The organism is Haliea sp. (assembly GCF_040221975.1).
Classification (GTDB): Bacteria; Pseudomonadota; Gammaproteobacteria; order Pseudomonadales; family Halieaceae; genus Haliea.
Window position 1 is genome coordinate 57,672 of record NZ_JAVJWR010000015.1, and the last position, 115,343, is coordinate 173,014.

Genomic DNA, 115,343 nt, shown 5'->3' on the forward strand with positions numbered 1-115,343 from the left:
GGCAGCGCTTGGTCCTGTCGGTTTCGTGTATTCACCGCGCATCCTGGCCGCGCAAGAGCGCGCATTCCTGGCGCGGGAGCTGGTCGCGACCCACGGCGTGCCCGTTGCCATTACCCGCGACGGGCAGGGTGATTTGTGGGCTCGCACCACCGAGGGTGAATTCGGCCTGCCGGCCGATACCGCCGCGCTGGTTGGCGCGGAGCACCCGCATCTGGAGGAATTGCGCGACGACCTGCTGGCGTTGTGCCTGCACCCGGATGCAGGGGAGTTGGTCGTGCTCGGCTGGCGCCAGGGCGCAGAGCCGGTCACGTTCGCCATGGAGAACGGGTCCCACGGCGGTACCACGCCCGGCGAAACCGGTGCCTTCTGCCTGCTGCCGGCCGATACTGCTCTGCCGCGGGTACGGCGCGATTATCTGCGCCCCGCCGACCTGCGCGAGGCCGCACTGAGGTACCTCGGCCGCAGGCCGCCGACTATGCCGCGAAGGTTCCGGCGCGGACGTCCCGCCGGGACCAGGCAATTGCGGGTGATGACCTGGAACGTTCACAGCTGTGTCGGTCTGGACGGGAAGCTCTCGGCCAGGCGAATCGCCCGGGTAATTGCCCGTGCCAATCCCGATGTGGTGGCACTGCAGGAACTTGATGTCGGTCGCGCCCGTACGGGTGGCGAAGACCAGGCGCAGGCGATTGCCCGCTACCTGGAAATGGAGCACCATTTTCATCCGGCCATACATCTCGAGGAGGAACAGTACGGCGACGCCATACTCAGTCATCTGCCGATGCGCCTGATCCGGACCGGCTCGCTACCGGGTTTCCGGCCCGGATCCCGGCGCGAACCACGAGGTGCACTGTGGGTTACGGTGGAGTTCGGCGGTACCGAGGTCCAGGTGCTCAATACCCATCTGGGTCTGTCGCCGCGCGAACGCATGCGCCAGATTGAGGCATTGCTTGGCGAAGACTGGCTTGGGGATCCCCGCTGCCAGGCACCGGTGATTCTGTGTGGCGACCTGAATGCGACTCCATCTTCACGCGTGTGCCAGCGGCTGTGTCAGCGTCTCGAGGATGCACAGGTACAACTGGATGCCCATCGCCCGAAGAATACCTTTTCCAGTCGCTTTCCCGCCGCCCGCATCGACCATGTGTTTGTCGATTCCGGGATCCGCGTCAGGGGCATCGAGATCCCTGATTCGCACCTGGCGCGCGTGGCTTCGGACCATCTGCCCCTGCTGGTGACCCTCGAGATCGAACCGCCTTCGCGACCGCACCATGCAAAGGTGTCCGGGACCGTTTGGGCAGATCGGCGTTGAATATGCTAGGGTTCGGATGACGTTTTCACAGACGGAGGATTACCCATGAGTCATGTGTACAAGGTCATCGACATTGTCGGATCATCGCCCAGTTCGATAGAGGACGCCATCCAGCAGGCCATAGCGCGAGCCTCGGACACGGTCAACAATGTAGAGTGGTTTCAGGTAGACCAGGTACGCGGCCATGTAGAGAGCGGCAAGGTTGGCCATTACCAGGTGGCGATCAAGCTCGGCTTCCGCCTGGACGACAAGTAACGGTAGCTCGGGGCGCGGCTTCACGGGAGGCCGGTCTTTGCGGCTGCTTTACTCGAACGAAAACAGGCTCATCGTTGCCAACGTCAGGAATGTCGTCGAGGCGGCGGGGATTGAGGTTGTGTTGAACAACGAGTTCGCCGCAGGGGGAGCAGGAGAGCTTTCGCCGTTTGAGGTGTGGCCGGAATTGTGGGTGGTCAACGACGCCGACTACGAGCGTGCGACGCGGTTGATCGAGAACTCGTTGAGCGCAAGGAACGCGGTGCCGTGGCGATGCATCAATTGCGGTGAGGACAATGATCCTGCCTTCGAAACCTGCTGGAAGTGCGGGCATGATCAGCCAGGTAGTAGAAAGGAAGGCATATGAACGTGATCACGCAGGACTTTATCGTCAACCGCAGCGATCTGGCCCAGACCCGATGGGTCAGTGGCTCCGCGCCGGCGGAGGTCTCTCTCGAGCGTGGCCAGATACTGGTCGAGGTCGAGAAGTTTGCCTTTACCGCCAACAACATCACCTATGCCGTAGCCGGCGACCTGTTGAACTACTGGTCTTTTTTCCCTGCCGAAGCCGGCTGGGGCAGAATTCCGGTCTGGGGCTATGGGTCCGTGGTGCGATCACACTCGGAAGAGATTGCCATCGGCGAGAGGCTCTACGGCTATTTCCCGATGTCATCGCACCTGGTCATGCAGCCTGAGTCGGTGACCCCGGGATCCTTTCTTGACCTGTACAGGCAGCGGCGTGATCTGCACCCGGTTTACAATACCTATAGCCGGCTGCAACCGGGCAGGGGCACGGCAGCGGTCCTTGACGATCTGCGGCCGATTCTGAGCCCTCTTTACACGACATCATTCCTGATCGACGACTGGCTGGCGGACAATGATTTCTTCGGTGCAAGCCAGGCCCTGCTGCTGAGCGCTTCGTCGAAAACCGGTTTCGGGCTTGCCTTTGCCCTCTTGCAGCGCCGGCCACAGGGCCCCAGGGTGGTCGGTCTTACCTCACCGGCCAACAGCGCATTCGTTGAGAGTCTCGGTTGCTACGACGCGGTCCTTCCCTACGACGGGATTGCCACGCTGGATCCGTCGCAACCGACCCTGGTCGTCGACTTTGCTGGTGATGGTGACGTGCTCGCGGTGGTGCATCGGCATTTTGGCGACAGGCTGGTGGAGAGTACCCAGGTGGGTTTGTCGCACTGGGATGCACCACGGCCGCCCGCGGAGCTGCCCGGCGCCAGGCCGCGGCTGTTCTTCGCACCGGATCAGGCCCAAAAACGCATGCAGGAGTGGGGCAGGGAAGGCTTTGACACCAGGCTGGGCGAGAGCTGGCGAGCGTTTGCCACCGAGGCATCGGCCTGGTTGTCTATCGAACACGGCAAGGGTCCGGAGGCGATCTCCAGGGTCTATGCGGCCATGCTGTCCGGCCGTATCAATCCGGCGGTCGGCAATATCCTTTCTCTCTGAGCCGGGGGTTACCGATGGTGCAATTCCCTCCCCACCCCGGTAAAATCGCCGCTTTTTTGAGCAATGTTGTTGAGCGATTATTCGATCTCGGCCCCCTCCATGATGGAGGGCATTTCGGTACTGCACGAAATCCGCCTCGACCATGTACTCCGCCGCATTTGCGCCACTGGCGCGCGTCGGGTTCTGGATCTTGGTTGCGGTTCGGGACTGTTGTTGCACCGTCTGGCGGTGGAGAAGCAGTTTGAGAAAATCGTAGGCCTGGAAAGCTGTTCGCGCGCGCTGACAAAGGCGCGGCACCTGCTGGCGGAGCATCCGCAGGCACCATTCCCGCAGCTGACGCTGATCAACGGCTCCTACAGCGAAGTCCAGCCTGCTCTCTGCGATTATGATGTCGCCGCGATGGTCGAGACTATCGAACACGTCAAACCGGGCCTGTTGTCGGCGGTGGAGCAGAGTGTATTTGGACAAATGCGGCCACGGGTGATCTACCTGACAACGCCCAACCGGGAGTACAATCCGCTGTTCGGCTTGCGTCCCGGCGAATTTCGCGAGGCCGATCACAAATTCGAGTGGGACCGGGCGAAATTTGCACAGTGGGTGTTCGGGGTGGCCCGGCGCAACGGTTACCGTGCGGTTCTGGGTGGCATAGGCGATGAAGACCCCGAGCTCGGTCCACCCACCCAAACCGCGTATTTCACGCTCATCGACTGACTAAAGCAGGAGCCCAGATGCGATTTTTTCCGGCATTCCGTCATTTTGGTCTGGTGGCTGCGGTGTTGGTGGCCGTATTGGGCCTGTGGGCGACCAGCTTGCACCCGGCCTGGTCCCTGCTGGCGGCTCTGGGCGTGCTGCTCTGCGGGCTGGGTATATACGACCTCCTGCAGACCCGGCGTGCAGTGCTGCGCAACTACCCGGTGATCGGGCATTTCCGCTATTTGCTGGAGGGAATCCGGCCGGAGATCAGGCAGTACTTCATTGAATCCGACAGCGACGAGCTGCCTTTCTCCCGGCGCCAACGCTCCATCGTCTACCAGCGCGCCAAATCGGATCTGGACAAGCGCCCGTTCGGCACGCTGGAGAATGTCTACCGCAGCGACTATGAGTGGATCAACCACTCCCTGCAGCCGGTGCACATTGCCGATCACGATTTCCGGGTAACCGTGGGCGAGGGACCTGCCCAGCCCTACAGCGCCAGCGTGTTCAATATCTCCGCGATGAGTTTTGGTGCCCTGTCCGCCAATGCAATTCGTGCGCTCAACGCCGGTGCCCACAGGGGCGGGTTCTACCACGACACGGGGGAGGGCGGAATTTCACCCTATCATCGCGAACACGGTGGTGATCTGGTCTGGGAGATCGGTACCGGTTACTTCGGTTGCCGTGGTGCGGACGGGTCCTTCAGTGAGGAGCGTTTTGTCGCCAACGCCTCCGAACCCCAGGTGAAAATGATCGAGCTGAAGCTGTCCCAGGGCGCCAAGCCGGGGCAGGGAGGGCTGCTGCCGGGGCCCAAGGTGAATGCCGAGATCGCCAGCACTCGGGGCGTACCCGAGGGCGAGGATTGCCATTCACCAGCGGCGCACTCGGCGTTCTCCACGCCCATCGAACTATTGCAGTTCGTGGCGCGACTGCGCGAGTTGTCCGGCGGCAAGCCGACAGGGTTCAAGCTTGCCATCGGCCATCCCTGGGAGTGGTTTGCCATTGCCCGCGCCATGCAGGAGACCGGTATCCTGCCGGATTTTATTGTCGTCGATGGCGGCGAAGGGGGAACCGGGGCCGCGCCGCTGGAGTTCACGGATCATGTCGGTGTGCCCATGCGCGAGGGCCTGATGCTGGTACACAATACCCTGGTGGGGCTGGATCTGCGCGATCGTGTGCGTGTCGCCGCCGCGGGCAAGATTATCTCCGCGTTCGATCTCGCCCGTACCCTGGCGGTCGGCGCGGACTGGTGCAACGCCGCGCGCGGGTTCATGTTCGCCCTGGGCTGCATCCAGTCGCGGAGTTGCCATACCGATCGTTGCCCCACCGGCGTGGCCACGCAGAATCCGGGCCGCCAACGTGGTCTGGTGCCTGAAGACAAGGCCACCCGGGTCTGCAACTTCCAGCAGAATACCCTCAGGGCTCTGCGCGACCTGCTGATGGCTGCGGGAGTGGAACACCCCGACAAGCTGGGTCCGGAGCATGTGATTCGCCGTGTTTCCCAAACCCAGGTGAGCGCCCTGGGACAGCTTTATCCGGCCCTGCGTCGGGGCCAGTTGCTCCAGCCTCCCGGTGCGGAAGGCCATGGCCACGCCGTGTTCGATCTGTTCTGGGAACACGCACGCGCCGACAGCTTTGTCGCACCCGCGCGTGCCAGGGCCGACCAACCGCTTTGACGAGAGCCCCGCGTGAACAACAGCACAAGGGAGAAGATCGAGCTGGAGCATGATGCGGCCCGGATTTTCATGCGCCTGTACGAAGAGCGCAGTGGTTTGCCCATGCGTCACATCTGGCACAATGAGCCCAACAAGCCCGACGTTTCCTGTTATCTCGACGGCGATCGCATGGATCTGGAGATCGCCCACATCTACGGCAGTGAGGAGGAAGCCAAGCTGATTCTCGGTCGCGCCGCCAATATCCGCACGCTGGAAGCCCTGCACCAGCTTATCCAGGTGCCCGTGGGCGATCGCCTGCTAACCGCGCTCAACGCGGTGCTCGCCAGCAAGTCCGGAAAGACCTACCACAGCGACCGGGTCTGGCTGGTGATTCGCAATGCCAATCCCCTGTGGTCCACGGATGATCTGAAGCAGTGCCTGCACCGCGTGTCCCTGCCGCCGGCGCACCCCTTCGAGCAGATCTGGGTGATCGGGGACATGACCGGGGAATCGGGTATTGTGCAGCTCTACTGAGAAAAGTGCAGGCTTGCCCCGGGGAACAAGCCTGCCCGCAAACCTGTTGTGCGTTTGCTAGTATGTGAACAACGGTTGCTAGCTGGCGAGCTTCTCGAACTCAAGCTCCGGATAACCCTGGTTGGCTGACTCGTCCATCCTGTCGTAGTAGACGTTTGCCCCCCCGAAGTAGATCAGCACGCGCGGTGCCTTGGTTTCGAGGTTGGCGCCCATCATCCAGGAGTGCACCTTGTCACCCTCGGCCATCAGCGTCTGACTGTGAATCTCCGCGGTATGTGCGGTCCACTCGTCCTCGGCATCCTGGCGCGGTTTGACCACGTCATAGCCTTCGCTTTCCATTTTCTTGATGCAGTTGGTAATCCAGATAACGTTCTGCTCAATAGATGTGGGCAGGTTGGCGAAGGGGGCCTGGGGGCCAGTGACGATGAACATGTTGGGGAAATCCGCCACACAGACACCCATGATCGACTTGGATTGTTCCTGCCACTTCTCGGCCAGGGTCTGGCCGCTGACACCGCGGATCGGGAACGCCTCCAGTGCGCCCGTGTAGGCGCTGAAGCCGGTTGCCAGCACGATGATGTCGAACTCGTAGTGGTTTTCCGTGGTGCGCACGCCGGTTTCGGTGATCTCGACGATCGGCTCGCGGTCCTTGATATCCACCAGGTGCACGTTATCGCGGCTGTAAGCCTCGAGGTAGCCGTGATCCAGCGGCGGGCGCTTGGCGAACAGCGGGTAGTCCTCGATTTTCGGCACCAGGATCTCCGCGATTTCCGGGTCCTCAATCCGCTCCTTCATCTTGTCGATGATGAACTGCGAGGCCATCCGGTTTGCCTCGGGGTTGGAGAGCAGGTCTTCGAAGGTCTCGAATACCCAGCGGAAGCTGCCGGTCCATTTCTCTTCGAAAATGCGCTGCCGCTCCTCCGGCGAGGTCTCCACGGCCTTGCGACCCTCGGCGGTATCAAAGGCCATACCGAACATGTGGTTACGGCACTTGGCTATGATCTCGTCGTAGTGTTCCTTGATCTCCTTTTCCCACTCCGGCGTCATCGGCCGCTGCATGGCGGGGAGGATGAAGTTCGGTGTGCGGTGGAATACCGTGACGCTCTCGGCAGTCTGGGCCATGACTGGCAGCATCTGCACGGTGGTGGCGCCGGCACCAATGATGCCGACGCGCTTGCCGGCATAGTCGAGACCTTCCTGCGGCCAGCGTGCCGAATGGAACAGTGGACCCTTGAAAGTATCCATGCCCTTGATTTTCGGGATCACGGGTTCGGAGATCATGCCCATGCCACTGATGAAGTACTTGCAGGTGAAGGTATCCCCGTCGCCCGTGGTGACCAGCCAGTGGGCGCTGTCCTGCTGGTATTGGGCGCTGACAATCTCCGTGTTCAGCTGGATGTGCGGCCACATGTCACACCTGTCGGCGACAAAACGGAAGTAGTTGTGGGTCTCTTTCCAGTCGGGGTAGCGCCGGGTCCAGGACCACTCCTGCAACAGTTCCTTGGAAAAGGTCAGGCAGTAGTAGTAGCTCTCGCTGTCCGTCATCGCGCCCGGGTAGCGGTTCCAGGTCCAGGTACCGCCGACATCGGATGCCTTGTCGAACACGCGAACGGACAATCCCGCATCGCGGAGATAGTGGATCAGGGCCAGACCGGCGAAGCCGGCGCCTATCACGATGGCATCGTAATCAGGTTTTTGGGTTGTCATAACAGTCTTCCTCATCTTATTAGTACGGGCGCCGTCCAAACGTGGCTGGTAAAAGTACCGGTACCGGACTTGTTGTACGTTTCATGGTATTCGATTGCTGCAGAGGCCTGCAGCAATTTTAGAACTGTTCCCGGAGCGGGAAGATACTATACTTGCTAGGCGCAAACAAGCAAGTTTATTCCACAAGAAAAGTAGGGTGTTTGAGTCCAAAGATCTTATATTGTCTGGGTGTTGCTGGTCGGTTATTGTCCTGCGCTGGCCTGGAATCGAACGGGGGGTAGACCGGGAATGGACACCCACAGCCACTGGATGCAGCGTGCGCTGTTACTCGCGGATCGCGCTGCTGCAGAGGGCGAGGTGCCAGTCGGTGCTGTGGTGGTGCGCGCCGGCCAGCTGCTGGGAGAGGGCTGGAACTGCGTCATCGGCAGCCATGACCCCACCGCGCACGCCGAGATCGAGGCGCTGCGTGATGCGGCTCGTCGGCAGGGCAACTACCGTTTGCCCGGCGCCACGCTCTACGTCACCCTGGAGCCCTGCAGCATGTGTGCCGGTGCGCTGGTGCATGCCCGCATCGAACTGCTGGTTTTTGCCGCCCGGGAGCCGAGGGCGGGGGTGGTGTGCAGTCAGTGCGCCCTGTTGGAGTCGCCCTGGTACAACCATCGGGTGCGCTGGCAGGAAGGGGTGCTGGCGGATGAATCCAGTGCCCGCCTGCAGGCATTTTTCCGGGCTCGTCGCCTATAGCGCCAGAAATCGTTTCTCCCGCAGCGCCAGCGGCAGGTAGTCATCCGGATTCAATGGCTGCCCCGGCTGGTTGGCGGGGATGTCCTGCCATTGCAGGATGCTGTAGTAGTGGCGGATGTTCTGCACGAAATGCATGGCCTCGCCGCCGCGAGCGTAGCCGTAGCGGGTGGTCCGATAGTGCTCGCGCTTCTGCAGCAGGGGCAAGTGCGCCATGACGTCGCTCCAGAGATGCGGGTCACCGCCCATGCGTTCGGTTAATACCCGGGCATCCTCCAGGTGTGCGAGCCCGATATTGTAGGCGGCGAGCGCCATCCAGGTGCGGTCGGGCTCGTGGATGTCCCGGGGCAGCCGGCGTCGAAGATCCTTGAGATAGCGGGCTCCGCCCCGCAGGGACTGCAGCGGGTCGAGACGATCCCTGACCCCCAGCTCTTTCGCTGTGAGCTGGGTCAGCATCATCATGCCGCGCACGCCGGTCGGTGATGTTGCCTCCGGTTCCCAGTGGGATTCCTGGTACGAAACGGCTGCCAGCAGGTGCCAGTCGAGCTGGTACTCATCGGCCACCTGGCGGATCAGGTCGCGATAGGCCGGCAGTTTGTTGCGGATATTGCGGGCAAAGGTATGCGAGCCGATGCGTGACAGGACCGTGGTATGGCCAAAATATTGTTCCCGCAAGCGGTCCAGGCGGCCGTCGCCCTGCAGTTGGGTGAGAAAGCCGTCCATGCGCCGCCGCAGGCTGTGGTACTTGCGTCCGGGTGGCAGGTACCAGACCATCTCGCGCTCGGGCCCCAGGTCAAAGGCGACTTCCAGCATCGGGTACAGGCTCTGTTGCATGCGGAACTCGCTGGAATCGATCACCGCCAGGTCGGCGCTGCCATTGTCCACCCTCTCCAGCAACTCCATGGTATCGGCTCCTTGCACGGCCTCCCAGCGCAGCTCCGGCCTGTCCTCCTCCGCCATGACCTTCAGCGTCTGTTCGTGGCTGCTGCCGGCCAGCACCACCAGCTGCAGCTCGCCGAGGTCATCGAGCCCATCGGGACGACGATTGCCGGTCCGGTAGACCACCCGGGGCACCATGGTGGCGTAGGCGATGGAATGGCTGAACCGTTGGCTGCGATCATCGGTCAGGGTGAGCCCCGCCGCAGCCACGTCCGCTTCCTCCCGCTGCAGGCGCCGGAATATCCCATCCAGCGAGTAGGCGGTCTCCATTCGCAGGTTGACGCCCAGTTCTTCGGCCAGCAACTGCGCCAGGTCATGCTCGAAGCCTGCGGCGCCGTCCTTGTCGAGGTAGTAGGTGGTGGGGCTGTTGCGGCTGACCACGGTGAGCTCTCCGTCGGCCAGCACCTGCTGCAAGCGGTCGGATTGGGAGCAGCCGCAAAGCGCTGCCAGCACCAGCGCGCTGATCAGGGAGCGGATCGTCATCATGGGGTCATTCTACCGCCGCTCCCGAATCCCGAACAGCCCGGTTGAAGCTCTACAACAACTGGACAAGGCCACGCAGTAGAGGCAATAAGCCCCATCCATCACTCATTCAGGGTATATGGCCACAGCAAGTACCGGGTAGTCTATGCTGATTATCATTAATCAGGAGTCCAGCCCATGACCTTGCCCGTGACGCCGCTTACCCATCGTCCCCCCCTGCGCGCCCAGGATATCTACGACCGGGTGCTGGCGCTGGGCGACCTGTTCCGCCGCAATGCTGCCGAAGCGCGCAAGCTCCGCAGGGTGCCGCAGGAAAACATCGATGCCCTGCAGGAGGCCGGATTTTTCCTCGCCCTGCAGCCTCGACGCTGGGGCGGTCACGAGGTTGACCCGCAGGATTTTTTCCGCATGCACCTGGCCATCGCCGAAAATTGCATGTCCACTGCCTGGGCGTCCGGCATCGTTGCCGTGCACGCCTTCCAGCTCGCGTTGATGGATGAGCGCGCGCAGCAGGATGTGTGGGGCAAGGACATTCACACCCGTATCTCGTCTTCCTATGCGCCGCTGGGCAAGGTGACGGAGGTGGAGGGGGGCTTCCGTCTCAGTGGACGCTGGGGCTGGAGTTCGGGCTCGGACCACTGTACCTGGGTATTCCTGGGTGCCATTTGCCCGGATGGCGGCTTCCGCAGTTTCCTGGTGCCGCGCGGTGATTATGAAATCGTCGATACCTGGCATGCCATGGGCCTGCAGGGTACCGGCTCCAATGACATCGTGGTCGACGATGCCTTTGTCCCCGACTATCGCACCCACAAGGCCGAGGACGGCTTCCTCGGCACCAATCCCGGCGTCACCGCCGACAGCGCGCCCCTGTACCGCCTGCCCTGGGCGCAGCTGTTTGTGCGCGTGGTATCCACCCCGGCGATCGGGGCTGCCAGGGACGCCCTGGATCTGTACCGCCAGCTGGTGGTGGGCAAGGCCAGCGGTGATCTGACCAAGCTCGCGGGTGATACCGCGACCCAGGAGCGGATTGCGGCCGCCATCACCAGTATCGACGAGATGGAGGCGATCCTGTTTCGCAATTTCGACCGCATGATGACCCAGGTCACCGCGGGCGAGGAGGTACCGGTGCTGGAGCGGATCAAGTACCGCTACCAGGCATCGCTGGTGATCGAGCGCTGCATGGCGGTGGTCGACAGCCTGTTTTCCTCCGCTGGCGGTGGCTCGGTATTCCTGGGCAGCGAGATCCAGCAGCGGTTTCTGGATATTCACACGGGCCGGGCCCACGTGGCCAACAACCCCACGGCGTTTGCCCGCAACCTCGGCTCGGTGCTGCTGGGCAACGAGAGCAAGGACTTTTTCGTGTAGTTCATCGCGGGGCGTCTCTGCCGGGTGAATTTGCCCGCGATTGCCGGTTACCGGCGGCGGCGCTATCCCGTACAATAGCGCGCTTTCAGAAGACCTCTCCTGGAGCTCGTCCCTGCATGCTGATTTTGCGCGGTGCCCCGGCCCTGTCCCCGTTCCGGCGGGACAAGCTGGCACAGAAACTCTCCGCTATCGACCCCGCCATCCGCATTCTGCACTGTGAATTCGTGCACTTTGCCCAGACCGATGAGATTCCTGGCGAAGAGCGCCAGGCACTGCTGCGGCAACTGCTGCACTACGGTCCCGCCACCGGGGCCGGCCAGTTCGATGTGAGCACGGCGGCTGCCGAGTTGCTGCTGGTGGTGCCGCGCCCGGGCACCATCTCCCCCTGGTCCAGCAAGGCCACCGACATCGCCCGCAACTGCGGCCTGCGGGAAGTGCAGCGCCTGGAGCGGGGTACCGCCTGGTATCTGCACTTGCCCGCCGACTTGCCCGAAGCCGCACGCGGCCAGGTGGCTGCCGCCCTGCACGATCGCATGACCGAGTCCGTGCTGTCCTCCTTGGAGGCCGCCAGCGCCCTGTTCCGGGTGCAGGAGCCCGCGCCGATGGCCACGGTGGATATCCTCGGCGGCGGCCGCGAGGCTCTGGTGGCGGCCGACGCCAGCCTGGGCCTGGCGCTGGCCGAGGACGAGGTCGACTACCTGGTGCAGGCCTTTACCGGCCTCGGCCGCAATCCCAACGATGTCGAGTTGATGATGTTTGCCCAGGCCAACTCGGAGCATTGCCGGCACAAGATCTTCAACGCCAGCTGGACCATTGACGGCATCGCCCAGGACAAGTCCCTGTTTGGCATGATACGCAATACCCACGAGCGCGGCGGCGACAATGTCCTCTCTGCCTACTCCGACAATGCGGCGGTAGTCGCCGGCCATCATGCCGGCCGCTTCTTTCCCGACCCGGAGAGCGCCGAGTACGGCTTTACCCAGGAACCCATCCACTTGCTGATGAAGGTCGAGACCCACAACCATCCCACGGCCATTGCGCCGTTTCCGGGAGCCGGCACTGGCGCCGGCGGTGAAATCCGCGACGAGGGCGCGGTCGGGCGCGGCTCCAAGCCCAAGGTCGGCCTTACCGGGTTTTCCGTGTCCAACCTGCAGATCCCGGGCTATGTGCAGCCCTGGGAATCCGACTACGGCAAGCCGGCGCGCATCGTGTCGGCGCTGGAGATCATGCTCGAGGGACCGATCGGCGGCGCTGCCTTCAACAACGAATTCGGTCGCCCCAACCTGTGCGGCTACTTTCGCAGTTTCGAGCTGGATGTCCCGGGCACCGCCGGCAGTGAGCGCCGCGGCTACCACAAGCCGATCATGATCGCCGGCGGCTACGGCAATATTCGCGAGGAACATGTCGAGAAGGGGGAGTTCGCTCCCGGCGCAAAGCTGATTGTACTCGGTGGTCCGGCGATGTTGATTGGTCTCGGCGGCGGCGCGGCGTCTTCCATGGCCAGCGGCGCCAGCGCCGAGGACCTGGACTTCGCCTCGGTGCAGCGCCAGAATCCGGAGATGGAGCGCCGCTGCCAGGAGGTCATCGACCGCTGCTGGCAGCTGGGGCCCCGCAACCCGGTCGCCTTTATCCACGACGTCGGTGCCGGTGGCCTCTCCAATGCGTTGCCGGAGCTGGTGAAGGACGGCGGTCGCGGCGGTCGCTTTGCCCTGCGCGATGTCCCCAACGACGAACCTGGCATGGCGCCGCTGGCCATCTGGTGCAACGAGTCCCAGGAGCGCTATGTGCTGGCGGTGGAGCCGGAGGACCTGGCCCGTTTCGAGGCCATCTGCGCCCGCGAGCGCTGCCCCTATGCGGTGGTGGGGGAAGCCACGGCGGAACAGCACCTGACCCTGGCGGACAGTCATTTCGGCAATGCCCCGGTAGACCTGCCGATGTCCATCCTGTTCGGCAAGCCGCCGAAAATGCAGCGCGACCTACGCCGTGTGCCGCACAGCCTGCCGCCGCTGACACTGGAGCTGCCGCTGCTCGACGCCATTGAGCGAGTGCTGCAGCTGCCGGCGGTGGCCAGCAAGCAATTCCTGATTACCATCGGCGACCGCACGGTAACCGGCATGGTGGCCCGCGACCAGATGGTGGGCCCCTGGCAGGTGCCGGTGGCCGATTGCGCCGTGACCACCGTGTCCTACGACAGCCATGCCGGCGAGGCCATGGCGATGGGCGAGCGCAGCCCGCTGGCGCTGGTCAGCGGGCCCGCCTCCGGGCGCATGGCGGTGGCCGAGGCGATTACCAACATCTGCGCCGCGCCCATTGCGGCCCTGCAGGACATCAAGCTGTCTGCCAACTGGATGTGTGCCGCAGGCCACGGCCGCGAGGACGAAGTGCTGTTCGATACGGTACGCGCGGTGGGGATGGAATTCTGTCCGGCCCTGGGGATCACCATTCCCGTGGGCAAGGATTCCATGTCCATGCGCACCACCTGGCGCGAGCAGGGCGTACAGCGGGCGGTGACGGCACCGGTGTCGCTGGTGGTCTCGGCCTTTGCCCCGGTGACGGATGCGCGGCTGGCAGTCACCCCACAGCTGCAGTTACACGCGGACGCCGAACTGTGGCTGCTGGATCTCGGTCGCGGCGCCGGTCGCCTCGGCGGCTCGGCCCTGGCGCAGGTCTGTGGCCAGGTGGGCGACAGCGTTCCCGACATAGAGGATCCCGGCGACCTGGTGGCATTCTTCACGCTGGTGCAGGAACTGCTGCAGGCGGGCGCGCTGCTGGCCTACCATGACCGCTCCGACGGTGGTTTGCTGGTAACCCTGCTGGAAATGGCCTTCGCCGGCCGCTGCGGCCTGCAACTGGACCTGGCGGCCGTCGCCGGTACGCCCCTGCAGCAGCTGTTTGCCGAGGAGGCCGGTGCGGTGCTGCAGGTCGCTGCGGCCGATGTGCCAATGCTGCGCAGCCGCGCAGAAGAGCTGGGGCTGGCAGCCTGTCTGCACCCGCTGGGTCGCGCCGTGGCAGGTGACGATGTGACCATAGGCGTGGCGGGTACCTCGCTGTTGCGGGATAGCCGCGGCCGCCTGCAGGAACTGTGGGCCCGCACCAGCTACGAGATCGCGGCCCTGCGGGACAACCCCGACTGTGCCGCCGAGGAATATCAGCGCGTCCAGGCGGAAGATCCCGGTCTGTCGGCGCATCTCGGTTTTGATCCGCGGGAGGATGTCGCCGCGCCCTATATCGCCACCGGCGCGCGGCCGTGGGTCGCCGTGTTGCGGGAGCAGGGCGTAAACGGCCATGTGGAAATGGCGGCGGCCTTCCACCGCGCCGGTTTTACCGCGGTGGATGTGCACATGAGCGACCTGCACGCCGGCAACCGCTCGCTGGCGGAATTCAGCGGCCTGGTGGCCTGCGGCGGCTTTTCCTACGGAGACGTACTGGGAGCCGGCGAAGGCTGGGCCAAGAGCATTCTCTTCAACCCGGCCCTGCGTGACCAGTTCAGCACCTTCTTTGCCCGCGAGGACAGCTTTACCCTGGGCGTGTGCAACGGCTGCCAGATGGTTTCCACCCTGCGCGAGCTGATACCGGGCGCGCAGCATTGGCCGCGTTTTGTACGCAACCGCTCCGAGCAGTTCGAGGCCCGCCTGGCGCTGGTCCGGATCGAGCAGAGCCCGTCCATCCTGCTCGCCAACATGGCCGGCTCCCACCTGCCGATCGCCGTGGCCCACGGCGAGGGGCGGGCAGAGTTTGCTGCCGCCGGCTCCCGGGAGGCCTGCGAGGCCGGCGGCAGTGTGGCCCTGCGCTACCTTGAAAACGACCTCTCGGTAGCCGAGCGTTACCCCGCCAACCCCAACGGCTCGCCAGCCGGTATCGCGGGGCTCAGCAGCCTGGACGGCCGCGCCACCATCATGATGCCGCATCCGGAGCGTGTGTATCGCACGGTGCAACACTCCTGGGCGCCGGCGGAGTGGGGTGAGGACGGTCCCTGGCTGCGCCTGTTCCGCAACGCCCGCCGCTGGGTGGGCTGATGTCTTCCCCCTGGACAAGCCCCACTTGTGACCCCCCCCTTATTCTTTATAATGACGGACTTTTCGTTCCCGGCAGCCCCTTGACCTCGGGTCTGGCTGCCGAGGCCCGGTCTCCTGGCAGAGCAAAACTATGCTGAACAAGTATCCATTGTGGAAATATGTGCTGGTGCTGATGGTCTTGGCCATCGGCCTGCTGTACGCCTCGCCCAACCTGTATGCACCGGATCCGGCGCTGCAGATTACCGGCGAGAGCAGCGCCCAGATCATCGACGAGCGCACTCTGGCGCGGGCAACCGACGCCCTGGCGGAGGCCGGTATCGAGCACTTCGGCGAGCTGATCGACCCGAACGGGCGCAATGCGCTGGTGCGTTTGCAGGATGTTGAGCAACAGCTGGTGGCCCAGGCCCGGGTGCAGCGCGCCCTGGGCGACGGCTTTATCGTGGCGCTCAACCTGGCGCCGACCACACCCGACTGGCTCAGCAGCCTCGGCGGCCAGCCGATGAAGCTGGGCCTGGACCTGAGCGGTGGCGTCCATTTCAAGCTGGAGGTGGATATCGAGGCGGCCATGGAGCGGCGCCAGGAGTACTATGTCACCGCCATTCGCCGCGCCCTGCGCGAGGAGCGTATCCGCGGCATCGTTGACGCCGGCGCCGGAGGCGGAGTCGTTGCCCGGCTGCGCACCGAGGCCGATCGCGAACAGGCCCGCTCCCTGGTCGCGGACAATCATCCGGAGCTGACCCTTGAGCGCGGCGGTAGCGGCAATGCCTGGACCCTGACCGCGGCCATGACCGACCAGATGCGTTCCGAAATCGCCAACTATGCGGTGACCCAGAACCTGACTACGCTGCGCAACCGGGTCAACGAGCTGGGTGTGTCGGAGCCGCTGGTCCAGCGTCAGGGCCAGAACCGTATCGTGGTAGAGCTGCCGGGCATCCAGGACACTGCGGAGGCCAAGCGTATCCTCGGCACCGTGGCCAACCTGGAGTTCCGTCTGGTCGCCAACATGGACGCGCCGGAAGCAGAAAAGCAGCGTTTCGAGTATCGCAGTGAGGACCGCGCCGGCGCTTTCGAATGGCTGGAGCGGGACATCATCATCACTGGCGAGCGGGTCTCCAATGCCCAGGCCAGTTTCGACGAGAACGGTCGTCCCAACGTGCAGATCAGCCTCGACGGCGAAGGCGGCACCCTGATGTCGCGGGCTACCCGCAACAATGTCAAGCGGCGGATGGGCGTACTGTTCATTGAGCGCAAGTACCGCACACGCTACGAGATGCAGGAGGACGGCACGGAAAAGGCGGTGCAGATACCCTATGACGAACGCAGGCTGCTTACGGCCCCGGTGATACAGTCCGCCCTGGGCGCCCAGTTCCAGATCACCGGCCTCGACAGCCCGCTGGAAGCCTCCGAACTGGCTCTGATGCTGCGCGCCGGCGCCCTGGCGGCGCCCATTTCCTTCGTCGAAGAGCGCACCGTGGGTCCGTCCCTGGGCGCCGAGAATATCCGCCTGGGGGTGAAGTCCGTGCAGTTCGGTCTCGCTCTGGTAGTGATCTTCATGATCCTCTACTACCGCGTGTTCGGCATTATCGCGGTGGTGGCATTGACGGCCAACCTGGTGTTGCTGGTGGCGTTCATGTCCCTGATCGGGGCAACCCTGACCTTGCCCGGTATTGCCGGCATTGTGCTGACGGTGGGCATGGCGGTGGATGCCAATGTGCTGATTTTCTCCCGAATACGGGAGGAGCTACAGGGCGGGCGCACACCGCAGATGGCAATTCACTCTGGCTATGATGCGGCCCTGTCGACCATCCTCGACGCCAACATCACCACCCTTATCGTCGCGGTGATCCTCTATGCCGTGGGTACCGGCCCGGTCAAGGGCTTTGCCGTCACCCTGTCGGTGGGCATCGTGACCTCCATGTTTACCGCCATTATCGGCACCCGCGCCCTGGTCAATCTGATCTACGGCGGGCGCAAGGTGAGAACCCTGTCCATCGGGGGAGTGAAAACATCATGAGAACCATCAACTTCATGGGTCAGCGCAAGCTGGCGCTCGCTCTGTCCGCGATTCTACTGGTCATTGCCATCGGGTCCCTGGCCACCCGCCAGCTCAACTGGGGGCTGGACTTTACCGGCGGCACCCTGGTGGAGGTCAACTACAGCGAGTCGGCGAACCTGAGCGAAATCCGCGATCTGCTCAATGCGAGCGACTATGCGGGCGCGATTGTGGTCAGTTTCGGCAGCGACCGCGATGTCATGATCCGCCTGCCCCAGGGCCACGCCGACACCGAGGGCACGGCGCTGGTGCGCCTGCTGGAGGACAACTTCGACGGTGTCGTCGAGCTGCGCAGGATCGAGTTCGTGGGGCCGCAGGTGGGGGACGAGCTGCGCGAGCAGGGCGGTCTGGCCATGCTGATGGCGCTGGGCATGGTGATGCTGTACATCGGCTTCCGCTTCCAGTTCAAGTTTGCCGTCGGCGCCGTCGCCGCCCTCATTCACGACGTCGTCATCACCCTGGGCTTCTTCTCGTTCATCGGCCTCGAATTCGACCTCACCGTGCTCGCCGCCCTGCTGGCGGTGATCGGCTACTCCCTCAACGACACCATCGTCGTCTCCGACCGCATCCGCGAGAACTTCCGCAAACTGCGCAAGGCCGACCCGATCGAGGTCATCAACATCTCCCTCTCCGAAACCCTGGGCCGCACCCTGGTCACCTCCTTCACCACCATGCTGGTGCTGGTTTGCCTGGCCCTGTTTGGCGGCGAAATGATCAACGGCTTCGCCAACGCCCTGCTGGTGGGCGTGGTGGTCGGGACCTACTCCTCCATTTACGTGGCAGCGAATGCGCTGGTGCTGATGGGCGTGAGCAAGGAAGACCTGATGCTGCCGGTCAAGGAAGGCGCCGAGCAGGAAGACCTGATGCCGTAGCGGCCCCCCAGTCTCGACTCTGCTCCCGAATTTACGTCTTCAGGCAACAGGAGCTTCGTAGCAGGGCGCGGCGCGGGTCCGCCCACTGCCAGTCAGGACACGCCGTAAACCCATCCATGGGGGCTTGGTGGCGACATCCATGTCGCCAAGAGTCCTGACTGGCAGTGGCCGGCCCCACGCCGCTCGTGGTGCCGGCAACTTCGAGCACGTTACCCGCCGCTTTGCCCGCGTTGGTGTATATGCTATCGCGGCGACGCGTGCAGACGTCCAGTTGGCTCCGAAGGTAGGTCTTCAGCGTTGGCGGGGGGGGAGCAGGACCGTTGAGCGCATGGACGCGCGATACGAGCCTACATGGATGTATTCACGGCGTGTCCTGATCGCCCCCCGCCAACGCTGAAGACCGGATTCAGGCGACCAGCTTCGTGGTGTAAATCAGCGTGTCCTGTTCCGCTCCCGCGGACGCTGAAGGCCGGATTCACGCGAAGAATCTAGTTCCCCAGCAGCGGCTTGGTGACCTGCAGCACGGCCTTGAAGCACTTCGGGTTGCCGCAGACGATATTGCCGGAAGTCATGTAATTGTCCGACGCATTGATGTCGGACACCAGGCCTCCGGCCTCTTTTACCAGCAGCGCGCCCGCGGCCATGTCCCAGGGTGCCAGGCCGATTTCCCAGAACGCGTCGAGGCGGCCGGCGGCCACGTAGGCCAGGTCCAGGGAGGCGGCGCCGGCGCGGCGGATGCCGGCGCACTGGCCGGCGAGGATCTCGATGGTCTTGCTGTAGGGCGCCAGGCGGTCGTCGCAGTGGTCCTTGAAGGGGATGCCGGTGCCGAGCAGGGCGCCGTCGAGGCTGCTGCGGCTGCTGACCCGGATGCGGCGGCCGTTGAGTTGGGCACCGCGACCGCGGGAAGCGGTAAATTCCTCGCGCCGTACCGGGTCGACAATCACGCCGTGCTCCAGCTTGCCCTTGTACAGGCAGGCGATGGAGACAGCGTAGTGGGGGATGCCGCGAAGGAAGTTGGTGGTGCCGTCGAGGGGGTCGATGACCCAGCGGTAGTCGGCGTTTTCGTCACCGCTGAGACCGGTCTCCTCGCCCAGGATGGCGTGCTCGGGGAAGGCCTTGCGCAGGTGATAGATGATCTCGCGCTCGGCGTTGCGATCGACATCGGAGACGAAGTCGTTGACGTTCTTCTCCTGCACGTCGATGCGGTCGAGCTCATCGGAGGCGCGGACAATCTGCTCGCCGGCCTTGCGCGCGGCGCGCAGTGCGATGTTGACCATCGGTTCCATAACGGTGTCCTGGGAAGGCGTTTTCGGGCGCCGGATTATAACAGGACAACCGGCTCCGATCATACCGGCAATCTGCTACACTTGCCGGCTTTTGCTGAGGGCGCGGCAGGCGCAAGAACCGGGCATGAATCTCGACAATATTCGTATTGTTCTGGTCAATACCAGCCACCCGGGCAACATCGGGGGTGTCGCCAGGGCGATGAAAAACATGGGCCTGTCGCGCCTGGTTCTGGTGGCGCCGCGGCAATTCCCGGATGAGCAGGCCGACTGGCGCGCCGCGGGTGCAATCGACCTGCTGCAGGGAGCGACAGTCTGCGCCACCCTCGACGAAGCCATTGCCGATTGCCAGTATGTGGTGGGTACCAGTGCGCGCGAGCGGCGCATCCCCTGGCCGCTGCTGGATCCGCGTCGCTGCGCGGAGGAAATGGCGCGCCGCTCAGGCCGGGAGCAGGTCGCGCTGCTGTTCGGGCGCGAGGACCGGGGGCTCACCAACGACGAGCTGCAGCGCTGCAACCTGCACCTGCATATCCCCTCGGACCCATCCTACAGCTCCCTCAACCTGGCCATGGCGGTGCAGATTGTTTGCTACGAGTTGCGGATGCTGCTGCTGGGGGGTCTGCTGGGGGGTGCCCTGCCGGCACAGGCCGAGGATCAGTGGGATGCCCCTTTCAGTACCACGGAGAGCATGGAGCGGTTCTACCAGCACCTGGAGGAGACCCTGGTGGGCATTGGTTTTCTCGATCCCGCGGCGCCGCGGCAACTGATGGCCCGCTTGCGGCGCCTCTACGGGCGCGTGCGCCTCGATGAGATGGAGCTCAACATCCTGCGCGGGATCCTCACCGAGACGCAGAAATTCTTGCCGCCTGCGCCGGGGGACTCCACGGACTAGTGTTTCCGGGCTGGGCGCCCCCGACTGCGCGTCCCGGACTGGGCGTCCCCAAACATAGTTGATCAATTTGGTTGGTTATTGCATACTGCCCTTTTACGCAAACGGGTACTGCCATGCGGCTGACCACCAAGGGACGCTATGCTGTCACCGCGATGCTGGATCTGGCCCTGCACGGCGGCGAGGGTCCTGTGAGTCTCGCGGAGATTTCCAGTCGGCAGGACATTTCCCTGTCCTACCTGGAGCAGTTGTTTGCCCGCCTGCGGCGTCGGCAGCTAGTGAGCAGCGTGCGCGGTCCTGGCGGCGGCTATCGGCTGGGGCGCAGTCATGATGCCATTTTTGTGGCCCAGATCATCGACGCGGTCGACGAGGCGGTAGACGCGACGGGTTGCGGCGGCAAGGCGGACTGCCAGCAGGGAGAAGTGTGCCTGACCCACCATTTGTGGCAGGACCTCAGTGACCAGATCCACGGTTTTCTCAGCCAGATTAGCCTGGCCACCCTGGTGGAGCGGCGGGAAGTTCGCCATGTGTCCTCTCGCCAGGACGCCCGTTCGCGCAACAACCAGGATGGCCTGGTTGCCCTGCGGGAACTCTGATTGTCCGGCCGTGGCCGGCCCCTGACTCATGCAGAAGCCTGTTTACCTCGATTACCTTGCTTCCACGCCGGTTGACCCGCGGGTGGCGGCCGCGATGGCGGAATGCCTGACCCTGGACGGGAACTTCGGCAATCCCGCATCCCGTTCCCATATCTATGGCTGGCGCGCTGAACAGGCGGTGGAGCAGGCGCGGCGGGAACTGGCGGACCTGATCAATGCCGACCCGAGGGAGATCGTGTGGACCTCTGGTGCCACCGAGGCCGACAACCTGGCGCTCAAGGGCGCTGCCGGTTTCTACAGCGATCGGGGTCGCCACATCATCACCTCGAAGATTGAGCACAAGGCGGTGCTGGACACCTGTGCCTGGCTGCAGCAGCGCGGCTGGGAGGTCAGCTGGCTGGAGCCGGAACGCGATGGCCTGGTCTCGGCGGCCAGCGTGGCCGCGGCGCTGCGACCCGATACCCTGCTGGTGAGCGTGATGCATGTGAACAATGAGCTGGGCACCGTCAACGATATCGCCGCCATTGGCGCGGTGGTCCGCGAAGCCGGTGCCCTGTTCCACGTGGATGCGGCCCAGAGCGTGGGCAAGATCCCGGTCGACCTGGCGCAGTTGCCGGTGGACCTGTTGTCCATTTCCGCGCACAAATTCTACGGTCCCAAGGGCATTGGTGCGCTCTATGTGCGGCGCCAGCCACGGGTGCAGCTGGAAGCGCAGATCCACGGTGGCGGTCACGAGCGCGGCATGCGCTCCGGCACCCTCGCGACCCACCAGATCGTGGGCATGGGCGAGGCGGCGCGGCTGGCCCGGGAAGAGATGGTCGCCGAGAGTGCCCGCCTGCTGGCCCTGCGTCAGCGCCTCTGGCAGGGCATGGCGGGGATCTCCGGGTTGCGCCTGAACGGCCATCCGGAGGCGCGCCTGCCGGGTGCCCTAAACGTCAGTGTCGAAGGCGTGGACGGCGAGACCCTGCTGCTGTCGCTGCGCGAATTGGCCCTCTCCAGTGGCTCTGCCTGCAACTCCGAGAGCATTGAGCCGTCCCATGTCCTGCGGGCAATCGGAGTACCCGACGCCCTGGCTCACAGTGCCCTGCGCATGTGTTGTGGCCGTTTTACCACGGAGCAGGACGTCGATCGCGCCGTGGCCCACCTCGATGCGGTCATAGGCGGTCTGCGCCAGCGCGTTTAGCGGATGAAACCCGACACTAAAGCCCGTATAATTGCGCGGCTTTTACCCGGGGGCCAGAGGCCCCTGATTTTTTTGTTTTCTGTGGAGATAGTTTGATGGCTGTTGAGCGTACCCTGTCCATTATCAAGCCGGATGCCGTTGCCAAGAACGTCATCGGCCAGATTTACTCGCGCTTCGAGGGCGCCGGCCTGCAAGTGGTTGCGGCGAGGATGCTGCGCCTGAGCGAGGAGCTGGCCGGCGGTTTCTATGCCGAGCATCGGGAGCGCCCCTTTTTCCCCGCACTGATCGAGTTCATGACCTCCGGTCCGGTGGTGGTGCAGGTGCTGGAAGGTGAGAACGCCATTGCGAAAAATCGCGAGCTGATGGGTGCGACCAACCCGAAGGACGCCGACCCGGGCACGATCCGCGCCGACTTCGCCGAGTCGATCGACGCCAATGCCGTGCACGGTTCCGACTCGCCGGCTTCCGCCGAGCGCGAAATCGCCTACTTCTTCGCTGCCAGCGACATCTGCGGCCGCGGCTGAGAGAGCGGACCCCGCCATGACCGCCACGCTCATCGCCACCACGGTTGCGCAGCCCAGGGTCAATCTCCTGGGCATGACGCAGCCGCAGCTGGAACAGTTCTTCCTCGACCTGGGGGAGAAAAAGTTCCGTGCCCAGCAGGTGATGAAGTGGATACACCACGGCGGGGTCACCGATATTGGCGCCATGTCCAACCTGGGCAAGGCATTGCGGGAAAAGCTGCTGCAGATCGCCGAAGTGCGGCCGCCGGAAATTGTCAGCCAGCACGACTCCACCGACGGCACCCGCAAATGGGCGGTGCGGGTGGAGGGCGGCGGACTGGTGGAGGCGGTGCTGATTCCCGAGGGTGGTCGCGCCACGCTCTGCGTGTCTTCGCAGGTGGGCTGCAGCCTTGACTGCAGTTTTTGCTCCACTGGCAAGCAGGGTTTCATGCGTGACCTGACAGCGGCTGAAATCGTCGGCCAGGTGTGGCTGGCGATCAAGTCCTACGACGCTTTTCAGTCCGGCAAGGGCCGGGTCGTCACCAACGTGGTGATGATGGGCATGGGCGAGCCGCTGATGAATTTCGACAATGTGGTCGCGGCCATGGACCTGATGCTGTCCGATCTGGGCTACGGCATCTCCAAGCGGCGGGTCACCCTGAGCACTTCCGGGGTGGTGCCGGCGCTGGACCGGCTGGCGGAACTCAGTGAGGTATCGCTGGCGATATCGCTGCATGCGCCCAATGACGCCCTGCGCAGCCAGCTGGTGCCGATCAATCGCAAGTATCCGATTGCCGAACTGCTGCGCAGCGCGCGCCAGTACATAGATGCCCAGACCGACAGCAAGCGCGTAGTCACGGTGGAGTACACCCTCATGGCCGGGGTCAACGACCAGCCTGACCAGGCCCGCGAGCTGGCCCAGCTGCTGCGGGATTTCCCCTGCAAGATCAACCTCATCCCGTTCAACAGTTTCCCCGGTTCGGAGTATCGCCGTCCCAGCGGCAACGCGGTGTCACGGTTCTGGCAAGTGCTGGTGGATGCGGGCTATATTGTCACCGTCCGCACTACCCGTGGGGACGACATCGACGCGGCCTGTGGGCAACTGGTGGGCCAGGTGGTCGACCGCACGCGTCGCAGTGAACGCTATCGCGCAGCGGGCCAGGCCCCGGAGGTAGAAGCAGGGTGACTATTGCAGCTGGGAGTTTCAGCAGGCAGGGACGCAGGCTCCTGCTGACACTGGTGGTACTGTGTACTGGCTGTGTGACCACCACCGACAGCGTGTTCACCACGCCGCCGGCACCGCAGGAAGCCCTGGAGCGCCGGGTCGCGCTGGCGCGGCAGTATATCGGCCAGCGCGATTGGGATAACGCCAAGCGCAATCTGGCCCAGGCAGTGGCGATCGACGACCGCAATGCCGAAGTGCACGAGGCATTCGCCCTGGTCTACCAGAGCACCGGCGAGAAGGAGCTGGCAGAGGAGAGCTTCCAGAAGGCGCTCCGGCTGGACCGCGATTTCTCCCGCGCGCGCAACAACTACGCGGCGTTTCTGTATGCGGAGCAACGCTACGCCGATGCCGAGGAAGAGCTGGAGCTGGTGGTCAAGGATACGCTGTATACCGGGCGGCCGATGGCGTTTGTAAACCTGGGCCTGTGCCGCCAGCAACTGGACAAGCCGGCGGCGGCAGAGGAGGCTTTCAGCCGCGCGCTGTCGATGGACCGCGCCAATACCATCGCCCTGCTGGAGCTGGCCCAGCTGCGCTTTGACGCGGGCGACTACACTACCGCCAGCCGGCACTACGGGACCTACCGTACCGCGGTCAGGCCCCAGTCCGCTCGCGCGCTCTGGCTCGGGATTCGGCTGGCCAGAGTGCTGAATGATCGCGATGCCGAAAGCAGCTACGCACTGGCGCTGGGCAGTCTCTACCCCGAATCCCCGGAGTTCCGGGAGTACCAGCGGATGCAACGCGATGGGCAGTAAGGAAATATTTGACGATGCGCCCGCCCGGGTTTCACCGGGTGCGATGCTGCAGGCAGCCCGGGAGGCCCGCGGGCTATCCCCCCTGGACGTATCCCGGCGCCTGCACTGGCTGCCGGAGTATGTGGCACTGATTGAGCGGGACGAGTTTGATCGCCTGCGGCGCCCGGCCTTCGCTCGCGGCTACCTGCGCGCGTACGCCCGCATGCTGGGTCTCGACGAGACCATCGTTCTGGCCGGGTATGATGAGGTTGCGCCAGTCGTGGCAAAACCGTCCACCCGAACGCGCAGCCCGCGTCCGTTGCCCCTGCAGAGCACCGGACTCGGCATCCTGCTGGGCCTGGGCGTACTGGCGCTGCTGGTGCTGGGGCTGTGGTGGGCACAAACCGGGCAGGCGGGCACCGGCCCGATGTACGGAGGTTGAGTCATGCACAAGCCATCCCCCATTAATCGCCGTCGCAGCCGCCAGATCATGGTCGGGTCCGTTGCCGTGGGCGGCGATGCCCCGATCAGCGTGCAGAGCATGACCAACACCGAGACCTGTGATGTGGCGGCCACGGTGGCCCAGGTCCAGGCCATCCAGGACGCTGGCGCCGACATCGTCCGCATCTCGGTGCCGAGCATGGACGCGGCGGAAGCCTTCCGCGAGATCCGCGCCCGGGTCACGGTACCGCTGGTGGCGGATATCCACTTCGACCACAAGATCGCGCTCAAGGTGGCGGAATACGGTGTCGACTGCCTGCGTATCAATCCCGGCAATATCGGCAATGACAGGAAAGTGCGCGCCGTGATCGACTGCGCCAGGGACAAGGGCATACCCATTCGCATCGGCGTCAACGCCGGCTCCCTGGGCAAGGACCTGCAGCGCAAGTACGGCGAACCCACCGCGGAAGCACTGGTGGAATCCGCGCTGCGTCACGTGGACATACTCGACCGCTTCAACTACCCGGATTTCAAGGTCAGTGTCAAAGCCTCCGATGTATTCATGGCGGTAGCGGCATACCGTCTGCTGGCACAACAGATCGAGCAGCCACTGCATCTCGGTATCACCGAGGCCGGCGGCTTGCGCGGCGGCACTGTGAAATCGGCGGTGGGTCTGGGCATGCTGTTGATGGATGGTATCGGCGATACCATCCGCATTTCGCTGGCGGCGGACCCGGTCGAGGAAGTAAAGGTCGGCTTCGAAATCCTCAAGAGTCTGAAGCTGCGAGCCAATGGCATCAACTTCATTGCCTGCCCCAGTTGCTCCCGTCAAAACTTTGACGTCATTGCGACCATGAACGTGCTGGAGCAGCGGCTGGAGGATATTCGCACGCCGATGGACGTCGCCGTCATCGGCTGCATCGTCAACGGCCCCGGGGAGGCGCGGGAGGCCGATGTGGGCCTCACCGGCGCCAGCCCCAGTAACCTCATTTACATCAACGGCGAGCCAGACCACAAAGTCAGCAACCAGGACTTTGTCGACCACCTGGAGCAGGTGATCCGCCAGCGCGCGCTGCAGCTGGAACAGGAGCGGGCCGCCGAGGATGCCAGGCTGATCGCCCGGTCGCCGGCCTGAGCCCATGACACCGCAGGAGAGCAGGTGACTAGCATTCGCGCCATCCGGGGAATGAACGACATTCTTCCGGAAGACAGTACTGTCTGGCAGTATCTGGAGTCCACGATCGCCGCGCTGCTGGGCAGCTACGGCTATGGCGAGATTCGCCTGCCCATTGTCGAACAGACGGCCCTGTTCCGGCGTTCCATCGGCGAGGTCACGGACATCGTCGAGAAGGAGATGTACAGCTTCGACGACCGCAATGGCGAGAGCCTGACCCTGCGCCCGGAGGGTACTGCGGGCTGTGTCCGTGCGGTGATCCAGAACGGCCTGCTGGGCACGCCCCAGCGGCTCTGGTACAGCGGTCCCATGTTCCGCTACGAGCGCCCGCAGAAGGGCCGCCAGCGCCAGTTTCAGCAGGTGGGTGCGGAAGCTTTTGGTATCGCCACCCCGGATATCGACGCCGAGCTGATCCTGCTGACGGCGCGCCTGTGGCGGGTGCTGGGCGTGGCCGACCATGTGCAGTTGCAGATCAATTCCATCGGCAGCAGCGCTGCCCGCCAGGCCTATCGCACCGCCCTGGTGGACTATCTCGCCGGTCACCGCGAGGCCCTGGACGAGGACAGCCAGCGCCGGCTGCAGGGCAACCCGCTGCGGATTCTGGACAGCAAGCATCCGGGTACCCGGGAAATACTGGCGGCTGCACCGCTGCTGACGGATTACCTGGATGCTGAATCGCGGGCGGATTTTGCCAGGCTGTGTGAACTTCTGCAGGCGGCGTCGGTCCCCTATGTGGTCAATCCGCAGCTGGTGCGCGGGCTGGACTATTACAACAAGACCGTGTTTGAGTGGGTGACGGATCGACTGGGCGCCCAGGGCACTGTCTGTGCCGGGGGCCGCTACGACGGGCTGGTGCAGCAGCTCGGTGGCAAGCCGACCCCGGGCGTCGGTTTTGCCCTCGGCAAGGAGCGCCTGGTGCTGCTGCTGGAGGCGTTGGCGGTCGCACCGCCCGCGGCCGCAGCTGCAGACATCTATGCGGTCAGCGCCGGTGCCGCGGCGGAAGTGGCGGCCTTTGCCGCGCTGGAGTCCCTGCGCGATGCCCTGCCGGCGCTCCGTATCGTCCAGCATGTGGGCGGCGGCAGTTTTCGCAGCCAGCTGAAGAAAGCCGACAAGAGCGGGGCCCGCTGGGCCCTGATCTGGGGTGAAGACGAGGTCGCTGCCGGCACCGTGACCGTCAAGTCGCTGCGCGAGCAGGGACCCCAGGAATCCATGGCGGTAGCGGATCTTGCCAGCTACCTGGCCAGCCATTCATTGCCTTAACAGGAACTCAAGGAAACCGGATAGTGGAATCATATCGCACAGAAGAAGAACAGGTTGAAGCACTGCGCCGCTGGTGGAACGAGAACGGTCGCTCGACCCTGTTTGTCATTGTGGTCGTACTCGCGGGCACCTTCGGCTGGCAGGGCTGGCAGCGCTATGAGGCGCAGCGCAACGATAGCGCCTCGGACCTTTACCAGCAGATGCTGGAGGCCGCATCCATGGCCGAGCAGGGTGTTGTGAACGATGCTGCCGCAGAGCGACTCGCCAGCCAGTTGCGCAGCGAATACAGTGGCACGACCTATGCCCGGTTTGCCGCGCTGCACCAGGCTCGCATGGCGGTTGCCGGCAACGATCTGGACGCTGCGGAAGAGCACCTGCGCTGGGTGCTGAGTGAGGCGGGCAGTGGCAGTGATACCGCGATGGTTGCACAGTTGCGGCTGGGACGGGTGCTGGCCGCGCAGGGGGAGACCGAGCAGGCGCTGAAATTGCTGACGCCCGCTGGCAGCGGCAAGTTCCGCGCTGCATCGGCGCTGGCCCGCGGCGATGTGCTGGCTACGGCCGGTCGCGAGGCCGAGGCCCTGTCTGCCTATCGCGAGGCCCAGGCGCTCGTGCAGCAGTATCCGGGCCAGCTCAATATTGCGACCCTGGAGGCGAAAATCCAGCGCCTGGCGGCAGCTGGCGGGGAGGTGGGCGCATGATGACCTCGTCCGTCCGCTGGGGCGCGCTGCTGCTGTCGACTGTTCTCGTGAGCGGCTGCAGCACCATGAAAGGCTGGTTTTCCATAGACGATGACGAGGACCCGCGGCAGCCCGTCGAACTGCAGGATATCGACGAGACCGTCAAGGTGAAGCGCCTCTGGTCCACCGGAGTGGGCAAGGGCCAGGGCGATGGCCTGTACCGTATCGAGCCGGTGATCGGTGGCGAGCGGATCTACGCCGCTTCCGCCGATGGTAAAGTGCAGGCGCTGGACCGTGGCAACGGCCGTCGGGTCTGGAGCCGTGATCTCGAGATGCCGGTTTCCGGTGGCGTCGGCCTCTACGACGACAGCCTCTTGCTCGGTGGCAGTGATGGTTTCGTACTGCGCCTGGACGCCGCCACGGGCGACACCCGCTGGACCGCCCGGGTAACCGGCGAGGTGCTGGCACCGCCCCAGGGCAATGGTCGCGTGGTCGTGGCGCAGACCTATGACGGCAAATTGCACGGTCTCGATTTCGAGTCCGGCGAGCGCCTCTGGACCTATGACAGCAATATGCCGGTACTCACCATCCGCGGCACCAGCACGCCCCTGTTTCGCGACAACCTGGTCGTGGCGGGCTTCGCCAATGGCCGGGTGGTGGGGTTCAGCGCCGCGACAGGTGCCGTGGAATGGGAAGCCAGGGTGGCGATCCCCCAGGGCCGCTCGGAGATCGAACGTATCGTCGACGTGGATGGCACCATGGTGCTGGTTGGCAACGAACTGTTTGCCGCCAGCTACCAGGGCAACATCGTTGCGATCGATGCCAGTAGCGGGCGCAAGATCTGGGAGCGCCCGCTGTCCTCCGTGTCCGGCGTGTCCCAGGGGTTCGGCAATGTCTACGTGGCTGACGAGGATGGCACGGTGTTCGCGTTTCACCGCAATGGCCAGGGTCAACGGTGGAGTCAGGATGCACTCGCCTGGCGCGGCCTCGGTCGCCCGGTCACGGCCAGCAGTTATGTTGCAGTGCCGGATTTCGAGGGCTACGTTCATATCCTGTCGCAGGTGGACGGCAGTTTTGTCGGCCGCTTTCGTGCCGACAGCAAGGGCATCAATGCCGATATGCTCAACGATGGCAATATACTTTACGTGTATGGCAACGGTGGCAAGCTGCAAGCCTATGAGCTGAGTGCCACAACCAGGTAAATGCAATGATTCCGGTGATTGCCCTGGTCGGGCGTCCCAATGTGGGCAAATCGACCCTGTTCAACCAGCTGACCCGCAGTCGCGACGCGCTGGTGGCAAATCTCTCTGGCCTGACCCGGGATCGCAAGTACGGCGAGGCCCGGATCGGCTCGCGCCCGTTCATCGCGATTGATACCGGCGGTATCAGCGGCGATGAAGAGGGCATCGAGGCGCAGATGGCGGGGCAGTCCCTGCTGGCAATCGAGGAGGCGGATGCGGTCCTCTTTCTGGTGGATGCCCGGGAGGGCCTGAATGCCGCCGACGAGGCCCTGGCGCGCCACCTGCGCCAGCGCAACAAGTCCTTCCACGTGGTTGTGAACAAGATCGACGGCCTCAACGAGGATCTCGCGCTGGGCGACTTTTACGCCCTCGGTGTCGACCATCTGTTCGCGGTCGCCGCCTCCCACGGTCGCGGTGTGCGGCAGATGATCGACGACGTGCTGGCGACCTTTCCCGAGCCGGAAGCCACCGCCCATGCGGACTTTGATCACCGTGACAGTGTCCGGGTCGCCATTGTGGGCCGCCCCAACGTTGGCAAGTCCACTCTGGTCAACCGCCTGTTGGGCGAGGAGCGGGTGGTGGTCTACGACCAGCCCGGCACCACCCGCGACAGCATTTACATCGATTACGAGCGGGACGGGCAGCGCTATACGCTGATTGATACCGCCGGCGTGCGCCGGCGCAAGAACGTGCGCGAAACCGTGGAAAAGTTCTCCATCGTGAAAACCCTCAAGGCCATTGACGACGCCCACGTGGTGGTGCTGGTCATGGATGCGCACGAGGGGATTGTCGACCAGGACATGCACCTGCTCGGACACTGTATTGATGCCGGGCGCGGCCTGGTGCTGGCGGTAAACAAGTGGGACGGGATCGAGCCGCACCAGCGCGACTGGATCAAGACCGAGCTCAACCGCCGCCTGATCTTTGCCGACTACGCCGACACCCACTTTATCTCCGCGCTGCACGGTACCGGGGTCGGGCTGCTGTACAAGTCGATTCTCGCCGCCCACGGTTCCGCCACCCGCAAGCTCAATACCAACCAGCTGACCCGCATTCTGGAGGGCGCCGTTTTCGACCATGCGCCGCCGATGATCAACGGCCGTCGCATCAAGTTGCGCTACGCCCACCCCGGTGGCCAGAATCCGCCGCTGATCATCATCCACGGCAACCAGACAGCCAGCGTCCCGAACAGTTACCAGCGCTATCTGGAGAAGGTCTTCCGGCGCGAGCTCAAGCTTACCGGTACGCCGGTGCGAATCGAGTTCCGCACCGCCGAAAACCCTTTCGAGGGCAAGCGCAACCAGCTTACCCAGCGCCAGGTCCAGCGCAAGCGGCGGCTGATGGCACACGTGAAAAAGCACGAGAAGAAAAACAAGCGCTGAGGGATGTGCCGTGGCCAAGCCTGATCTCGACAGCCGCGCCCATATCGAAGCCTTCGTCGATCGCTTCTACGCCAGGTTGCTGGCAGACCCGCAGCTGGCACCCATTTTTCTCGATGTGGCGCAGATCGATCTCGCGGTACACCTGCCGCACATCAAGGACTACTGGTGCAAGCTGCTGCTGGGCGAGCGCGGCTATAACCGCCACACCATGGACATTCATCGCCGGCTGCATCGCTTGCGACCCCTGCAAGCCGAGGATTTCCAGCGCTGGCTGACACTTTTTACCGCCACGGTGGATGCACACTACAGCGGCGAGCGCGCCAGCCGCGCCAAGCAGCTCGCTACCACCATCGCGGCCAACATGCAGCAGAGCCTGTCCTGAAAAAATTTCCAGCGACACCTTGCACTCTCTGATTTAGGTGTTATAGTTATGTATAACACCATATCAACGAGGCGAGTGAGATGTTCCTCTATACACAGCACCGGGGCCTGCTGGTGAGGCCCAAGGGTATCCTCCGGGTAGCGGCGGTATTTGTGCTGGCAGCGCTGCTGCTGGCGTTGCCGCGGTTGGCCCTGGCGGAGGCTGCAGGCGTGCAACGGGTCGAAGGCCTGGATGTGGACGAGGTCGTGGTGCACGGCAGCTTCGAGGTGGAGATCAGGCAGGGCGAGAAGCCAGAGCTGCTCCTGCGGGGGCGTCCGGGTGACCTCGAACCACTGCCGTTCCATGTCCGTGAGCGCACCCTGGTGCTGGGCCGTCCCGCAGGGGCCGACAGCAGCAGAGGCCGGGATGTGCAGTTCAAATTGACTTTGCCAACCCTGGCGCGGCTGCAGCTGCTGGGGTCGGCGGACGTCTTCGTGCGTCCTTTCACTACGCCGGCACTGACGGTCATCGTCGATGGCAGCGGCGATGTGCGCCTGTACAATCTCGCAACCGACAGTGCCCGCTTCGACATGCGTGGCAGTGGTGATGTTCAGGCCGCCAGGGTAGATGCCGGTGCAATGCACCTGTCCCTGTCCGGCTCCGGTGATATCCACCTCGGAACGGTGGTGACGGAGCGCATGCAAGCAGTGGTTAACGGTTCGGGTGACATCAGCAGTGACAACGGCAGCCGCAGCGGCAGCACCGAAATCAGCATCGTCGGTTCCGGCGAAGTCAATTTTGCCGGCCTTGACAGCGACCGGGCGGAAATCAATATCGTCGGCTCGGGTACAGCGCGGATAGGTGAGATCGGCGAGCTGGATGCGACGATCATCGGCAGCGGTGATATCCACTATCGCGGCGATCCCGATATCGACCAGACACTTTTCGGCTCCGGCCGCCTGCAGCGGAAGTAGCGCACGTGGAGTGGAACGACAAGCAGCCCATTTACCGGCAACTGCGCGATATGGTGGTGGAGAGAATCATGGATGGAACGTTTTCGGAGGGTGCAGCCGTGCCCTCGGTCAGGCAGGTGGCGACCGACTACCAGATCAACCATCTCACCGTGGGTAAGGCCTACCAGGAACTGGTCGACAGCGGCCTGCTGGAGAAGCGACGGGGGCTGGGCATGTATGTGACGGTCGGCGCCCGGGCGACCCTGACGGCAGATGAGCAGGACCGTTTTTACACCGAGGAAGTCCCGGCATTCGCCGAGCGGGTGCGGGCACTGGGGCTGGATATGGGCGACGTGACGGCAAGGCTGCTGCAAGAGGGGGAGGAGTCATGACAACTGCAGTTGTTGCGGCCCGTGGGCTGCAGCGCAGCTTCGGGGATCAGGTGGCGGTGGCGGGTGTGGACCTGCAGCTGCAACCGGGCACGGTGTTGGGGCTGATCGGTCCCAACGGCGCTGGCAAGACCACCTTGTTGCGGTCCCTGCTGGGCCTGACCCGCTGCGAGGGCGAACTCTCGGTGCTGGGCATGGATCCGCGGCGCGAGCAGGCCAGGCTCATGGAGCAGGTCTGTTTCATCGCCGACACCGCGGTGCTGCCGCGCTGGATGACCGTGCAGCAGCTGCTGGACTATGTCGCCGGCACCCATCCCCGCTTCGACCGCGCCCACGCCGAGACTCTGCTGGACGGCACCGAAGTGCGGCGCCAGCGGCGTGTCGCCGAGCTCTCCAAGGGCATGACTGTGCAGCTGCACCTGGCACTGGTGATGGCGATTGACGCCCGCCTGCTGATCCTCGACGAGCCGACACTCGGTCTCGACATCCTGTTTCGCAAGCAGTTTTTCGAGCAGCTGCTGAACGACTATTTTGATGAAGAGCGCACCATCGTGATCTCGACTCACCAGGTGGAGGAAGTGGAGAACATTCTCACCCATGCCCTGTTCATGAACCGGGGCCGGGCGATCCTCAGTGACTCAATGTCGGCGTTGCAGGAGGAGTACGTGGAGCTGCGCGCGCTGGGACCGGCGGTCGCCCGCGCGGAGAGCATTCCCCATATTGGCCAGCGATCCCTGCTTGGCGGCAAGGCCCTGATCTACCAGGGCATAGGGCGCGATGCCCTGGAGCCCCTGGGCGAGCTGCGGACGCCATCGCTGGCCGACCTGTTCGTGGCCAAGGTAGGGGAGGACAACAGCCATGTCTGATCGTGTGGCGACACGCTGGTTTACCCTGATTCAGCGCGAGTTGCAGGAATACCGGGTTTCCCTGTGCTGGACTCCGCTGCTGGTGGCCGGTGCATTGACGGTGTTGATACTCGCCGGTGTGCTGGTAGCCAACCAGTTCAGCAACCTGGGTCAGGTCATGCTGCAGGCAGTAATGCAGGAACAATCCGTTGACGGTCTAAATCTCAAGATTGGCGTGATCGTCGATGGAAACGGCACGCGGGTGACGGAGATTGTCACCGAGACCGGGAGTGATTCCACTGCGGCGGATGGTCCGGTGCGGGACGACTACCAGGTCGAGACCGCGCCGGAACTGGCGGACGAGCAGCTCTGGGATTTCTCCTCGGACTGGACCTTTTCGCCGGTGCCGCCGGTCGCCCCGGACAGCAACGGCAACGGTGCAGCCCCGGTAGACACCCTCAACCCGCTGCTGCACGGGGTGCATGTGTTCATGCTGGTTATACTGGTGTTTGTCACCTTCAACTACCTGCTGGGCTGCCTGTACACCGACCGCAAGGATCGCAGCATTCTGTTCTGGCGCTCGATGCCGGTCTCCGCCCGGGACGAGGTGCTGGCCAAACTCGCCGTCGCCCTGCTGGTGGCACCGGCGATTTTCATCGCCGCCTCCCTGCTGGCGCAGCTGGCCACGGTTTTGCTGGCGATGCTGCTGGTGTTGCGCATGGACCTGGACCCTTTTGCGGTGGTATTGGGCAACATCCAGTTCGGGCGCCTGCTGCTGGACCAACTCGGTGGCTGGGTGCTGACGGCGCTGTGGGTGATGCCGGTTTATGCCTGGGTGTTGCTGGCCTCGGCGGCCGCCAGGCGTTCACCCTTCCTGCTGGCGTTGGTGCCGGTGCTGGGCCTGGTCCTGCTGGAAGCCATGCTGCTGGGCAGCAGCCATTTCGGCGCCGCGGTCACCAACCACCTGCCGCATTACAACAGCGGTCGCAGTGCCGTGGGCTTCTACCTGTTTGGCCCCGACTGGGCCAATCTCGATTACCTGGGCCTGGTGCTGGGGCTGCTGGTGGCGGGCGTGCTGCTGGCGGCGACGGTGTGGCTGCGGCGCTATCGCTGGGAGATCTAACACTATTTTTGTGCTGAATAGTAAAAATATTTTCTATTTATTTCAATTATAGTGCCAGGCTCTCTAAGATAGCCTCAACCTGTCCTGAAACAGTCGAGGTCCCACATGTCAGATTACCTGCAAGATGTCGAATCCTTTGCCGCCCTGCGCGCCGCGCAGAATGGTACCTGGAACAATATCAATCCCGAGTACGCGGCCCGCATGAAGCGCCAGAATCGCTTTCGCACCGGTCTCGATATTGCCCGCTACACTGCCGGCATCATGCGCCGGGACATGGCCGAGTACGACGCCGACAGCAGCCAGTACACCCAGTCCCTGGGCTGCTGGCACGGGTTTATTGGCCAGCAGAAACTGTTGGCGATCAAGAAGCACCACGGTACCACCAACAAGCGCTACCTGTACCTGTCGGGGTGGATGATCGCTGCCCTGCGCAGCGAATTCGGCCCGCTGCCAGACCAGTCCATGCACGAAAAGACCACAGTGCCGGGGCTGATCGAGGAACTCTACACCTTCCTGCGGCAGGCGGATGCCCGCGAACTGGGGCACCTGTTCCACGATCTCGACGCCGCCCGCGCAGCCGGTGACGAGGTCAAGGAAAAGGCCGTGCTCAACGCCATCGACAACTACGAGACCCACGTGGTGCCGATCATCGCCGACATCGACGCCGGTTTCGGCAACGAAGAAGCGACCTACCTGCTGGCGAAGAAAATGATCGAAGCGGGCGCCTGCGCGATCCAGGTGGAAAACCAGGTGTCCGACGCCAAGCAGTGCGGCCACCAGGACGGCAAGGTGACTGTCCCCCACGAGGACTTCCTCGCCAAGATCAACGCCATCCGCTACGCTTTCCTCGAGCTTGGCGTCGACGACGGTGTCATCGTCGCCCGCACCGATTCCCTGGGTGCCGGCCTGACCCAGAAGATCCCCGTCTCCCGTGATGCCGGTGACCTGGCTCACATGTACAATGCTTTCCTGGAAACTGAAGTGGTGAAAAGCGCCGAGGATGTGCGCGAAGGCGACGTGGTAATCAAGCAGGACGGCAAGCTGGTGCGCCCGGTGCGCCTGGCCAACGGCCTCTACCGTTTCAAGGACGGCACCGGCGAAGCCCGCTGTGTACTGGATTCCATCACCAGCCTGCAGCACGGCGCCGACCTGCTGTGGATCGAAACCGAAAAGCCCCACATTGGCCAGATCGGCGCCATGGTGGACGAGATCCGCAAGGTCATCCCCAACGCCAAGCTGGTCTACAACAATTCACCGTCCTTCAACTGGACCCTGAACTTCCGCCAGCAGGTGTTCGATGCCTGGAGCAAGGAAGGTCGCGACCTCTCGGCTTACGACCGCGACAAGCTGATGAGCGTGGACTACGATGGCTCCGAGCTGGGCGTGGAAGCCGACCGCTGGATCCAGACTTTCCAGGCGGATGCGTCGCGCGATGCGGGAATTTTCCACCACCTCATCACCCTGCCGACCTACCACACCGCGGCCCTGTCCACGGACAACCTGGCCAGGGGCTACTTTGGCGAGGAGGGCATGCTGGCCTATGTGCAGGGCGTGCAGCGCAAGGAGATTCGCGAGGGTATCGCCTGCGTCAAGCACCAGGACATGGCCGGCTCCAACATGGGCGACGACCACAAGGAGTACTTTGCCGGGGAAGGCGCGCTCAAGGCCGGCGGCAAGGACAACACCATGAACCAGTTCGGCTAAACGCCGCCGAAAGGGTCATCCACCGAATGGGCCGGCTGGGTAAACCAGCGCGGCCCTTTTTCGGTCAGGTAGAAGTGGTCTTCGTGGCGCACGCCGAAAGCGCCGGGCACGCAGATCATGGGTTCGTTGCTGAAACACATGCCGGGCGCCAGCGGGGTGTCGTTGCCGCGCACCAGGTAGGGCCACTCGTGGATGTCAAGGCCGATGCCGTGGCCGGTGCGGTGGGGCAGGCCGGGCAGGGCGTAGTCGGGGCCGAGACCGCCTGCGGTCAGCACGGCGCGGGCGGCGTCGTCGACACTGCCGCAGGTCGCGCCGATCTGTGCTGCGGAGAAGGCCGCCTGCTGCGCCGCCTTCTCCAGGTCCCAGATCTCGCGCTGCCGAGCGCTCGGCGCGCCGAAGACATAGCTGCGGGTAATATCCGAAATGTAGCCGTGCAACTGACAGCCGGTGTCGATCAGTACCATGTCGCCCTCGTCGAGGGTCTTGGGCTGGGCCACGCCGTGGGGAAAAGCGCTGTCGGGGCCGAACAGGACGATGCAGAAATACGAACCCGCCGGGGCGCCGACCTGGCGGTGGGCGGCATCGATGAACGCACTCACCTCGGTGGTGCTGATGCCGGGACGCAAAATGCGCGCGGTTGCCCGGTGCACCTCCAGGGTCATGTCCTTGGCGCGCTGCATCAGGGCCAGCTCGGCGGCGGACTTGTGCATCCGGCAGCCGGCGGTGACCGGGGTGGCGCTGCGGAAGCGACAGTCCGGAGACGCCTGCTGCAGGCCGTCGGCGATAAAGAAAGGCGTGGACTCGTCTACCCCGATTTCGCGGGCACCGAAGTCTGCCAGCAGCCGGGCGCAGAGCCGGTAGGGACTTTCGTGCTCTTCCCAGCAGTGCACCTCGCCGGGAACCCGCAGGAAACCCTGCAGGGTGCCGAGTTCGAAGGCCGGGGCGAGGTACACCGGGTCGCCGTTGGCCGGTATCAGTGCGCCCACCAGGCGCTCGCTGGCGGACCAGCGGGTACCGGTGAAATAGTAGAGATTGGTGCCGGCGTTCAGATACAGCGCGTCCAGCCCGTTGGCACGCATCAGGGCCTGGGCCCGGGTCAGGCGCGCGGCGAATTCGCTGTCGTCGATGGTCGCGGCGCCGGCAGTCATGTCCTGCAGGCGGGCCAGTTCGGTTGCGGCGTTGGAGCCGCCTATGCCCTGGGTCATGGGAGTCCTCGTTGGCGTTGGGGTGGCGGTCGTTTATGCTGAACGCCGGTAAAGCGGGATGATAACTGCAGGGGCTGCAGGGGGAAAGCGGGATGCGGTGGACAAATATTGATCAGCAACTGTGTTCGGTAGCGCGCGCGTTGTCGGTGGTCGGTGAGCGCTGGACGCTGCTCATTCTGCGCGATGCCTTCCTGGGTACCCGGCGCTTCGAGCAGTTTCAGCACAATCTCGGTATCACCCGGCACCGGCTGTCGGAGCGCCTGGGCAAGCTGGTGGAGCAGGGCGTGCTGGTCAAGGTGCCTTACTGCGAGCGCCCCCTGCGCCATGAGTACCGCCTCACGCGCAAGGGCCTGGGGCTGTATCCGGTGCTGATGAGCCTGGCGCGCTGGGGCGACGACTGGATGGCCGGCGACGAGGGTGTGCCGCTGGAATACGTGCATCGCGGTTGCGGCAAGCTGACGCGGCCGGTGCTGGCCTGCAGCGAGTGCGGCGAACCCCTGCGCCCGGAAGGGGTCACCCCGCGGGCGGGGCCGCCGCTCGAGGCCTTGGCCCGGGAGCTTGGACGTGCCGGCGAGAAAAATCTCTCCATACCGGCCCTCATCGGCCGCTCGCGACCGCCGGAGTAGACAGTCTGTCGCAGCTGATTTGTATGAAAAAGTAACATTGGCAGGAACTTTAACTTTGCCCTCGAGGGGGTAGACTGCGGGAACTACAACAACAACCCTCGAGGGATCCCGCAATGACACACTTCAGAAAAACCATCCTCGCGGCAGCGGTTGTCGCCCTGGTGCCGTCAGTTTCGTATGCGCAGCTCGAAGAAGTGCTGGTGACCGCGACCAAGCGCGAGGCGTCGGCCCAGGACCTGCCCTTCTCCATCAATGCCCAGTCCGAGGCGGACATCCGCCGCACCGGCGCCACCAATCTGGAAGAGCTGTCGCGCAACGTCGCCGGCCTTGCCATCCAGAACCTGGGGCCGGGCCAGAGCCAGGTCTCCATCCGCGGCGTATCCGCCGGCCAGGTGGTGCGCGACCAGCCCGGAGTCAAGGAGCAGGTGGGCGTGTACCTGGACGAGACCGTTATTTCCCTGTCCCTGTTCACCCCGGACCTGGACCTGTATGACCTGAACCGCGTCGAGACCCTGCGCGGCCCCCAGGGCACCCTGTTTGGCTCCGGCTCCGTGGGCGGCACCATTCGCTTCATTACCAACCAGCCCGACTTCGAGGAGTTCACCGGCTCGGTGGAAGCCAACCTGAACACCGTGGAAGACGGCGATGTCGGCGGCCACTTCAAGGGCATGCTGAACATTCCGATGAATGACAAGGCGGCCCTGCGCATTGTCGGCTACGCCACGGAATACGGTGGCTGGATCGACGCCCTGCGCGAAGACGGCAACTTCAAGGAGGACGTCAACAGCGGTGGCCGCTACGGTGGCCGCATCACCCTGGCCCTGCAGCCGACCGACACCCTCACCATCACCCCGCGGATTGTCTTTCAGAGCATCGAGACCGACGGCTTCAACCGCGAGGAAGTCTACAACCTGTTTGCCAACCCCTTCACCACCACCCGCCCACCGGTGCGACTGGGCGAGCGCCAGCAGTACCTGCGCCTCGACGAGGCCTTTGAAGACGACACCATGATCGCCGACCTGGTGGTCAACTGGAGCCTGGATAACGTCGACGTAACCTATGCCGGCAGCTATGTGGACCGGGAAATCCTCGCCAGTCGCGACGCCAGCGCCCTGACCGGGTCAGTGTCGGTGGACCTCGGTTTTCCCGAGGCAGCGGTATTGATTCCCTCGAACCTGCGCGACACCACCGACCTCCAGCAAACCACCCATGAGCTGCGCCTGGCGTCCAACGCCGACGGGCCGTTCAATTGGGTGGTCGGTGGCTTTTTCTCCGATGTGGAGCGCGAGTACGCACAGCGCCTGCCCACCCCGGGCTATGATGCCGTCACCGACGCCGTGCTCGGTGCCGGTACCGCTGCCGCGGTGAGCAACGGCTACGGCCCCGACTCGCCCTACAATTCGGACCTGCCCTACGATATCGAACAGGTGGCCCTGTTCGGCGAGCTGAGCTACGACATCACCGACCGCCTCAACCTGACCCTCGGTGGCCGCTATTACGACTTCGAGGAAGAGCGCCGCTTCACTACCGGCGGCCTGTTTTCCAACGGTGACGACCAGGTGGATTCCACCTCCTCGGATGGCTTCAACCCGCGCCTGCTGGTCAGCTACGATGTCAGTGACGACATGACCATCAACGCCCAGGCTTCCCAGGGCTTCCGCCTCGGCGGGGTCAACGATCCGTTGAACGTGCCCCTCTGCGATGCCGGCGACCTGGAGACTTTCGGCGCCTTCCAGGCCTACGACGACGAGACCCTGTGGAACTACGAGCTCGGCCTGAAGAGCGAGTTTGACAAGGTGCGCTTCAACGCCGCGGTGTTCTACACCGACATTGAAGACCTGCAGGTAACCCTGGATGCCGGTTCCTGCTCCTCGCGGATCAGCTTCAACGTGCCCGAGGCGCATACGCTCGGTGTGGAATGGGAGCTGGTGGCCTATCCCATGGAGCTGCTGATGCTGACCTTCTCCGGCAGCCTGCTGGAGGCGGAGTTTGACTCCACGGTTACCGACAGCAACGGCAACGTTCTGGGTGGTGTTGAGGATGGCAATCGTCTGGCATCAGTGCCCGAGTTCCAGATGGCGGCCTCGGCAACCTACACCTTCCCGGTCGATGCCTTTGGCTCTAACGAGATGTATGTCACGGCGATGGTCCAGCACGTGGGCGACCGCTTTACCCAGCCCAGTGACCAGGTGGCCGGTGCCGGCAACTTTGTCTCCGGCCTGCCCTTCGGCGGCGCCACCGGGGCCGAGGTGACGGCGGTGGACCTCGAGCTGGATGCCTACGAGCAGGTCAACCTGCGGGCCGGGATTGTCTGGGATACCTTCGAGACGGTGTTCTACGTGGACAACGTGACCGATGAGAATGCCCAGCTGTCCTTCGACCGCGAGCGCGGCGGCCGCGCCAGGCTGGCCTATCGCAACAACCAGCCGCGGACGATCGGCGTGACCGTGCGCAAGTTCTTCTGATCATGAAGAAGGCTCCCGGTCCCCGGGAGCCTTGCAAACTTCCATTGCCGTTCTGGCCAACGCGACTTCCACAATGACGCAGTCTGGCATAGACCTGTATCGGGAAAAGCGGCTAGGATGGCGCCTATACAGGCTAGCGAAGATCCCGGATGTGCTAGGTACCGAAGGCTCGGACAAAGTCGCAGGCGAATCGGTGCTGCTAGCGGTAGATCGGCGCAGCCTGGTGCGAACGACGAACCTGGTAGTGACTGTTTTGGTCGTCATTCTGAGCGCGCTCAAGTGGTCTATCGCGGGCAGCGGTTTCCTGCCAATTGGCGGTATCATCATCACGCTGCTTGGTGTCTGCAATGGCATCTACCTGGCCAGGGGCGGCGCCTCCCGCGTGGCCGCGCGTTTCATTGTCTTGGCATTGAGCCTGGGCATGGTCTACGGCAGTTTTACTACCGGCGGCTTCGGTGGCCCGATCGTGCTGCTCGCTCCTGTTATTCCCGTTCTGTCATTCCTCCTCATCGGGCCCCGGGCTGGTTGGGTTGCGGCTTTCGCAACGGCCCTCGGCCTGCTCGTGGTGCTGACGCTGCACTTGTTTGATGTGGTGCCCCCAAGCCCGCAGACGGAGCAGAATCTAATTATCGGGCGCTTTATCGCACTGGCGACTAGCGGTGTGTTTGTTACCTGGGTGATTTGGGCGTTTGCCGCCAGCGCCGCCGCCCTGGGACAGCGCAACAAGCTGCTGGCCAATACCGATCACCTGACAGGTATCGCCAACCGCCGCTTCTCGGAGAACTTCCTCAAGCAGGAAATTCTCCGCGCCCGTCGCTCGGGGGAGGTTTTGTCGCTGATTATTGCCGACGTGGATAACTTCAAACGCTACAACGATGTCAATGGTCACCAGGCGGGCGACAAATGCCTGCAGCGGGCCGCTGGTGCCATCAAGCGCTCTGCCCGGCGCCCGGCAGATATGGTGGGCCGCTTTGGCGGCGAAGAGTTTATTGCCGTGTTGCCGAATACCGACCCGGACGGCGCATTTGCCATTGCCGAGTGCATGCGACAGGCGCTGCTGGATGAGCACATGCCCTACGAGCCCGGCAAACCGGAGATCGTCAGCATGACACTGGGGGTGACAAGTTTCCCGGGCAAGGAAATCGATGCCATCTCAGGAATGGTCAGGCTGGCGGATCGGGCGCTTTATCAGGGCAAGGAGCAGGGACGTAACAGGGTGGTAATGAACCTCCCCTTGAGTCACAGCCCCTAAACCCCCGGCGGCTCCCGATACGCCTCAATCGACGGACAGGAGCACACCAGGTTCCTGTCCCCATACACATTGTCGACCCGGTTCACCGGCGGCCAGTACTTGCTGCGGCGCAGGGAGGCAACCGGGAACGCGGCCTGCTCGCGGCTGTAGCCGTGCTCCCACTGTTCCGCGGTAACATCCAGCAGGGTGTGGGGCGCATTGCGCAGGGGATTGTCCTCGGCATCCAGGCGGCCTTCCTGCACCGCGCGGATTTCCTCGCGGATGACGATCATGGCGTCGCAGAAGCGATCCAGCTCCGCCAGTGATTCCGATTCCGTCGGCTCGATCATCAGCGTGCCCGCCACCGGGAAGGACATGGTCGGGGCGTGGAAGCCGAAGTCCACCAGGCGCTTGGCGATGTCCTCCTCGCTGATGCCGCTGGCGTCCTTCAAGGGCCGGATGTCGACAATGCACTCGTGCGCCACGGTGCCGTTGCGGCCGGTGTAGAGCACCGGGTAATGGTCCTTGAGGCGGTGGGCGATGTAGTTGGCGCTGAGGATGGCGACCCGGGTTGCCTGGGTCAGGCCCTCGGCACCCATCAGGGCGATGTAGGCCCAGGAAATCGGCAGGATCGAGGCGCTGCCCCAGGGGGCGGCGGAGACCACGTCGTTGCTCTCCGCCAGGCCCGGCAGCGGCACCAGCGGGTGCGTCGGCAGGAACGGTTGCAGGTGGGCACCGACGCCGATCGGACCCATGCCCGGACCGCCGCCACCGTGGGGAATGCAGAAGGTCTTGTGCAGGTTCAGGTGCGACACATCGGCGCCGAACCTGCCGGGCGAGGCCAGTCCCACGAGGGCATTGAGGTTGGCGCCGTCGACATAGACCTGGCCGCCGTGGCGATGGACGATGTCACAGACGTCCACCACGGTTTCCTCGAATACGCCGTGGGTAGAGGGGTAGGTGATCATGATCGCCGCCAGCTCGTTGCTGTGCTGCCCGGCCTTGGCTTCCAGGTCCATCAGATCCACGTTGCCCAGGCTGTCGCACTCTACAATGACCACCCGCATGCCGGCCAGTGCAGCACTCGCCGGGTTGGTGCCGTGGGCGGAGGAGGGGATCAGGCAGACGTCGCGCTGCGGGTCGCCGCGGCTTTCGTGATAGCGGCGGATCGCCAGCAGGCCGGCGTACTCGCCCTGGGAACCGGCATTGGGCTGCAGGGAAATGGCGTCGTAGCCGGTGCACTCCTGCAGCATGTGCTCCAGCTCCGCCAGCAGCTGCTGGTAGCCCTGGGTCTGCTCTGCGGGCGCAAACGGGTGCATGCCGGCAAACCCGGGCCAGGTGATCGCCAGCATCTCCGTGGTGGCATTGAGCTTCATGGTGCAGCTGCCGAGTGGGATCATGGCACGATTGAGGGCGATGTCCCGGTCCTCCAGCCGGCGCATGTAGCGCAGCATTTCGGTCTCGGAATGGTATTCACTGAACAGTGGATGCTGCAGGTAGTCCACCTCGCGTCGCAGTGCGGCGGGAATACCTTCCACGGCGTCGTCCCGTTCCCGACAGCTGGCTGTCGTCGCGCTGCCGGTGATCACCGCCAGCAACTGGTCGACGTCTTCCGCCGTGGTGGTTTCGTCCAGGGCAATGCCAATCTGCCCGGTGCCGATGATGCGCAGGTTCATGCCCGCGGCCAGGGCGCGCTCGACAATGGCCGCCTGCTCGCCGCCGACATCCAGGGTCAGGGTGTCGAAGAACTGCGCGTTCAGGGGCCGGACACCCGCCGCCTGCAGCCCTGCCGCCAGCAGCCCGGTCAGGCGCTGCACGCGCTCGGCGATACGCCGCAGGCCGCTGGGACCGTGATACATGGCATAGAAGGCGGCCATGATCGAGAGCAGGGCCTGGGCGGTGCAGATGTTGCTGGTGGCCTTCTCCCGGCGAATATGCTGTTCCCGCGTCTGCATGGCCATGCGCAGGGCCTCGTTGCCGTGGCGGTCGATGGAGACGCCGATGATGCGCCCGGGCGTGGAACGCTTGTAGGCGTCGCGGGTGGCAAAGAAAGCGGCGTGCGGGCCGCCAAAACCCATCGGCACGCCAAAGCGCTGGGAATTGCCGACCACGACATCGGCACCCTGGGCGCCCGGCGACTGCAGCAGCAGCAGAGAGAGGATGTCGGCGGCCACGGTCACCAGGGTGCCGGCGTCGTGGGCGCGGGCAATCAGCGGCTGCAGGTCGCGAACGTGGCCCCAGGTGCCGGGGTACTGCAGCAGCAGACCAAAGGCCTCGGTGCTGCCCACCAGCTGCTCGGGATCGCCCACTACCACCTCGATATCCAGCGCCTCGGCACGGGTGCGGACCACGGCGATGGTCTGCGGGTGGCAGTCCTCGGCGACCAGGAAACAGCTGCTGCGGTTTTTCTTGTTGACCCGCTGCAGCAGGGTCATGGCCTCCGCCGCGGCAGTGCCTTCGTCCAGCATGGAGGCGTTGGCCAGCTCCATGCCGGTCAGGTCCATGATCACCTGCTGAAAGGTCAGCAGCGCTTCCAGCCGGCCCTGGGAAATTTCCGGCTGGTAGGGCGTGTAGGCGGTATACCAGCCGGGGTTTTCCAGCACATTGCGCTGGATGACGGCGGGGGTGTAGGTGTCGTGGTAGCCGGTGCCGATGTAGGATTTGAGTACCCGGTTCTTGCCGGCGATGGCTTGCAGCCGCGCAATCACCGCCTGCTCGGTCTGCGCCGGCGCCAGGTCCATGGGTCGCTGGTTGCGAATGCCCGCCGGCACGGTGGCATCGATCAGGGCATCAAGGCTGTCGAACCCCAGGGTGCGCGCCATCTCCGCCTGCTGCTGCGGCGTGGGCCCGATGTGGCGGCCAATGAATTCCTGATGATGTTCCAGTTGCGACAGGGAAGGGCGCTTCATGGGGGCTCCGGGGGCGTTGGCTTGGGCTGGGCAGGGACAGGTCTCGGGCAGGCGCGAATGTTAGCAGCCGTGCCCCGCAGCGGCAATCAACTGTACGCATTCTGACCATTCTGGCACACTGCCGGGCTGTCTCTCCTGACCCGTAACGAGGAATCTACATGGAACTGGTGACACCCGAGGCGCTGGGCCTCCACAGCGGCCAACTGGAGCGTATTGGCGAGCACTTGCGGCAGCAGTACCTCGAGCCGGGCAAGCTGCCCGGCAGCGTCACCCTGGTGGCCCGGCACGGCCAGGCCTGCCTGCTGGACATCGCCGGCCAGCGCGACCTCGAGCGCGGCACGCCGATGACCGCCGACACCATTTTCCGCATCTATTCCATGAGCAAGCCGATCACCTCGGTCGCGCTGATGACCCTGTTCGAACGCGGCCTGTTTGCGCTGGATGATCCGGTACATCGCTTCATCCCGTCCTGGCGCCAACTCGCAGTGCGCAAGGCCGGTGCCTTTCCGCTGTTCGAAACCGTGCCCTGCGAGCGGCCCATGACCATCCGCGACCTGCTGCGCCACACGTCCGGGCTGACCTACGACTTCCTCAAGGAAACCAATCTCGACTACGCCTACCGCAAACTGCAGGTTGGCAATCCCGTTCCGGGTTACACGCTGCAGGACATGGTCGACCAGCTGGCACAACTGCCGCTTGAATTCTCCCCGGGCAGCCGCTGGAACTACTCCCTGGCAACGGACGTGGTCGGCTACCTGATCGAGGTCATCAGCGGCCAGTCCCTTCCCGGCTACCTGCAGCAGACCCTGTTTGAGCCCCTCGGCATGTTGGACACCGCGTTCAACATCACTCCGGACAAAGTTGACCGGCTCGCTTCCTGCTACGAGCGCGATGCGGCCAAGAAACTGGTCCTGAATGACGACGGCCAGGACAGCCAGTTCCGCGACCGGGAGTTCTGGTCCGGTGGCGGCGGCCTGCTGTCCACGGTGCCCGACTACTACCGCTTCTGCCAGATGCTGCTGGCGGGGGGCAGCCTGGACGGGCAGCGGGTGATCGGCTCCCGCACCCTGGAATACATGACCGCCAACCACCTGCCCGGGGGTGTGGACCTGTCTGCCATCGCCATGGGCAATTTCAGCGAAACCCAGTACGAGGGGGTCGGTTTCGGGCTCGGTTTCGCCAGCAAGATCGACCCGGTGAAGAACGGCAATCCCGCCTCCCACGGCAGCTTTTTCTGGGGCGGTCTCGCCAGCACGCTGTTCTGGGTGGATCCGGCGGAAGAGCTGGTGGTGATCTTCATGACCCAGTTGATGCCCTCCAGTACTTTCAACCTGCGCGGTCAGCTGGAAGCGCTGGTATATGCCGCACTGGACTGAGCAGGGGGCGCTGCGCTAGGCTCCGGGAGGTCTGATAACAATAATCGTATCCCGGAGGTTTGCATGAGTCCTCTTCGCACCGTTTCCGCGCTGACGCTGGTCACACTGCTGGCAGCCTGTTCCGACAGCAGTGATGCGCCGCCGGTGGTGCCGGAACCGCCGCCGCCCCCGATCAGCATCGCCACCCCGAATGCGGATCGCTGCGAAATGCTGGACGCGGACAACTGCATGTTCCCCTGGCCCAGCGATGTCTTCACCGTTGCCGACGAAGCGCTGGACACCGGCAGACGGGTCAACCTGAACCGGGAGTCGATGCCCGCCAACAAGCGTGGTGAGCGCGTCGATCCTGCCGAGTGGAACCGCAACGACGGTTTTTCCCCCTCGCAGATGATTCTGGCACAGGTGCCCGGTGTCGACCTGGAACAGACCGGGGCGCCACCCATCACCGACCTGTCGCAGTCCCTGCAGCCGGACTCCCCGGTGGTGGTGATTCGCGCCAGCACCGGGGAGCAGCACCTGGTGTTTGCGGAACTGGACGCCAACACCGACGACCCGGCCGAGCAGACCCTGATCATCCGGCCCATGGACCAGTTCGAGCGCGGCGAGCGTTATATCGTCGCCCTGCGCAATCTGCGCGATGCCGAGGGGGAGCTGATTGAGGCACCCGAAGTATTCCGCGCCTTCCGCGACGCCACCATCACCGACAACGATGCCATCGAAGCCCGTCGCCCCGACATGGATGCCCTGTTCGGGACCCTGGAGGAGGCGGGCGTCGCCCGCGACGAGTTGTACCTGGCCTGGGATTTCACCGTCGCCAGCGTGCGCAACATTACCGAGCGCATCCTGCATATCCGCGATGAGGCCTTTGCCGACCTCGGCGGGGCTGCGCCCACGTACAACATCGACAGCATTATTGACTTCGCCCCCTGCGACGAGACCGGCTGCGCCGAGGGCCAGGACGAGCAGATCGCCCGGGAAGTGGCGGGTACCTTCCAGGTCCCCAACTTCCTCGACTCCGGGGATGGTGCACCGGGCTCGGCCTTTTACTACGCCGAGCCCAATGACGGTCTGCCCGACCGGCTCAATGGCAACAACCTGTTTGCCGCCAATTTTGTCTGTCGCATTCCGCGTTCGGTAGCGGAGGATTTTGATGCCCCGCCGCTGGCGGTCGCCCGGCCTTCCCTCTACGGTCACGGCCTGCTGGGCAGCGTCAACGAGGTCCGCGGCGGCACCCGCCAGAATGTTGACATCATGGCGCTGGACCACGAAATGATGTTCTGTGCTACCGAATGGGCCGGCTTTGCCGGTGCCGATGTGGGCTTTGCAATCCAGGTACTGCAGGACTTCAGCCTGATGCAGGCCTTTTTCGACCGCCAGCAGCAGGGCCTGCTGAACTTCATGTTCCTGGCGCGCCTGCTCAAGAATGACGCCGGCTTTGTCGCTGATCCGGCGTTCCGGGCCGGCGGGGTGCCCGTATTCGACAACAGCAGCGTATTCTACGACGGCAACAGCCAGGGTGGCATCCTCGGTGGCGCGCTGATGGGCGTGATCCAGGATGTGACCCGGGGTGTGCTGGGGGTACCGGGCATGTCCTACAGTTTCCTGCTCCGGCGCAGTGTCGACTTCGACGCCTTCACCCCCTTCTTCAGCGGCAGCGGCACCGGGGACGGGGGTGGCGGCTATCCCTCGATCAAGGATCAGAGCTTCCTGCTGTCCATGGCCCAGATGCTCTGGGACCGGGCCGAGTCCAGCGGCTATGTCACCCATATCGAGCGCGAACCGCTGCCCAACACCCCGCAACATGCGGTGCTGCTGCAGGTGGCCTACGGTGATCACCAGGTCAGCATGTGGTCGGCGGAATTCATGGCCCGCAGCATCGGCGCCCGGCTGCGCATTCCCGCGGTGGAGACCGGCCGCCACCCGGACAGCAATCCCTACTTCGCCCTGGAGCCGGTGCCGACGGGGGAGTTCACCGGGTCGGTGCTGACGATCTGGGACGACGGCCCCGTCGATGGTGGTGCCCTCGAAGGGGGCACGGCGCCGCCGCCGGTGACCAACACAGCGCCCTTCGAGCCGGACTTTGGCGATGATCCCCACAGCCTGCCCCGGCGTGAACCCGCGGCACAAGCGCAGAAATCAGCCTTCCTGCGCCCGGACGGGGAGGGACGGTTCGTGGATACCTGTGCCCCCGAGCTGCCCTGTACCACCAACGGCTACAGTCCGGGAGGTTGAACCGGGAGCCAACAAACGCAAATAATTCCCATTGAGCATTGTAAATACGAATACTTCTCACTAATATCCCCTCCCTACATGAAGTTCACCATTGGGAGGGGATACAAAATGCAACGCACACTTATGGCGGTCGCCGTCGCCGCCGCCTTACTGCCCGCTGCTGTTTTCGCACAGGGCGAGCGCCCGGTGCCGCTGCCGGTGATCGAGGTCATCGGCAAGAACGAGGACGCGGTATCGCGTCAGACCGGCTCCGTGGTCCTGATCGACCGCGAGCAACTAGAGCTGCTGCAGCCGCTGTCGACAGAAGATGCCCTGCGGCGGGTGCCCGGCATCAACACCAAGAGCGAGGAAGAGACCTCGATTGTCGCCAACATCGGCCTGCGCGGCCTCTCTGCCAGTGAATCCAAGTCCCTGATCCTGGAGGACGGGGTACCGGTGGCTCCGGGCCTGTTCATCGGCAACGAGCGCTACTTCAATCCGCGCATCCAGCGCATTGAGCGCATTGAAGTCCTCAAGGGTTCCGCATCCCTGCGTTACGGGCCCTCGACGATCGGCGGTGTGATCAACTACCAGACCAAGACCCCCGATGACGGCGTACTCGTCTCCGCCCGGCTCGGTTCCTTCGACGCCCGCGAGGCGACCCTGGAGGCCGGAGCCCGCAGCGAATCCGGCGATGCCTTCGCCGGTATCGTTGCCACCCGGGCCCGCAGTGATGGCTTCATGGACAAGGGCTACGACATGAGTGACATCATGCTCAAGGCCGGCATGGCCCTGGGCAGCGAGGTCACGGTGGGGATGAAGTTCTCCTGGCACGAAAACGATGCCAACATTTCCTACCGCGGCCTGTTGCTGGACGATTACCGCGCGGGCGCCGACTACAACCCGGCGCCGGATGACTATTTTCTGACGGACCGCACTGGCCTGGATCTCAACCACGAGTGGCGCATCAATGACCGCGCCAGCCTGAATACCCTGGCCTACTGGAGTGAGGTTTCCCGCGATTACTGGCGCTACAACGTCGACACGGATGCCTCCGAAGCGGCGGGGCGCTGGGTCTATACCGACAGCCTCACCGGCAACAACCGCAGTTTCGAGCGCTATGGCGTGGAGACCCGCCTGACCCTGGAACACGAGCTGTTCGGGATCGCCAGCAACGCGGAGTTTGGCCTGCGGTTCATGGAAGAAGAGTCCGACGATACCCGCATACGCGCGACTCGCACGGCTGACCGCACCGGGGTCAATGATCGCCATCGCATTGATTCCGCGGACAGTATCGCCGCCTATGTGCAGAACCGCATGCAGCTGAGCGACCGGCTGGCGCTGACGCCTGGGCTGCGGGTGGAATCCTATGAGCAGACCCGGCGGGTGCTGACCGACAACAATGCATCTGTTGATACGTCCAACACGGAAGTCCTTCCCGGCGTTGGTGCGACCTATGAATTGACGGACACGGCGCAGCTCTACGGCGGTGTTTACCGGGCCTTTTCGCCGGCATCCAACGGGGTGGCACTGGACGGCCTCACCGACCAGGATCTCGAGGGCGAGCGCTCGGTGAACTACGAAATCGGGGTGCGCGGCCTGCGGGGTGCGCTCAGCTATGAGGTGGCGGCGTTCTACATGGACTTCGACAACCAGGTGGTGACCGGCAACAGCGATCCCAACCTGTCCCAGAGCAATGCCGGCGAGACCCTGCACCAGGGCATGGAGCTGGTGCTGGGCTACGAGCTCGGCGGCGGGTTCAGCCTCGATACCAATTTCACCTGGGTGCCGGAGTCGGAATTCCGTTCCGGTGAAAACCGCGGCAATCGCCTGCCCTATGCGCCGGAATACCTGGCGAACGCGTCCCTGAACTACAGCGATGGCAGATTGAGTGCTGCGCTGACCGCTCACCATCGCGGGGAACAATACGGCGATCCGGGCAATCAGGAGACCATTCCGACGGGTGCCGCCGGTGGCATCTGGGGTGGGTTGATGCCGTCCTACACCCTCTACGACGCCATGGCCCAGTATACGGTGAGTAGCCAGCTGACCCTGTTCGGCGCGGTCAAGAACATTGCCGACAAGCGCTATATCACCGGCCTGCGCCAGGGCATCTATGTCGGCCCCGAGCGCAGCTTTGAGCTGGGCCTGCGCTACAGGCTGTAGTCAACCCACGGTGCTTCCTTGCTGGAGTGACATCTGCACCTGTTGCAGAAGACCGGACACTTCCGTGGCCAGAAACTGATTGAATTTGGGTTTCTTCAGGGTGCGCTCAACCACTTCCTGTGGAATAAAGCGCACTATCTCCCTTTGAAACACTTCCCCGTCGATGATCCCTGGCAGGCGTTCCACCATGCGTGCCAGTTTGTCGGGGTAGTCATCAATGCGATAATCGCGAACCTTGTTGGCCACCCAATCCACCCGTAATTGTGCGCCCTGCTGCTTCAGCCAGCGCAAGTCCCAGATGTCACGGTTGCGTACATAACCGGTGGTATTGACCAGCGACACCAGCTTGTCGGCCATGATCTCGTCCAGGGTTTCCGTCAGCACCAGCGTGTCGCCGTAACCGTCGGGCAAAAAAGTGTAATTGAGCTGCAGCGCCCTTGGCTCGCGGGAATAGGCATCGACGTTGGCGACCTCCACCTTGATGCGCTGTTGCGGGATGTGTTTGCGTTGTGGGGCTGTAATGACGGCAATCTGCCATTTTTCGATTTTCAGGTCGGCGTATTCACGCTCGTGTTTCAGTTCTTTGGGTTCCTTGACAGTGACCTTCAGCCCATAGCGTTGACTGATGTAGTGCTCAATGCAGTCCTTGATCGGCTCAAGCTGTTGTCGGCTGAAGCCTCTGCCACCAACAAAATCGAGATCCTCGCTGAAGCGTGGCGAGCCATGGCAAAGGCGTAGCGATGTGCCACCCTGGAAGGTCAACTGATCCAGCAAGCCGGCATTGTCCAGGCTGTAGAGAATATCGTAGTGTAACAGCTCTTTTTGAATCACCGGCCGCATGTGCGCCCGTCCAGGCTCGTTCATGGCCAGCGTGGTCAGGCGCTCGAAATCCGCTTTGTTGATGAGCTCAGTCATGGGCTGCCAGTTCCTGCTCATTTACCAGGTGGATGTTTCTGCCAACCCTTTTCAGGTCGCGCCAGGCTGCGGCGGGGGTTGCCAGCTTCAGGGGCCGGCCCACATCCCGGATGCTGGGGAGAATATCAACCGGCCTGCGCTTGGTGTGGGTAAACTCGATGGTGCCAAAAGGTGTCGCATACTCACCTTTGCGCCCTGTGGTCATCACGGTGAGCCGGTCTACCGGAATCTGGGAGATCACCCCGTATTCACTCAGGGCCGACTCCAGGCTGACATAGTTGTATTCGCCCCGGCGCAATGCTCTGGCAATATGTTCGATGGTATGGCTGCCCCCGCTCTTACCCAAAGCATAGACGTACACTCCCCGCACCGGACGCAACAGAATCTCGTTTGCCACCAGGCGCTGCACACCGGCCTTGAAGGCGCGTGGACTGTCCTCATGGAAAATCTTGGCAAGGTCCGCACGGGTAAATACGAAGCGACCCCGCTGGTTCCACAGATTCAGTCGTTTCAGTGCGGTTGTGGTGTCCATGATTCAGGTGACGTGAGAGTTGCATCTCGGTGGCTCTGATGACGACTCAGGATAGACCGGAAACAAGTGGACATCAAGGACATTAAAAAGAGTCCTCAACGTCTACTAGTTGGCGCCTCATGGCGCTGTTTGCTGACCCGGCGGGCGATAACGTATCGCAGTAATGTAATAGCTCTGTTTCCCTGACGGGCTTTGCACCGTCACCTCATCGTCGAGGCGCTTGCCCAGCAGGGCGCGCGCCAGCGGTGAATCCATGCTCAGCTTGCCCGCGGCGAGGTCGAATTCGTCCGGGCCGACGATGCGGTAACAGCGCTCGTTGCCGTCATCGTCCTCCAGCGTCACCCAGGCCCCGAAGAAGACTTTGCCGGTATCCGCCGGGGCCCGGTCCACCACCGTCAGTTCCTCCAGCCGCTTGCTGAGGAAGCGGACCCGCGAATCGATTTCCCGCAGGCGGCGCTTGCCGTAGATGTAGTCGCCGTTTTCCGAGCGGTCGCCGTTCTTGGCGGCCTCGTGCACCACGTCGGTGACCTGCGGCCGCTCCACCTTCCACAGCTGGTGCAACTCCTGCCGCAGGGCGCGCTCCCCTTCGGGAGTGATGTAGGCCGAGCCGCGGCCACGGGGAGGACGGTATCTGCTCATGGCGCGTATTCTAGCGGCGCCCGATTCAGTACACTAGCCGGCATTGCTACCCGGGAGGCAAAATGACGAAGACGCTGAAATCACTGTTCGCCGGGGTCGCCATGGCTGGACTGTCCCTGCAGGCGACTGCCGCGTGCGTGGACCTGCAGGGGCAGCTGCAGCAGGGCGGGCTGGTCTGGGGCCGGGCAGCCCCCGCTGCGGCGGTCAGCCTCGATGGCCAGGCGCTGGACGTACTGGCGGACGGGACCTTCATCGCCGGCTTCGGCCGCGATGCCGCGCGCACGGCGGAGCTGGTGGTGGGTGACTGCAGGCAGCAGCTGACCGTGGCCAGCCGCGACTACAATATCCAGCGGGTCGAGGGAGTGCCGCAACAGACGGTGACCCCGCCGCCGGAAGTGCTGGAACGGATCGCCCGTGAGCGCCAGCTGGTCGCCGCCGCCAAGGCGCGCCACCTGCCCCGCCCCGACCTGCTGGGGGCTGCGCTGGCGGGTTTCCACTGGCCGGTGGAGGGGCGCATATCGGGGGTCTACGGCAGCCAGCGGGTCTACAACGGCACTCCCGGCAATCCGCACTACGGCGTCGACGTCGCGGTGCCCACCGGCACCATCGTGCGCGCTCCCGCTGCCGGGGTGGTGACGCTGGCGGAGCCGGACCTGTTCTACTCCGGCGGCACCATCATCCTCGACCACGGCTACCGCCTGTCATCCTCCTTCCTGCACCTGAGCAAGGTGCGGGTGGCGGTAGGTGACGAGGTACAGACCGGGGACATCATCGGCGAGGTGGGCGCCACCGGCCGCGCCACCGGTCCGCACCTGGACTGGCGCATGGCCTGGCGCAACGAGCGTATCGATCCCCAGTTCCTGGTGCCGCCCATGCCGCAGCCGGCGGCGGCTGCGGGTTCTTGAGGGCAGCCTGCTGAGGCCGGCATGTTCCGGCCGGCAAAAATCCGTATAATGCAGCCCCTTCAAAACCCTCAGGACCTGCCATGATCGACGACAAACTGCTGAGTATCCTGGTGTGCCCGGTGACCAAGGCGCCGCTGGAATACGACAAGGACAAGCAAGAGCTGATCTGCAAGGCCAGCGGCCTGGCGTATCCGGTGCGCGACGGTATTCCGGTGATGCTGGAAAGCGAGGCACGGCAGCTGACTGCGGACGAGAAACTGGGGTAAGGCATGACGGATACCATATTTGGCAAGATTGTCAGCGGCGAGATTCCCGCCGAGTTCCTCTACGAGGACGAGCACTGCGTCGCCATCAACGACATCAATCCCCAGGCCCCGGTGCATGTGCTGGTGATTCCGAAGCGGGGCATCGCGCGGCTGGTGGACGCCCAGGCGGAGGACCAGGCCCTGCTGGGGCATCTCATGCTGGCCGCGGGCAGGGTCGCGGAGCAGCTGGGCGTGGCCGACGCTTTCCGCCTGATCGTCAACAACGGTGCCGGCGCCGGCCAGACCGTATTCCACCTGCACCTGCACATTCTCGCGGGCCTCGGTTTTGCTGAAGGACAGATGGCAGGATTCAAATGAAGACAGGTGACCTGCGCGAAGCTTTCCTGGCCTATTTCGAGAGCCAGGGACACACCCGGGTACCCAGCAGTTCGCTGGTGCCGGGCAATGATCCCACCCTGCTGTTCACCAACGCGGGGATGAACCAGTTCAAGGACACCTTCCTCGGCACCGACCCTCGCCCCTATGTGCGCGCGGCCAGCAGCCAGCGCTGCGTCCGCGCCGGCGGCAAGCACAATGACCTGGAAAACGTTGGCTACACCGCCCGTCACCACACGTTTTTCGAGATGCTGGGCAACTTCAGTTTCGGCGACTACTTCAAGCGCGAGGCGATCCAGTTCGCCTGGAGCTTTCTCACCGAAACCCTGGGCCTGCCGGCGGAGCGGCTGTGGGTGACGGTGCATGTCTCCGATGACGAGGCCGCGGACATCTGGCTCAAGGAGATGGGCGTCAGCGCCGAACGCTTCTCGCGCCTGGACGAGGACAACTTCTGGCAGATGGGCGACACCGGCCCCTGCGGTCCCTGCTCGGAAATCTTCTATGACCACGGCCCGCACGTGCCCGGTGGTCCTCCCGGCAGCGAAGGCGATGACCTCGACCGCTACATCGAGATCTGGAACCTGGTGTTCATGCAGTTCAACCGCGACGCCAGCGGCGAGCTGCAGCCCCTGCCCAAGCCCTCGGTCGACACCGGCATGGGCCTGGAGCGCATTGCCGCGGTGATGCAGGGCGTGCACAGCAATTACGAGATCGACCTGTTCCAGGCCCTGATCCGGGCGGCCGCAGAGCTGCTCAAGGTGGACGACCTGGAACACAATTCCCTGCGGGTGATCGCGGACCATATCCGCTCCTGTGCCTTCCTGATTGTCGATGGCGTGCTGCCCGGCAACGAGGGCCGGGGTTATGTGCTGCGCCGCATCATCCGCCGCGCCATCCGCCACGGCAACAAGCTGGGTGCCAGCGCCCCGTTCTTCCACCAGCTGGTGGCGACCCTGGCGGCGGAGATGGGCGAGGCCTACCCGGAGCTGGTAAAGCTGCGGCCGCAAGTGGGAAAAGCCCTGCTGGCGGAAGAAGAGCAGTTCGCCAAGACCCTGGACAACGGCCTGCAGATCCTGCAGGACGCGCTGGCGGCGATCGACGGCACGGAAATCCCCGGCGAGGTCGTGTTCAAGCTCTACGACACCTACGGCTTCCCGGTCGATCTCACCAACGATATCGCCCGCGAGCGCGGGCTGGCACTGGACATGGCGGGCTACGAGGCCGCCATGGCGGCCCAGCGCAGTCGCTCCCAGGAGAGCGGCAGCTTCCGGGTGGACTACAACGCCGTCCTGACCCTGGAAGGCAGTACCGAATTCACCGGCTATGACAGCCTGCAAGGGGAAGGTACCGTCACCGCGCTGCTCTGCGATGGCGCCGAAGTGGAGGCACTCAGCGCTGACCAGCAGGGCGTGGTGGTGCTCGACCGCACCCCGTTCTACGCCGAGTCCGGTGGCCAGGTCGGCGACAGTGGCTATCTGCAGGCGCCGGGCCTGCGCCTGGAGGTCGGGGATACCAGCAAGGTCCAGAGCCAGCACCTGCACCACGTCAAGGTATTGGAAGGGATGGTGCGGGTGGGCGATCGGCTGCAGGCATCGGTTGACGCCAGCGTGCGCCAGCGTACTCGCCTCAACCACTCCGCCACCCACCTGATGCATGCGGCCCTGCGCCGCATTCTCGGCGAGCACGTGACCCAGAAGGGCTCGCTGGTGGACTCCGAACGCCTGCGCTTCGATTTTTCCCATTTCGAGGCGGTGACCGCGGCGGAGCTGGCGGAGATCGAGCGCCAGGTCAACGCGCAGATTCGCGCCAATACCCCGGTGACCACCCGCCTGATGACCATGGACGATGCCATCGCCGCCGGCGCCATGGCCCTGTTCGGGGAGAAGTACGGCGAGGAAGTGCGCGTCCTCAGCATGGGTGAGGACGACTACTCGGTGGAACTCTGTGGCGGCACCCACGTCGACCGCACCGGCGATATCGGCCTGTTCCGGATCGTCTCCGAATCCGGCATTGCCGCCGGCGTGCGCCGCATCGAGGCGGTCACCGGCGCCGGCGCCCTGGAGGCCATCGCCCACACCGAAGCCCAGCTGGATGCGGTGTGCGAGGTGGTCAAGGCCAGCCGCGAGACCGCCGCTGCCCGGGTCGGCGCCCTGCGCGCGGAGAACCGGGAGCTGGAAAAAGAGCTGGCGCGACTGAAGCAGAAACTGGCGACCGCCGCCGGCGGTGACCTCACTGCCAGCGCGGTCGAAGTCGCCGGAGTGAAAGTGCTGGCGGCGACCGTCGACGGGGCCGATGCCAGATCCCTGCGCGACACCCTCGACCAGTGCCGCAACAAGCTGGGCAGCAGCGTGTTGCTGCTGGCGGCGGTCGATGGCGACAAGGTGGCCCTGGTGGCCGGGGTCAGCAAGGACCTGACCGACCGGGTGAAAGCCGGTGACCTGATGCGCGAATTTGCCGGCCGCCTCGGCGGCAAGGGCGGCGGCCGCCCGGACATGGCCCAGGGTGGTGGCAGCGATGTCGCCGGGCTGGAGGCTGCCTTGCAGGCGGTGCCGGACTGGGTGGCGGCAGCACTGGGCCAGCCCGCCTGACATGAGCCTGATCGTCCAGAAGTTCGGTGGCACCTCCGTCGGCAGTATTGAGCGCATTGAGCAGGTCGCCGATAAGGTGGCCCGCTTTCATGCCGAGGGGCATCAGCTGGTGGTGGTGGTGTCCGCGATGAGCGGCGAGACCAACCGCCTGCTGGGCCTGGCCCAGGCAATCCAGGAGCAGCCGCTGCCACGGGAACTGGATGTGCTGCTCGCCACCGGCGAGCAGGTGACCACCGCGCTGCTGAGCATGGCGCTGGGCAAGCGCGGCATTGCCGCGAAATCCTACACCGGCAGCCAGGTGCGGATTCTCACCGACGACGCCCACACCAAGGCCCGCATCCGCGAGATCGACAACCTTCGCCTGCACGCGGACCTGGACGCCGGCAAGGTGCTGGTGGTCGCCGGCTTCCAGGGCGTGGACGAGAACGGCAACATCACCACCCTGGGCCGGGGCGGCTCCGACACCACCGCGGTGGCGCTGGCGGCGGCCCTGAAAGCCGACGAATGCCAGATCTACACCGACGTCGACGGCGTCTACACCACCGATCCCCGGGTCGTCGATGGCGCCCGGCGCCTGGACCGGATTACCTTCGAGGAAATGCTGGAAATGGCCAGCATGGGATCCAAGGTGCTGCAGATCCGGGCGGTGGAATTTGCCGGCAAGTATCATGTGCCCCTGCGGGTGCTGCACAGTTTCGAGGAAGGCCCCGGCACCCTGATTACCCTGGAGGATGCGTCACAGATGGAAACCCCGACCATAGCGGGCATCGCCTTCAACCGCGATGAAGCCAAGCTCACCGTTCTCGGCATCCCCGATATGCCTGGCGTCGCCTACCGCATTCTCGGCCCCGTTGGCGAGGCCAATATCGAAGTGGATGTCATTGTGCAGAACGTGGCCGAGGACAACAGCACCGACCTCACCTTTACGGTCGGTCGCGCGGACCTGTCCCGGGCCCGCGAGCTGCTGGAAAAGATCGCCACCGAGCTCAATGCCCGCGAAGTCCGCGCCGACAGCAAGATCGCCAAGGTCTCAGTGGTCGGCGTAGGCATGCGCTCCCACGCCGGGGTGGCGAGCCAGATGTTCCAGGCGCTGGCGGAGGTGGGCATCAATATCCAGATGATCACGACCTCGGAAATCAAGATTTCGGTTATTATCGAGGAAAAGTTCATGGAACTGGCGGTGCGGGCGCTGCACTCCTCTTTTGGCCTGGACAGGGAACCCGCGGACGAAAGCGCTGCCTGAGTCTTTGGCGCGGTTGCGTTTTTACAGATCTGAACTAAAACTATCAGAGACCCGGGCGCAAGGCAGGCGCTGTTCGGCTCAAGCTGGCCGGACAACAGGAGGCAAGGACCGATGCTTATATTGACTCGCAGAGTAGGTGAATCCCTCATGGTCGGTGATGACATCACCATCACTGTGCTGGGCGTGAAGGGAAATCAGGTGCGCATCGGCGTCAATGCACCCAAGGATGTCGCCGTGCACCGCGAGGAAATCTATAATCGCATCCAGGGCGGAGAAGAGCCCCCACCACCTGAGGGAGAGTCGGGCCACTGAGTCCCTGAACACAATGCGTCTGTTTTCCGTCCTTGTCAGCGGCGTCTGTCTGCTCGCCCTGGCGGGTTGTGAACCCTCCACCGAATCCGGGATCGCCGGTTCCAAATACCGCGCAGAGATCATTCGCACCAGTTTCGGTGTTGCCCATGTCACCGCGGATGATTTCGGCAGCCTCGGTTACGGTGAAGGTTACGCCGCCGCTGAAGACCACGTCTGCAATATCTCCCACTCTCTGCTCGAAGCCCGCGGGGACCTCGCCCGCCACTTTGGCGCCGGGGAGGACGACAGGCACATCGCCAGTGACGCCGTCGTCCGGGCCCTGGATATTCGCAACCAGGCACTGTCCGCGCTGCGCCAGCAGGATCGCGACTCCCTCGATTGGCTGCGCGGCTATGCCGATGGCTACAATCGCTATCTTTCCTCGGTACAGGGCAACCGTGTCGGCTCCTGGTGTGACGGTGCGGAGTGGCTGCAGGCCATCACCGACCTCGACCTGATGGCGCGCATGGTGCTGGTGGCCCAGACCCTGCCGCGGATGGCGGGCGCGATTGTCGCTGCACAGCCGCCGCGGCATCGGCCGCCGCGGCATCGGCCGCCGGTCGACACCGCGGCGGTCGCTACCGCGGCGGAGGAACAGCGTCTGGCGCGAGCCGCGGACGCTGCCGCCCTGGACGGCATGGGGTCCAATGCCTGGGCCTTTGGCAAGGCCCGCACTGCCAACGGGCGCGGTCTGCTGCTCGGCAACCCCCACTACCCCTGGTATGGTGACAACCGCTTCTGGGAAAAGCACCTGACGATTCCCGGGGTGCTGGATGTCTACGGCGTGCACTTGCTGGGGGCTCCCGGTGTTGCCATCGGCTTCACCCGCAACGTGGGCTGGAGCCATACTGTCTCGGCCAGCCAGCGCGTGGTCTATTACGAACTGCAGCTGGTGCCGGGAAAGCCCACCCATTACTACTATGATGGCGGCGAACGTGTCCTGCGCCAGGTGCAGGTGTCCGTTCCCGTCAGGCAGGATGACGGCAGCCTCGCCAGCCAGGACCACAGCCTGTATTTCAGCCACTACGGCCCGGTCCTGACCCTGCCCGGCATGCCCTGGACCGAGAGCACAGCCTTCACTGCCCGCGACGCCAACGCCGGCAACTACAGCCTGCTGGGCCAGTGGCGGGCGATGAACCAGGCGCAGGACATGGATGCCTTCATTGATGCGCACCGACAGTGGAATGCCATGCCCTGGGTCAACACCATCGCCGCCAGCGCCGACGGCCGGGCGCTGTATCTCGACAATTCCACCGTTGGTCACTTGAGCGAGGAAGCCATCGCTCTCTGGCGCCAGCGTTTGGCCGAGGATGAACTGACGGCACAGGTATACGAGGAGCGCGGCTTGGTACTGCTGGATGGCAGCGACAGCCGCTTCGAGTGGCAGAACAACAGCGGCGCCCCCATTGCCGGCACTGTACCGTTCGAGCGCCGGCCCATGCTGGAGCGGACGGACTATGTCTTCAATGCCAACGACAGCTACTGGCTCAGCAATGCCCGGGCGCCCCTGCGCGGCCATTCACCCCTGTATGGCCCCGAGGCCACCGCCCGCAGCCTGCGCACCCGCATGAACGTCAAGCTGATCGAGGCGGGCGAATTTGATATTCCGCGGATCCAGCAGGCCCTGTTCGGCAACGAGAGTCTGGCCGCCGGGCTGCTGCAGCCCGCGCTCGCGGCGGCCTGCGCCGAGGTCGAGGAACTGGCCGCGGCCTGTGCCGCCATTACAGGATTCAATGGCCACTTCGACGAAGGCAGCAGGGGAGCAGTGCTGTTCCGGGAGTGGCTGGCGGCCTATCCCTATGAAGATGGCATGCGCGCCGGCGACCTGTTCGCGGTTCCCTTCGACCCGGCGCAGCCCGTCGCCACGCCCCATACCCTGGCCGATCCGGCGTTGGCACTGCAAAAACTTGCACAGGCAGCTGCTCTGCTTGAGTCCGCGGGTTATGCCCTGGATGCGCCGCTGGGGGCAGCCCAGTTTGCCTACCGTGGCGAGCGCCGAATTCCCATCCATGGGGGCAACCGCTACGAGGGCGTCGCCAACCTGATGGTATCGGACATTCCCGACCATCCCATCGCCCTGCTGGAGCCCACGCCAGTGGATGGCAGTTCACTGCTGACCGATGCGGGCTACCCCATCATCCATGGCAGCAGCTTCATCCTCGCCCTGGCTTTTGATGATGACGGCCCCGTCGCCGAGGCCCTGCTCACCTACAGCCAGTCCGGCAACCCCGACTCGCCGCATTTCAGCGACCAGACCGACCTCTACCGCAACAAGCAGTGGCGCCCGGCCCTGTTCGAGCGCGCGGCGGTGGAAGCGGACGCACAGTCCAGGTTCGAACTTATTGCCCCCCGCCGCTGAGGCACGCCACCACCGTATCAATCTCCTCCGCCGTATTGTAGATATGCGGCGACAGCCGCAATCCCAGGGGGCGGACATCGAAGCGCACCCCGGCCTCACGGAGGCGGGCGACTACGGACTCCTGGTCGGGCAGCGCCAGCACCAGGGTGCCCCCGCGCAGGTCGGGGTCGGCGGGTGCCCTCAGACAGGCGGGGTCCACCCTGCTCACGATCTTCCGGGTCAGCCCCATGTTGTGCTGCCTGACAGTCTCCACACCGATGCGACCCACCAGTTCGAGGCTGTGGCTGGCTACGACGTAGGGCAGTATCGACGGTGTTCCGCCCCAGAACCGGGCGCTGCCCTCGGCGTAGTCGAAGTGGTTTATGTCGAACTCGAACGGCGCGCTGTGTGAGAACCAGCCGACATCCAGCGGTTTCAGGTCGGCAGCGGTCTCCGGTTCCAGCCACAGGAAGCCCGCCCCGGGGCCACCGCACAGCCACTTTACACAGGAACCCAGCACCACATCCGCCTGCCAGGTGCGCAGGTCGATCGGGACCACCCCGGCCGATTGCGCGATGTCGACAACACTGAAAATCTCCCGGGCCCGGGTGAGTCGGGTGATGTCAGCGACGGGAATCAGCTTGCCGGAGTTGAAGTGGGCGTGGGTCAGCAGTACGCAGTGTACGTCCGGCGTCAGCGCCGACTCCCAGGTTGCGAGTTGTTGCGCATCCTCCTGCGCCGGGATCATCCGGGTCCGGTAGCCCAGGCGCGCCGCCTGCTGCAGCACAAAGCCCACCGAGGGAAAATCGTGCTCGCAGTAGAGAATGACATTGCGCCCCGAGCGTGCTGGCAGGCTGCCGATGACCTTGCCCAGGGCACTGCTGATATTGGTCTGGGGGCAGAAATTCTCCGCTGCACTGTTGAATATTCTGCCCAGCACGGCCTGGAAGCGCGCGATCGCTTCCAGCCACCGGGGCCAGGGCTCCGGGTCACCGTTTTCCCAGGGATCCAGGAAGTGCTCGCGCAGGTTGGCCTCGGTGCCGAGTGGCATGCGTCCCACCGAGTGGTTCAGCAGGTAGATATCGGGGCAGGGGGCAAAGTGTTCCTGAAACATGGGGGGCTCCGGCGTCTGCTTCACGGTGTTGCCGCCGGGTGCTGCGCCAGGGCGACGCGCAATCGCTGCAGGTCGGCGTGACGGCTCGGTATGTCATCCCGGTCGGCGGCGGCTCTCAAGTCGCACAGTGTCCTCAGTCCCTTCAGCAGCACCGGCAGTGGCGGCCCGCTGGCGCTGAGGTCGGCCTGGTCCTGCAGACCCGCCTGCTCCGCGGGTCGGGCAATGAACTTCTCCACCAGTTGTTCGTGGTGCTGCAGGGCGACTTCGCCATGCATGGTGCAGACGTCGAGAAAGGCACTGGCGTTGTCCTGGAACCAGGGCTCGCCGGCGTGCGCATCGAGGTCCTCAAGAAAGCTGTCCAGCAGGCTGCGACGGCGCATGCAGTCGCGCAGCAGCAGCTGGTCCTCAGGGCGCATGAACAGGAACTTGTCAACCAGCAGTTGCGAATAATAGGGATCGTCGGCCCGGCACAGGCCCAGCAGCAGGTCGATCACGTTGATACCGGCAAAGTCCCCCGCATTCGCGCCCCGGTATTCGCGCAGACCCACCCGGTGCGGCTTGTAGTACGGACGAACGCAGTAGAAAAATCGGTCGATATCCAGCGCCTCGAACAGGGCCGCGTTGGAGCGTGCCACATCCTCCAGCGCGCTGCGCGCGGCCTGCAGCAGGTCCAGGCTGACCGGGTGCGATACCCCCAGCGGCAGGATATGCGACAGCGCCTCTGCTGCACGGATGTAGGCCAGTACGCCGCGGGTGTTGTAGTCCAGGAACAGGCGTTCGTCCGCGAGGCTGGTGAAGGACTTGTAGACGCCGTTGACGGCGCGGTTGTGAGTCTCCAGGTGGCTGGAGGCGAAGCGGGGCACCGCTCCCAGAGACGCGCCCAGCTGCATCGCCAGGGCGGAGGCCTCGGTCAGCGGCGAGCGCTGCTCCCGGGCCGGGTCGGTGATGCCGTGGCGGCGGCAGGCCGCCATGTAGAAGCCGACGTCCCCCAGCAGGTCGAAACCGTGGTCGAAGCCCTCGTCTGTATTGCCCTCCCGCAGCAGCGCGACAATGAAGTCGCGCCCCTCGGCCACCAGCTGCTGCTTGATGCCGTCGCCGACACCGGTGACATTGTCCCGCTGCTCCTGGGCGAAGTAGAGGGTCTCCAGCTCGGTATTCATGGCCCGGAAATCGTTGCGTATCCAGGCGTCGAAGGCCTGGGTCAGGGGAGTGCGCATGGTCGGCTTGGTCCTGCGGGGTGTGGAAAACAGAATGGTAGCAGTGATAGAGGGATCAAACCTGCCAAAAACCGCTGCCAATTTACCAATGTTTGGCATAATCTAGTCGATACAACGGTATTGATAGGTGTTTATGTCAACAATCACTGATCGAACGGATCGCGCCATTCTCCAGGCCCTGGCCGAGAACGCCCGTATCAGCAACGCCGAGCTGGCAGAGCGTGTGCATCTCACCCCCACCCCCTGCCTGCGCCGGCTGCGGCGCCTGGAAGACAGTGGCATCATCCAGGGCTACACCGTGCGCCTGGATCACGCGGCCCTCGGCCTGGGAATTTCGGCACTGATCTTCGTGCAACTGGAGCGCAACAGCCTGGACAACGCCAACCGCTTCGAGGCCGCCGTGCGGGAACTGCCCGAGGTCACCGAATGCTCCGTGCTGACCGGCGGCCACGACTACCTGCTGCGGGTCGCCGTGCAGGATCTCGCCCACTACGAGCGTTTCGTCAAGGAGAGCCTCGCGAGCATTCCCCAGGTGGCGAACATCGATACCCGCATCGTGCTCAAGCAGGTGCTGTCCCGGAGCATGGTGCCGCTGCCGGATGCAGCCCGCCGGTAAGCTCGATTGCCAAGGCGGGCCTTTGATTTTGCAGTCATTGTGGTATCATGCGCGCCTTCTGAAGAGGCAGCCGAGTGGCTGACCCGGAGCTGGCGAAGCCAGCGCAGGGAGCGCCGGAGGAACGACGGCGACTCGCAGGGCGAGGAGCGCAGCGACGAGTAACGCGCGCCCCGAACCCCGTAAAAAGTTTTGGAGAGGTGGCCGAGTGGCTGAAGGCGCGCCCCTGCTAAGGGCGTATAGGGTAAAACCTATCGAGGGTTCGAATCCCTCTCTCTCCGCCATTTTCCCTTTAAAATCAATAAGTTACAACGCAATATTTCAAATACCCACCAACCTACCCGGCAAAAATCTAAGGCTCTGTGGCTCTCCCCACTAAAGGGGGGATACACCGATATTCACTAAACCCTGTTGATAATGCCATCCCATCCACAATGGGTCAGCACCCTCAGCCGGTACATGATCTCTTCCATGTCCGCCGTGTCGGGCAGGCGCTGAATGGCCTCCAGGGCCTCTTGCTTGGCGCTGTGTGTTTGCATGGTCGGTTCCTCGAGTCTGGAAGATGGTCCGTGTTGCCCAGCCACCAGTTTAGCATGGGAGCCGGCCTGGCTGGCGGCGCAGCGATTGCGGCTTGATACTCAGTAGCTTGGTCAGCGTCGTCATTCCCGGCGTATTGGCGTCCAGAATACTCCTGTATAGACGGGCCAAAATCCAGAATATAGCCATCAACTTAACCGCGGTTAAGTGGTTACAGTGTAACCACAAATCCCGCCGCGCGCTGACCAGGTTTCTGTTTTGCGATAGTACCGACGCGCGCTAAGGCCTCGTCTCCCCCAGTGCGGATATCTTCCCCAGAATTTCCTCCGGCGCCGACTCCACCAGTTTCAGCAGCAGCGCGGCCTGGGCATTGGGTTTGGCGCGATCCTGTTCCCAGTTACGCAGGGTGCTGACATTGGTGCGCAGCAGCGCCGCAAACACCCCCTGAGAATAGTTGAGGCGCTCGCGCAGCGCCGTGATCTGGCCCGCGCTGATGGTAATCGGCTGAGGGACTTCGACCGTGGTCGACTTCAGGGTGATCTTGCCTTCACGCTCCGCCTTCAGGTCATCGAAGCCCTGCACCAGTTCGTCAAATACGTTGCGCTTTTTCATATCTCAGCATCTCCTTCAATACCAACTTCTGCTGGCTTGTCAAATCGTCCGCGACATCCTTGCCATAGATCGTGAACAACCAGAACTGCGCGCCCTCGCTGAACCAGTAATAGATGATGCGTACACCGCCGCGCTTGCCCTTGCCACGACCCGGATCGCTCCAGCGGAGCTTGCGCAATCCCGCTGTGCCCTGAATGACCGGGCCCGCTTGGGGGTTGTCCATCAACGTATTCTGCAGGGCCAAGAAGTCATCGTCGGACAAGTAATCCCGACGATGGCTCCGAGCCCAGAAAGCATGCCGCCCCGAGACCCATTTTCGGCAGGACAAGCGCGTGACGGGTTCCTAGAATACCCACCGTAGACAGAATTACCCGTGGCCACTGCGGATCAGTGGCACAGAGGGTGCTCGCCCTCGACCGTTCGGTCACAACGGGCCCGTGCGCCCAGGACTGCCACCGGCGCACCGACCCCAGGGTCGACAGTCCATTCTCCAAGCCATCGACCCTGGTCGGTGCTTTACTCAAACCATCCCCGTCGTCTCCGACGCGCTCGCCAGGCCCCGCCTGCGAGTCGTCCGTGGGGAAACAGCGCTGCGCCAGTTTCCCGCTGCCTCAGGTAAGAGGCTCATTGGGGATTCGGTCAAGATCGCCGTTCGAATTCCGTCCCGGTACTGCAACAGTGCCTTCTGGCTGTGACAGAGGACTCGTCAGCAGCGCGCTCTTCGGATACGTTGTAGCTCAGCGGGCGCAGCGTCCGTCACTCGGTAATAAGCTGGTAAATAAACGTCGATTTCGTGCTTCTAGAGTGCGCACTGTATAGATGATCTTCCATCTCGGTTTTCGGGGGCGCCTCACTGTTGATCTTGCCCATTAATGACAATGATGATGGGCGGTTTAAACAGAGCTGCGATAGTCGCTCTACAGGCTTTTGCCAACATTTCTTTCATCTAAGCGAATCTCGGGAAGGCCGGCAAGTCGACGTTGTTCAATGGCATACTCCAGAACTTCTGGTCCTGGAGGCCCCTGGTAGGTTCCGTCACAATTGTCAGGTCCGATTTCCCACATCTGGTGTATGCGGTCATTCCAATACCGGTTCCACAACTCCGGTGAGTAGGCACTGGTCATCGCACCGCTTGGTGGCTCCTGTCGAGACTCCCGTGCAATTGTACGGTCAAAGTCGTACCGATAGCCCGCCAAGATGCTCCGGCAAAAATCGTCTGGCCCGCGGAGTATATTCAGCATACTGCAGCCTCCCAGAAGCAGGCACACGAGTACTATTACCTGACTCTTGATCAACCGCAACCGGCCGATTTCGAGGTTGATTTCACCTGAATGAACCACGTCTTTAATCACAGTTTCCATCGTTGATTATTCGGTCAAGTTCTGTGCTGCCAATTTTAAAGTCAAAATGAAACGGGCCACGATCCCGGCCAAACACTAGGAAGCGGATGTTAGCGCTATAACCGTTAGCAGGACTGGCCAGATGATAATCGACGAGCTTGTTGGCAATATTGATTACACGCATTGAAGCCAGACTATCTGTGCTGGCCTGACCCGCAGTCTGAATGTCGGCTTCCTCAAAGAACCAGGCGTAGACTCCGCATCTAGCAGCCCTTCTATTGACATCTGGTTCACCGGCGAGCCACTCGGGAAAACCTCCATTGCTCGCGAAGATTTCTGGGGCAGCTAAGCTTGAAGCGATACAAGCGCATATGAGGAGCTTCTTCAGCCAGACCGACAATGCACAATGACTCTCTGCCATAATTTAAGGACTTTCCTCAGCCAAAACCCGAATACACAATAATTCTCTGCCACAATTTAACTTATTCCCTTGCCGCTGGCAGCCTGTAGCGGGGTCACGACCGTCGTGCAGCAATGCTGCTTGTCCGGAGGTGAATAGTCCTACAGACACATTCTATTCGACACGAGAAACTTCGAGCCCTAATTCGTCGATACCATGCTCCTCCAAGATGGCTTCCATACGCTCTGAATGTATATGAAGTTGGCTGTGATCGCTGCCCGAGACTATTACCGGCCTCTCCCAATAGCTGTAGTAGTATGCTCCGCGACCCTCCGATCGTGATAGCCCGTCGCAATTGGGCACGTTGATGAAGAGCTCACGACCATCCCCTACCTTGATTGTGAGCGTCTGTGGCTTCGCGGGCTTCATATCCCATCGGGTATACCAGCTGCCGCCCAAGCAGGTGTTTGCAATGGGGTCACATACGATATTTGTGGATTCCGTGAAGGCGCGGCTGTCAGCCTTGATTCGCATTGAGGCTGTGAATGTCATGACTGACTTTGGTGCCGGGCTGGATATTCCCTCCGCCCCGCACCCCACTAAAGCCGCCACATTGGCACAGCCTGCCAGGAATACAGAGCACACAGCCAGAATCATCAATCGCATATATATCGCACCCCATTACAATATTCCTCGACTCGGGAAGCCAGTCCGTCGATGTTGCAGCGCTTCTCGAGTTCTCGCTCCAATTCAATAACAACTCGATAAATCATCTCGACATCTTTCTGTGGTGGGTCGTAGCTCAAGCCGGCATAGCCGTGACGGAATTCAATTTTATCGCCATGGGACTCGAGAAAATAAAAGTTGTTTTCCAGATTCCTGTAGGTGTAGCGATACCGATGGACTACGCCCGCTGGCTGAATGCCCTCGAACATTACGGCTCTTCCCGCCTGTTCTCTGGAATAGCTGACGTTCGATATTCCATCGACTGCTTCCGCCGCAGCAACAATACAGTCAGCAGAAGGGTAATGGTCAAGGTGTACGGTGCGAGTGAATCCCCGGAGCGTGTCACAGCCTGCGATCCCGAAAATCAAGGTTAGGGTCAGCAAAGATTTCACAGTCAACGCTATGCGGCAAAAGGACTGCGCGCCATCAGGTTTTTTTGCAGCTCATTGGTACCGCCGGCCCACAGCGCGAGCAAACCTTCGCGCATCCAGCGCTCAACGGGAAAGGCTTGAAGATAGGCCCGTCCGCCCATCACCTGCATGGCGGCCATGCTGACGTCCTGCTGCATACGTGTGGCGAATACCTTGGCCGCAGCCACCGCATTGGTGGGGTTGCCGCCGCCCAGAAAGGCGGCGATTGCCTGGTTGACCAGTGCGTCTGCAGCTCGCACCTGAATGGCTATATCAACGATTTGGTGGCTTATGTTAGTCAACTGATAAAGGGGCTGGTTACCTACCTGCCGCTCCTGAGTATAGTTGTAAAGGTACTCACCGATAGTCCGGCTCAGACCCACGCAGCACGCGGCAACCAGGATTCGCTCTAGCGCTCCGCCCAGGGCCAGGGTACCCCAAGCCGCGTTGGGGTCACCAACAACTGCGTCCTCGGGGACGGCAACCCGATCAAGGACTACGTGGCAGCTGGCGTAGCCGTTGGCTGCCATCTTTGGGAGCGATTTGATGTTTAGGCCGGATGCGTCACGGGGGATGGCGAGCAGGGAGGTGCCCCGGTTCATCGGTGCTTGCGAGTTCGTGCGCGCAACCACCAGCAGGACGTCGGCAACCTTGGCGCCCGTCGTCAGGTACTTCTCGCCAGATACCTCCCAGTGGTCACCGGCCAGATACGCCTCCGTCTCTAGGCCCCTCACATCGGTGCCGGCCTGGGGTTCAGTCAAGGCAAAGGCCGCCAGCTTGCCGCCTGCGAGGATATCGCTCGCCAGTTGTTGGTGCTCGGCCCCGCCACAGCTCCCCAGCATAATCGCGCAGGCCGCGTTAACGCTGATCATGTTGCCCAGGACGCCCGAATAACTGTTGGTGATCTTGCAGACTTCGGCGAGACGGTAAAGGTTGTCGGGGTCTTCGCGAATGTCGGCGTAATCGAGCCAGCCTTTTTCGGTCATGGCTTTATAGAGCGGAAGTGGTGACTGTCCCTGATCCAGCTGACCGGCGATATCCAGGGATACGTTATTCTCGCACCAGGTCGACACTTCGCTTCCAAGGGGTTCAAGCATTTCATCTCTCCTTCTGGCGTTCGGCAAAAGTGTTGCGGCCAGCATGGCAGGTCGGCGTCTCAGAAACGTCTCACGGGGGCCGGCCGCGGTCAACGATCCTTGCTTGTGGGGTGGAACAGCTCTCCGTAGACTTGTCAGCCAATTCTATTGAAGAGAGATGGGAGCAGCGGCAATGCCGGATCTTTGTATTAAGCTCCTGGGGGCGCCAAGAATAGTCCGCGACGGCAGCGAGGTGACGCCCAGGCGCCGCAAGACTCTCTCGCTGCTTGCCTATCTGGTTACTGAGCCACGCCTTCACGCCCGGACTCGGCTGGCATTGCTGCTGTGGCCGGATGCAAAGGACGCCCGCAAGCTGTTGCGCCACGCCGTATACGAACTCAAGAAATGCCTGGGTGACGATGCACTGGTTGGTCATCGTGACAACCTGGGCATTGATAAGGCAGTGTCCGCTTGCAGTGACCTGATCCGTTTGCAGCGACTCGCCGATGGCAATGACGAAGCCGTGGCAGCCGCCGCGCTAGCAGAGGTCGAGACTCTCTGTTCTGGAGAATTCCTGGAGGGCATGGTATTTGACGACTGCAAGGTGATGGCAGATTGGCATTACGCCATGCGCGAAATGGTCGCCAGGTGCAGGGTTCATTTACTGGCCAGGCAGGTGGCGGCTTATCGGGCACACGGTAATATCGAGATCGCGCTGTCGTTGCTGGGACGCTGGCAGCGTCTGGACAGGCTTGATGAAGGCGCGCATCAGCAACTGATCGAACTGCACCTCCAACGTAACGAGCCCCGGCAGGCAGAGCAGGTGTTCGAGAGATACAAGGCGAGCTTGTACGAAGAACTGGGAGTTGCACCATCGTCTGCACTGACCGAACTGGTGGCCAGCATGCGCACGGGTTTGCCAATACCTGCACCTGGGGACTGTGAGCTGCCGCCACCGCAAACCCGCTACCAGCAGTCCGGGTCGGTGTTCATAGCCTATCAGATATTAGGGGCCGGGCCCGTTACTCTTGTTGTGGTCAACGGCTTCATGTCCCATCTGGAGCAGATGTGGGAAAACCCGGAACTAGCCTATTTTCTCAACCAGTTGGCGACACAGGTGCGACTGGTCTTGTTTGACAAGCGCGGCTGCGGCATGTCGGATCGGGTGGCCGAGGCGCCGACCCCTGGCGACATCGCCGATGACATTTATTGTCTCGTTACCGTCCTCAACCTTGAGCGGGTGGCGCTGTTCGGTTTTTCCGAGGGCGGTGCCGCCGCCATAGAATTCGTGGCACGCTATCCGAAGCTTGCCGAGCGATTGATTCTATACGGTACCGCGGCTAAATGGACTCAGGATCCCAGTTACCGGCCGGCGCTGACACCGCAGCAATTCGACGTATGGCAAGTGCAATTGCTTCGTTCTTGGGGGCGCGGGGTGAGTATCGGCGAATTTGCACCGTCCCAGGCCCGTGATCCCGCAGTGATCAACTGGTGGGCGAAGACCATGCGCGTATCTTCCTCACCCGGTGAAGTTCGCAAAATCTTGCACTCCATTCGCGATATTGACGTACGACCACGGTTAGCCGATATTCACTGTCCAACGCATATTCTGCACAAGATCGAGGATCGCGTGGTACGCTTTGAAGCTGCCGAGTATCTTGCGCAAGGACTGCCGAATGCAAGGTTGACCCCTCTTGGTGGACGGGACCACTGGTTCTGGACCGAGGAACCGGACCGGGTCCTGGCGCTCATCCGCGATGACCTGAATGGCGTGGCCAGCGCGAAAGCCAAAGCGAATTCTTAACAATACTCTTGCGGAGGGTCTCAGTGCAGACACTGCTTCGACCTACTGCTCGAGGTACGCGCCCGATAGCCCTTTTCGTATAGCCATGAGCATATCGACGAATAGCTTTTGATCGGTATCGCTCAGCAGCTCGTCCAAGTGGGTATTGACACCTTCAAAGGCGGCCGCCGCCTTCTTTACCGCCGAGCGGCCTGCATCTGTAAGCGTCACCTCCCAGCCACGGCCATCAAAGCTTGCGCGCTGCCGGGAAATCAATCCGCGCTCCCCTAGCTTGGCGACCATCTGCGTGACCGCTGATTCCTTCTGGTTGAGAGACTCGGCGAGTTTGTTTTGCCGCACTGCGCCTCCCACCGCCACCAGGTTGAGGACGGCCGCCTGGGCGGTCGTTATTCCAGCGGCGCTCAACAGTCGGTTGTCCGCCACCTGCTTGAGCAGAGCTGCCGTTCGCTGTAGCTGAAAATAGAGTCGAGATTCATGCGCGGACATGGTCTGCTTCATTTGCATTTAATTGATTGATAAATATACTTAAGTCCTTAAGTAGGTTCCAGCAAAACCTCTTGTGGAGTGACTACGGGCATGACAAAAGTGGATGTGTGGGCGCAAATACTTACGGATCGGATGGCGGAGGCACCCTGGCTGGCGACGCTGCATCGCTGGGCCCGGCAATGTGCTTCGGATTTCAAGACGGGCGTCGACGGAGCGATGGAGGCCATGGACGCGGCTGACATGGACATCGCGTTGCTCTCCGCGTGGTACGGACCACAGGGCCCCCTGATAACCAATGAAGAGGTAGCCCGACAGGTCGATGCCGGACCTGAACGTTTTCGGGGGCTTGCCAGCGCCGATATCAGAAAGCCCGGGGAAGCCGCGAAGGAAATACGCCGGTGGATAGAGGGTCACGGTTTTGTCGGCGTGCGCATTGTACCCTGGCTTTGGGATCTGCCTCCGAATGACCGACGTTACTACCCGATTTATGCTGTATGCGCAGAGTTGGGCGTGCCGCTATGCACACAGATCGGCCATACGGGGCCGCTGCAACGCTCCGAAACCGGCAGGCCGATCCCCTATCTGGAGGATGTGCTGCTGGAGTTTCCGGGACTCAAGGTTGTTGGTGGTCACGTGGGTTTCCCGTGGATAGACGAGTTGGTTTCCCTCGCAGTCAAGTTTCCGGATTTCTACGTCGATTCTTCCGCCTACATCGCGCGGCGATACCCGCCTGCCTTTGTCGATTTCATGAAAGGCCCAGGACGCGATCGTGTCATGTTCGGTACCAACTGGCCGATGCTGTCGCCGCGGCAATGCCTGGCAGGTCTTGACGAGCTTGATCTGGATGCCGATGTGATCGACGCGTTCCTTGGTGACACGGCAAAGCGCGTTTTCAAATTGTAGGTCTGCCGCTGGAATCAGCCAGCAAGGAGTGAAGACAGTGGTACTAAACCAGGTGACCATACCCTGTATCGACTACGCGGAGTCAGTGACTTTCTACAGTAGCCTTGGCCTGATACTGATTGTCGATGCCCCACCACGCTATGCAAGGTTCGAAAGCGCAGATGGGAGTGGCGCGACGCTGTCACTGCATGCAGTAGAGGAAGTCACGGCGGCCGGGGTGGTAATCTACTTTGATCATGAAAATGCGGCAGCGCTGGATCGTCATGTACAGGAGTTGGCAGCTCAGGGAATAGTGTTCTCCAGCGAACCGCAGGATCAGCGTTGGGGCTGGCGCGAAGCGCGCCTGCAAGACCCCGCCGGAAATGAGGTTTGCCTGATGTTCGCGGGCGAGAATCGCCGTTTTCCTGGGTGGAGGGTGGATGGGCGCAGAGGTTGAACAATTGGTCGGGCTTCTCATTCACATCATCTTGTCCTCCCCGTAATGTGCCAGCGCAGCCAGGGGTCAACCGGTTAGAGCACAAGACCCGCGGCAACAGAGTGGCAAGACCATACAATTGTGTGACGGGAGTTCGGCGCGCTACACGCAGATCAGCTCGGCTCGTCCCCCTCAAGACCCAACACGGCCCCCCAATCTCTCGCCAGCGCGCCACGAAGCTGGTCAAGTCGTACCGGTCCTATACGCTCCTCAATCCGAGCCTCGATTTCTGCAAGGCTGGCACGCGCGTCCAGCGCTACTCTGTCGCCACGGGCCGTCATGAGGATGAGTTTCTGGCGGCGGTCTGTCGGGTCTTCTTCGAGGCGCAATACGCCGATCCGTTCCAGGTCCCGCGTTACCTTGTATACCGCCTGCCGGGAGATTCCCATTCGCCTCGCGACGTCGGAGGCGTGGGTCAGACCGCACTCCAGGAAAGCGAAGAACGCGAGGTGAGCTCCCGTAAGATCTTTGTGGCCCCGGGCCCGCATCAGATGCAACAGGCTGGATGACAGCCACTGGTCTGCCGTCATCAGAGCCTGTCCAAGCGAAGCCTCTGTGGCGATACCACCGGCATCATTTGTTAACTTTGTTGACAAATATCTTTCTCCATAGCAATCTGTAAACATAGTTTACTAATTTGAGGTTTTTTTCAATGCCATCTGTATGCTATCTGTTCCGGCTGAATGCCGTTACGTGCGCCGGCTTTGGCGCATTATTCATAGTCTGGGCCCCGGGCGTTGCCGAATTCTTAGGTGCCATGCCGATTGCGCTATTGCAATGGCTTGGCGCGGCGCTGCTGCTGCACAGTGGGCACCTCTTGCTGGTCGCCGCGCGGCAGAGGATCCGAGATCTGGAAATTTACTATTTCTCGAGCGGAGACCTGCTCTGGTTCCTGGCATCCCTGTGGCTCTTGTCTGCGACGGATCTGGTAAACACTGGCAGGGGGGCGGCCACGACCCTCTGCGTTGCCGTGGGCGTGGCTATCATCGGCATCGCCCAGCTGTGGTGCCACGCCGAGGAAAAGTGGGCCCTTGGTCTTGCTTCTCAGCAGAATCGCAATTTTCATCTGCCCTACGAATATACCCGGCTGCAAGCGATAACGGCTTCCTGGTGGTGCCTTCCGCGCTGGGTCAAAATCTGGCTGTTCGCACTGAATGTAGTGTTTCTGGCGGGAATCGCTTTCTGGGAAGAGGAAGCCGCGCGGATCGTGCTCGCGGCCTGGGTGGCCGCTGGTCCTCTACTGGCTGCGTTCATGGTTACTCAACGCGGACTGACTCGCCTCCTCGGCGTTGCGCATCTGATTCCCTGGATACCGCTGGTGCTGTACCTGGAACTGCGCCTGCTCGGCTCGTCGGCCGGACCTCAGATTACTTGGGGGACAGATCCGGCCCTGTTCACCTGGGTGCTGATCCTCCTGGCATTCACATACGTCTGCCTCATGTTCGATGTATATGACCTGCTCCGGTGGGGGCGGGGCGAACGCTGGCGCATTGGCTCCGATTGCGACCAGTGCAAATCGTCATCAGAGGAAGCTGTGACATGAGCGTTGGCCTGTTTGATGCTGCAGGTTGCAAGGGAGTGGTGCCCCGTGATGCTTCTCAACTGGTGCCGCGCGGTGATCGCCGCTGGCATAGCTCATTTCCAGCGCGATATTGGCGGTCAGAGTACGCACAGGCGTAAACAGGGAGTCCGGCAACCGCACCACATTGCCCGCCACCATCAATACCGCCATGGTTTCTCCCAGGGCGCGGCCAAATTGCAACACCACGCCACGCCCGCTACCGCCACGGCACAGCGGCCAGTAAACACATCGGAACGTCCCCCAGACTATGCGCGCCGCGGTTGATCACCTCCTGAAAGTGATTGATTTTCAAGAGGGCAATCTGTACCAGACCGGCTGCGGTGGCCGTTTGCTCATGCAGATCGCGGTAAAACACGGCGCGGTTGGGAAGCCAGGTCAACTCGTCATGGAAAGCAAGGTATTCCAGCTTTTGCAGTGCCAGTTTTCGTTCGGTGATGTCCTCCAGGAACAGGTGATATTCTTGCGATCTTTCCAGCCAGTGCAGGCCGATGTGGAGGTAGCGGTCAGCCAGGCTGTAATCCTGGGTGACAAATTTTCCAGTCGCTTTTGCTCTGGACAGGAGATCTACCAGGTTCCCTGGCAGTAGCTGACTTTCCGTCAAACGGAAGACCTCGCCGGCCATGGCGGCGTGCATTGACCCATAGCATGATGGCGGCAGCCAGCAGCGACGCAAGCCCCATCGCTGAAATCAGGAGCAGGGTGGTTTCAATTTTTCGCAATGATTCCCTGGATGCCGTCGTGATGCGTTGGCCCATCCAACTTCCGAGCTACAGACTGTCCGCATCCATTTGCTGAATCACCGGATCCATCTCAGCGAGGATACTCCGAGACTGGTCCCAATCGACAGGCGATCTCCGCATAACCCCATCCAGGCTTGTGGGAATAGTGAGTAATGAGTCGATCAGGGAACCTATTGAGGACAACCTCGGCGCTTCGGGAATCTCCTCTTCGATGGCCCCATGGTTCCTTGAGAGCGCGTCAAACCCCACGGAAAACTGCTTCGCGAACAGAGCGCTATCCGCAGTGAGATAATAGTTGTAGAGGATGACCTGAATCTTGAGCAACTGCACGTTGAGCTGCTGGATGCTGGTCAGCAAAGGGAGGTCGTCATCGGTAAGGTGCATGGCGTTGTCGCGGCTTGCTGAACTGTCTGGTGGCTGAACAGGGCCAGCAACACCAGCAGGCAGAGGACCGAGCCCACCGTCAGCCAGCCTCTGGGCCGGAGCTTTGGGAGAGTGCTCTTGCGCATATCCACGCCCGATTCCATGCTTGTGCGGCTATAGATGCGTCAAGTGCGCAGATGCTACATTGCAGTTTCACGAACCCGGAGGGCGTGGGCGATGTCTATTGGACCTTGGCCAATGGGTGATGCAGGGAGGTCGGGTAGTGGGGAACAATAGTGGTGACGGCTCCGGGAAGGCTGCCGGCGACAAGTATTTTGCCTCCCTGGTGCGCGACCACCACCGTGCCCTGATTGCCCTGGCTGTACCGTTTGTTGGGGCCAGCGAGGCGGAAGAGGTGGTCCAGAACGCCTGGTTGAAGGCCTATCGTGCGATAGACGGGTTTGAAGGACGCTCGTCCATAAGGACCTGGCTCAGCCGGATCGTCATCAACGAGGCTCGGATGCAGCTGCGTTCGCGCAAGAGGGAGGTATTCTTGGAGGACCAAACGGGGGATTTTGGCTCTGCCAGTTCGCTTGACGACAGCTTTCGCGAGGATGGGCGCTGGAGAGTGCCGCCTGTCACCTGGTCCATGGACTCGCCGGAGGGGCTGTTGATGGGGGTGGATCTGATGGACTGCCTTGAACGACTGCTGCAAGGTATGTCGAGCAATCAACGCGCGGTCCTGGAGATGCGCGACAGTAATGAGCTGTCATTCGATGACATCTGTAACACGCTGGACATATCCGCATCCAATGCGAGGGTACTGTTGCACCGGGCACGGGCCGAGTTGTTCAAACTGGTCAATCACTATCAGGAGACCGGAGAGTGCTGAACTGTCGTGAAGTAAGCCACAAGGCCAGCCTTTACCTTGAGGGTGAATTGCCTTGGCGTGAACGTGTGGCAATGAGAATGCACTTGATGATGTGCAACAATTGCCGGCGCTTCGTACAGCAGCTGTCGGAGTTGATTCGCGCCATACCGTTCATGCACCGGCAGGCAAGCCCTGAAGAGGTCGAGAACGTGCTGGCTCATGTCAGCAGTGGCAGCGTTGACGCTGTGTCGGCAGGCATGGGTCCAGGTGGCGCATCCATCAGCCGTGCACGCCCTCGCCCGCGCCTGCGCCTGATGCAGGGCTCCGGCGGACGCGGGGAAGATGGCGGCAGTGACGAGGTCGAGGCGATCTTCAATGACATCCGCACGGCCACGGGATCTGTGTCCAACATGTTCCGGGCTTACGCGCGGCACCCCGCTGTACTTTTCGCCACCTGGGAGCGGGTCAAAAGCGTGATGCTTCAGGGCTCGCTGCCAGCGACTCTCAAGGAGGCCATAGCCGTCGTCATCTCCCATGACAATGTCTGCGAATACTGCGTCGAGCATCATTCGAGAAATCTGGCCGCGCTCGGCATGGGTCAAGAGGAAATAGTGCGCCTGCTGGCAGATCCGCTGGCGGGGAACTTCACCCCAAAAGAGCGCGCATTGCTGGTTCTCGCCCGGCAGGCAAACAGCGACCCCCACGGGGCTTCTGTCGATACCCTTGACCTCGCGCGCAGGACCGGTGCGAGTGACCTTGAAATCATCGAGGCACTCGCTGTCATGGAGCTGTTCACCTCGCTCAACCGATTCCTCAATACGCTGGACATTCCACTGGAGGAGGCTGCGAGCTAGCAGGACGCATAGCCAAAGTGGGAGTTTTAGGTCCAGGGTGGTAGGCACATCGTCCGAATCCGCCTGGTTCAGGTTAAGGTAACGGCTTGCTTATGATAATTTTCACAACGGCATTGTAGTGCCCAGTCATCCATCAAATCGCGACGCTTGTTGAACAAGGTGCCTCTGGCATAGGCTGCCTCTGCCTTGTCCCTTAGCTGGTGTGCAAGCGCATGCTCTATCACCTCTCGGGGATAAGCTGTTGTTTCGCCGGCCCAATCCCGGAATGCTGACCGAAACCCGTGCGCGGTGATGTCTGCCCGCCCCAGCCGTTTCAGTACTGCAGTGAAGGTCATATCGCTCAGCTTTGATTCCGATTTGACTCCCGGAAAGACCAGTGCACTGGGGGCGGTGGTGCCACCGCCGGCAGCGGAACGCAGTAATTCGATAGCGTCGGCTGACAAGGGAATCCGGTGCTCCTTGCCAGCCTTCATGTGATCCGGCGGTACGGTCCAGACGCCAGACTCAAGATCTACTTCAGCCCAGGTCATACTTCTGACTTCACCCGAACGAGCTGCGGTCAGGATTGCGAATTCCAGGGCGCGAGCTCCCGTACCTTCCCGGGAGCGCAGCTCCGCCATGAACGGTCCGATTTCCTCCCAGGGAATCGCAGCGTGATGTTTGACCTTGCGAACCTTGCTGGGCTTCGCCAGCAGCATATCCAGATGCCCTCGCCAACGAGCGGGGTTATCTCCGTTCCGGTAGCCCCGCACCGTTGCCCAGTCGAGAACGGCTTCAATGCGTCCGCGGAGCCGACTCGCAGTTTCGTTCTTGACGGTCCAGATGGGCTCGAGGATTTGCGTGATGTGAGAAAGGGCGATGTCGTGTACCAGCAGGTGGCCGATTACTGGAAAGGCATAGGTTTCAAGGGTATTGCGCCATTGCGATTGGTGTTTGGGATTGCTCCATTCGGCTGATTTGGATGCTATCAAGAGGAAAGCCGCTCTCTCGAAGGTGATGACCGCGTCCCGTTTGGCAGCGAGAGCGCCGCGGGCTGCTTCGCGCTCGACTATAGGGTCGCGTCCTTCGTCGATCGTTTGCCTGGCATGCCTGGCTTTCTCTCTCGCCAGCGCCAGGGTTACACTTGGAAAACCGCCAAGTCCCATTTCGCGACGTTTCCCGCCGATGAGGCAGCGCAGGATCCAGGTTCTTCCTCCGCTGGGCACAACCTGAAGATACAGGCCAGCGACGCCGCCGACTGCGTGCATGCCGGGGCACTCTATGCGCTTCACTTCGAGTGCAGACAACTCCCTCGCAACCTTCGGCATAAGTCTCCGCCATACTCGACACCCGCCAATTTACCCGCCAATATAATTGTGGTTGAGCGAGATGACAAGCGACAGTCTGAAACAGCTGAAATTGAAATAAATGCTTATAAAACAATAGGGTGAGAGACGTGATGAGGTTGTTTGAGAAGTCTTGAGACACCCCAAAAATGGACTCTCTCCGCCATTATGCGTCTTTAGACGACTTTCGAAGTAACAACGCAATCCTCTAAGAACCCGGCTCTACCCAATTGACGGGGAATCGACCGATTTTCACTAAACCCGGTTGATGATGCCATCGGAACGCCGCACCGCCCACCCACAGTGGGTCGGTACCATTTTCGGGTAACCCTTGTAGGAGCGGGGTCCCCGGCGCGATCGCCCGTAGACAAGGTGAATGGTTGCGCAGCGGCCAGAGAAAGTGGCCTGGGCCAGCGGGCTCCTATAGTAAAGATTATGCCTGTAACCAGTTCTCCACCTTCAGCCCCGGGACCCGGGAGAATTCCCCGACATTGGCGGTGATAACTGTAAGGTCATTTGTGAGTGCATGTGCAGCGATCAGCAGATCATTTGGTCCAATGGGTGTTCCCTGATGTGTGAGACGATGGCGTAATGATGCGTACTGATGGTCGGCGGGTGTTTCCAGTGGCAGGATCTCCAGTGCCGAGAGGATCATGTCAATGCGTTCTGCAAGTTTTGCAGAGTTAGACTTGATTGCGCCGTAGCGCAGTTCTGCGGCTACTATGACGCTGGTGCAGACAGTATCCTCGCCTGCCTTGGTGATCTGTGCTGCCACCACGCCTTGCGGATTGCGGACAAGATCGGACAGGATGTTGGTATCCAGTAAATACGCCAGGGATCCACTCACAGCTGAACGTCATCCAGTGGAGGCAGGTCATCATCGATATCGGGGAAGGGTTCAGTCAAGGGATCGAGAGATGCCAGTAGCGCCAGCAGCCTGCCTTTACGGATCGGTTCCACGATCAGCCGATCACCTTCCTTGTGGATGATTGCTTCCTGACCCTCCAATTCGAACTCGCGAGGGATGCGCAGGGCCTGGTTGCGCCCGTTGCGAAAGAGGCGTACGTGGCGTTCAGAAGTTGACATTCGAATATCCTCTGGCTCATCCGGCATATGTCGAAGCCTATGTCCCCAGGTCCAGTAAGTCAACTGTCCCTACCAAAAATCCTGTACGTTGTCTGGCGTACTTTTCTTGATAATCATGTATCGGAGCTGGTGTAGGTAGACTTCTTTACCGTCCCCACGGCTACCTTCCGAATCCTGTATGTCTTTGTCGTCCTTTATCTCGGTCGACCCGCTCGGTCGACCCGCTCGACATCCAGACCGGATATACCTAGAATGTTTCCTGCGTGCGACATCGGTATTCTCCATTAAATTGATCGTCGCAAAATCAGTTTAATGAATACCGGTTTCCCACGTTAATGATGAAGAGCCCCCAATTGTCGGGGAATAGACCGATCTCTTGTTGTAGCTGTTATATCCAAAAAGGATAGATTATGGGGTATGTATACCTTTCGATCGCTATAGTTACAGAGGTAATAGGAACTAGCGCGCTAAAGGCATCGGAGGGTTTTACGAAACTCTGGCCCAGCGCAATCGTGCTCGTATGCTACGGGGCATCATTCTATTTTTTGTCTCTTGTGCTGAGATCAATTCCTGTTGGTATCGCATACGCAGTTTGGGCAGGCGTGGGGATTGTATTGGTAGCCTTAGTCGCTGCAATCGCATTTAAACAAATACCTGACATGCCAGCTGTTATTGGCATGGCTTTAATCATTTGCGGTGTAGTTGTTATTCAGCTTTTCTCTAAGACCGGTGTTCACTGAATATAACCAGTGGGTGTCTATCCTCGAGTAACCCTCATCAGTACAACGGTGGCTTGGCAACCGCAGAATCTTAGAAAAAACTTAAAATACTGTCCGGGATTAGTTGACCACTACTATACTTAAGCATTTATAGATTCGCATTTATCATATACGTGAAAGAGCAGCTCATGGAGAGCTGCCAAAGGTAGTCCATTTATAAAAATATTGTTTTACCAGTTATACTTCACTTCAGCACCGAACCACTGTGGTGGGGCGTATACCTTAAAGGCAGGTCGCCACCATGAGCAAGAGTAACGTTATTGACCTGTCAGGTCGAGATGAGAGCAGGGATCCATTGACTGAAATGTTAAGAGCAGGCGCACAGCAACTGATTCAGTAGGCGGTGTTTTTTTTACTCAGATAAAGTTAATTGATCAACATTTTAACTATTTATGATTGCGACTTCTTTTTAAAGGCAAGAAGATACATTAACTTTGCTTCATCATAGATAGGAAAACTCTCTTCTCTAACTAATTGCCATGATAATTGATCTAATGCAGTTTGCATTTGTTGGCGATAGTCTTCTCGTATGGTTAACAAGAAAAACTTCTCATCTTTTAAAAAACTAAATAAATTATTTAAAACCTTTTCCCCTGCATGAGCATAAGCAAAAACTCCTGCGGTAATAATAGCATCAAATTTTTCTGAATTTTCCAAAATATCAGAATCTTCTAAATTACCCAGAGACAGATTTTGATAAACCTGTTTTTCTCTGGCGATCGCTAACATTTGTTCTGATAAATCTACTGCCGTAAGATTAGTATATCCTTCTTTTGCTAAAGCCTCACCCACTAATCCTGTACCTGCACCTGCATCTAAGATAGAACAGTTTTTATCGGGTAATAGTTGCCTTAATGTTTTAGCTATATTAACAGGTATGAATGACCAATCTTTTTGCACATCGGTATCATAGCTATTAGCCCAAGTATCATACTTGTTTTCCAATTCCTCTGTACTTTGGCTATCACAAATACCAGATAACCAAGCCCTTTCTTTTAAAAAATCTTTGGTTTCTTCTTTTGCCATTTTTCATTACTCCTTTTTTATCAGAATTGACTTTAAATTCTAGATTCAGTTCTGTGGCCGCGCTCAGGTGAAAATTGCCGATTAGGCTGCCAGCGACTTGCTGACTTATCAGTGATATGCCGACAGAACTGCCCAGCCAGCACGCGATGACACCCGTATGGTCGCTGACGCCGGCCAATAGTGCGCGTGATCGCGGGCACTGTGACGGGACGATAACGTCGACAATTCCCTTGAAGCCGGCCGAACGCGGGCAAACAACGCCAGAAAAGTGATCAGGAGTGCGGTAATTGCGATCGGTACGAAGGCTGGGTTGAAAACCCACTCCTGTAAGCCGGGGGGGTCATGTTGAGGCACTTTCCAGCAAGGCCTCCTTGGACAATTCGTGCATCAGTAGGTGCGTGAGATCGCCACGTTTGACCCGCCCGGTGGTGGCATTTGCCGCGAGGATCCCGTCTACCGGGTAACGAAGCTCCACCGGCGTTTGCGTTGGTATTTCCGGCCTGTAGATAAGGCCAGCGAGTTCGCCGGCGCGGACATCGGTCCCGGACTCATGCATGGCGAGCAATACGCCATCGCTTGGCGCATAGACCATACCGCTCTGCGACCCTATTACCCAACGTGTATCCAGCTTGCCGGACCAGCATTCATCGAGGGGCAGTACACGTGCGTGGTCAAGCAGGCGATAGATCGCGCGTTCGGCATGCCAAAGCATTTTCGGCTGCAGATGGGAGCAGCCACCAAACTCACTACCGAAGTACCTCACGCCGTGCTCGACCATTACCCACTCGGAAAACGGTCCGTGCATGACTGGTTGGCCCCAGGACAGCGGAGAATTGATGTACTCCAGCGTATCAAGTGCTTCCAGATCCTTTTCCCGGTTTCCGGTCAGCGATGCGTATGCAGCAGGGTAGTGATCAGCACAACTGCCTGCCGTGTGACAGTCGAAGCAGTAGTCGCATAGCGGAAATATCACGTCGCTCAAGTAGCGAGCGATGCGGACCGTCGGTGAATCGGCGGCCGTCGGACTGAAGGATCGGTTCAGGTTGCCACCGTCAAGGGGCGAACTGCGCGTACCGGCAAGCACGGCCGGGAGATTAACCGCCGGCATGACAATCAACCGGCCTTGCAACTGCTGTAGCTCGATATTGGCGAGCAGCCGAGTGAGCGCAACCTGACCCTCATACTCGTCCCCGTGTACTCCACCCATGAGCAGCACCGTCGGACCGCTGCCATTGGTCAGTACGCTTACAGGGATTTGGACGATACCCAGTCCTACGTCGGAATGCTCCATGCATAGAAATGAATCCTGGCGACCAGGACGGTCCCAGTCTATGTCGGTCCACATCGGTGAAAAGGTCATCGGTCAGGTCTCCGTTTTGTTGTATGTTCGTATGCGGTAGCAATATTAGCCTTGGATCGCAGTCTCGACCGCCTGGGAGTGTCTTCGACAGTTTGTATGCCGGATTACATATAAATAAATGAAGCGCTTGCCCGCTTGGTTCAGCATGCCGCTGTCACCATGATTTCTATGCGATATCGCGGACCCGCCAAGCCGGCCTGCACACACGCGCGAGCAGGTCTCGGACTCTCGCCGAGCCATTCAATCCACGCTCGGTTCATGGCATCGAAATCGTCGATATCCGCGAGCCAGATCTGCACCTGCAGCAACCGCTTGCGGTTCGACCCGTAACGTTTCAAGTATCGATCCACCTCGGCAAGGGTGATGCGCGTTTGCTCATAGGCGTCGTGGTCTTCACCACTTTCGTCAGTCAGACCCGAAAGGTAGAGAATGCCGCCATGCAATACGGCTGCGGACACTAGCTCACCGGAATCGGCGTGATAGATGGTTTTGTCGGAATCTGCCATACCAGGACCCCTATCGATTTGTTTTATGTGGCCTTGCTGCAACTTCGTTCAGCTAAAGCTGCGACGCGCAGCCAAGCGTGCTTGGGTACCGATCATAGATTCAAAAACTGAGTAAAGTAAACCATAAATTAACTTAAACTGAACAAGTAGATATATAAATATACTAAAATGATATTATCGGTGTGCCAATGGAAGTTCGATGTCTCAGGCTCTACCAAAAATAGAGGTCATTGTGCAGTTTCTAAAAATACCTTTGCGGAGAGAAACGGAATGAATATTAAAAGAAACTGTTTGTACACAGCTCAAGGTGGCGCTAGGCGCCTCTGTCTTGCTTGGAACAGCCGGATCAGCGGTGCATGCCCAGCAGCTTGAAGAAGTTCTAGTCACTGCGCAAAAGCGTGACTCGATGTTACAGGAGAGGGTGGAGAGCTTAACAATTTGGTGCAGGGGTTTATCAATATCCCGCTTTCTGACAAGGCGGCGGTTCGCGCGGTGCTCTACAATCTCCAGGACGGCGGGTACATCGACAACCTCTATGGTACCAATGATCATCCGGTAACCGTCGGGTTGACCAATGGCACGCTGATCCAGCGGCCAAATACCAACCTTGCGCAGGATGACTTTAACGATGTCAGCAAGGTCGGTTACCGGTTGTCGGCCCAGCTCCTCACCGAAAGTTAAGTTGTCAGTGCCCTTTCTACTGATAACTGGAACTACTCTTCTGAAACTCGCCGGAGACGATCCAGTGCGATCCTGGCGAGAAATGCGATCATCAGTGCCAGGTACACGAATGAAAAGGGGATTGACACGGAGATCGCGAGTTCCTGCATGGCAGTGATGCCGGATTGGGCTGAAACCACGGTTACGGTCGTTCCCAGGGCAACGCCCCAAAGGAGTATCGTACCCCGGGAAGGCGTTGTGACCGATTCGTACATGAATTCTGCAAGCACGTAGATCATCGGCGCGCCAGTTGTGATTAAAAATAGTGCCGATAGCAGAAGTACAAACCCTGCAAATGCATCGCCTGCGGGCAGTTGATTCAGGAAGGTGTACACCGCCTGAGACGCGCTGAGATCCTCGAACAGCTGTGGCGCCTGCTCGAGGATTGCGGCTGCAGCATTACCCATGACCCCAAACCAGAGGGCGATCAGCGCCGTGGGGACTACCGTGATGACCAGCAGAACCTCGCGGACAGTGCGTCCGTAGCTAATCTTGGCGAAGTAGGCGCTAATGATTACGCTCATGCCCAGCCACCAGAGCATGTACGACGCGGGCCAGACCAGCCGGAACGCCCTCACTGCTTCATCTTGTGCGCCTGTCAGAATGAAAGGAAGCGTGAATAGGAGTTTGCCGTAGGCGACGACTGAAGAACCCAGGCCCCAAAGTAATTCAGTAGGGTTGCACAGCAGGAACACGGTTGCCAGGAACAGGTGCGCAAGTATGAAGTTGTAGCGGCTGAGTCGTCCTATGCCGGATTTCAGGCCGGTCAGCGCTACGGCGACAAAACAGGCCGCCATAACCACCGAGACGACGGGCGCCAACATTTTTGTGGTTGCACCGAGTTGAAAGCTGTCAATCAGTCCGCCAGCGACCTGTTGAGTTATCAGTGCCAGGCCGACGGAACTGCTGAACCAGCATGACACGATGCCAGCGTAGTCGCTGATACCGGCGAGGAAAGTTCGGGACTTCGGATACGGGGCAGGTATCACCACATCGGCAATGCCCTTGAAACCGAAGGCGTCGCTGCGGTTGTAACTGGCGTAGGCGAACGCGGCAGCAAGGAGGCTCCAGGGGCCCCAGCCGTGAAAGCCCCACATGTAGATGGCCAGCGCATTCGCGGTTGCCTGCTCGTTCGCGCCGCCCTCGAAGAGCAGTCGCGCGTGCTGGAGATGCTCGAGGGGTTGGTACACACTGAAGCCGATCAGGCTGCCGCCCATCGCGCCGCTGAAGATCATTCCAATCCACGTTGTTCGCGAGAACTCTGCGACGGCGTCTACGCCGCCGATTCTTATCCGACCCAGGGGCGAAAATGCAATAGCAAATACGGCAACCACGAGAATACTAAACGTATTTACGTACATCACATCCCAGCGGGCCATGAACCGCGTGCTGAAAGTCCGCGCTGCAGCGGTCATCGTGTCGGGGGCAATGAGTGCCATCGCCGTAATCAGCACGGCAGTGACCGCGATCGGCACGAAGGCCGGGTTGAAAACTCTAGGTTGTACGCTTGTGATGTTCATCATGTGGCTCCCGCAAGCAATGCTTCCCTTGATGACTCAAGCCTGAGATCCCCGCGCTTAACACGCCCGATCGTGGCATTCGCCGTCAGGATACCCTCGACAGCATCTCGAAGCTCTACCGGCGCCTGCGATGGCATTTCCGGAGTGTAGGTCAAATCGGCGAGTTCGCGGGCGCGGACGCCCGCCTCTGGTGCATGCATGGCGCTCAATCTCCCATTAATCTGTTTGCGGTCGATAACGGCGAGCAGCCTTGTCAGAGCAACCTGTCCCTCGTACCCGTCGCAGTGGAGACCACCCATTAGCAGTACCGTGGGGCCGCTGCCGTGATTGAGTACGGAGAGAGGGGTCTGGACAATATTGAGACCCATGTCCGAGTTTTCCATGCAAAGGAATGAATCCTGGCGACCGGGAAGGTCCCATTCGATGTCAGTCCAGAGGGATGGGAAGGTCATCTTGGCGTGCTCAGTGATTCGTCTGGAGCGCTGGCAAATTTTCGCATTAGTTGTCTACGCACGAAGTGGGCGCGCCCGATGCTTTCATGATACGCGCACCGCTGGCTCACAGGTGGCCGGTTGTGCAACAGGCCGCTGTTACCATTATTGCCACCTATACATCGGGCCGGCCAGTTCCGCCTGTAGACAGGCTTCTGCGAGCCTCGGGCCATCGCCCGGCGATTCAACCCACGCGCGGTTCATGGCATCGAAGTCTTCCATGTTTGAGATCCAGATCTGTACCTGCAGTAGACGCTGCCTGTTTGAGCCATAGCGCTTCAGATAGCCATCGACTTCGGAGAGGATGATGAAGGTGTGCTCATTTGCGTCATTAACGCCACCACTTTCTTCGGTAAGCCCTGACAGATCGAGAATGTCGGCATGCAGAACGGCACTGGAGGCGAGTTCGCCTGATACGACGTGCCGGATATCTTCGTCGTGATGTGTCATGCGCTGGTTGCTCCCCACCCGAGTGTGTTTTTGCTATGGAGCGTTCACAGTCGAGGCGCGCTACGCCTGCGAGTCCACATCCTCTGACTGAAGCATCATATAACCAAAAAGTGAATAAATAAATAAAAATACACACTAATATGAAAAAAGAGTCTTGACTATTATTAAATGTGTGCCTTACGATCTAGCTTAATCTTGATTTAAGCAACATCAGTTGCGTGAATATGCGCTAATCCGGTAGGTACTAAATACACAAGACTCACAAGACTAAGACACAATGTAGTCGCTTAAGGAGACAACGGAATGAAAAGTGAGAAGAACCGTTTGGGCTTGCACGTCAGGCTTGCAATTAGCGCAACAATAGCTGTGGGAGTAGCGGGCGGAGGTGCCAATGCTGTGCACGCCCAGAAACTTGAGGAAGTTTTGGTGACGGCCCAGAAGCGCGAATCTTCGCTGCAGGACACGCCGATCTCTCTGAACGTACTGACGGAATCGACACTATCCGATCAGAATATTGCGAACTTCGACGATTACGTACAACTTCTCCCGAACGTTTCTTTTGCATCCAAGGGGCCTGGTGTGTCGAACGTGTATATGCGCGGCGTTGCCGCGGCTAACCAGCGGGAGATTGCCAACCAGTCTGGTAGCGTCCCGACGGTAGCAATATATATGGACGAACAGCCGGTGACCACAATCAACCGGAACCTTGATGTGCACATTTACGACGTTGCGCGTATCGAGGTGCTGAGTGGTCCCCAGGGGACGCTTTTCGGCTCCAGTTCCATGGCCGGCGCCTTGCGTATCATTACCAATAAGCCGGATCCCACCGGATTCGAAGGCGGATTCGAGGGGCGGATGTCCTCCACCAAGGGCGGAGAGCTTAATAACCTCACGCAGGGTTTTATCAACGTGCCGATCTCTGATCGAGCGGCAATACGCGCCGTCGTCTACAACCTCCAGGACGGAGGTTATATCGATAACATCTACGGCACAAACGACCACCCGGTCACGATTGGGCCCGGGTACACCCTGACTCAGGGGCCCAACACCGCGTATGCCGAGGATAACTTCAATGATGTCAGCAAGATCGGTTACAGGCTGACTGGCCTTTACAATATGACGGAGGATTGGTCTGTTGAAGCTGCGGTAATTGGCCAGACCCTCGAGACAGACGGAGTATTTGATTACGAGGAGCGCCTCGATGGTCTGTCCGTGAGGCGCTTTAACGAAGACCGGTCTGAAGATGAGTTCCAGCAGTATAGCCTGACCCTAGAAGGTCGCATTGGGTCGCTTGATGTGCTCTATGCCGGCTCGTTTCTCGACAGGGAGACCGACTTCGCCACTGACTACACCGGCTACGGGCGGGAGGGTCCGTTTATGGACTTCTACACGTGCAGCTATAACGCCAGTTATTCAGACTTGATTGTACCTGGCGACGTGATGGCTTCCTGCTCACAGCAGGACTACTATTCTCAAGGGTCTGTTCGTGAAGATCGTGTGACTCATGAAGTGCGCGTGTCGACGCCTTCTGATCGTCGACTATCAGCGGTTGCCGGGGTCTTCTATCAGGATTCTGATGTTGAGAATAGGGCGACCTGGCTGCTGAACGACGTCTTTGCCATTGCCGGGGACAACAACCCCGGGTTCAGTGATGTCGCGATCGCAGATGGCGGGGGCGGGGTGCTTGGACAGCCTGGCAGTACATTCCTGATCAATACTGACCGCACCGAAGAACAACTCGCGCTGTTTGGTGAAGTCACCTATCAGGTGATAGACGACCTGCTTGCAGTTACAGGTGGCGTGCGCTGGTTTGACATTGATTCCGGCTTGGGTGGGAATGTCGGTGGTCAGTTCGGCCCGAGCGGGCCGCCTCTGGATAAGTCTCGTACCGACAGGGATGAAATTTACAAACTTTCGGTCAGTTTCACGCCTAACCAGGATTCGCTCTACTACGCGACATTCTCACAGGGTTTCCGGCCCGGTTTCTTCAATCGTGTGTCAGGTCCTGCCGGGCTTGGCGTGATTATTCCCGAGGGATTCGAGCCCGACATTCTCGACAACTACGAACTGGGATGGAAGCTTTCCTTTATGGATCAGCGTTTTCAGTTCAACGGCGCGGCATACTTCATGGAATGGGAAAATTTGCAGCAAACCTTTAGCAACCCGCAGGTTTCAGCTTTCGCGTTCATGACGAACACGGCTGATGCTGAGATCTATGGCATAGAAGGGGACTTCGCATTTGCCGTAAACGAGGCATTGACCCTCACAGGTGCCTACTCCTGGCTGAATGCTGAACTCACAAGTGACTTCGAAGCCCCTGGCGTTAGTGACGTTTTTGTCGCGGGAGCGGGTACTCCGTTGCCGTTTGCGCCGGAGTTCTCTGGCAATTTGACGCTGCGCTATGAAACGCCATTTTCGGAATCGCTGACGGGATATTTTCAGGGAACCGCAGCGTATACGGGCGAGCAGAAAAACGCACTGCTAGACACGGTGACGGGTCCAGTCCAGACTATGGACGCGTATACGCTTGTGAACGCAGCTGCTGGTGTGTTTGCCGGTCAATGGCGAGTCGAACTATTCGCGACCAATCTTACGGATGAGCGTGCCGAACTGTTTATCAATGACTTTGATTATAACCGGCGAATTACTACGAACCGTCCTCGAACTATCGGCGCGCGCGTTATGTACGACTTTAAGTGAGGCCCCACCGTGTTGAGGGCAGTGTTCAGTACACGCCGGGGGCTCAGGGCCCGCGCAGAGCCGTCGGCGGAATAATGAACCGCGTGTGGAGATGCATTGCCGCACTTTCTCTGGCGCTGATTAGCCCGATAGGCGTTGCCGATGACCGGCCGAATATCATTCTCATCGTCACGGACAACCAGAGCGACAAGCTGTTAGGTGTCTATGGGAATGAGGATATCAGGACACCAAATATTGACGCCCTTGCCTCACAGGGCACGCGCTTCACCCGAGCGTTCGCCGCAAGCGGCGTTTGCTCACCGACGCGCGCGTCCTTGTTGACCGGACTAATGCCGTCGCAGCATGGTGTCCATAACGGTTTGCCGAGTGTCTTCGATCTGGAAGACTACTCAGCCATCGAAGAGTTTCGCAGCATGCCGCAAACGCTGTCCGAGGCGGGTTACCGCACTGCGATGATTGGAAAATACCATCTTGGCGTTCCGGACTCGCCGCAAATCGGTTTCGACTACTGGGTCGTGCTGCCCTCGGGACACACGACCACGTTTTATGACCTTGAGGTAATCGACAACGGACAGCGATACCGTGTAAAAGGTGAGCATTTGACAGATTTCTGGACACGGCGTGCGGTGGATTTCATTGAGGAACAGGATTCCAATGCTCCTTTCTTCCTGTACCTTGCGTTTAACGGCCCCTATGGCCTCGCGCCAGTAGTCACCCGCAAGCCGGATAATCGCCACGCGGACTATTATCGGAGGCACGTACCCAGCTTTCCACAGGAACCCGTGCACCCCTTTCTGCGCAATTACGCGATTGAGGCAAGCAGTGGGGATCACATCCTTGTTGAGCAAGCCTCAAATAGGGATTGGCTGATTGAGGACCCGATGGAGCTCGGTGATCTGGGGGCGAAGATCGAGTTTTCCTACGCGTGGCAGACTATTCACGCGCTTAATAATAAGGAAGCAATGATCAACCTGGCGTCACAAATGACCATGATTGATGACGGCGTCGCTTCCGTGGTGGAGGCTTTACAAAAGAAGGGCCTGAATGAGAACACCGTTATCGTTTTTACTGCAGACCAGGGTGCTGCATTCGGTCAGCATGGTTTGTGGGGCAACAGTTCAGCAGCGAGCCCTTTCACTGCTCAAAGAGAGCATTTGCAGGTGCCCCTGATTGTTAACGACCCGCGGATCGCTGGTGGGCCTGAAACCTCAGCGAACATCATCAATCAGGTCGATATTTTCCCGACGGTGTTGGAGCTGGTTGGTCTTGGAGATATAGAAATCGCCAATAGCCCAGGGCGAAGTTTCGCGCCACTGTTGCGCGGTGAGGCACAGGAGTGGGACGATGTTGCATATTTCGAATACATTACCACCCGAGCCATCGTAACCTCCGAGTGGAAGTACGTTAAGCGAATCTTTAGCCAGCCATCAGAACTTTACCACCTTGCGTCTGATCCTGGAGAACGTCACAACGTCATTAATGACCCCGATAAGGCGGCGACGCTGGTGTGGCTCGATGGTCGGCTTACCGATTTCTTTTTTGAGTACAGTAACGAGAAGTACGACCCCTGGAGGGGCGGCACCGCCAAGGCTTTGATGATGTACTGGGATTACAATGAAGACTTTGAGAGTACTTTCACGGACTGGAGGCCGCCTTTTGTGGAGAAGCAAGAACGGTTTTCCGATTTACCCGAATAGCACTTTATAGGGGGCGCTACAAGCGAGCATCAATTACTGGCCTTAGGGCAATTGAGCCGATAGCGATTTTACCGGAGCAAGTGAACCTATGAGTCAATTGAACCCATGAATAGTAAGCTGCTACAACAACTTCCGACCATCGAAGACTGCCGAGCACGTGCACGTAGGCGCCTACCGCGATTCCTATTCGATTTCATTGACGGCGGGACGGATGGTGAGCGGGCTCCCACAAGAAACACATCGGCTTTTTCAGACGTGCTTTTGCCGGCCCGGGTCGGGCGGTCGGTTGATCACCCGGACCTGAGTGTAGAACTGTTTGGTCGACAGTGGGCGCTACCTTTCGGCGTCTCCCCGTGTGGCTATGTTGATCTTGTGGATCCGGGCACGGAAGTAGAAACAGCCCGTGCGGCCGAAGCCCGTGGGGCGCCCTTTATACTGTCGATGTCATCCCTGGCGACGCTGGAGGAGTGCGCGGCAGTAGCGCCGAACAGCACCTGGATGCAGGTAGTCCAGTCTCGCAATCCCGACATTGTGCTGGACATTATCCGGCGAGCCGGCGAGAGCGGCATTAAGGTCCTCGTCGTGACGATGGATGTTCCCAAATCATCGAAACGGAACCGGGATTTGCGCAATGGATTCACGCTGCCGCTGAAACCCAGCCTGAGGCTGCTCTGGGACCTGATGCGGTCACCCTCCTGGGTGGCGTCGACGCTGAAGCGCCCACGTCCCCTGCCGGGGAACTTCATGCCCTATATTCCCAAGGGCGCATCCGTGGCCGAGGCCGCAGCCCGGCTTGAGCACGAGGCAGACTACATCACAACCTGGGAGGATTTCGCGAGTTTTCGGGCAGTCTGGTCTGGCCAAATTGTGGCCAAGGGAATCCAGACGCCTGACGATGCGGCGCGGGCCGTTGAACTCGGCGCAGACGGGATTATTGTTTCCAATCATGGTGGCCGGCAGTTTGATGCCGCGCGCCCGACGATTTCCTGCCTGCCGGCCATCGTCGACAGGGTCCAGGGTGCCGTACCGGTCATGCTGGATAGCGGTGTGCGTAGCGGGCTGGATGTGCTGCGAGCAATTACACTGGGCGCTTCCATGGTGTTCTCAGGTCGATCCTTTTACTATGCTGCGGGGGCAATTGGCCGGTATGGCAGTGCGCATGCGTTCGATATTCTGCAATTGGAATTGGAGATAGCCATGCGACAATACGGTACGGCAACGGTCAGTGAGGTATGCCAAAGCCAGCTACCGAACGTCGAGCCGGTAGCAACGTCGACATACACTTGTCGTAGCGAGTAGTATCGCAGCGGAGTTCCCTGATGGCGCAAACTGCATCCGAACAGCTCAGCAAAGCAAAGGAGCATCTACGAGCCGGTGACTTTGCTGCTGCCTACGCTTCGGCTGAGGAAGCGCGGTTGGGCGATGAGGGGAATGCCGAGGGCTGGTATCTGTCAGCGGTAGCGTTGCGCCTACAGCGCTCCTATGAAGAGGCGCTTGTGCGGCTTCATGAGTTGCAACACCGGTTTCCCAATTTTACGCTGGCACTACAGGAGCGGGGGCATTTGTCTCGTGATCGTGGAGAGCCGCCCCATGCCGCGCTGGATTGCTACCTTGAGGCCGTAAGGCGTAATCCGACGCTGCGCGCAGCCTGGCAGTCGGTGCTCCGCGTCGCCGTTCAGCTTGGTGATGATGCGCTCAGTGCGCGGGCAAGCGCTCAGCTAACGGAACTAGGCGGTATGCCGGTGCCTCTACTGCGCGCAAGGCACGCACTTGCGGAGCGCGACATGGACCGCGCCGAAGTCATCTGCCGCGAGTACCTGCGAGCAAATCCCTTGGATGTCTCCGCAATGCGCCTGCTGGCAGCAATCGGGGTTGAGCGTCAGGTCTATGACGATGCCGAGTATCTACTCGAGAGCGCCCTTGAGGTCGAGCCGGATAATCTCGAAGCGCGCATGGAATACGCTGGGGTGCTGTTCAAGAGACATCGCTACCAGCGCGTGGAAAGTGAGCTGAGTAGGCTTCTGAGCCTGCGACCCGAACACCTTGCGGCGCTACTGTTGCGCGGGCATCTGCGCACGGCGACGGGGCGCTATCCGGAGGCGTTGCAGGACTATCATCGTATTGAGCTGCGCCTGCAGTCCGATGAGACTTTTCAAGTCGCGATCGGACATGCACTGAAAACCGTGGGCGACCGCGATGATGCCATCGCCCGATATCGCCGCGCCTACGAACTGCGCCGCGACTTCGGCGACGCGTACTGGAGCCTCGCGAACCTCAAGACCTATCGTTTTACGCCGGACGAGGTAGCGGCGATGGAAGAAGCGCTAGCGAATCCGGGACTACGCGATACTGACAGGATCCATCTGAGTTTTTCTCTGGGCAAAGCCCACGAAGATGCGGAGCGTTTCGAAAAGGCCTTCCAACACTACGACCGGGGAAATGCTCTGCGCCGCAGGCAAAGCCGCTTTTCAGCGGAGAAATTCGAGAATGGCATGCGCGCCTGCCGAGATGTCTACGCCCGCGGGCTTTTCGAGCGGCTCGCCGGCAGTGGCTCTGCTAACGATGCGCCGATCTTTATCGTCGGCTTACCGCGTTCCGGTTCCACCCTCCTCGAACAGATCCTGTCGGCACATTCACTGGTTGAGGGAACGAAGGAATTGGCTCACATACCGGGTATCGTGCATGAGCTGTCGCGGGGCGTTGGTGCTGTCGCCTATCCCGACAATGTTGTAACGATGGCGGCCGATGAGTTCGCGAGACTCGGCGAGCATTATCTGGAGTCCGCCGCTCAGCAGCGACAGACTTCAGCGCCTTACTTCATTGATAAAATGCCCAATAACTTTCGACACGTCGGGCTCATACACTTGATGCTGCCAAATGCCAAAATTATTGACATACGGCGCCATCCGGTAGCTTGTTGCTTCAGCAATTACAAGCAGTTTTTCGCCGAGGGTCAGGAATTCAGTTATAGCTTCGAAGACATCGGGAACTACTATCTCAGTTACCTCGACATCATGGCGCACTGGGATGCAGTGCTTCCGGGCAGGGTCTTGCGCGTTAACTATGAAGCGTTGGTAGATGACCTTGAGGGCGAACTGCGCCGTGTCCTTGAATATTGCGGTCTGCCCTTCGAAGAGTCCTGTCTCGAGTATCACTCGCAGCAGCGTGCCGTGCGCACCGCCAGTTCCGAACAGGTTCGCCAACCGATCTATCATTCCGGACTCGATGCCTGGCGTTCCTTCGAACCTTTCTTGGGTGACCTCATAAGGATCCTTCAGCCGGCGATAACGGCCTATCATTCTGAGGTGGCGGAGAACTAGCGAAAAGCGGGGCCGCTGCTGCTTCAGTAAGGACCAAGCCCCACCGTTCGGTCTTATGCTAACGCGCTCGTCGCGAGCAGAAATTGAAAAAGCCGGCAATATGCCTTTTTAGGGGAGAAGGTCATAGCCTGTTTCACTCGATGCTGATCAGTAGCCGCCCCGTACCTTTTTACCTTCGCGCACAGGCTGTGCGTCGTCATTCTCAGCCGACTGGACACATCCGCCGCGCAGTAGTCGCGACCGGTGATTTGGCGAACCGTTGCGCTCTTGAATTTTTCGGGGCAACGTTTGTTGCTTACAAACACCTCTCTGATAGCCATTCTGTATGGTTAAAAGATGTCACGCCAACAGGGGGCGATTGAATCCTCGAAACTCAGGAATTTGAGATTTACAAAGTTGTTGTGTAAGGAGCGATCTTGCGATGCTCCCATCAATAGTGAATAATAGCCATGATAAATACACAGCCGTGAATAAAGCGTGCCGTCATGGTTTTTATAAATTTATTCCGTGAGCTCGCTGTTTACCCGGCGCCCTATCATTTTTTCGAGGGACTACTATGACCACTAGTAATGAATTTGACAGATTGAGCGGTAAGTTATTTATCGACGGACAGACCGTAGACGGAGCCAGTCCAGATGAGATCGAAGTCGCTTCACCCGTGACGGAGGAACGTTTGTGCGGACTTGCCGGCGCAACTGCCGACGAGGTCGAGCGATGTATCAACGTTGCTAACGAGCGCCAAAGAGTATGGGCGGCAGAGAGCTCCCTGGACAGGACTAAGGTACTTCACAAAATTGCGTCCGCGTTAGAAGAAAACATACATCCCATCGGGGTTTTGATGACCTGTGAAATGGGCAAGCCGCTCAAAGAGGCATACGATGAAGTAGGCTGGACCGTCACCGCGTTTCGTTATTTTGCCGAGATCGCTCGGCATGAGCACGGACGAGTCCACGGCCCGGTCGTGGCAAGCCATTTAAACTACTCTTATCGGGAACCGCTCGGCGTGGCCGTGATAATTTTGCCCTACAACTATCCGGCTGTGTTGATGGCGTGGAGTATGGCCGCCGCCCTCGCCACAGGAAACACGGTGATCGTGAAGCCATCGGAATATGCATCGATTACAACATTGCGCATGGCTGAGGTGGTGGAAGCGGTCGCTCCGGGGCTGGTGCAAGTATTAACTGGATCAGTTCCGACCGTGCAGGGCCTTGTGAAGAGCCCCAACACCCACATCGTGTCCTTCACGGGCAGCGTAAACGCCGCCCGTGCCATCAATGAAATGTGTGCGAGTCAATTCAAGCGCTGTTTGATAGAAGCCTCGGGCAGCGATCCGTTTATTGTCATGCCCAGTTCCGACATGAATTTGGCTGTGCGCGCTGCGACTTTCGCGTCATTCATGAACTGTGGACAAATCTGCACCTCTACAGAGCGAATGTATGTTCACGAGAGCATCTACACTGAATTCGTGGAGCGGCTCGCAGCGGGCGCGTCAGGACTCAGGATAGGAGACGGTATGGAGCAGACCACGGATATCGGCCCCATGGCGAATCGTCGCGAGGTCGAAAGAGTAGCGGAGGTGATAAAGAACGCGGTGAGCGAGGGGGCGGAACTGGTAGCCGGAGGGGCTCGGCCTGATGGTTTCGAGAGAGGTTGGTTTTATCGTCCAACAGTCCTAGCTAACGCTTCACACCAGATGTCGATAATGCGGAATGAAATATTCGGCCCCGCGGTGGCGGTTGCTAAAGTGTCGAGTCTGGATGAGGCTATCTGCCTTGCCAATGATAGTCCTCTCGCGCTCGGTAGCAACGTTTTCAGTCAGGACTTGGCTGAGGTCCATGAGGCGATCAGGCGCCTGGAGTCTGGGATGGTCTGGGTAAACGCGCCCCTATTCGACAACGATGCAGGACCATTCGGTGGCAATAAATCTACGGGTGGCGGGCGTGTACTGGGGATCGATGGCCTGCACAGCTTTACCAAGAACAAGTTGGCCTGGATCGACCCGGACCCGAAGTCCGGTCCATTACCAGATTGGTGGTTTCCCTACTGATTACTTATTCTCGAGCTGGACCCCGGCTCTCTTTTGTGGCTGTGCGGTCTAGCTGGTCCCATAGCTACGGTAGTGGAAAAGGCGCTATCGCGGGTCTCTGCTGGACGCGGAGGAGTCGATAAACTGCAAGCTGTTGCTCGAAACAGGAGGGCGCGTGCGGAGGTGGCCTCTGCCGCTTCGTTCATTGATTGGTTTGCCGAGGAGGGACGGCGAGTTTATGGAGAAACCATTCCGGCGCCGACGACAGATCGGCGACTTGTTGTCTGTAGGCAGCCTGTGGGTGTTTGTGCGGCAATAACGCCATGGAATTTTCCTTCGGCTATGGTGACTCGTAAGGTTGCGCCGGCACTCGCTGCCGGATGCACCATCGTCGTCAAGCCGGCAGAACAGACGCCGCTCTCGGCGCTTGCCCTGGGGGCACTCGCGGAACAGGCAGGTCTTCCTGCGGGTGTTTTGAACATTGTGACTGGCGATCCCGTTGCCATAGGAGGAGTTCTCACCGGGGACCCAAACGTCCGCAAGCTCTCTTTTACAGGCTCGACAAAGACGGGAAGGTTGTTGATGGAACAGTGTGCACCGACGCTAAAGCGACTGTCGATGGAGCTTGGTGGCAATGCCCCCTTTATCGTTTTTGAGGACGCGGATCTCGATGCCGCAGTGCAGGGTGCCCTAGCGGCCAAGTATCGCAATTCGGGCCAGACCTGTATTTCTGTCAATCGATTTCTGGTTCACGAACAAATAGCGCAGGCATTTGCGGCTCGAATGGCGAAAGCAGTGGAAGCCTTGCGGGTCGGTCACGGCTGCGAGGAGTCTGTCGAACAGGGCCCGCTCATTGACGCCCAGGCGTTAGCGAAAGTGGAGTCAATGATCCTTGATGCGACGGACCGAGGGGCCCGTCTACTCTGCGGGGGCAAGCACCACGCCATGGGAGGTACGTTCTTTCAGCCCACGGTGATAATAGATGTGACCCCCGATATGGCGCTGAGCCGTGAAGAAATCTATGGGCCTATCGCTGCAATCGCGACTTTCCGTAATGAAGAAGAAGCCATTGCGATGGCAAATGCGACCGAATACGGGCTTGCCGCTTATTTTTATTCCCGTGATATGGCGCGTCTGTGGCGCGTGGGTAATGCACTCGAGTACGGTATGGTAGGCATTAATACAGGGCTCATCGCGAACGAAGCAGCGCCTTTTGGAGGTGTAAAGCAGTCTGGCTTCGGTCGCGAAGGATCACGTCACGGTATTGAGGAGTACCTTGATATTCAGTATCTCTGCGTTGGCGGTATAGACACTGGGCGAGGGTGCGTTTTGGCGCCACGAGAAAACAAAGAGGTTGACTTGTAAGCTTGAGGTCACCGCGAGTAACGGAATGGACTCAACGTGCACCCTTCTAGGAGGCAGCGCGGCTACGATGCTTCTAGCGTAAATTCTCCGCCCGGAGAGTCTAATAGCTTGGAGGTGTGATCGTCCAGATCACCACGGTTTCGACGTCCTCGAGATTGGCGTAGCGATGGGGTTTGCTGCTAGCAAAAGCAAAGCTGTCCCCCTCTTCGAGCACGATGTGTGTGCCCTCGATCCACAGATTCAGCTTCCCGGTCAGGATGATACCCGCTTCTTCTCCCTGATGCGTATAGGGGACATCACCACTGGAAGTGCCGGGCGGAAAGGTACACTTGAGCATCTCGATTTGCCGACTGAGATTCGGAGAGAGCAACTCGTCTACGATGCCAGTGTTGAAGGTCAGTTTCCTGCGATTGCCACTACGGACCACCCAGGCGCGCATGGCCTGATCTTCCCCTGTCACCTGATTCTGAAAAAACCAGCTGATTGTAACGCCCAGCGCCCGACTGATTGAATGCAGTGCCTTAATGGAAGGCACGGAAATTCCCCGCTCGACCTGGCTCAGGTAGCCTTGTGACAACTCGGAGATCTTGCTCAGTTCAGACAGCGTCATGCCGCGTGCTTTCCGCAGATCACGGATATCAAAGCCGAGCGAGCCGTCTGTCTTCGCGAGTTTGTTGGCGTCCACCCAGTCGCCCGCATGCACGATTCCTTCGGAATTTGACGGGCGCAAGATGCGTGGAAGAGACTGCTTTTCTGGCATGCTACTCGAAGCTCCTTCTGTGGCTTTGCCGTTATAGGTTTTCTGTGAGTTCGACGCCCTGCAGGGCCCTTTTTCGGACAGTTCTCAATCCATATAGTTTCAACGGCGACCCAATCCGGGAGGAAATTCAACTTAATTGCTCTAGCGCTTTAAAAAATTCACTGCTGTGAATCTTAGATTATTTGCTGGGTAAAAACAAAAGTGAAAATATGTATTTTTATATTCACTACCTTGGCGTCCTTTGCTACTATCACCCTTGGCAAGGGATTTAGGAGAAAAGTACATGACAGGCAAAACTACCCGGGCGGAGGATTTGGGGATTGATGTGGCGGAGGTAGAGGACGCGCTGCAGCGCAACCGCGGTCTGCCGATGCACACCTACTACGACCCCAGCGTTTATGAATTCGAAGCCAAAGCGATTTTCTCCAATAATTGGCAATACTTTGCACCTCTGGACAGATTGTCGACAGAAGGTGACGTTGTCGCTGGTTTGGTCGGGAATTCACCGGTGATCGTGACCCGCGGTAATGACGGAGAACTGAATGGATTTCTTAATATCTGTCGGCACCGCGGTTATCCCGTTGTTGAGGAGGAGTACAGCCGCTGTCGAGTACTGCGGTGCAAATATCATTCGTGGTCCTATGATCTCACTGGTCATCTGAAGGCGGCGCCGGATACTCAGTGCGAGAAGGATTTCGACAAGTCGGACTCCTCTCTTTTTCGCGTTGCCGTCGACACCTGGGGGTCTCTGGTTTTTGTCAATCCCGACCCGAATGCCGCGCCACTGCGTGTCGCTCACCCGCATCTATCGCAGTGGGTTGCCGAGGAGGGTCTTGATGATAGCTCGGACCGGTACACGCATCGAGTGGGATTGGAAGTAAGCCAGCGTTCAAACTGGAAGCTTTGGCAGGAGAATAATTTCGAATGCTATCACTGCAAATCACTGCACAGTGACTCCTTTGCGACTGCGTTCGCCACCAGAGACGGAGACTACAGTCTGCGCTATACAGATAGAATGACGATCTGTCATTACAAGGGTTTGGAGCCGAAAAATCGCGATGACCTAAACGGTGGTGATCAGTTAGTCCTGCACTTTTTTCCTGGATGTACAATAGTGCAGCAGAACGATCTGATGGCGGTGCTTCAGATCATTCCCACGGGCCCGGAGTCCTGCTGCCTACGACAGCACTACTTTATCGAGAATGGGGTTCCGGAAGAGAGATTCAATCGTTGGGTCGAGGTTTATAAGAGGACCTTTCACGAAGACGCGGAGGCCGCAGAGAAGCAGCAGCGCAACCTGCGTACTAACACCGGTGGTTTCCAATATGTGTCCAGGCGGGAAGAGCACACGATGCGCATGCTCGCCTACACCTGGAATGCCTATAAGGCGGCGTTAGATTAAATTGCTCGGCTGCATAGGGGTGATTGGGTTTTTCATTGTGTGCGGACGATCAGGCGCCTGGATCGCATGATATTAGGCGTAGAATCATATCATGCGATAACAGGGTGGAATGTATATGACAAACGAGATAAGCATGACGGAACTAATGAAAGGCTGGGAGAAGGCTGAGACACCCGCGATCGCTGACGCGCTGGATCGTCTTGGAAAAAGTAGTCAGGTGCTTGATCCAACTGTACGCGCTCTGGACGGGAGCGGTGTGCTTGTCGGGCGAGCCCGGACTATGCAATTCGCTCCAGGCGAGACGGAGCAGGATTACGATGAGCTAATGGAGCGCCTGACTGCGTTTATTGAGTCACTGCAGCCTGGTGATGTGCCGGTCGTGGCATGTGGTTGGCCCAATCGATACACGATTATCGGCGAGATTGTTGCTACCGCCGCTCAGATGCGCGGTTCGCCAGGCTGGGTAACGGACGGCTGGATCAGAGATTCGCAGGGTATCCGAGGTATCGGCTACCAGGTTTTCTGCTCAGGATTTTCTCCTTTGAGTTTCATTAAGAGGGCGAGGATTGTCTCTGTAGACATGCCTGTCGTCTGCGCCGGAGCATTCGTAGAATCTAATGATATTGTGGTAGGCGATGGCGACGGATGTGTGGCGGTACCGCGCTCATGCAGCGCAGAAGTGCAGGAAATGCTCAGGGCCGATGTGGAGGCTGACGTCGTGATGCGCCAGGCGCTGCGCGAGGGTAAATCATTTGCCCAGGTGCTTGCCGAGACCCATTGAAGAACCGCCGGCTCTTAGCTGGACTCGGTGCGCTTTTTGAATCGGTCGAAGGTTGCTCGGCCGATAAAAGTAGCTGTTCAACCAAAAAGGACAATCGAAAAAGGGATCGACACGGACATTTACAGTTCTTGCATCACCGTGATACTGGGCTGGGCAAAGACGATAGTCACGGTCGTGCCCTGGGGGATTCCCCAGCCTAAGAACGTACTGAACTGCGCGAGCACATAAAGAATCGAGGCTCCAGTTGTTATAAGAAAAGCATGCTGAGCAGAAGAGTGACGCCTGTCAGCGCTCCGCCTATGGGAACGTTTCGAAGCACAGAGTAAACGTTTTGTGACGAGCCAGGTTTCCTGCCAAATCCGGGCTTTGGGCAACAATTTAGGCGGCAGCGGCGCCCATAATTCCGGACCAAATCGCCGCTTTTTGAGTATGGGAGTAATTTATGGTAGTTACGTGTGGGGTCTCCTACAAGGTCTCGTCGGTCGAGTCGTCGTCCCGCCATTCCAGGAGCCGATCTTCGCACGGCCGCGTATTCCTCGGCCCTGGAGCTCTTTCAGTAGGTCGCAAAGGGTCCGCGATTTCTCCTTGCCAAGACACGACTAGTTTCGTACCCGTTCTGCGCGAAGTATCCTTGCCGCGTCCGTGCGCGGCATGCAGACCTTGGTAGAGAGTCCATAGATTCGAGCCAGGGGGAATGGCTGTAAGCATGCCACAGTCAGACAACGGTCTTGTGGAGCTTGTAGGCAATCCGACGAAGCTTATGCTGTGCGCCCGAAAGCGACAGGGAGCGTAGCCAATTCTTGGTTACTACAATTTGGAGAGTTTCATTGCGAAAACGACATGAAGAGGAGCAGAGCGACGTGGGTGGGCGATGCCGCGGCAGCAGTCTACCCGAGTCCCGCAGAGAAAGAGCAGCGATCCTAGGCCATGAGTGACGCCAATCAACTGCACGAAAAGCTGCGCCGGCGTATGCAGACAGGAGACTATGTAGTCGGGAATGTGGGCCGCGCCGGCCTCCCGAACGCTGCCGCCATCGGAATTTTCCGCGCGCAATGCATGTCGCGCCACCTGGACAGAATTGCCAGGAATTTGCAGAAATCCGGTAAGAGCTTCTATACCATCGGGTCTTCTGGGCACGAAAACATGGCCGCAGTCGCAGAGGCACTCCGCGATAACGATATGGCGTTTTTGCATTATCGTGATGCAGCCTTTCAACTCCGCCGGGCGATGCGCGTCCCGGGAAGCACACCTCTTCGAGACATGTTATTGAGCTTCACGTGTTCTTCTGAAGACCCGTTGTCCGGGGGCAGACACAAGGTTCTCGGCTCGCGATTGCTCGCGATTCCACCGCAGACATCCACCATCGCCAGTCACCTGCCGAAGGCGGTCGGTGCGGCGTATTCCATTGGCATGCCTCGGGGGGTAAACCGGGGTCCCCACCCCCTCCGTCGCGACGGTATCGTCGCGTGCACGTTCGGCGATGCCTCCGTCAACCACTCCACCGCGCAAGGCGCACTCAACACGGCAGCCTGGATGAGCTACCGTGGCCTGCAGCTTCCAATCCTTTTCGTATGCGAAGACAACGGTATCGGCATTTCGGTGCCGACACCGAAAGGCTGGATTGCCAGCAGCTTCCAGCATCGTCCGGGATTGCGCTATTTTTACGCTGATGGTTTGAATGCCTATGACTCGTACGCCGTAGCGCGGGAGGCCGTCGAGCACGTGCGCGAGCAGCGCCAACCCGCCTTCCTTCATTTATCGATGGTGCGCTTACTTGGCCATGCCGGTTCCGACCCTGAAATCAGCTATCGCTCAAGCGAAGATATCGCGTCCGACGAACAGCACGATCCAATTTTGCATACTGCGCGGCTTATTGCTGATCGAGGAATACTCGACGGGTCCGCACTGTTGGCTATTTACGATCAGGTTGGAGCTCAATGTGAAGCAATTGCCGCGCAAGCTGCCGTCAGGCCCCACTTGGCAAACGCTACCGATGTCATGCGCAGCATTGTGCCACCGAGGCGTGCCGTCGCCCCAGCGTCTATCGTAACTCCTGACGAGCGCCGCAAAGCCTTTGGTCGTGAATGGAACAACATACAAAAGCCTCAGCCAATGGCGAAGCTTCTCAATTGGGGTCTGCTGGACCTTCTTTTAGAGCATCCGGAAATTTTTCTGGTTGGGCAAGATATTGGTAAGAAAGGTGGGGTCTATGGTGTAACCCAGAGGCTACAGCAGCGGTTCAGAGCAGGTCGTGTCATGGACTCCTTGCTTGATGAACAGTCTATCCTCGGGCTTGCTATAGGCGCCGCTCACAATGGATTCCTGCCAATACCGGAAATTCAGTTCCTCGCCTATATACACAATGCGGAGGATCAGCTAAGAGGCGAGGCCGCAACGCTATCATTCTTTTCGAATGGCCAGTTTACTAACCCTATGGTCGTACGTGTCGCTGGGCTTGCTTACCAGCGAGGCTTTGGCGGCCACTTCCACAATGACAACTCCCTGGGCGTGCTTCGAGATATCCCGGGATTAATAGTTGCTTGCCCCTCCAGTGGACGAGATGCTGTTGCTATGCTGCGCGAGTCGGTCCGGCTTGCGCGTGAGGAGCAGCGCATCGTGGTTTTTATCGAACCCATTGCTTTGTACAACATCCGCGACCTTTACGAGGAAGGCGATAACGCTTGGAGCACTACCTATCCGGAGGCGACCTACACGGCGCCTTTTGGGGAAGTCGCCCAGCGCGGTAACGGCCCTCTGGCAATAGTCAGTTACGGTAATGGCTATTACCTCGCCAATCAGGCTTCTCGCACGCTGGAGCTCGAGTATGGCATCGACACTTGTCTCATTGATCTCCGTTGGCTTGCACCGTTACCTGTGGATTCTCTAATCAAAGCCATAGGCAGTTCGGACCATGTCTTGGTCGTTGACGAGTGCCGCCGGTCGGGCAATGTATCTGAGGCTATTATGGCTCACCTGCATGAGGCGGGGTTGCAGCGGATTGCGCGGCTTACGGCAGAGGACTCCTTTATTCCGACGGGCCCGGCCTATGCGGCAACGCTGCCATCTTGCGCCGCGATAGTCGAGACATCTCTTGCTCTTTTGGGAATAGAATCATGAGTAGGAGAGCAGTCTTGGTCTGCCCGGGGCGTGGTACCTACAACCGCAATGAGCTTGGCAGCCTGAAACGAACCGGAGGTGCTTATGAAGAACTTACAGAGCTCTTCGACAATATTCGACGGCGAGAACAGCAATTAACAGTTAGCGAACTAGATGGCTCTGACCGGTTCTCCAGCCGTCTGCACATGCGCAGCGACAATGCCTCGGCACTGATCTACGCCTGTAGCTATACCGACTATCTCAATATAGACGACCACGCCTTAGAGATCGTGGCAGTCACGGGCAACTCGATGGGCTGGTACACCGCGCTTGCCTGTGCCGGGGCGCTGAGTCCCGAGGACGGATTTGAGCTAGTGAACACTATGGGAAGTCTCATGCAGTCGGGCGGTGTCGGCGGTCAGCTCATCTATCCCTGCACGGACATCGATTGGGTTGCTAACCATCAGCGTGAACGTGCGATTCTGGATCGAGTGACGGAGATAGATGGGAGCGCAGACCAGGTACTCAAGGTGTCCATCAGGCTAGGCAGCATGATCGTGCTCGCCGGCAACGAGGCGGGGCTGCGTGCCTTTGAGAAAGCAGTGCCGGTGATAGGTGACCGCTTTCCAATGCGCCTGCCGAATCATGCCGCTTTCCACACATCTTTACTTTCGCCAGTAGCAGACGAAGCCCGACTACAGCTTGCAAATTTACCGCTTCAGCCGACCTCGTTACCTCTTGTCGATGGGCATGGCTCGTTGTGGTATCCGCACTGCTATGAACGTGACCAGCTCTGGGACTACACGCTGGGTCGACAAGTCACAGAGACCTACGATTTCACCACAGCGCTACGCATAGCAGCTTTCGAGTTTGAGCCCGATATGTTCGTGGTACTCGGGCCTGGTAGGACGCTACGCCAATCGGTGGCGCAATGCCTGGTTGCGGCAGGTTGGCGTGACCTTGAAGACCGAAACGCATTCGAGAAACGGCAGGCCGAGGAGGCGATTGTTGTCGGTACGGAATTGGTCAGCTGAAGTAAACCACGGTGGTGGAGCAGAAGTAAGGCCAAGGTGCCCGTGGACGAATGTGGGGGCAGCTCCCTGTTTGATTACCCTGCGAAATGAAAACATGTTACGAGGCGAAAGAAATTACTAATGTAACAGGGGACGCTTGGTGCTTAACGCCAGCCAGAAGATGACCCTGGCGGATATGTCCGAATTAAATGAGAGTGCGGTCGGATAGGTCAACCAGATCGAAAGAGACGTTTCGTCGTCAACCATCAAGATGTTGTTCGAGATTAGTCATGCACTTGATGTCAATGTGGCACGGATTCCAGGGAAGTGAAACCAGTGCTGGTGGTGGCACGCTATGGCCCGACCCATGGATCGCCACACCTATTTTTTGCTCGGAAGTTACAGATTTTCTACTCAATACTCGGGCAATTAATCGGTCAGGGATCCTTTGGCGTACTTTAATGCGCAGCGCAGAGTCTTCGGGTTCCTCTGCTCAAAGCCACGGTGCGGAGTTCGAAATTGAAATTGATTGTTAATGGAAAGCCGGCAGGCCGATGACAGCTTCTACTCTCCGAGTACCCATTAGCATAAGTCCCGTAATCCCGGCACCGTTTCTGCAGTTGTTGTTTCCTGTATAACGCTACCGCCTTACTGACCAACTGAGCAGGTTGAAGCTCTGCTCCTTAAGCGAGTTGCAGAGCCCCCGACTTACCTGGAAGGCGTCCTGGCCTGAATCGGGCACTATGTCGTGTTGCTGCGTTTAAGATGCCGAGTGGCTTATATTTCCCAGAAAATGAGCAATTTCGCCTTGCTTTAAAGTGAAAATTATGAGATAAAAGTTCACTGGGGGAGCATTTGGCTTCGCGCCGCATTTTTTCTACGCGTCAGACTTTTAAGGGGGCAGTTGATGTCCAAGCCAATTCCCGGTAGCGCAAACGTGGTCATCATCGGAGGCGGTATCATTGGGTGCAGCGTTGCCTATCACCTCACGAAGTTAGGGGTAAAGGACGTTGTTTTGTTTGAACGCAGACAGCTTACCTGTGGAACTACATGGCACGCGGCTGGGCTTATCACCACACTTCGTGCCACGGAGAACCAAACTTGGTTAGCTAAATATACACGTGATCTTTATGAGCGTCTCGAGCAGGAAACAGGGCAGGCCACTGGATTTTCGCCGATTGGGTCCATTCAAGTGGCATCCACCGCTGAAAAGGTCGAGGAGATGCGACGCGGCTGTGATGTCGCGGCATCGTTCGGCGTTGAATCTATGGAGATTTCACCCTCGGAGGTCAAGAACCTCTGGCCATTGGCCAATGTTGACGACGTACTTGCCGGCTTCCATTTCCCACACGATGGTCGCGCAAACCCTACCGATACGACGCAAGCACTGGCCCGAGGAGCCCGCCTGGGAGGCGCCCAAATTTTCGAAAACACTAGCGTCGACGAAGTACTAGTTGAGAACGGCAGGGTAATTGGCGTCATTGTCGCAGGGAATAAGATTACGGCAGATGTAGTTGTTAACTGTACTGGCATGTGGGCGAGGGAAGTCGGGTTACAAAGCGGTGTCGCCATACCACTCCAGGCGGCAGAACACTATTACCTGGTTACCGATTCAATTGAGGGTATTAGCACTGAGCTGCCCATTCTGAGAGATCCCGGAAAGCAATCCTATTACCGTGAAGAAACTGGGAAATTAATGATCGGCCTGTTTGAAGATAAGGCAGCCGCTTGGGATGTTCCCAAGATTCCCGAGGAGTTTTGTTTCGACGACCTACCGCCGGATTGGGAACGACTGATGCCTTATCTGGAAACGGCAATGGAGCGTGTCCCCATTTCCATGGATTCTGGTATCCAGTTATTTTTCTGTGGGCCTGAGAGCTTTACACCGGATCACAACTACATCATGGGGCAGGCTCCGAATGTTGATGGTTACTTCGTAGCCGCAGGTTTCAACTCTCTCGGGATCCTCTCTGCAGGAGGCGCCGGTAAAGCATTGGCAGACTGGATCGTTAATGGTTATAGCCCGAGAGATTTTTTTGACAGTGATATTCGTCGTTTTCTACCGCACCAAAACAATTCGAAGTACTTGAAAGACCGAGTTGTGGAGTCGTTAGGTATCGGGTATCAGTACCATTGGCCCTACCGTCAATGGGAAACCGCCAGGGGCGCCAAGCGATTGTTACTCCACGACAAACTCATAGAAAAAAATGCATGTATGGGAGAAGGGGCTGGCTGGGAGCGGCCAAATTGGTACGCCCCCGACGGTGTGGAACCAAAATATGAGTACAGTTACGGTCGCCAAAACTGGTTCGAGTTTTCTGCGGAAGAGCATCGGGCCGTTCGTGAATCAGTAGGTGTTTTTGAACTTTCATCTTTTAGTAAGTTTCTCGTCCAGGGTCGAGACGCTGCAACATACCTCAACTGGATCTGCACAAATGAAGTCGACGTGCCTAATGGCCGTTCAATCTACACCCAATGGCTGAACGAGCGAGGAACTATAGAAGCTGACCTAACCGTTACTCGACTGGAAAAAGATAGCTTTTTAATTGTAACGGCGGCTTTTACTTACACACATGTCCTCTACTGGCTTAAGCAGCATATACGTGACGGCGAGTTTGTCACTGTTACGGATGTCACTACAAATTACGGTGTACTAAGTGTTCAGGGGCCTTCAAGCAGAAAGCTTCTGGAGAAAATGAGTGGGAGTTCGCTGAGTAATGATGCGCACCCGTTCGGGTGGATGCGCGACATTGATATAGGTTACGCGACAGTGAAAGCTCTCCGGATTTCCTACGTCGGAGAATTGGGTTGGGAGCTTTACATACCTTCGGAATACCTTGCTTACATTTTCGACGAATTGATGGACGCCGGACAGGAATTTGATCTGCGGCTGTGCGGATATCATGCTCTTAACTCATTACGAATAGAGAAGGCATTTCGCGAATGGGGACACGATATTGGGTCGGACGATGATCAGCGAGAATCCGGTCTTATGTTTGCGGCGAAGCTTGAAAAGACCGGAGGCTTTCTCGGCGCCGAGGCCCTTCAACAAAGGAAAAATAGTGATCAGAAACTGACCAAGCGATTGGTTCAGTTTTTGATGAAGTCCCCGGACCCATTGCTCTATCACAACGAACCGATTCTGTGTAACGGCGAGCGCGTAGGATATACGTCGTCTGCCGCTTACGGACACACGCTTGGCGGCAGCGTAGCACTCGGCTACGTCCACCATGACGCCGGTGTTGATGCAGAACTTATTAGTCAGGGCAAGTTCGAAATTGTTGTCGCAGGGGTTAGACATGAAGCGCACGCTTCTCTGAAACCCATGTATGACCCTTCATCCCTTCGAACAAAGGGTTGAAGGAAAATAAATACACTGAGAAAAACATATAAGCGGAGATCGCAGCCCCATGAATGAGCGTCAATCATCGCACTACGTTTTACGCGTTTCTTGTGAGGACCAAGTGGGTATTGTTTCGGCTGTGGCTAAATTCTTCGCAGACCGCGAGTTCTCAATAGTCGAGTCGTCGCAGCATACAGAGCCAAGCAGCCAGCAGTTTTTCATGCGTACATTGTTGAATGGAAAGCTGATGAGTGCCGCAATGATGGATGAGATAACTTCGGCTTTTGATGTGATCGCTAGGCTTTTCGAAATGTCATGGTCCTTTCGATCAACTGAAGACAAATTGAAGACCGTTATTGCTGTATCAAAATGGGATCATTGTTTAAAAGACCTTCTCCACGCATGGAAAACCGGAGATCTCCCGCTAGATATTGTTGCTGTAGTCTCTAACCACGATGATCTTAATTCCATGGCGACATGGTACGGAGTTCCCTTCTACCATTTGCCAGTAACGCCCGATACCAAGCCTCAGCAAGAGGCCCAAATGTTGAAGGTGATGAACGAAACGGGCTCTGAACTGATGCTTTTAGCACGCTATATGCAAATTCTTTCTGACGATCTCTGCAAAAAGTTGCAAGGGCGTGCGATAAATATTCATCACTCATTTCTCCCAGGGTTTAAAGGCGCAAAGCCTTATCATCAGGCGTATGAAAAGGGCGTCAAACTTGTTGGCGCGACCGCACACTATGTCACCGGTGACCTGGATGAAGGCCCCATTATTGAGCAGGATGTTTTTCGGGTGGCCCACTCAGACGACGCGGGAGTTCTTGTAGCAACAGGGCGGCAGGTGGAGTCCCGTGTATTGATGCGCGCGGCAAAATGGCACGCCGAGGGCCGCGTGATGTTGACTAATAGTCGCCGCACGGTTGTCTTCGACAGATAGCCATCAGTGAATCTAAAGCGTAGGTATAAAAAATAAATGCAGCTTAAGCCTAAGGTGTAAGGGCACCAGGCTCATTGTGCACCCTTCCCGGCAGCAGTTATAGTCGTTCTGCTTTGATTCCCACCCGCAGGGTCTAATAGCTTGGCGGAGTAATTGTCCAGATCACAATGGTATCGACGTCCTCGAGATTGGCATAACGATGGGGTTTACTGCTTTCAAAGGCAAAACTGTCTCCCTCTTCGAGCTCGATATGTGTGTCCTCGAGCCACAGATTTAGCTTCCCCGTGATTATGATGCCCGCCTCTTCTCCCTGATGAGTGTAGGGCTCGTCGCCGCTGGATGTCCCCGGTGGGAAGGTGCACTTCAGCATCTCGATTTGCCGGCTGAGATTCGGAGAGAGCAACTCGTCGACGATGCCGTTGTTGAAGGTCAGTTTCCTGCGATTGCCACTGCGGACGACCCAGGCGCGCATTGCTTGACCTTCCCCTGTCACTTGATTTTGAAAAAACCAGCTGATTGTAACGCCTAGCGCCCGACTGATTGAATGCAGCGCCTTAATAGAAGGTACAGAAATTCCCCGCTCGACCTGGCTCAGGTAGCCCTGTGACAACTTGGAGGTATTGCTCAGCTCGGACAGCGTAGCGCCGCGTGCCTTCCGCAGATCACGGATATCAAAGCCGAGCGAGCTGTCTGTCTGCGCGAGTTTATTTGCGTCCACCCAGTCCCCCTCATCCGCAATACCCTCGGCGTTTGACGGGCGCAATATGCGTGGTAGTGACTTTTTCTCTGTCATGCTCCTTAGAGCTCCCTCTGTAACTTTCCCGTTCTGACTTTTCCGTGAGGACAAGCCCTGTCGGGCACCTTTCGGTTCGTTCTAAATCTCACGATGCCCAACGGTGACCCAAATTGTCGGGAAATTCAACTTAATTGCTTTTGCGTCGCAAAAATTCATTGGAACGGCTTTGAACCTCGGATAATCTGCTGACTTACAAATAAAAGTGAATAAATATATTTATATGTTCACTAGTTCGACATTGTTTGCTAGCCTTTAACGGTAATGGTGAATTTCAAAAAATAGAGAAAACAAATGAAATACATTATAAGCTCAAAAGCATCTAAGGGATTAGTGGCTACGCTCTCTAGTTTGATCTGCGCGGGTATAGCTGCCGCTGCGGAAATAGAAGAGATAGTAGTAACGGCGCAGAAGAAGGAGCAATCCCTTGTAGAAGTCCCGATTTCGATGTCGGTTATCGGAGCCAATGAAATAGCTGAGTTTGGTATCACCAGTCCATTTGATATCCTTCTCAAGGTACCCGGTATTGACCTTGATTTTGGCAGCGGCGGAACGATACCTCGCTGGAATCTGAGGGGGCTCGGCTTTCAGGGCTTTCAGCCGGGAAACGGCTCGCCGGTAGCGATCTACTATGATGAGGTATTTTCACCGGATATTCTGCAAGGCATGCCTTTATTTGACATGGGTAGTGTAGAGGTGCTTGGCAGGCTGCTGAAAAAGGCATGATTCTGACGCCCGTAACTTTCTCGTCGTTACATGCACCGTGTTTGGTAAAGAGCGCGCCGGATTCGTGCCAGCTTTGCCGGATTGGGGATTCCGGGCCGATTTCCGTTGTGGCAGAGTTCTTCATGGCCTCTGTCGCCTCCATAAGCCGCTCATGGGCGCTATCGTTTTCCCGCATCCCGTCACCTCGCCGCCTCGGGCAGCAGATTTCTGATACGCACCAGATTGTAGGCAGCCATCACCCTCAGAAAGTCCTGCCTTACCCGAGTCAGACCTCTGAATTTTGTTTGTCTGAGTCCGCCAATCTGCTTGGCCCATCCGAAGGGCTCCTCCTCCTGTTTGCGAACCCGCTGGCTAATTTCGTAGCCTGCATGACGGGTCGTTCTTCCGTCTATAGCAGAGCCGCCGGGACGCTTCAGGTTTTGGGCGACGTGCGGTGTAACGTCCAGTGTAACGTCCAGGAATCTCAACACATCGACAAACTCCCGTGTGTCATACCCTTTGTCAGCTCTCAGTGTCGCCCCACTTTTCAAATCCGTCGCCATGTCGATCGCTGCATCGCACTCGGCAGTACCGGTGGCCAAGGTGAGATCAGCATTGACCAGCCGGCCATTGCGGTTCTCCATCAGGGTATGTCCGGTGTAACTGGGGCGCGCTCCCGTACCCTGGCCCTTGGACACGAGGAGGGCCTCGGGATCCGTGCGGGAGGTTTGGGTCTTGTTACTGCGCTTCTCGCCGTGATAGAACTATAAAACGAGGCTTATTAGATTGGATATAGAAAAATTTGACTATGTGGTTGTAGGTGCCGGAGCGGCTGGATGCATCGTTGCTTCCAGGCTTAGTGAAGATGGGAGGAACCGTGTGTTGCTGCTGGAGGCCGGGCCGCGTGACACAGCGCTTGGGTTGAAAATGCCGGCAGCATTTGGAGTGGCCAAAATGATGCTGCCGTTTAAATGGGGGTTCGAGACGGAGCCTGAACCAGGTTTGGTAAACCGGCGTCTGCCACTTCGTATGGGGCGGGTAATCGGCGGATCCTCTTCGGTGAACGGAATGTGCTACCACCGCGGACACCCTGGGATTTATGATCACTGGGAAAACCTCGGTTGCAGCGGATGGGGGTACAGCGATGTGTTGCCGTATTTCCTGAAAGCTGAAACAAACCACGCTCGACAGGATGAATTTCATGGCCAAGAGGGGCCCATGCACATTACAGCAGGGGATGACTCTGAGAGCGGCTTCTCTAATGAATTGGATGAAGCTTTTATTAATTCCGGGTTGGCCATGGGTCTCCAGCGCACATATGATTTTGACGGCAGTGTGCCGGAAGGTATTGGGTATGAGGATCGCACCATCTATAAGGGAGTGAGGATGAGTACTTCGAGAGCTTATCTTTCGGAGGCTGGAAAGCGATCAAATCTAACCGTTCGGCCCGATTCTACCGTTATTAGATTAACCGGGGAAAGTGACAAGCTTTCATCTGTTGAATATGAATACAAGGGTAAGAAAAAGGTTGCTGCTGCTGAAAAAGAGATCGTGCTGTGCGCTGGTGCTCTAATGACCCCCCATATTCTCATGCATTCCGGGGTTGGCCATGCGGATGTGCTGGAAAAGTATGGGATATCCGTTAAAAAAGAGCTTTCCGGCGTGGGTCAAAACCTGCAAAACCACCCGGATGTCGTTTGTAGTTTTGCAATTAATAAACCGGTCAGTTCAAACAGGTTCACGCACGGATTGGGGAGTATTGTCGCCGGTTTGCAATGGCTTCTATTCAAGCGTGGTCCGGTGGCGTCAAATCATTTTGTGGCAAGTGCATTCATTAGGACAAAACCTGACATCGAATTTCCGGATATAAAACTGACCTTTCTTCCATGCTGTTTAAAGGATTCCGGTGAGATACTGTGCAAGCATGGTTTTCAGATCGATATCTCACTTACGCAACCCACAAGCCCGGGCACTGTGCAGATAGGCTCTGCTGATCCCAAGGTGCCTCCAAAGATAGCCCTAAATTATCTAACGGAAGCTAAAGACATGAACGCGATGGTTGCTGCTGTATCCTTCGTACGCCAGCTTGTTTTTCAAGGTGAACTAGAACAATACGGCACATCAGAAATGTCGCCCGGAGCCTCAATGGTCGACGCCGATAGCATCGAAGATTGGATCAGGAACTCAACGAACACGACCCATCACGGAGTCGGCACTGCCAAAATGGGTCTGGAATCCGCGCATGACACTGTTGTAGATTGTAGAGGTCGATTGAAAGGTTTTCCCAACATTCGCATTGCCGATACTTCAATTATGCCTCATATCGTTACTGGCGGCACGTACGGGCCAGTCATAATGATTGCGGAGAAAATCTCAGATCACATCCTCAATCTGCGGCAGGCTTTGTAAGCCATGACTGAATTTGATCCCGGCTCAGCCAAACGCCGTAGCCCGGTGTACCGACAATTCGTGGGTGCCGAGTACTGTCTGGTAGCGGGGCAGCCCCAGGCATTTTCCATCAAAGGGGCAGCACAAGCGACGGCCTTGTACGACTTTACCCTGATGCCGCGCTTCGGTGTGCGAGGCGCGGACGCAGTAAGCTACCTCAGGGATCGGCAGTTTAGTCATCCCGATGCGGTTAACAGGACAGAGGCCAGTGATGATGGCAGCTGGGTGGCACGTCTTGGAAAAACAGAGTACTGGGTGCTGGGCGCTACGAGCGGGAGTGCCTATCCAGATCGCATGCACGGGTTGGCGGAGCCTGGGTCAGATTGTTATCCAGTACCTTGCGACGAGGGCCGGCTGTGGTTTGTACTTCATAGTCCACAAAAAACCGCCGTGGTAGCCTCAGCGAATTATTTGTTACTTGCACTGGATGACGAGTTCAAAGAATTCGATGCTGGCATAGCGGGGCTTGGGCAGATTCTAGAGTTCTGACAGTCAGGCTAACCAACTGGTTAGTGCGCAGAAAAATAACGTATAGCGATTACTCGACGAAGCCGGTTTTAATTTGAGCTCACGCGTTGGTATTTATCAGTTTCGCATCGTCCAATTGCATTGTTGGTAATTGGCCAGCTCGTTCAGAAAGTTTGGATTACGTAGGAGGAATAGTTTGTGTCAGCAATAGTGATTGACGGTAAGGCAACAGCGCTGCGACTGAGGCTGCAGGTGGGTGCGGAAGTGTCACGTCTTGTGGCGGAACACAACCTACAACCAGGTCTGGCTGTGGTCCTTGTGGGTGAGGACCCGGCCAGCGAATTATATGTGCGTAATAAGGGTCGACAGACTGTGGAAGCGGGCATGCTTAGCCGTGAACATAAACTGGCTGCCACTGTTACCGAGGAACAGCTGTTGATGCTGGTTGGGCAACTCAACGATGATCCCATGGTGCATGGGATCCTGGTTCAGCTACCACTGCCCGAGCACATTGACGAGCAGCGAGTTCTGAGGACCATTAACCCGGCCAAGGACGTGGATGGCTTTCACCCGGTCAATGTCGGTGGGCTGGCCACAGGCGATCCGGCTGCTCTGGCGCCATGTACACCGGTCGGTTGCCTGCTGATGCTTATAGAGCAGTTCGATGGTGACCTATCCGGGAAGAATGCGGTCATTATAGGTCGCAGCAATATTGTAGGGAAGCCGATGGCACAACTGCTGCTCAAGGAGAGCTCCACGGTTACCATCGCCCACTCCCGTACTCGAGATCTGCCCGGCATATGTCGCGGAGCCGATATCGTCGTTGCAGCCGTTGGTCGGCCGGAGATGGTGAGGAGTGACTGGATCAAGCCGGGCGCGGTAGTGATCGACGTGGGTATCAATCGTATCCAGCGAGAGGGCGAGGAAAAGGCAAAGCTGGTGGGTGACGTAGCATTTGATGAAGTGGTGAAAGTAGCTGGAGCGATCACTCCTGTACCTGGCGGCGTTGGTCCCATGACCATTGCCTGTCTGCTGCGCAATACCGTAGTTGCTGCCTGCCGGCAGGTTGGAGTTGTTTGTGAGCTTGATTGAGGTATTACGCCGATTAGTTTTCTCTTAAGGGTATTCCCTGCTAACTCCCTGTTAATTGGATTCACTGGCACCCGATTTGGAGAAAAAAGCCAGTAAAAATAGTGGGGTCGGGCACGTACGGAGTAAGGGCGAGGACTCAAGTGGGAAAATTCCCTGTAGATTTCCCGTTATCAGGGAATTTCCCGGAGACAATCCCTGCTCAGACTGCTTCCACCGCCATCATATAGGTTAAAAGGTCCGTGGTTACTGGGTCTTGTAATTCCAGGCTCTACCCATTTAACAGGGGGTCGGCCGATATTCACTAAACCCTGTTCATGATGTCATTTCACTCGCAATGAGTATGTGGCTCTGCAGGAGGCTTGGCGCGCCAACCCCCGCAACAGGTGCTCCCCGGAGGCCTGAAAAGAAGCCTCACTGTGTAGTGAGGCTATTTGCCTGTTTTGAGAGGGCTGGCTATCAGGCAGCTTTACGCAGTCTCCTGGCTCCATACAATCCTGTTACGCCAGCGAGAGCCAAAAACGCCCACAAGGGCAGGGCTGGAACTGGAGTGGCTGGCGCACATGTATCGGCTGCGGCACCAGCACCCACCGCAATATTTAAGCAGATGAACCCCAGGGCATCAGTATCATTCGAAGCGATGGCGATGACATATTCAGTGCCACCCGTCAGCGCAATATCTAGATCTTCTGCACAGTCACCGTCGCAAGAAGACCCAGCAACCAAGCCGGGATAGGTGTTGGTCCACCAGTTAGGCGAAACGATATTATCGTCATCCTGATAGACAACGCACTCGTTCCCTGCGTCAGCCAGATCAAACACCTTTATTTCAGTGTCATCGCCAATGGCTTTGATGTTAATCGTTTCATTGCCTGATGGCGTGTAGCGATAGAAAAAATCTCCTGAAAAGTTGCTGTTGCCACAGAAGGGGTCAGGAAGCGTCGTGAAGCCACTGTTATCAACGATTTCCTGATAAGGCAATGAGATCGACGCTGCATCGCCAATAAGGTCTGACGCAGCATTTGCCAAGCCAGCCGACAGAACAAGAGAAGTAAATACAATCCCAACCCTGGACAGAAGGTTCATACCTGAGTATCCCCGATGCTGAAGTTATTTTGTGTTTCATCCGCACTCTTTTAAAGTTAGCCGACTACGCCAATAAACACAATGGGGTTCTACCCCACTTCAACGGACGCTTCTAAAGCGGCTGTGGACTTCCCCTGGTTCATGGAGGTTTCTAGCCTATTCTAAACCCGGTTAATGATGCCAGCGGAACGCCCCACCGCCCATCCACAATGGGTCAGCACCCTCAGTCGGTGATTCTCGAAATTCCTGAACCCGTAAGCCGTCCTGGTCGTCATTCCATCCCGGTATGAAGTCCTTCAGTGACTTGCAGCCTGGCAGGCGCGAGCGATATTTTGGCTGGTCCCGGACAAATCCAAGACGATAAGCTTGACCGTGTCACGCCCCGGCAGTTGCAGCGGCGAATCTGATTCATTCGGACTCCATGTAGGGAGGTACTCCGTTGTCTGGTTCAGTAATTGATGCGGCCATTGTGCAGGCCTACATCGAGACAGAATATCGTGTCTTTGCCAACCCACCGTTTATCCTCCGAATCGGCGAGTCCAGTGCTGAG

Annotated in this window: 103 protein-coding genes and 1 tRNA gene (2 of these 104 cut by a window edge); 70 read left to right on the forward strand and 34 right to left on the reverse strand. The window is 59.8% G+C overall.

Annotation, left to right across the window (positions count from 1 at the left end):
• The 7 genes from RLO07_RS05330 to RLO07_RS05360 all read left to right on the forward strand — a co-directional run.
• Positions 1–1,306 carry the 3' portion of an endonuclease/exonuclease/phosphatase family protein gene (locus RLO07_RS05330; RefSeq protein ID WP_462291093.1) on the forward strand. The gene continues 1,025 nt to the left of window position 1, outside the view, so 1,306 of the gene's 2,331 nt are visible here — the last part of the coding sequence; its start codon lies off the left edge, out of view; it ends in the stop codon at positions 1,304–1,306.
• 45 nt (positions 1,307–1,351) lie between these two features.
• Positions 1,352–1,561, forward strand: a complete 210-nt coding sequence (locus tag RLO07_RS05335; protein WP_462291094.1) for a dodecin — start codon at positions 1,352–1,354, stop codon at positions 1,559–1,561.
• 37 nt (positions 1,562–1,598) lie between these two features.
• Entirely contained in the window at positions 1,599–1,925 is a 327-nt protein-coding gene (locus RLO07_RS05340; RefSeq protein ID WP_462291095.1) for a putative signal transducing protein, read from the forward strand.
• Complete coding sequence (locus RLO07_RS05345; RefSeq protein ID WP_462291096.1) at positions 1,922–3,016, forward strand: DUF2855 family protein; 1,095 nt, start codon at positions 1,922–1,924, stop codon at positions 3,014–3,016. The genes RLO07_RS05340 and RLO07_RS05345 overlap by 4 nt, the downstream gene beginning before the upstream one ends.
• A gap of 69 nt (positions 3,017–3,085) precedes the next feature.
• Complete coding sequence (locus RLO07_RS05350; RefSeq protein ID WP_462291097.1) at positions 3,086–3,727, forward strand: methyltransferase; 642 nt, start codon at positions 3,086–3,088, stop codon at positions 3,725–3,727.
• A gap of 17 nt (positions 3,728–3,744) precedes the next feature.
• Positions 3,745–5,385: an FMN-binding glutamate synthase family protein gene (locus tag RLO07_RS05355; RefSeq protein WP_462291098.1), complete on the forward strand. Its 1,641-nt coding sequence runs from the start codon at positions 3,745–3,747 to the stop codon at positions 5,383–5,385.
• 12 nt (positions 5,386–5,397) lie between these two features.
• Positions 5,398–5,898, forward strand: coding sequence for a hypothetical protein (locus RLO07_RS05360; protein ID WP_462291099.1), 501 nt, complete (start codon positions 5,398–5,400; stop codon positions 5,896–5,898).
• A 78-nt stretch (positions 5,899–5,976) separates the two neighbouring features.
• Here the strand turns inward: RLO07_RS05360 and RLO07_RS05365 are convergent, their stop codons facing one another.
• Positions 5,977–7,605 carry a flavin-containing monooxygenase gene (locus RLO07_RS05365; protein ID WP_462291100.1) on the reverse strand — a complete coding sequence of 543 codons (1,629 nt, stop codon included), beginning with the start codon at positions 7,603–7,605 and terminating at the stop codon, positions 5,977–5,979.
• A gap of 288 nt (positions 7,606–7,893) precedes the next feature.
• Between RLO07_RS05365 and tadA the strand changes: the two genes are divergently transcribed.
• Entirely contained in the window at positions 7,894–8,346 is a 453-nt protein-coding gene (gene tadA, locus RLO07_RS05370) for a tRNA adenosine(34) deaminase TadA (protein ID WP_462291101.1), read from the forward strand.
• On the opposite strand, the gene mltF is transcribed toward tadA, so the two are convergent.
• Complete coding sequence (gene mltF, locus RLO07_RS05375) at positions 8,341–9,768, reverse strand: membrane-bound lytic murein transglycosylase MltF (protein ID WP_462291102.1); 1,428 nt, start codon at positions 9,766–9,768, stop codon at positions 8,341–8,343. The two genes, tadA and mltF, sit on opposite strands and share 6 nt — an antisense overlap.
• A 174-nt stretch (positions 9,769–9,942) precedes the next feature.
• Between mltF and RLO07_RS05380 the strand changes: the two genes are divergently transcribed.
• The 4 genes from RLO07_RS05380 (at position 9,943) to secF (ending at position 18,071) form a co-directional block, all read left to right on the forward strand.
• Entirely contained in the window at positions 9,943–11,130 is a 1,188-nt protein-coding gene (locus tag RLO07_RS05380; RefSeq protein WP_462291103.1) for a flavin-dependent monooxygenase, read from the forward strand.
• A gap of 116 nt (positions 11,131–11,246) precedes the next feature.
• Positions 11,247–15,146: a phosphoribosylformylglycinamidine synthase gene (purL, locus tag RLO07_RS05385; protein WP_462291104.1), complete on the forward strand. Its 3,900-nt coding sequence runs from the start codon at positions 11,247–11,249 to the stop codon at positions 15,144–15,146.
• A gap of 130 nt (positions 15,147–15,276) precedes the next feature.
• Positions 15,277–17,160: a protein translocase subunit SecD gene (gene secD, locus RLO07_RS05390; RefSeq protein WP_462291105.1), complete on the forward strand. Its 1,884-nt coding sequence runs from the start codon at positions 15,277–15,279 to the stop codon at positions 17,158–17,160.
• The gene (gene secF, locus RLO07_RS05395; protein ID WP_462291106.1) at positions 17,157–18,071 is read left to right on the forward strand and encodes a protein translocase subunit SecF; all 915 of its coding nucleotides are present in this window, start codon (positions 17,157–17,159) and stop codon (positions 18,069–18,071) included. The genes secD and secF overlap by 4 nt, the downstream gene beginning before the upstream one ends.
• Before the next feature lie 488 nt (positions 18,072–18,559).
• On the opposite strand, the gene RLO07_RS05400 is transcribed toward secF, so the two are convergent.
• Positions 18,560–19,357, reverse strand: coding sequence for an inositol monophosphatase family protein (locus RLO07_RS05400; RefSeq protein ID WP_462291107.1), 798 nt, complete (start codon positions 19,355–19,357; stop codon positions 18,560–18,562).
• A 124-nt stretch (positions 19,358–19,481) separates the two neighbouring features.
• Here RLO07_RS05400 and trmJ point away from each other — a divergent pair, with 124 nt between their 5' ends.
• The 18 genes from trmJ (at position 19,482) to RLO07_RS05490 (ending at position 36,031) form a co-directional block, all read left to right on the forward strand.
• Positions 19,482–20,246, forward strand: a complete 765-nt coding sequence (gene trmJ, locus RLO07_RS05405) for a tRNA (cytosine(32)/uridine(32)-2'-O)-methyltransferase TrmJ (RefSeq protein WP_462291108.1) — start codon at positions 19,482–19,484, stop codon at positions 20,244–20,246.
• 113 nt (positions 20,247–20,359) lie between these two features.
• Positions 20,360–20,839: a Fe-S cluster assembly transcriptional regulator IscR gene (gene iscR / locus RLO07_RS05410; RefSeq protein WP_462291109.1), complete on the forward strand. Its 480-nt coding sequence runs from the start codon at positions 20,360–20,362 to the stop codon at positions 20,837–20,839.
• 28 nt (positions 20,840–20,867) lie between these two features.
• The gene (locus tag RLO07_RS05415) at positions 20,868–22,022 is read left to right on the forward strand and encodes an IscS subfamily cysteine desulfurase (protein WP_462291110.1); all 1,155 of its coding nucleotides are present in this window, start codon (positions 20,868–20,870) and stop codon (positions 22,020–22,022) included.
• Between the two features lie 95 nt (positions 22,023–22,117).
• The gene (gene ndk / locus RLO07_RS05420) at positions 22,118–22,546 is read left to right on the forward strand and encodes a nucleoside-diphosphate kinase (RefSeq protein WP_462291111.1); all 429 of its coding nucleotides are present in this window, start codon (positions 22,118–22,120) and stop codon (positions 22,544–22,546) included.
• A 16-nt stretch (positions 22,547–22,562) separates the two neighbouring features.
• Positions 22,563–23,711: a dual-specificity RNA methyltransferase RlmN gene (gene rlmN / locus RLO07_RS05425; protein WP_462291112.1), complete on the forward strand. Its 1,149-nt coding sequence runs from the start codon at positions 22,563–22,565 to the stop codon at positions 23,709–23,711.
• Positions 23,708–24,502 (forward strand): type IV pilus biogenesis/stability protein PilW, encoded by a 795-nt coding sequence (gene pilW, locus RLO07_RS05430; protein ID WP_462291113.1) that lies wholly within the window; start codon positions 23,708–23,710, stop codon positions 24,500–24,502. The genes rlmN and pilW overlap by 4 nt, the downstream gene beginning before the upstream one ends.
• The gene (locus tag RLO07_RS05435; RefSeq protein ID WP_462291114.1) at positions 24,492–24,923 is read left to right on the forward strand and encodes a helix-turn-helix domain-containing protein; all 432 of its coding nucleotides are present in this window, start codon (positions 24,492–24,494) and stop codon (positions 24,921–24,923) included. Before pilW ends, RLO07_RS05435 begins: the two co-directional genes overlap by 11 nt.
• Positions 24,924–24,926: 3 nt before the next feature.
• On the forward strand, positions 24,927–26,057 hold the full coding sequence (gene ispG / locus RLO07_RS05440; RefSeq protein WP_462291115.1) for a flavodoxin-dependent (E)-4-hydroxy-3-methylbut-2-enyl-diphosphate synthase: 1,131 nt from the start codon (positions 24,927–24,929) through the stop codon (positions 26,055–26,057).
• A gap of 24 nt (positions 26,058–26,081) precedes the next feature.
• Positions 26,082–27,356: a histidine--tRNA ligase gene (hisS, locus tag RLO07_RS05445; protein ID WP_462291116.1), complete on the forward strand. Its 1,275-nt coding sequence runs from the start codon at positions 26,082–26,084 to the stop codon at positions 27,354–27,356.
• 23 nt (positions 27,357–27,379) lie between these two features.
• A complete protein-coding gene (locus RLO07_RS05450; RefSeq protein WP_462291117.1) occupies positions 27,380–28,054 on the forward strand; it encodes a YfgM family protein in 675 nt (224 codons plus the stop codon).
• On the forward strand, positions 28,051–29,235 hold the full coding sequence (gene bamB / locus RLO07_RS05455) for an outer membrane protein assembly factor BamB (protein ID WP_462291118.1): 1,185 nt from the start codon (positions 28,051–28,053) through the stop codon (positions 29,233–29,235). Before RLO07_RS05450 ends, bamB begins: the two co-directional genes overlap by 4 nt.
• A gap of 5 nt (positions 29,236–29,240) precedes the next feature.
• Positions 29,241–30,656 (forward strand): ribosome biogenesis GTPase Der, encoded by a 1,416-nt coding sequence (der, locus tag RLO07_RS05460; RefSeq protein WP_462291119.1) that lies wholly within the window; start codon positions 29,241–29,243, stop codon positions 30,654–30,656.
• Between the two features lie 10 nt (positions 30,657–30,666).
• Positions 30,667–31,038, forward strand: a complete 372-nt coding sequence (locus tag RLO07_RS05465) for a group III truncated hemoglobin (RefSeq protein ID WP_462291120.1) — start codon at positions 30,667–30,669, stop codon at positions 31,036–31,038.
• Positions 31,039–31,118: 80 nt separating this feature from the next.
• A complete protein-coding gene (locus RLO07_RS05470; RefSeq protein ID WP_462291121.1) occupies positions 31,119–31,991 on the forward strand; it encodes a GIN domain-containing protein in 873 nt (290 codons plus the stop codon).
• A gap of 5 nt (positions 31,992–31,996) precedes the next feature.
• Complete coding sequence (locus tag RLO07_RS05475; protein ID WP_462291122.1) at positions 31,997–32,362, forward strand: GntR family transcriptional regulator; 366 nt, start codon at positions 31,997–31,999, stop codon at positions 32,360–32,362.
• A complete protein-coding gene (locus RLO07_RS05480) occupies positions 32,359–33,225 on the forward strand; it encodes an ABC transporter ATP-binding protein (protein ID WP_462291123.1) in 867 nt (288 codons plus the stop codon). Before RLO07_RS05475 ends, RLO07_RS05480 begins: the two co-directional genes overlap by 4 nt.
• Complete coding sequence (locus tag RLO07_RS05485; protein WP_462291124.1) at positions 33,218–34,327, forward strand: ABC-2 transporter permease; 1,110 nt, start codon at positions 33,218–33,220, stop codon at positions 34,325–34,327. Before RLO07_RS05480 ends, RLO07_RS05485 begins: the two co-directional genes overlap by 8 nt.
• A gap of 105 nt (positions 34,328–34,432) precedes the next feature.
• Positions 34,433–36,031, forward strand: coding sequence for an isocitrate lyase (locus RLO07_RS05490; RefSeq protein ID WP_462291125.1), 1,599 nt, complete (start codon positions 34,433–34,435; stop codon positions 36,029–36,031).
• Here RLO07_RS05490 and RLO07_RS05495 read toward each other — a convergent pair.
• Positions 36,028–37,236, reverse strand: coding sequence for a M24 family metallopeptidase (locus tag RLO07_RS05495; RefSeq protein ID WP_462291126.1), 1,209 nt, complete (start codon positions 37,234–37,236; stop codon positions 36,028–36,030). The genes RLO07_RS05490 and RLO07_RS05495 overlap by 4 nt on opposite strands.
• Positions 37,237–37,328: 92 nt before the next feature.
• Here RLO07_RS05495 and RLO07_RS05500 point away from each other — a divergent pair, with 92 nt between their 5' ends.
• From RLO07_RS05500 to RLO07_RS05510, 3 genes are all read left to right on the forward strand, one after another.
• Entirely contained in the window at positions 37,329–37,862 is a 534-nt protein-coding gene (locus RLO07_RS05500) for a winged helix-turn-helix transcriptional regulator (protein WP_462291127.1), read from the forward strand.
• Between the two features lie 113 nt (positions 37,863–37,975).
• Positions 37,976–40,327, forward strand: a complete 2,352-nt coding sequence (locus RLO07_RS05505; RefSeq protein ID WP_462291128.1) for a TonB-dependent receptor — start codon at positions 37,976–37,978, stop codon at positions 40,325–40,327.
• Positions 40,328–40,358: 31 nt separating this feature from the next.
• Positions 40,359–41,579, forward strand: coding sequence for a GGDEF domain-containing protein (locus tag RLO07_RS05510; RefSeq protein WP_462291129.1), 1,221 nt, complete (start codon positions 40,359–40,361; stop codon positions 41,577–41,579).
• On the opposite strand, the gene gcvP is transcribed toward RLO07_RS05510, so the two are convergent.
• A complete protein-coding gene (gene gcvP, locus RLO07_RS05515; RefSeq protein ID WP_462291130.1) occupies positions 41,576–44,467 on the reverse strand; it encodes an aminomethyl-transferring glycine dehydrogenase in 2,892 nt (963 codons plus the stop codon). The two genes, RLO07_RS05510 and gcvP, sit on opposite strands and share 4 nt — an antisense overlap.
• A 158-nt stretch (positions 44,468–44,625) precedes the next feature.
• Between gcvP and RLO07_RS05520 the strand changes: the two genes are divergently transcribed.
• The 3 genes from RLO07_RS05520 to RLO07_RS05530 all read left to right on the forward strand — a co-directional run bounded on the left by RLO07_RS05520 (position 44,626) and on the right by RLO07_RS05530 (position 50,220).
• Positions 44,626–45,843, forward strand: a complete 1,218-nt coding sequence (locus RLO07_RS05520) for a serine hydrolase domain-containing protein (protein WP_462291131.1) — start codon at positions 44,626–44,628, stop codon at positions 45,841–45,843.
• A 63-nt stretch (positions 45,844–45,906) separates the two neighbouring features.
• Positions 45,907–48,075, forward strand: coding sequence for a hypothetical protein (locus tag RLO07_RS05525; protein WP_462291132.1), 2,169 nt, complete (start codon positions 45,907–45,909; stop codon positions 48,073–48,075).
• A gap of 108 nt (positions 48,076–48,183) precedes the next feature.
• Entirely contained in the window at positions 48,184–50,220 is a 2,037-nt protein-coding gene (locus RLO07_RS05530; RefSeq protein WP_462291133.1) for a TonB-dependent receptor family protein, read from the forward strand.
• On the opposite strand, the gene RLO07_RS05535 is transcribed toward RLO07_RS05530, so the two are convergent.
• The 3 genes from RLO07_RS05535 to greB all read right to left on the reverse strand — a co-directional run bounded on the left by RLO07_RS05535 (position 50,221) and on the right by greB (position 52,306).
• Positions 50,221–51,135 (reverse strand): nucleotidyl transferase AbiEii/AbiGii toxin family protein, encoded by a 915-nt coding sequence (locus RLO07_RS05535; protein WP_462291134.1) that lies wholly within the window; start codon positions 51,133–51,135, stop codon positions 50,221–50,223. It lies immediately after the preceding gene.
• A complete protein-coding gene (gene abiEi / locus RLO07_RS05540) occupies positions 51,128–51,667 on the reverse strand; it encodes a type IV toxin-antitoxin system AbiEi family antitoxin (protein WP_462291135.1) in 540 nt (179 codons plus the stop codon). Before abiEi ends, RLO07_RS05535 begins: the two co-directional genes overlap by 8 nt.
• 117 nt (positions 51,668–51,784) lie before the next feature.
• Positions 51,785–52,306, reverse strand: a complete 522-nt coding sequence (greB, locus tag RLO07_RS05545) for a transcription elongation factor GreB (protein ID WP_462291136.1) — start codon at positions 52,304–52,306, stop codon at positions 51,785–51,787.
• Positions 52,307–52,368: 62 nt separating this feature from the next.
• On the opposite strand from greB, the gene RLO07_RS05550 reads away from it, so the two are divergent.
• The 7 genes from RLO07_RS05550 (at position 52,369) to RLO07_RS05580 (ending at position 60,393) form a co-directional block, all read left to right on the forward strand.
• Positions 52,369–53,211 carry a M23 family metallopeptidase gene (locus tag RLO07_RS05550; protein WP_462291137.1) on the forward strand — a complete coding sequence of 281 codons (843 nt, stop codon included), beginning with the start codon at positions 52,369–52,371 and terminating at the stop codon, positions 53,209–53,211.
• Between the two features lie 80 nt (positions 53,212–53,291).
• A complete protein-coding gene (locus RLO07_RS05555) occupies positions 53,292–53,477 on the forward strand; it encodes a Trm112 family protein (protein ID WP_304705571.1) in 186 nt (61 codons plus the stop codon).
• Positions 53,478–53,480: 3 nt separating this feature from the next.
• Positions 53,481–53,834, forward strand: coding sequence for a histidine triad nucleotide-binding protein (locus RLO07_RS05560; protein WP_462291138.1), 354 nt, complete (start codon positions 53,481–53,483; stop codon positions 53,832–53,834).
• Entirely contained in the window at positions 53,831–56,440 is a 2,610-nt protein-coding gene (gene alaS, locus RLO07_RS05565; RefSeq protein ID WP_462291139.1) for an alanine--tRNA ligase, read from the forward strand. Before RLO07_RS05560 ends, alaS begins: the two co-directional genes overlap by 4 nt.
• A 1-nt stretch (position 56,441) precedes the next feature.
• Positions 56,442–57,683, forward strand: coding sequence for an aspartate kinase (locus RLO07_RS05570; RefSeq protein WP_462291140.1), 1,242 nt, complete (start codon positions 56,442–56,444; stop codon positions 57,681–57,683).
• A 111-nt stretch (positions 57,684–57,794) separates the two neighbouring features.
• Positions 57,795–57,995 (forward strand): carbon storage regulator CsrA, encoded by a 201-nt coding sequence (gene csrA / locus RLO07_RS05575; protein WP_462291141.1) that lies wholly within the window; start codon positions 57,795–57,797, stop codon positions 57,993–57,995.
• Between the two features lie 13 nt (positions 57,996–58,008).
• Positions 58,009–60,393, forward strand: a complete 2,385-nt coding sequence (locus RLO07_RS05580; protein ID WP_462291142.1) for a penicillin acylase family protein — start codon at positions 58,009–58,011, stop codon at positions 60,391–60,393.
• On the opposite strand, the gene RLO07_RS05585 is transcribed toward RLO07_RS05580, so the two are convergent.
• Entirely contained in the window at positions 60,374–61,486 is a 1,113-nt protein-coding gene (locus tag RLO07_RS05585; RefSeq protein WP_462291143.1) for an aminotransferase class V-fold PLP-dependent enzyme, read from the reverse strand. The genes RLO07_RS05580 and RLO07_RS05585 overlap by 20 nt on opposite strands.
• Positions 61,487–61,506: 20 nt before the next feature.
• On the reverse strand, positions 61,507–62,703 hold the full coding sequence (locus RLO07_RS05590) for a PrnB family protein (protein WP_462291144.1): 1,197 nt from the start codon (positions 62,701–62,703) through the stop codon (positions 61,507–61,509).
• A gap of 133 nt (positions 62,704–62,836) precedes the next feature.
• Between RLO07_RS05590 and RLO07_RS05595 the strand changes: the two genes are divergently transcribed.
• Together RLO07_RS05595 and RLO07_RS05600 are read left to right on the forward strand one after the other, a co-directional pair.
• Positions 62,837–63,319 carry an Lrp/AsnC family transcriptional regulator gene (locus RLO07_RS05595; RefSeq protein WP_462291145.1) on the forward strand — a complete coding sequence of 161 codons (483 nt, stop codon included), beginning with the start codon at positions 62,837–62,839 and terminating at the stop codon, positions 63,317–63,319.
• A 191-nt stretch (positions 63,320–63,510) separates the two neighbouring features.
• Positions 63,511–63,600 (forward strand) — tRNA-Ser (locus tag RLO07_RS05600).
• 117 nt (positions 63,601–63,717) lie between these two features.
• On the opposite strand, the gene RLO07_RS05605 is transcribed toward RLO07_RS05600, so the two are convergent.
• The 6 genes from RLO07_RS05605 to RLO07_RS05630 form a co-directional block, all read right to left on the reverse strand.
• Complete coding sequence (locus RLO07_RS05605; RefSeq protein WP_462291146.1) at positions 63,718–63,855, reverse strand: hypothetical protein; 138 nt, start codon at positions 63,853–63,855, stop codon at positions 63,718–63,720.
• A 277-nt stretch (positions 63,856–64,132) separates the two neighbouring features.
• Positions 64,133–64,465 carry a helix-turn-helix domain-containing protein gene (locus tag RLO07_RS05610; protein WP_462291147.1) on the reverse strand — a complete coding sequence of 111 codons (333 nt, stop codon included), beginning with the start codon at positions 64,463–64,465 and terminating at the stop codon, positions 64,133–64,135.
• A complete protein-coding gene (locus RLO07_RS05615; RefSeq protein ID WP_462291148.1) occupies positions 64,443–64,727 on the reverse strand; it encodes a hypothetical protein in 285 nt (94 codons plus the stop codon). The genes RLO07_RS05610 and RLO07_RS05615 overlap by 23 nt, the downstream gene beginning before the upstream one ends.
• Positions 64,728–65,809: 1,082 nt before the next feature.
• The gene (locus RLO07_RS05620; RefSeq protein WP_462291149.1) at positions 65,810–66,226 is read right to left on the reverse strand and encodes a hypothetical protein; all 417 of its coding nucleotides are present in this window, start codon (positions 66,224–66,226) and stop codon (positions 65,810–65,812) included.
• A 635-nt stretch (positions 66,227–66,861) separates the two neighbouring features.
• On the reverse strand, positions 66,862–67,323 hold the full coding sequence (locus tag RLO07_RS05625; protein WP_462291150.1) for a hypothetical protein: 462 nt from the start codon (positions 67,321–67,323) through the stop codon (positions 66,862–66,864).
• 8 nt (positions 67,324–67,331) lie between these two features.
• The gene (locus RLO07_RS05630) at positions 67,332–68,438 is read right to left on the reverse strand and encodes an acyl-CoA dehydrogenase family protein (protein WP_462291151.1); all 1,107 of its coding nucleotides are present in this window, start codon (positions 68,436–68,438) and stop codon (positions 67,332–67,334) included.
• A gap of 172 nt (positions 68,439–68,610) precedes the next feature.
• Between RLO07_RS05630 and RLO07_RS05635 the strand changes: the two genes are divergently transcribed.
• A complete protein-coding gene (locus tag RLO07_RS05635) occupies positions 68,611–70,221 on the forward strand; it encodes a bifunctional AfsR/SARP family transcriptional regulator/alpha/beta hydrolase (RefSeq protein ID WP_462291152.1) in 1,611 nt (536 codons plus the stop codon).
• 42 nt (positions 70,222–70,263) lie between these two features.
• Here the strand turns inward: RLO07_RS05635 and RLO07_RS05640 are convergent, their stop codons facing one another.
• Positions 70,264–70,719: a MarR family winged helix-turn-helix transcriptional regulator gene (locus RLO07_RS05640; RefSeq protein WP_462291153.1), complete on the reverse strand. Its 456-nt coding sequence runs from the start codon at positions 70,717–70,719 to the stop codon at positions 70,264–70,266.
• Positions 70,720–70,797: 78 nt separating this feature from the next.
• Here RLO07_RS05640 and RLO07_RS05645 point away from each other — a divergent pair, with 78 nt between their 5' ends.
• Both RLO07_RS05645 and RLO07_RS05650 read left to right on the forward strand, forming a co-directional pair.
• Positions 70,798–71,610, forward strand: coding sequence for an amidohydrolase family protein (locus RLO07_RS05645; RefSeq protein ID WP_462291154.1), 813 nt, complete (start codon positions 70,798–70,800; stop codon positions 71,608–71,610).
• A gap of 37 nt (positions 71,611–71,647) precedes the next feature.
• The gene (locus tag RLO07_RS05650) at positions 71,648–72,046 is read left to right on the forward strand and encodes a VOC family protein (protein WP_462291155.1); all 399 of its coding nucleotides are present in this window, start codon (positions 71,648–71,650) and stop codon (positions 72,044–72,046) included.
• Positions 72,047–72,198: 152 nt separating this feature from the next.
• Here the strand turns inward: RLO07_RS05650 and RLO07_RS05655 are convergent, their stop codons facing one another.
• Complete coding sequence (locus RLO07_RS05655) at positions 72,199–72,681, reverse strand: MarR family winged helix-turn-helix transcriptional regulator (protein ID WP_462291156.1); 483 nt, start codon at positions 72,679–72,681, stop codon at positions 72,199–72,201.
• Positions 72,682–72,737: 56 nt separating this feature from the next.
• Here RLO07_RS05655 and RLO07_RS05660 point away from each other — a divergent pair, with 56 nt between their 5' ends.
• Positions 72,738–73,628, forward strand: coding sequence for a hypothetical protein (locus RLO07_RS05660; RefSeq protein WP_462291157.1), 891 nt, complete (start codon positions 72,738–72,740; stop codon positions 73,626–73,628).
• Here RLO07_RS05660 and RLO07_RS05665 read toward each other — a convergent pair.
• From RLO07_RS05665 to RLO07_RS05675, 3 genes are all read right to left on the reverse strand, one after another.
• Positions 73,608–73,850, reverse strand: a complete 243-nt coding sequence (locus tag RLO07_RS05665) for a hypothetical protein (protein WP_462291158.1) — start codon at positions 73,848–73,850, stop codon at positions 73,608–73,610. The genes RLO07_RS05660 and RLO07_RS05665 overlap by 21 nt on opposite strands.
• Before the next feature lie 13 nt (positions 73,851–73,863).
• A complete protein-coding gene (locus tag RLO07_RS05670; protein ID WP_462291159.1) occupies positions 73,864–74,301 on the reverse strand; it encodes a diguanylate cyclase domain-containing protein in 438 nt (145 codons plus the stop codon).
• A 133-nt stretch (positions 74,302–74,434) separates the two neighbouring features.
• Positions 74,435–74,791 (reverse strand): hypothetical protein, encoded by a 357-nt coding sequence (locus tag RLO07_RS05675; protein WP_462291160.1) that lies wholly within the window; start codon positions 74,789–74,791, stop codon positions 74,435–74,437.
• 262 nt (positions 74,792–75,053) lie between these two features.
• Between RLO07_RS05675 and RLO07_RS05680 the strand changes: the two genes are divergently transcribed.
• Both RLO07_RS05680 and RLO07_RS05685 read left to right on the forward strand, forming a co-directional pair.
• Positions 75,054–75,662, forward strand: coding sequence for an RNA polymerase sigma factor (locus tag RLO07_RS05680; protein ID WP_462291161.1), 609 nt, complete (start codon positions 75,054–75,056; stop codon positions 75,660–75,662).
• Positions 75,656–76,495 (forward strand): peroxidase-related enzyme, encoded by an 840-nt coding sequence (locus RLO07_RS05685; RefSeq protein ID WP_462291162.1) that lies wholly within the window; start codon positions 75,656–75,658, stop codon positions 76,493–76,495. Before RLO07_RS05680 ends, RLO07_RS05685 begins: the two co-directional genes overlap by 7 nt.
• 68 nt (positions 76,496–76,563) lie before the next feature.
• On the opposite strand, the gene RLO07_RS05690 is transcribed toward RLO07_RS05685, so the two are convergent.
• From RLO07_RS05690 to RLO07_RS05700, 3 genes are all read right to left on the reverse strand, one after another.
• Positions 76,564–77,742 (reverse strand): tyrosine-type recombinase/integrase, encoded by a 1,179-nt coding sequence (locus RLO07_RS05690; protein ID WP_462291163.1) that lies wholly within the window; start codon positions 77,740–77,742, stop codon positions 76,564–76,566.
• 511 nt (positions 77,743–78,253) lie between these two features.
• Positions 78,254–78,667 carry a PIN domain-containing protein gene (locus RLO07_RS05695; protein ID WP_462291164.1) on the reverse strand — a complete coding sequence of 138 codons (414 nt, stop codon included), beginning with the start codon at positions 78,665–78,667 and terminating at the stop codon, positions 78,254–78,256.
• Positions 78,664–78,906: an antitoxin gene (locus tag RLO07_RS05700; RefSeq protein WP_462291165.1), complete on the reverse strand. Its 243-nt coding sequence runs from the start codon at positions 78,904–78,906 to the stop codon at positions 78,664–78,666. Before RLO07_RS05700 ends, RLO07_RS05695 begins: the two co-directional genes overlap by 4 nt.
• 407 nt (positions 78,907–79,313) lie before the next feature.
• Here RLO07_RS05700 and RLO07_RS05705 point away from each other — a divergent pair, with 407 nt between their 5' ends.
• Entirely contained in the window at positions 79,314–79,646 is a 333-nt protein-coding gene (locus RLO07_RS05705) for a DMT family transporter (protein WP_462291220.1), read from the forward strand.
• Between the two features lie 429 nt (positions 79,647–80,075).
• Here the strand turns inward: RLO07_RS05705 and RLO07_RS05710 are convergent, their stop codons facing one another.
• The 3 genes from RLO07_RS05710 to RLO07_RS05720 form a co-directional block, all read right to left on the reverse strand.
• Positions 80,076–80,711, reverse strand: coding sequence for a class I SAM-dependent DNA methyltransferase (locus RLO07_RS05710; protein WP_462291166.1), 636 nt, complete (start codon positions 80,709–80,711; stop codon positions 80,076–80,078).
• Positions 80,712–81,051: 340 nt separating this feature from the next.
• Positions 81,052–82,002 carry a succinylglutamate desuccinylase/aspartoacylase family protein gene (locus RLO07_RS05715; protein WP_462291167.1) on the reverse strand — a complete coding sequence of 317 codons (951 nt, stop codon included), beginning with the start codon at positions 82,000–82,002 and terminating at the stop codon, positions 81,052–81,054.
• A 209-nt stretch (positions 82,003–82,211) separates the two neighbouring features.
• Positions 82,212–82,577 carry a RidA family protein gene (locus RLO07_RS05720; protein WP_462291168.1) on the reverse strand — a complete coding sequence of 122 codons (366 nt, stop codon included), beginning with the start codon at positions 82,575–82,577 and terminating at the stop codon, positions 82,212–82,214.
• 441 nt (positions 82,578–83,018) lie between these two features.
• Here RLO07_RS05720 and RLO07_RS05725 point away from each other — a divergent pair, with 441 nt between their 5' ends.
• Positions 83,019–83,258: a hypothetical protein gene (locus RLO07_RS05725; RefSeq protein ID WP_462291169.1), complete on the forward strand. Its 240-nt coding sequence runs from the start codon at positions 83,019–83,021 to the stop codon at positions 83,256–83,258.
• Between the two features lie 32 nt (positions 83,259–83,290).
• Here RLO07_RS05725 and RLO07_RS05730 read toward each other — a convergent pair whose 3' ends face one another.
• The 3 genes from RLO07_RS05730 to RLO07_RS05740 form a co-directional block, all read right to left on the reverse strand.
• Positions 83,291–84,820: a BCCT family transporter gene (locus RLO07_RS05730; protein ID WP_462291170.1), complete on the reverse strand. Its 1,530-nt coding sequence runs from the start codon at positions 84,818–84,820 to the stop codon at positions 83,291–83,293.
• Positions 84,817–85,200, reverse strand: coding sequence for a hypothetical protein (locus RLO07_RS05735; protein ID WP_462291171.1), 384 nt, complete (start codon positions 85,198–85,200; stop codon positions 84,817–84,819). Before RLO07_RS05735 ends, RLO07_RS05730 begins: the two co-directional genes overlap by 4 nt.
• A gap of 213 nt (positions 85,201–85,413) precedes the next feature.
• The gene (locus RLO07_RS05740) at positions 85,414–85,758 is read right to left on the reverse strand and encodes a Rid family hydrolase (protein WP_462291172.1); all 345 of its coding nucleotides are present in this window, start codon (positions 85,756–85,758) and stop codon (positions 85,414–85,416) included.
• A gap of 303 nt (positions 85,759–86,061) precedes the next feature.
• On the opposite strand from RLO07_RS05740, the gene RLO07_RS05745 reads away from it, so the two are divergent.
• The 6 genes from RLO07_RS05745 to RLO07_RS05770 all read left to right on the forward strand — a co-directional run bounded on the left by RLO07_RS05745 (position 86,062) and on the right by RLO07_RS05770 (position 96,866).
• Positions 86,062–88,458, forward strand: a complete 2,397-nt coding sequence (locus RLO07_RS05745; RefSeq protein ID WP_462291173.1) for a TonB-dependent receptor — start codon at positions 86,062–86,064, stop codon at positions 88,456–88,458.
• A gap of 74 nt (positions 88,459–88,532) precedes the next feature.
• On the forward strand, positions 88,533–90,155 hold the full coding sequence (locus RLO07_RS05750) for a sulfatase-like hydrolase/transferase (protein WP_462291174.1): 1,623 nt from the start codon (positions 88,533–88,535) through the stop codon (positions 90,153–90,155).
• 105 nt (positions 90,156–90,260) lie between these two features.
• Positions 90,261–91,454: an alpha-hydroxy acid oxidase gene (locus RLO07_RS05755; RefSeq protein WP_462291175.1), complete on the forward strand. Its 1,194-nt coding sequence runs from the start codon at positions 90,261–90,263 to the stop codon at positions 91,452–91,454.
• 20 nt (positions 91,455–91,474) lie between these two features.
• Positions 91,475–93,475: a tetratricopeptide repeat-containing sulfotransferase family protein gene (locus RLO07_RS05760; protein WP_462291176.1), complete on the forward strand. Its 2,001-nt coding sequence runs from the start codon at positions 91,475–91,477 to the stop codon at positions 93,473–93,475.
• A gap of 556 nt (positions 93,476–94,031) precedes the next feature.
• Complete coding sequence (locus tag RLO07_RS05765) at positions 94,032–95,522, forward strand: aldehyde dehydrogenase family protein (RefSeq protein ID WP_462291177.1); 1,491 nt, start codon at positions 94,032–94,034, stop codon at positions 95,520–95,522.
• A 72-nt stretch (positions 95,523–95,594) separates the two neighbouring features.
• Positions 95,595–96,866, forward strand: a complete 1,272-nt coding sequence (locus RLO07_RS05770) for an NAD-dependent succinate-semialdehyde dehydrogenase (protein ID WP_462291178.1) — start codon at positions 95,595–95,597, stop codon at positions 96,864–96,866.
• Between the two features lie 100 nt (positions 96,867–96,966).
• Here the strand turns inward: RLO07_RS05770 and RLO07_RS05775 are convergent, their stop codons facing one another.
• The gene (locus tag RLO07_RS05775; RefSeq protein ID WP_462291179.1) at positions 96,967–97,626 is read right to left on the reverse strand and encodes a helix-turn-helix domain-containing protein; all 660 of its coding nucleotides are present in this window, start codon (positions 97,624–97,626) and stop codon (positions 96,967–96,969) included.
• A gap of 283 nt (positions 97,627–97,909) precedes the next feature.
• Here RLO07_RS05775 and RLO07_RS05780 point away from each other — a divergent pair, with 283 nt between their 5' ends.
• The 6 genes from RLO07_RS05780 to purU all read left to right on the forward strand — a co-directional run bounded on the left by RLO07_RS05780 (position 97,910) and on the right by purU (position 108,204).
• Positions 97,910–99,028, forward strand: a complete 1,119-nt coding sequence (locus tag RLO07_RS05780) for an aromatic ring-hydroxylating oxygenase subunit alpha (protein WP_462291180.1) — start codon at positions 97,910–97,912, stop codon at positions 99,026–99,028.
• A 115-nt stretch (positions 99,029–99,143) separates the two neighbouring features.
• Positions 99,144–99,809 (forward strand): RraA family protein, encoded by a 666-nt coding sequence (locus tag RLO07_RS05785; RefSeq protein WP_462291181.1) that lies wholly within the window; start codon positions 99,144–99,146, stop codon positions 99,807–99,809.
• A gap of 927 nt (positions 99,810–100,736) precedes the next feature.
• Entirely contained in the window at positions 100,737–102,926 is a 2,190-nt protein-coding gene (locus RLO07_RS05790; RefSeq protein ID WP_462291182.1) for a dehydrogenase E1 component subunit alpha/beta, read from the forward strand.
• The gene (locus RLO07_RS05795; protein WP_462291183.1) at positions 102,923–103,939 is read left to right on the forward strand and encodes an ACP S-malonyltransferase; all 1,017 of its coding nucleotides are present in this window, start codon (positions 102,923–102,925) and stop codon (positions 103,937–103,939) included. Before RLO07_RS05790 ends, RLO07_RS05795 begins: the two co-directional genes overlap by 4 nt.
• 886 nt (positions 103,940–104,825) lie before the next feature.
• The gene (locus tag RLO07_RS05800) at positions 104,826–107,279 is read left to right on the forward strand and encodes a GcvT family protein (RefSeq protein WP_462291184.1); all 2,454 of its coding nucleotides are present in this window, start codon (positions 104,826–104,828) and stop codon (positions 107,277–107,279) included.
• A gap of 49 nt (positions 107,280–107,328) precedes the next feature.
• Entirely contained in the window at positions 107,329–108,204 is an 876-nt protein-coding gene (purU, locus tag RLO07_RS05805; protein WP_462291185.1) for a formyltetrahydrofolate deformylase, read from the forward strand.
• 133 nt (positions 108,205–108,337) lie between these two features.
• Here the strand turns inward: purU and RLO07_RS05810 are convergent, their stop codons facing one another.
• Positions 108,338–108,997 (reverse strand): helix-turn-helix domain-containing protein, encoded by a 660-nt coding sequence (locus tag RLO07_RS05810; protein ID WP_462291186.1) that lies wholly within the window; start codon positions 108,995–108,997, stop codon positions 108,338–108,340.
• Between the two features lie 294 nt (positions 108,998–109,291).
• Here RLO07_RS05810 and RLO07_RS05815 point away from each other — a divergent pair, with 294 nt between their 5' ends.
• A complete protein-coding gene (locus tag RLO07_RS05815) occupies positions 109,292–109,723 on the forward strand; it encodes a TonB-dependent receptor plug domain-containing protein (protein ID WP_462291187.1) in 432 nt (143 codons plus the stop codon).
• A 179-nt stretch (positions 109,724–109,902) separates the two neighbouring features.
• On the opposite strand, the gene RLO07_RS05820 is transcribed toward RLO07_RS05815, so the two are convergent.
• Positions 109,903–110,400 (reverse strand): transposase, encoded by a 498-nt coding sequence (locus tag RLO07_RS05820; protein ID WP_462291188.1) that lies wholly within the window; start codon positions 110,398–110,400, stop codon positions 109,903–109,905.
• Between the two features lie 88 nt (positions 110,401–110,488).
• Here RLO07_RS05820 and RLO07_RS05825 point away from each other — a divergent pair, with 88 nt between their 5' ends.
• The 3 genes from RLO07_RS05825 (at position 110,489) to folD (ending at position 113,710) form a co-directional block, all read left to right on the forward strand.
• Positions 110,489–112,111, forward strand: a complete 1,623-nt coding sequence (locus tag RLO07_RS05825) for a GMC family oxidoreductase N-terminal domain-containing protein (protein WP_462291189.1) — start codon at positions 110,489–110,491, stop codon at positions 112,109–112,111.
• Between the two features lie 3 nt (positions 112,112–112,114).
• A complete protein-coding gene (locus RLO07_RS05830; RefSeq protein WP_462291190.1) occupies positions 112,115–112,639 on the forward strand; it encodes a hypothetical protein in 525 nt (174 codons plus the stop codon).
• A gap of 189 nt (positions 112,640–112,828) precedes the next feature.
• The gene (folD, locus tag RLO07_RS05835) at positions 112,829–113,710 is read left to right on the forward strand and encodes a bifunctional methylenetetrahydrofolate dehydrogenase/methenyltetrahydrofolate cyclohydrolase FolD (protein WP_462291221.1); all 882 of its coding nucleotides are present in this window, start codon (positions 112,829–112,831) and stop codon (positions 113,708–113,710) included.
• 456 nt (positions 113,711–114,166) lie between these two features.
• Here folD and RLO07_RS05840 read toward each other — a convergent pair whose 3' ends face one another.
• Positions 114,167–114,793 (reverse strand): hypothetical protein, encoded by a 627-nt coding sequence (locus RLO07_RS05840; RefSeq protein ID WP_462291191.1) that lies wholly within the window; start codon positions 114,791–114,793, stop codon positions 114,167–114,169.
• 439 nt (positions 114,794–115,232) lie between these two features.
• On the opposite strand from RLO07_RS05840, the gene RLO07_RS05845 reads away from it, so the two are divergent.
• Positions 115,233–115,343, forward strand: partial view of a DUF3293 domain-containing protein gene (locus RLO07_RS05845; protein WP_462291192.1) — the start only. It continues 315 nt past the right edge of the window; only the first 111 of its 426 coding nucleotides appear in the window; it begins with the start codon at positions 115,233–115,235; its stop codon lies beyond the right edge, outside the window.

What these genes read in the sequence shown, in the direction of transcription:
- RLO07_RS05335 (WP_462291094.1), top strand. Translation starts at nt 1,352, where the DNA reads ATGAGTCATGTGTACAAGGTCATCGACATTGTCGGATCATCGCCCAGT.
- RLO07_RS05345 (WP_462291096.1), top strand. Translation starts at nt 1,922, where the DNA reads ATGAACGTGATCACGCAGGACTTTATCGTCAACCGCAGCGATCTGGCC.
- RLO07_RS05355 (WP_462291098.1), top strand. Translation starts at nt 3,745, where the DNA reads ATGCGATTTTTTCCGGCATTCCGTCATTTTGGTCTGGTGGCTGCGGTG.
- RLO07_RS05365 (WP_462291100.1), bottom strand. Translation starts at nt 7,605, where the DNA reads ATGACAACCCAAAAACCTGATTACGATGCCATCGTGATAGGCGCCGGC.
- tadA (WP_462291101.1), top strand. Translation starts at nt 7,894, where the DNA reads ATGGACACCCACAGCCACTGGATGCAGCGTGCGCTGTTACTCGCGGAT.
- mltF (WP_462291102.1), bottom strand. Translation starts at nt 9,768, where the DNA reads ATGATGACGATCCGCTCCCTGATCAGCGCGCTGGTGCTGGCAGCGCTT.
- RLO07_RS05380 (WP_462291103.1), top strand. Translation starts at nt 9,943, where the DNA reads ATGACCTTGCCCGTGACGCCGCTTACCCATCGTCCCCCCCTGCGCGCC.
- purL (WP_462291104.1), top strand. Translation starts at nt 11,247, where the DNA reads ATGCTGATTTTGCGCGGTGCCCCGGCCCTGTCCCCGTTCCGGCGGGAC.
- secD (WP_462291105.1), top strand. Translation starts at nt 15,277, where the DNA reads ATGCTGAACAAGTATCCATTGTGGAAATATGTGCTGGTGCTGATGGTC.
- secF (WP_462291106.1), top strand. Translation starts at nt 17,157, where the DNA reads ATGAGAACCATCAACTTCATGGGTCAGCGCAAGCTGGCGCTCGCTCTG.
- RLO07_RS05400 (WP_462291107.1), bottom strand. Translation starts at nt 19,357, where the DNA reads ATGGAACCGATGGTCAACATCGCACTGCGCGCCGCGCGCAAGGCCGGC.
- trmJ (WP_462291108.1), top strand. Translation starts at nt 19,482, where the DNA reads ATGAATCTCGACAATATTCGTATTGTTCTGGTCAATACCAGCCACCCG.
- iscR (WP_462291109.1), top strand. Translation starts at nt 20,360, where the DNA reads ATGCGGCTGACCACCAAGGGACGCTATGCTGTCACCGCGATGCTGGAT.
- RLO07_RS05415 (WP_462291110.1), top strand. Translation starts at nt 20,868, where the DNA reads ATGCAGAAGCCTGTTTACCTCGATTACCTTGCTTCCACGCCGGTTGAC.
- ndk (WP_462291111.1), top strand. Translation starts at nt 22,118, where the DNA reads ATGGCTGTTGAGCGTACCCTGTCCATTATCAAGCCGGATGCCGTTGCC.
- rlmN (WP_462291112.1), top strand. Translation starts at nt 22,563, where the DNA reads ATGACCGCCACGCTCATCGCCACCACGGTTGCGCAGCCCAGGGTCAAT.
- RLO07_RS05435 (WP_462291114.1), top strand. Translation starts at nt 24,492, where the DNA reads ATGGGCAGTAAGGAAATATTTGACGATGCGCCCGCCCGGGTTTCACCG.
- ispG (WP_462291115.1), top strand. Translation starts at nt 24,927, where the DNA reads ATGCACAAGCCATCCCCCATTAATCGCCGTCGCAGCCGCCAGATCATG.
- bamB (WP_462291118.1), top strand. Translation starts at nt 28,051, where the DNA reads ATGATGACCTCGTCCGTCCGCTGGGGCGCGCTGCTGCTGTCGACTGTT.
- der (WP_462291119.1), top strand. Translation starts at nt 29,241, where the DNA reads ATGATTCCGGTGATTGCCCTGGTCGGGCGTCCCAATGTGGGCAAATCG.
- RLO07_RS05470 (WP_462291121.1), top strand. Translation starts at nt 31,119, where the DNA reads ATGTTCCTCTATACACAGCACCGGGGCCTGCTGGTGAGGCCCAAGGGT.
- RLO07_RS05480 (WP_462291123.1), top strand. Translation starts at nt 32,359, where the DNA reads ATGACAACTGCAGTTGTTGCGGCCCGTGGGCTGCAGCGCAGCTTCGGG.
- RLO07_RS05485 (WP_462291124.1), top strand. Translation starts at nt 33,218, where the DNA reads ATGTCTGATCGTGTGGCGACACGCTGGTTTACCCTGATTCAGCGCGAG.
- RLO07_RS05490 (WP_462291125.1), top strand. Translation starts at nt 34,433, where the DNA reads ATGTCAGATTACCTGCAAGATGTCGAATCCTTTGCCGCCCTGCGCGCC.
- RLO07_RS05495 (WP_462291126.1), bottom strand. Translation starts at nt 37,236, where the DNA reads ATGACCCAGGGCATAGGCGGCTCCAACGCCGCAACCGAACTGGCCCGC.
- RLO07_RS05500 (WP_462291127.1), top strand. Translation starts at nt 37,329, where the DNA reads ATGCGGTGGACAAATATTGATCAGCAACTGTGTTCGGTAGCGCGCGCG.
- RLO07_RS05505 (WP_462291128.1), top strand. Translation starts at nt 37,976, where the DNA reads ATGACACACTTCAGAAAAACCATCCTCGCGGCAGCGGTTGTCGCCCTG.
- gcvP (WP_462291130.1), bottom strand. Translation starts at nt 44,467, where the DNA reads ATGAAGCGCCCTTCCCTGTCGCAACTGGAACATCATCAGGAATTCATT.
- RLO07_RS05520 (WP_462291131.1), top strand. Translation starts at nt 44,626, where the DNA reads ATGGAACTGGTGACACCCGAGGCGCTGGGCCTCCACAGCGGCCAACTG.
- RLO07_RS05525 (WP_462291132.1), top strand. Translation starts at nt 45,907, where the DNA reads ATGAGTCCTCTTCGCACCGTTTCCGCGCTGACGCTGGTCACACTGCTG.
- RLO07_RS05530 (WP_462291133.1), top strand. Translation starts at nt 48,184, where the DNA reads ATGCAACGCACACTTATGGCGGTCGCCGTCGCCGCCGCCTTACTGCCC.
- RLO07_RS05535 (WP_462291134.1), bottom strand. Translation starts at nt 51,135, where the DNA reads ATGACTGAGCTCATCAACAAAGCGGATTTCGAGCGCCTGACCACGCTG.
- abiEi (WP_462291135.1), bottom strand. Translation starts at nt 51,667, where the DNA reads ATGGACACCACAACCGCACTGAAACGACTGAATCTGTGGAACCAGCGG.
- greB (WP_462291136.1), bottom strand. Translation starts at nt 52,306, where the DNA reads ATGAGCAGATACCGTCCTCCCCGTGGCCGCGGCTCGGCCTACATCACT.
- RLO07_RS05550 (WP_462291137.1), top strand. Translation starts at nt 52,369, where the DNA reads ATGACGAAGACGCTGAAATCACTGTTCGCCGGGGTCGCCATGGCTGGA.
- RLO07_RS05555 (WP_304705571.1), top strand. Translation starts at nt 53,292, where the DNA reads ATGATCGACGACAAACTGCTGAGTATCCTGGTGTGCCCGGTGACCAAG.
- RLO07_RS05560 (WP_462291138.1), top strand. Translation starts at nt 53,481, where the DNA reads ATGACGGATACCATATTTGGCAAGATTGTCAGCGGCGAGATTCCCGCC.
- alaS (WP_462291139.1), top strand. Translation starts at nt 53,831, where the DNA reads ATGAAGACAGGTGACCTGCGCGAAGCTTTCCTGGCCTATTTCGAGAGC.
- RLO07_RS05570 (WP_462291140.1), top strand. Translation starts at nt 56,442, where the DNA reads ATGAGCCTGATCGTCCAGAAGTTCGGTGGCACCTCCGTCGGCAGTATT.
- csrA (WP_462291141.1), top strand. Translation starts at nt 57,795, where the DNA reads ATGCTTATATTGACTCGCAGAGTAGGTGAATCCCTCATGGTCGGTGAT.
- RLO07_RS05580 (WP_462291142.1), top strand. Translation starts at nt 58,009, where the DNA reads ATGCGTCTGTTTTCCGTCCTTGTCAGCGGCGTCTGTCTGCTCGCCCTG.
- RLO07_RS05585 (WP_462291143.1), bottom strand. Translation starts at nt 61,486, where the DNA reads ATGTTTCAGGAACACTTTGCCCCCTGCCCCGATATCTACCTGCTGAAC.
- RLO07_RS05590 (WP_462291144.1), bottom strand. Translation starts at nt 62,703, where the DNA reads ATGCGCACTCCCCTGACCCAGGCCTTCGACGCCTGGATACGCAACGAT.
- RLO07_RS05595 (WP_462291145.1), top strand. Translation starts at nt 62,837, where the DNA reads ATGTCAACAATCACTGATCGAACGGATCGCGCCATTCTCCAGGCCCTG.
- RLO07_RS05605 (WP_462291146.1), bottom strand. Translation starts at nt 63,855, where the DNA reads ATGCAAACACACAGCGCCAAGCAAGAGGCCCTGGAGGCCATTCAGCGC.
- RLO07_RS05610 (WP_462291147.1), bottom strand. Translation starts at nt 64,465, where the DNA reads ATGAAAAAGCGCAACGTATTTGACGAACTGGTGCAGGGCTTCGATGAC.
- RLO07_RS05620 (WP_462291149.1), bottom strand. Translation starts at nt 66,226, where the DNA reads ATGGCAGAGAGTCATTGTGCATTGTCGGTCTGGCTGAAGAAGCTCCTC.
- RLO07_RS05630 (WP_462291151.1), bottom strand. Translation starts at nt 68,438, where the DNA reads ATGCTTGAACCCCTTGGAAGCGAAGTGTCGACCTGGTGCGAGAATAAC.
- RLO07_RS05635 (WP_462291152.1), top strand. Translation starts at nt 68,611, where the DNA reads ATGCCGGATCTTTGTATTAAGCTCCTGGGGGCGCCAAGAATAGTCCGC.
- RLO07_RS05640 (WP_462291153.1), bottom strand. Translation starts at nt 70,719, where the DNA reads ATGAAGCAGACCATGTCCGCGCATGAATCTCGACTCTATTTTCAGCTA.
- RLO07_RS05645 (WP_462291154.1), top strand. Translation starts at nt 70,798, where the DNA reads ATGACAAAAGTGGATGTGTGGGCGCAAATACTTACGGATCGGATGGCG.
- RLO07_RS05660 (WP_462291157.1), top strand. Translation starts at nt 72,738, where the DNA reads ATGCCATCTGTATGCTATCTGTTCCGGCTGAATGCCGTTACGTGCGCC.
- RLO07_RS05670 (WP_462291159.1), bottom strand. Translation starts at nt 74,301, where the DNA reads ATGCACGCCGCCATGGCCGGCGAGGTCTTCCGTTTGACGGAAAGTCAG.
- RLO07_RS05675 (WP_462291160.1), bottom strand. Translation starts at nt 74,791, where the DNA reads ATGCACCTTACCGATGACGACCTCCCTTTGCTGACCAGCATCCAGCAG.
- RLO07_RS05690 (WP_462291163.1), bottom strand. Translation starts at nt 77,742, where the DNA reads ATGCACGCAGTCGGCGGCGTCGCTGGCCTGTATCTTCAGGTTGTGCCC.
- RLO07_RS05700 (WP_462291165.1), bottom strand. Translation starts at nt 78,906, where the DNA reads ATGTCAACTTCTGAACGCCACGTACGCCTCTTTCGCAACGGGCGCAAC.
- RLO07_RS05710 (WP_462291166.1), bottom strand. Translation starts at nt 80,711, where the DNA reads ATGGCAAAAGAAGAAACCAAAGATTTTTTAAAAGAAAGGGCTTGGTTA.
- RLO07_RS05715 (WP_462291167.1), bottom strand. Translation starts at nt 82,002, where the DNA reads ATGGAGCATTCCGACGTAGGACTGGGTATCGTCCAAATCCCTGTAAGC.
- RLO07_RS05720 (WP_462291168.1), bottom strand. Translation starts at nt 82,577, where the DNA reads ATGGCAGATTCCGACAAAACCATCTATCACGCCGATTCCGGTGAGCTA.
- RLO07_RS05730 (WP_462291170.1), bottom strand. Translation starts at nt 84,820, where the DNA reads ATGATGAACATCACAAGCGTACAACCTAGAGTTTTCAACCCGGCCTTC.
- RLO07_RS05735 (WP_462291171.1), bottom strand. Translation starts at nt 85,200, where the DNA reads ATGGAAAACTCGGACATGGGTCTCAATATTGTCCAGACCCCTCTCTCC.
- RLO07_RS05740 (WP_462291172.1), bottom strand. Translation starts at nt 85,758, where the DNA reads ATGACACATCACGACGAAGATATCCGGCACGTCGTATCAGGCGAACTC.
- RLO07_RS05745 (WP_462291173.1), top strand. Translation starts at nt 86,062, where the DNA reads ATGAAAAGTGAGAAGAACCGTTTGGGCTTGCACGTCAGGCTTGCAATT.
- RLO07_RS05750 (WP_462291174.1), top strand. Translation starts at nt 88,533, where the DNA reads ATGAACCGCGTGTGGAGATGCATTGCCGCACTTTCTCTGGCGCTGATT.
- RLO07_RS05755 (WP_462291175.1), top strand. Translation starts at nt 90,261, where the DNA reads ATGAATAGTAAGCTGCTACAACAACTTCCGACCATCGAAGACTGCCGA.
- RLO07_RS05760 (WP_462291176.1), top strand. Translation starts at nt 91,475, where the DNA reads ATGGCGCAAACTGCATCCGAACAGCTCAGCAAAGCAAAGGAGCATCTA.
- RLO07_RS05765 (WP_462291177.1), top strand. Translation starts at nt 94,032, where the DNA reads ATGACCACTAGTAATGAATTTGACAGATTGAGCGGTAAGTTATTTATC.
- RLO07_RS05775 (WP_462291179.1), bottom strand. Translation starts at nt 97,626, where the DNA reads ATGCCAGAAAAGCAGTCTCTTCCACGCATCTTGCGCCCGTCAAATTCC.
- RLO07_RS05780 (WP_462291180.1), top strand. Translation starts at nt 97,910, where the DNA reads ATGACAGGCAAAACTACCCGGGCGGAGGATTTGGGGATTGATGTGGCG.
- RLO07_RS05785 (WP_462291181.1), top strand. Translation starts at nt 99,144, where the DNA reads ATGACAAACGAGATAAGCATGACGGAACTAATGAAAGGCTGGGAGAAG.
- RLO07_RS05790 (WP_462291182.1), top strand. Translation starts at nt 100,737, where the DNA reads ATGAGTGACGCCAATCAACTGCACGAAAAGCTGCGCCGGCGTATGCAG.
- RLO07_RS05795 (WP_462291183.1), top strand. Translation starts at nt 102,923, where the DNA reads ATGAGTAGGAGAGCAGTCTTGGTCTGCCCGGGGCGTGGTACCTACAAC.
- RLO07_RS05800 (WP_462291184.1), top strand. Translation starts at nt 104,826, where the DNA reads ATGTCCAAGCCAATTCCCGGTAGCGCAAACGTGGTCATCATCGGAGGC.
- purU (WP_462291185.1), top strand. Translation starts at nt 107,329, where the DNA reads ATGAATGAGCGTCAATCATCGCACTACGTTTTACGCGTTTCTTGTGAG.
- RLO07_RS05810 (WP_462291186.1), bottom strand. Translation starts at nt 108,997, where the DNA reads ATGACAGAGAAAAAGTCACTACCACGCATATTGCGCCCGTCAAACGCC.
- RLO07_RS05815 (WP_462291187.1), top strand. Translation starts at nt 109,292, where the DNA reads ATGAAATACATTATAAGCTCAAAAGCATCTAAGGGATTAGTGGCTACG.
- RLO07_RS05830 (WP_462291190.1), top strand. Translation starts at nt 112,115, where the DNA reads ATGACTGAATTTGATCCCGGCTCAGCCAAACGCCGTAGCCCGGTGTAC.
- RLO07_RS05840 (WP_462291191.1), bottom strand. Translation starts at nt 114,793, where the DNA reads ATGAACCTTCTGTCCAGGGTTGGGATTGTATTTACTTCTCTTGTTCTG.